The organism is Frateuria sp. GZRe12 (assembly GCF_051900535.1).
Classification (GTDB): domain Bacteria; phylum Pseudomonadota; class Gammaproteobacteria; order Xanthomonadales; family Rhodanobacteraceae; genus Frateuria_A.
The window spans coordinates 450820-561306 of record NZ_JBHZGI010000002.1 but is presented as its reverse complement, the minus strand read 5'-3'; the positions used below and the strand labels follow the sequence as shown (position 1 = coordinate 561306).

Here is a 110487-nt window from a genome sequence, read left to right as displayed (position 1 = left end):
TGCGCGGCAGGGCTTCCTCGTACATGAAGTAATGACAGGGTTCCATGCCGAGTTCGGCGTAGGTGCGCTGGGCGCGCTGGTTCTCCGTTTCCACGTACAACCGCAGCCCGACCGCGCCGGCGGCCCGCGCCTTGTCACGCACCGCCGCGTACAGCGCGCGGAACACGCCGCCGCGGCGCGCGGCAGGCACCACGTAGACGCTCTGGATCCACCAGAAGTCGCCGCAGCGCCAGTCGCTCCACTCGTAGGTGACCAGCAAACTTCCGACCGGCATGCCGTCGCGCTCGGCGACCAGGTAGAAGCCGCGGCGCGGCTCATCGAACACGCCTTCGACACCACGTGCGAGCACTGCCCGATCGAGCGTCTTGGCCTCGGTCTCCTGCGCCATGGCAGCATTCCAGTCGACCAGGTGCGGGACGTCGTCGCGGGCGGCGGGGCGGATGGTGAGGGGCTCGGGCATAGGTCCTCCAGGGCAGGCGGAGATTATCGTCCAACGACGAGGCGCAGGCCCCGCCGCTCACCCGGTCCTCTTCCCGAAGGGGTGAGGGTTCGAGACCGCGCCTCTCCGCAAGTGCCCGCAAACCGCTCCCTCTCCCCGCCGGGGAGAGGGCTGAGGTGAGGGGCCGCTCTTGCGCGGAACGGCCTATCGGGAGCGCTTGCGCGACGCCCCCAGCTTGCGCGTCAACGTATTGCGCCCCACGCCCAGCGCCGCCGCCGCGTGCTGCCGATGCCCGCCATGCGCCGCCAGCGCGGCCTCCAGCAACGTGCGATCGAGCGCCTCGCGCGCGCGCGCATGGATGTCTGCCTCGTCGCGCGCGAGCGCCTGGGTCGCCCAGTCGCGCAAGGCGCCAGTCCAGTCGCCGGCCGCCGCCGGTGCGGCGGCCGTGCCCAGTTCGGCCGCCTGGATCTCCGCGCCGGGCGCGATTACCGCCAGCCGCCGGCAGAGGTTTTCCAGCTCGCGCACGTTGCCCGGGAAATCGCGCTGTTCCAGCGCCTTGAGCGCCGCGCGCGCGAACCGTTTGGGCGGCAGTTTGAGCTCCTGCGCAGCGGCGGCGAGGAAATGCCGCGCCAGCACCGGAATGTCGGCGCGGCGCGCGCGCAGCGGCGGCAGTTCGATGCGCACCACGTCCAGGCGATGTTTGAGGTCCGCGCGGAAATGGCCCGACGTCACACGTGCATCCAGGTCCTGGTGCGTGGCGGCGACGATCCGCACGTTGCCGCGAATCAGCTCGCGTCCGCCCACGCGGTAGAACTCGCCGCCGGCCAGCACGCGCAACAGGCGTGTCTGCAGCGCCAGCGGCATGTCGCCGATCTCGTCCAGGAACAGCGTGCCGCCCTCGGCCTGCTCGAAGCGACCGGCCACGCGCCGTGCTGCGCCGGTGAATGCACCGGCCTCGTGGCCGAACAGCTCACTCTCCAGCAACTCGCTCGGGATCGCCGCGGTGTTGAGCGCGACGAACGGCTTGCCGCGCCGCGCGCTCTCCTCGTGCAGCGCGCGCGCCACCAGTTCCTTGCCTGTGCCGGTCTCGCCGGTAACCAGTACGTTGAGGTCGCTCGCCGCGACGCGGCCTATCAGCCGGAATACCTCGCGCATCGGCGCACTTTCGCCGAGCAGCGCGTGCGTGGGCGCGGCGACGGGCGAGGCCGGCGCCGCCGGCTGTTCGGCCAACGCGCGGCGCACCACTTCCACCGCGTGGTCGAGGTCGAACGGCTTGGCCAGGTAATCGACCGCGCCCGCACGGTAGGCGGCCGCCGTGGTGGCAACATCGGTGTAGGCGCTCATCACGATCACCGGGCCGACGCCCTCGGCGCGGAGCCCGGCGAGCAAGCCCAACCCGCTCTCGCCCGGCATGCGCACGTCGGTCAGCAGCAATGCGGGCCGCGCCTCGCGCAATGCCGCGCGCACCGCCGCCGCGTCGCCGAACTCGCGCACTTCCAGGCCCACCTCGCGCAGCGCTTCGGCGAGCACGTAGCGGATGCTGCGGTCGTCGTCGGCGATCCAGACTTCGGAAGTCATGGGCTATCCCGCGCAACGGCAGGAGCACACACGTGTGCACCTGCAAAGAAGGAAATGGCAGATCGCGCTCATCCGTGCTCCAGCGGCAGCCACAGGGTGAAGGTGGTGGCGCCCGGCGCGCCGGCGTGGCGCAGCTCGCCGCCATGCGCGTTCGCGATCTCGCGCGCCAGCGCGAGCCCGAGGCCGGTGCCTTCCGCACGGCCGGACACCAGCGGCTCGAACAACGTGTCGCGCAACGTGGCGGGTACGCCGGCGCCATCGTCGATCACGTCCAGCCGCAGAGCGGTGCGGAGCACGCGTTCGCCCACGCGCACCCCGTGCTCGGCGCGCGTGCGCAGGGTCAGGGTTCGCGCGCCTGCTTCGCGTGCGTTGCGCGCCAGGTTGAGCAGCAATTGCTGCAGCCGGTCGGCGTCGCCGCGCAGCTCCGGCAGACTGGGATCGTAGTCCTGGCGGATGGCCAGCGGCGACGGCTCGGCCTCCAGCAACGCCACCACGCGCTCCAGCACCGCGTGGAGGTTGAGCTCCTCGCGCGGCGGCGTGCCGGCGGGGCGCAGCAGGCGGTCGGTCAACGCGGCCAGCCGGTCGGCCTCAGCGATCACCATGCCGGCCAGCGCCTTCAGGTCGACCTCGGCGACGCGCCGCTGCAACAGCTGCGCCGCGCCGCGCAGGCCGGCCAGCGGATTCTTCACCTCATGCGCGAGGCCGCGCAGGCTGGCCGACACCGGGGAGTTCCCGGCGGCGGGCGGCGCGAGCACGTGCACCTCCAGCAACAGGCGCTCGGCATCGAGCGGCTGCAGCGAGACGTCCACGCGCCGCTCCGGCTCACCCAGCCGCAAGTCCCGCCATTGCACGACGCGCTGCTCGTCGCGCGCGCGCGCCGCCAGCGTCGCCACCGTCGGCTCACCCAGCAACGCCGCCAGCGACTGGCCGATGGCACGCCGCGGTCCCAGATCCAGCACATCGGCGAGCGCGGGGTTGAGCCAGGCCAGGCGCAACTGCGCATCGACCAGGCCCAGCCCGGTCGTCGCCTGCTCCGCCCATGCGCGCCAGTCGGCCTCGTTCATTGCACCATGATGGGCGTTGCGCCTTGTTGGTGCAATGGCGCCCGGTCGCCCCGCCGGCGTTCAGACCGTCGGCTGGGATGGCAACCCTGGCTCGACCGCGCGCACGCGTACCGGGCGTGCGACGGCGAAGACGGTTCGGCCACCAAGGCGGGCGTACGGTCGGTCCTGCGCGATCCGGGGAGGACACGGCCATGACCCAGCTCATCGTCTGTTGCGACGGCACCTGGAACACCCTCGAACACACCGACCAGGGCCTGCCAGCGCCCACCAACGTGGCCAAGCTCTACAACGCCGCGGTGAAGGACGAGCAACAGCTGGCCTACTACCACCCGGGCGTGGGCACCAACGGCGGCTGGCTCGACCGCATGGTCGGCGGCGGCACCGGCGCGGGGCTGGAGCGCAACATCATGAGCGCCTACCAGTGGCTGGCCGTGCGCTACCACGACGGCGACCGCATCTTCCTGTTCGGCTTCAGCCGTGGCGCCTACACCGTGCGCAGCCTGGGCGGGCTGCTCGCCCATGGCGGCCTGCTTGACCTGTCCGATGCGACGCTGGCCCCGGCCGAAGTGTGGTCGCGCGTGGAGCAGGTGTTCGAGGCCTACCGTTCCGGCAAGCCGTTCGCCAATCCGAACGGATGGGCTTTCCACGGCGTGCCGCCCGGGCAGCCCACGGCAGGCACCATCGGCGTGCACTTCATGGGCGTGTGGGACACCGTCGGCGCGCTGGGGATTCCGCTGGAGTTGTCGATACTGCGCTTCATCGGCGACCCGCGCCGCTACCAGTTCCACGACACCCGGATCAGCCTGATGATCGCCAACGCCCGTCATGCGGTGGCGATGGACGAGCGCCGCGCGGATTTCATGCCTACGCTGTGGACGAACATCCGCCGTCCCGACAAGGTGCACCAGGTGTGGTTTCCCGGCGTGCACGGCGACGTCGGCGGCGGCTATGCGCAGACCGGGCTGTCGGACATCGCGCTGGCATGGATGCTCGACGAGGCGGCCGGCTGCGGCCTGCGCCTGCGCGACAACACGCGCGCACAGCTGCGCCCCGATCCGCAGGCCGTGCTGCACGACTCGCGGCAGGGGATGTTCAAGCTCGGTCGCAACCAACCGCGGGAGGTGGCGCAGGTTGCCAACGCCAGCTCGCTGGCCGGCCTGTTGCACCCGAGCGCCCTCACGCGACAGGCCGATCCACCGCTCGCGCAGGGCGATTACTGGCCCACCCGCACGCTCGCCGCGGGCGCGCGCGTGAGCCTGGACGTGTTCGCCTCCGCTCACTGGAACGCCACCGGGCTGTATCTGGAGGCGGGCGTCACCTACCGCTTCGGCGCCTCCGGCGAGTGGCTCGACGCAAGTGCGAAGTTTTCCCCCGCCGGCGGCGAGGTGGACGGCCACCACGCCTCCGACATCGGGCGCCTGGCGGCCTCCGCCCTCGGCTCGGTGGAGCACGTCTTCAACATGGCCAGCCACGGCGACAGCGACTTCTGGTTCACCCGCCGCATGGAGTCGGCACCCTGGTGCGCGCTGATCGGCTTCGTCGCCAATGGCGAAGGCGACGACCGCGGCGAGACCTTCGTCATCGGCGAGGGCTGCCGCTTCACCCCGGCCGCCAGCGGCTACCTCTACGCCTACGCCAACGACGCCTGGCAGGCGTACGCCAACAACCACGGCAGCGTGGCGCTGACGATCGAGCGTTCTTGACCTCTTCGCTGGAGGCGGCAAAAAAAAAGACGGGCGCCGAAGCGCCCGTCCCGCCGAACCATGTCGCCGCGGTCAGATCGCGTAGTACATCTGGAATTCCAGCGGATGCGTGCTGGCGCGATAGGCAGTGACTTCCTTCATCTTCACCTCGATGTAGGCATCGATGAAGTCGTCGGTGAACACGCCGCCGGCCTTGAGGAACTCGCGGTCCCTGTCCAGCGCGGCGAGCGCCTCGTCCAGGCTTGCGCAGACCTGCGGGATGTTCTTCTCTTCCTCCGGCGGCAGGTCGTAGAGGTCCTTGTCGGCCGGCGCGCCCGGGTCGATCTTGTTGATGATGCCGTCCAGGCCGGCCATCATCAGCGCGGTGAACACCAGGTAGCCGGAGTTCATCGGATCGGGGAAGCGCACCTCGATGCGGCGGCCCTTCGGGCTGGACACGTACGGGATGCGGCAGCTCGCCGAGCGGTTACGCGCCGAGTAGGCCAGCATCACCGGCGCCTCGAAGCCCGGCACCAGGCGCTTGTAGCTGTTGGTGGTGGAGTTGGCGAAGGCGTTGATCGCCTTGGCGTGCTTGAAGATGCCGCCGATGTACCAGAGCGCCATCTGCGACAGGCCACCGTAAAGCTCGCCGGCGAACAGGTTCTGCCCGTCCTTGGCCAGCGACTGGTGCACGTGCATGCCCGAACCGTTGTCGCCGACGATCGGCTTGGGCATGAAGGTGACGGTCTTGCCGTTCTGGTGCGCGACGTTCTTGATGACGTACTTCATCGTCATCAGCTCGTCGGCCTTCTTCACCAGCGTGTTGAACTTGACGCCGATCTCGCACTGGCCGGCGTTGGCCACCTCATGGTGGTGCACCTCGACCACCTGGCCGAGCGACTCGAGCACCTTGCACATGTCCGCGCGCAGGTCGCCCAGCGAGTCGACCGGCGACACGGGGAAGTAGCCGCCCTTCACGCCCGGGCGATGGCCGGTGTTCTGGCCGTCGTACTTGTAGCGCGAGCTCCACGCCGCCTCTTCCGAGCCGATCTCGTAGAACACGCGGCCCATGTCGTTCTGCCAGCGCACCGAGTCGAAGATGAAGAATTCCGGCTCCGGGCCGAAAAAGGCGGTGTCGGCGATGCCGGTGGACTTCAGGAACGCCTCGCCGCGCTTGGCGATCGAGCGCGGGTCGCGGCCGTAGGCCTGCATGGTCGAAGGCTCGAGCACGTCGCAGTGCAGGATCAGCTGCGTGTGCGAGGAGAACGGATCCAGGTGCGCGGTGTCCGGATCGGGCAGCAGCACCATGTCCGACTCGTTGATGCCCTTCCAGCCCGGGATAGAGGAGCCGTCGAACATCTTGCCGTCCTCGAACGTGCCCTCGTCGATGGCGTGCGCGGGGAAGGTGACGTGGTGGTGCTTGCCGAGCATGTCGGCAAAACGCAGGTCGACGAATTCGACGTCGTGTTCGGCGATCAGGTCGAGCACTTTCTGGGCGGTCATGGGCAAAGAGCCTCGGAGCGGTGAAAAGGTATGGCGGCGTTACTGCAATGCGCGTGCCAGCCCCGCCTCGCCGACACCGTCCCGGGGAGGCGTAGGCGCATGCGTGTCGGGCCCCTCTTCCGGCTCCAAAGCGCCGTCTTCCGTGACATTATTGCACCATCGACGCGCATGTATTTGCACCATCTTCAAGCAAACCGGCCTCACGCCGCCGTGCCCGCTTCCCCGTAAGCTATGCCGCTTTACCGCCGCACCGGAGAGCCCTTAGTGAGCGACCTGATCCGCGTCATCCTGCTCGGCATCATCGAGGGCATTACCGAATTCCTGCCGATTTCCTCGACCGGACACCTGCTGATCGCCGAACAATTGGGCCTGGGCCAGCGCTCGGACCTGTTCAACATCGGCATCCAGGCGGGCGCGATCCTGGCGGTGACACTGATCTACTGGAAGCGCCTGTGGCAGTTGCTGACCCAGTGGCGCGACCCGGTCAACCGCGATTACCTGGCCAAGCTCACGGTGGCCTTCCTGATCACCGCGGTGCTCGGCTTCATCGCGGTGAAGCTCGGCTTCACCCTGCCCGACACGGTCACGCCGATCGCCTGGGCGCTGGTCATCGGCGGCTTCTGGATGCTCGGTGCCGAGGCGGTCGCGGCGCGCCAGCCGGAGCGGCGCGAGGTCACCTGGACGGTAGCGATCCTGGTCGGCATCGCGCAGATGCTCGCCGGGGTCTTCCCCGGCACCTCGCGCTCGGCCGCGACCATCTTCGCCGCGTTGCTGGCCGGCACCAGCAATCGCGCCGCGGCGACCGAATTCGCCTTCCTGGTCGGCATCCCGACCATGTACGCCGCTACCGGCTACGAGCTGCTCAAGGTGGTGAAGAACGGCGGTGCGGTGCACGAGGACTGGAACGCGCTGGTGGTCGGTTTCGTGGTATCGGCCATCGTCGCCTTCGCCGCGGTGAAGTGGCTGCTTGGCTACATCCGCACGCACCGCTTCACGCCGTTCGCGATCTACCGCATCGCGTTGGGCGTGGCGTTGCTGCTGTGGCTGCCGGCGGGCGGCTGAGGCGCGCCTTCGCCGGTCACGCCGGCTCCCCAGCTTGCTGGCTCAAGCGGCTGCACGGGACTGTTCAGGGCAACGGCCTGATCGGCGGGGCTGGCGGCATCGTCGTCGGCGGGCTCGCTGCCGACACCCGCGCCGTTCCGGATCGCCGAGAACTCCTGGGCTGAAAGCCGGTGCAATTTAAAGACGAACGGGAGACGCATACGCGTCGCTACCGGCTTTCCGTCGACCAGCTCCGGCGAGACCTGGCATTGGGCCAAGGCCGTGCGGACCGACTTCTCGAAGGCCGAGGTATAGGCCCTCTTCAACTGATGGCTGACCATTTCGATATCCGCCAAGCTGCCGTCCGGCTGCGCAGTGGCTTCCATGACCAGGTTTCCCTGGCTTCCTCCCACGGCTGCCTCGACCGGGTAGCGGGGTGCCGGGCATGCCATTCCCGGGCCGTTCGACTGGAACACCACGCGCAGCCGGTAATCGCCGGACGGTTGCGGGACCACCTGCAACACCGTCGTCGCCCAGGTACGCGCAGTAACCGCGCGGCCGTCGCGTACGGGCGGCTTGAAACGCCAATGCGAGATGGTTTCCCGGGCTGCCGCTACCAGCACCGAAGGTACCTCCGGAGGCAACAGGACGGAGGAAACCTTGCCCTCCGCATCGACATCCAGCGCGACCCGCGCATGGTATTCGCGCACCTGCGTCTCGGCTGCCGTGGATCCGGACGCCTGCACGGCGCCCCCACCGAGTGCCGCAACCAGCAAACACACAGCGACCCGTCTCGTCGCTCGTAGCTTCATCCCTGCGCCCTCCCCGGCGACTGGTCACAACAGCGTACACCCGAGCACGGTCGCGGAAGGATCGCTTCGTCGTCGGCATCGCGAGCGGGCACGAGCAATCCCCACGCCACACGCACGCCGCGTGTGCCTACCATGCCTGCACGCACGCGGACCACTCCGGCCGCTGCATACGAACGGCGTCGCCATGGCAGTAGAGCAACCACCGAGCCTGATCCGGTCGCGAATCATGCTGGCGGCCGGGTTCGTTTTACTGGCCTCGCTGCTGGCCGGTGCCTACGTGCTGGCGGCGACACGCGAGCGGGGCTTCGAACAGCAACAGCGCATCCAGGCGGTTCGCGCCTCGCTTCGGCAAACGCTGATGACGATCCAGGGGGCCGAGACCGGCCAGCGCGGCTACCTGCTGACCGGGGAACAGGCTTACCTGGCGCCTTACAGCCAGGCCGCGGGAGATTTGAACGGCCTGCTGCAAACGCTCGATCACCAGGTGACAGACCCTGACCTGCGGCGGCGCCTGCCGGAGCTGCGCGCGTTGATCGCGGGCAAGCAGGCCGAGCTGGCGCAAACGCTGGCCTACTACGACCGTGGCGACCGCGAAACGGCGGCCAGCCTGGTCCGCTCCAACCTGGGCAGGCATCTGATGGAGCAGATCCATGGGCTCATCTCGGCGATGCTGTCGGAGTGCAACCGCAGCATCGCCGCCGAGCGGGCCAAGGAGCGCCTGCTCTCGCGGTGGGTATTGACCGGCGCCTCGGCATCCGCGCTGGCCATCTTCGGGCTGGCAGTGCTGACCCTGCGCGAGATGTCGCGCCGCCACCGCCTCGTCGTGCGGACCCGCGACGAGCTGCTGGTCTCGAGCGAGGCGCTGCGACGCAGCAGCGAGCGCCAGGCGATGCTGGAGGAAGCGGTACGCCAGTCGCGCAAGATGGAGGCGCTGGGCGCGTTGACCGGCGGCATGGCGCACGATTTCAACAACATGCTTGCGGTGGTGATGGGCAACCTGGAACTGCTCAAGGCGCGCCTGGCCAAGGGCAATCACGACGTCGGCCGTTACGTGGACTATGCGCTGGACGGCACGCGTCGCGCCGGCGAGCTCACCCAGCGGTTGCTGGCCTTTGCCCGCAGGCAGCCGCTCCATGCCGTGCTGGTCGCGCCGGGCAAGGTGGTGGCCAGCATCACCGAGGTGATCCGCCGCACGCTCGGCGGCATCTACAGTGTCGAACTGCAGCAGGCGGCCGACCTGTGGCAGACAGAGGTGGACGTCAATCAGCTGGAGAGCGCGCTGCTCAACCTGGCGGTGAACGCGCGCGATGCGATGCCCGAAGGGGGCCGGCTCACGATCCAGACCGCCAACGTCTTTCTCGACGAGGACTACGCGAGCAGCCGCGCGGACATGACCAGCGGCGCGTACGTGATGATCGCGGTGACCGATACCGGGCATGGCATGTCCGCCGAAGTCAGCCGCAAGGCGTTCGATCCGTTCTTCACCACCAAGCCGGCCGGCAAGGGCACGGGCCTGGGGCTGAGCCAGGTGTACGGATTCATCAAGCAGTCCGGCGGACAGGTGGAGATCGACAGCGAGGAGGGCAAGGGCACCACGATCCGCATCTACCTGCCGCGCGCCGATGGCGAGCCCGTGACCGGCCCCGCCCGGCCCGATCCTCCGGACGTGAGCGTGCCGCGCGGCGACGGCACCCGGCTTGTGCTGCTGGTCGACGATGACATCGGCGTGCGCGTGTTCACGGCCGAGGCACTGACCGAACTGGGTTACCGCGTGCTGACCGCGGCCGGCGGCCATGACGGCCTGGCGGTGCTGGATGCGCATCCGCAGATCGACCTGTTGCTGACCGACGTGGAGATGGCGCAACTCAGTGGCTGGGAGTTGGCCGACATCGCCCGCCAGTTGCGGCCGGGCCTGAAAGTGTTGCTGATGACGGGCTTCACGCGTGAAGCGACCGAACGCTTCGACGAACGCATTCCCGGCGCCGGGCTGCTGCGCAAGCCCTTCACCCTGGAGGAGCTGGCCCACCACGTGCACGACGTACTGTCGGGCGATACGGACCGGCGACCGGCGGTCGGCCAGCGCGACTGAGCATGGCCGGTGTCAAGTGGGGCACCGGCCGGATGGTTCAGGCCAGCGCCCGGGCGGCCGGCCCGGACGACTCGGTCGGCACCCGGGCGGGTGCCTGGAACTGTGGCTCGTTGGTCCGCTCGAACAGTTCGCGCACCCATTCGATGAACGCCTGCACGCGCGCGGACAGGTGCTTCTTCTGCGGATAGACGATCCATACTGGCTTGCCGGTGGAACGGGTATCGGTCATCACCAGTTGCAGCTTTCCCCAGTCGAGCATGCAGGCGACCATCATGTGCGGTGCCTGGGTTATCCCCAAGCCCGCGGCGACCGCCTGGATCACCGACTCGGCGTCGTTGATCAGCAGGTGGCCCTCGACGTCCACCGCGACCGGGCCATTGGCGCCATCGAACATCCACTGCCGCGGGCGGCCGTTGGGGTAGACGTAGTTGATGCAGCGGTGCTGCTTGAGGTCGTCGATGGACTGCGGCGCGCCGTATCGGGCAAGGTACGCCGGCGAGGCGCAGACCACGTTGCGCAGGTAACCGATCTTGCGCGCGATCAGGCTGGAGTCTTCCAGCTCGCCCACGCGGATGGCGCAATCGATGCCCTCGCCATTCAAGTCCGCCGGCAGGTCGCTCATCGACAGCTCCAGCCGGATGTCGGGATAGCGCTGCTCGAACTCGGCCAGGCGGGGAATCAGCGCGGCGCGTCCCACCGCCAGCGACACCGCCACGCGCAGCTTGCCGACCGGCTTGCGGTTGGCGTAGCCCAGTGCCTCGGTGGCCTCGGCCAGGTCGGCCAGGATGTCCTTGCAGCGCGCATGGAATACCGCGCCGTCGTCGGTCAGGCGCAGCGACCGGGTCGAGCGGAACAGCAGGCGCGCGCCGAGGCGCTCCTCCAGCCGGGACACGGCGCGGCTGACACCCGAGGGTGTCATGCCCAGTTGCGCGGCGGCGGCGGCGAAGCTCTTGGCCTCGACCACGCGGACGAAGGCTGAAATTGCTGCGAAGTCTTCCATCGAGCCTACTCCAGGGTAATTCGTGACTCGGCGTCACTATTGCATTGCACCAAGCCCGGGTTTTCTATACCGGTAAGTGTACCTATTCTCCCGGGCCTTCGCCGGTTCTGTACCGACCGGTGCACTAATTTAGACCCGGGAGCGCAGCATGAAAAAGCGATGGATCCTCTTGAGCCTGGCCGTGGCAGTAGCGGCCGGCAGCTGGGCGGTGCTCGGCAGCCATGGCGAGAGCCACGCGCAGGAAGCCGGCACACCGCCGCCGCCCGCGGTCACCGTGGCGCAGACGCTGGTGCGTCCGGTCAGCGACACCGATGCTTTCACCGGTCGCCTGCAGGCCGTGGACACCGTCGAAGTACATCCGCGCGTGAGCGGCTACGTCACTGCCGTGCGTTTCACCGAAGGCGCGCGCGTACGCAAGGGTGAGCTGCTCTTCACCATCGATCCGCGGCCGTACCAGGCCGAGGTCGACCGGCTGGCCGCTACGCTCGACCAGGCCCGCGCCGAACAGAGGCTGGCCGCCTCCAACGCCGAGCGCGCGACGAAGCTGCTGGCGCAGCACGCGATCTCCACCCAGGAAGCCGACCGCCTGGCCACCGCCGCGGCCAGCGCCAAGGCGCAGGCATCCGCCACCGGCGCGGCGCTGGAAGCGGCCCGGTTGGACCGCGGTTTCACCGAGGTGCGCGCACCGATCGACGGCCGCGTCAGCAACGCCCGGATCACCGCCGGCAACCTGGTCACGCCTGCGGACGTGCTTACCAGCGTGGTCAGCGTCGACCCGGTCTTTGCCTACTTCACCATCGACGAGCACGCCTACCTGAAGCTGGACCAGCTGCGCCGCGAGCACGGCGTGGCGCCCCAGGTGGCGATGGGGCTGGTCGATGAAGAGGGCTACCCGCACGCCGGCCGGATCGACTTCGTCGACAACCAGCTCGATGCCGACAGCGGCACGATGCGCCTGCGCGCGGTGTTCGACAACGACGATGGCCGCTACACGCCGGGCCTGTACGTGCGCCTCGAACTGCGCACGCCCAGTCGCCAGCCACGCGCGCTGATCGACGAGCGCGCGGTCGGCACGGATCTTGGCAACAAGTTCGTCTACGTGCTGGAGCCCGATCACAAGGTGGCCTATCGCAAGGTCACGCTGGGGCCGATGGCCGACGGGCTGCGCGTGGTCACCGCGGGCCTCTCCGCCGAGGACGTGGTGGTGGTCAACGGCTTGCAGCACGTGCGTCCGGGCATGGCGGTCAACCCCACGCTGGTGGCGATGGAAAGCCGCAGCCTGGATGCCGGCAGTCAGCTGGCCGGCGCCGCCGGCGGCAACGGCAAGGTTGCCTCGCGCGACTGATCCGAAGCCACCGCCCCAGCATTCTGCAGGTGCGCGCACGGTGCGCTCCTGCACGCGACAGATCCCAGGAAACCTCATGAAACTCGCCCAATATTTCGTGGAGCGGCCGATCCTCGCCGGCGTACTGTCGGTGTTGATCGTGATCGCCGGCGCGATCTCGCTGTTCAAGCTGCCGATCGGCGAATACCCCGAAGTGGTACCGCCGACGGTCGTCGTGCGCGCGACCTATCCCGGCGCCAACCCGAAGGTCATCGCCGCCACCGTCGCCACGCCGCTGGAAGAACAGATCAACGGCGTCGAAGGCATGCTCTACACCTCCTCGCAGGCCACCAGCGACGGCGCGATGACGCTGACGGTGACCTTCGCGCTCGGCACGGATCTGGACAACGCCCAGGTGCAGGTGCAGAACCGCGTGGCGCAGGCGCTGCCGCGGTTGCCCGAGGAAGTGCAGCGGCTCGGCGTGACCACGCAGAAGAGCTCGCCGGACCTGACCATGGTCGTGCACCTGATCTCGCCCGACCAGCGCTACGACATGCTGTACCTGTCCAACTACGCGCGCCTGCACATCAAGGACCAGCTCGCGCGCCTCGACGGCGTCGGCGACGTGCAGCTGTTCGGTGCCGGCGAATACTCGATGCGCGTGTGGCTCGATCCGGAGAAGCTCGCGATGCGCGGCCTGACCACCGGCGACGTGGTCAGCGCGATCCGCGAGCAGAACGTGGACGTCGCCGCCGGCTCGCTCAATGCGCCGCCGGCGCCCAACGGCGCCGCGTTCCAGCTCAACATCAACACGCGCGGCCGCCTGGTCAGCGAGGACGACTTCGCCAACATCGTGCTGCGCACGACCGCCGAGGGCGCGGTCACCCACCTGCGTGACGTGGCGCGCGTCGAGCTGGGCTCGAACAACTACGCGCTGCGCAGCCTGCTCGACAACAAGCCGGCGGTGGCGCTGCCGATCTTTGCCCGTCCGGGTTCCAACGCGATCCAGATCTCCGATGAAGTGCGCGCCACCATGGCGCAACTGAAGGCCGACTTCCCGCAGGGCGTCGACTACAAGATCGTCTACGACCCGACGGTGTTCGTGCGCGGCTCGATCGAGGCGGTGGTGCACACGTTGTTCGAGGCGATCCTGCTGGTCGTGCTGGTGGTGATCCTGTTTCTGCAGACCTGGCGCGCGTCGATCATCCCGCTGGTGGCGGTGCCGGTATCGCTGGTGGGCACCTTCGCGGTGATGTACCTGGCCGGCTTCTCGCTCAACGCCCTGAGCCTGTTCGGCCTGGTGCTGGCGATCGGCATCGTGGTCGACGACGCGATCGTGGTGGTGGAGAACGTCGAGCGGCACATCGAACACGGACTGAAACCGAAGGAAGCCACGCGCCGCGCGATGACCGAGGTGACCGGGCCGATCGTGGCCACGGCGCTGGTGCTGTGCGCGGTGTTCATCCCGGCGGCCTTCATCAGCGGCCTGACCGGCGAGTTCTACCGCCAGTTCGCGCTGACCATCGCCATCTCCACGGTGATCTCGGCGTTCAACTCGCTGACCCTGAGCCCGGCGCTGTCCGCGCTGCTGCTGAAGGAACGCGGCGCGCCGAAGGACCGCTTCAGCGTCATGCTCGACCGCGGTTTCGGCTGGCTGTTCCGCCCGTTCAACCGGATGTTCGTGAGCGGCGCGAACCGCTACGTCGGCGGCGTGCGCCGCGTGCTCGGCAAGGGCGCGCCGGCGCTGGTGATCTACGGCGCGCTGGTGGCGCTGGGCGTGTTCGGCTTCATCCACGTGCCGACCGGCTTCGTGCCTTCGCAGGACAAGCAATACCTGGTGTCGTTCGCGCAGTTGCCCGATGCCGCCTCGCTGGATCGCAGCGAGGACGTGATCCGCCGCATGAGCGCGATCGCCCTGAAGCAGCCGGGCGTGGAAAGCGCGGTGGCGTTCCCCGGCCTGTCGATCAACGGCTTCACCAACTCGCCCAACAGCGGCATCGTGTTCGTCACCCTCAAGCCGTTCGAGGAACGCACCGATCCGGCGCTCTCGGCCGGCGCGATCGCCGGTGCGCTCAACCAGAAGTACGCGGCCATCCAGGATGCCTACATCGCGGTGTTCCCGCCGCCGCCGGTGATGGGCCTGGGCACGATCGGCGGCTTCCGCATCCAGATCGAGGACCGCTCCGATCAGGGCTTCGAGGAACTGTTCAAGCAGACCCAGAACCTTATCGCGCAGAGCCAGAAGACGCCGGCGCTGGCCGGGCTGTTCTCCAGCTACCAGGTGAGCGTGCCGCAGATCGACGCCGAGGTGGACCGCGAGAAGGCCAAGGCCGAGGGCGTCAACCTCGCCGACGTCTACCAGACCATGCAGGCCTACATGGGCTCGCTGTACGTCAACGACTTCAACCGCTTCGGGCGCACCTACCAGGTCAACGTCTCGGCCGAGCCGGGCTTCCGCCGCGAGCCGCAGGACATCCTGCGCCTGAAAACGCGCAATGCCGCGGGCGAGGCGGTGCCGCTGGGTTCGTTCGTGCAGGTGCACCAGGGCGTGGGCCCGGACCGCGTGCAGCACTACAACGGCTACCCGACCGCCGAGATCAACGGCGGTCCGGCAACGGGCTTCAGCTCGGGCCAGGCGCAGGCGGCGATGGAGAAGTTGGCCAAGGACAACCTGCCCAACGGCATGAGCTACGAATGGACCGAGCTCACCTATCAGCAGATCCTCGCCGGCAACACCGCGGTGCTGGTGTTCCCGCTGTGCGTGCTGCTGGTGTTCCTGGTGCTGGCCTCGCTGTACGAGAGCCTGACCCTTCCGCTGGCGGTGATCCTGATCGTGCCGATGGTGCTGTTGTCCGCCATCGCCGGCGTGTGGCTCTCCGGTGGCGACAACAACATCTTTACCCAGATCGGTCTGATCGTGCTGGTCGGACTGGCCTGCAAAAACGCCATCCTGATCGTGGAGTTCGCGCGCGAGGCGCAGATCCACGAAGGACTGGATCGCTGGCAGGCGGTGCTGGAAGCGGCACGGCTGCGATTGCGTCCGATCCTGATGACGAGCTTCGCTTTCATCATGGGCGTGGTGCCGCTGGTGACCTCGCACGGCGCTGGCGCGGAGATGCGTCATGCGATGGGCGTGGCGGTGTTCTCCGGCATGCTCGGCGTGACCTTCTTCGGCCTGCTGTTCACCCCCCTGTTCTACGTGATCGTGCGCGGCTGGAGCGAGCGGGCGGCGGCGCGGCGCGCCGCGCGCCATCCCGCCCTGCCGACGGCGATCGAGGAGCTTTGACATGTACCCGTTTGCGAAAAGTAAGCCCGTGCTTGCGTCCGCCCTCGCGCTCCTGCTGGCCGGCTGCATCAACGTCGGCCCCGACTATCGCCAGCCGGTCGAAAAGCCGGTGGCGCTGCAGGGCGTGGACACCACGCGTCAGTCGAACGCCGACTTCCAGGCGGCCTGGTGGAAGCAGTTCAACGACCCGACGCTCGACACCCTGATCACGCACGCCGCGCGGAACGCGCCGGACCTGAAGATCGCCCTCGCCCACCTGAAGGAAGCGCGCGCACTGCTGGGCACCGCGCGTTCCGGACAGTGGCCGGACATCGAAACCGGCGCCAGCTACACGCGCAGCCGCGGCCAGACGCCGGGCTTCAGCGACCAGCGCAGCACCACGACGAGCTACCAGGCCGGCTTCGACGCCAGCTGGGAACTGGACCTGTTCGGCGGCGTGCGCCGCCAGGTCGAAGCCGCGCGTGCCGACAGCGAGGGCGCGACCGCCTCGCTGCAGGACGCCCAGGTCACGCTGTTCGCCGAGGTGGCGCGCAACTACTTCGACCTGCGCGGTACCCAGTTGCGCATCGAGGTCGCGCAACGCGACATCGCCAACCAGCGTGAAGCACTCGAACTGATCGAAAGCCGCGCCGCGCTCGGCACCGGCTCGGAGCAGGACGTGGCCAGCGCCCGCGCGCGCCTGGCCGGCGTCGAGGCCACGCTGCCGGTGCTCACCACGCGGGCACAGGCCGACGGCTTCCGGCTTGCCGTGCTGCTGGGCGAACGGCCCGGCGCACTGGACGTCGACCTCTCGAGCGCGCACTTCACCCCGATCGACACCACCCTGCCGATCGGCAACGCCGACGACGTGCTGCGCCGCCGCCCGGACATCCGCATCGCCGAGCGGGACCTGGCTGCGGCCAATGCACGCATCGGCGTGGCCAAGGCGGACTGGTTCCCGCATATCCGGCTGGGTGGCTTCCTCGGTTTCCTGGCGGGTCGCAGCAACGACTTCGGCAGCCCGGACACGCGCGCCTGGTCGCTTGCGCCCAGCATCAGCTGGTCGGGCCTGAACGTGCAGCGCGTGCGCTCGGGCGTGAAGGCGAGCGAAGCACGCGCGGACGGTGCGCTGGCCAACTACCAGCGCACCGTGCTGAGCGCGCTGGAGGACGTGGACAACGCGCTGGTCGGCTACAACCAGCAGCGCGTGCGCGTGCAACACCTGTTCGAGCAGGCCGACCAGAGCGAGCGTGCCGCGAAGCTGGCGAAGATCCGCTACGACGCCGGCGCCATCGACTACCTGGAACTGCTCGACGCACAGCGCACGCAGCTCGCCGCCGAGGACCAGCTGGCCGAAGCGGAGGCCGGCATCAACCTGCAGGCCATCGCGCTGTACAAGGCGCTGGGCGGCGGCTGGCAAGCCTGCGCCGACGAGCACTGCACGGCGCTGGCCGCCACGCCCTGACCCACGCCGCTGGCGCTGGGTGTCCTGGGCCGGCGGTCATGGCCATCGTGCTGCGGCACACCGCGTGCAGGCTTCGTCATCCTGGGCCGCTACGCCATCCGCTTCGATGCCTTCCGCTACCGCACGCCCCGTTCCGCGAGGACCGTATCGAGGACGTGGAGCGCGCACCCGCGGCATCCATCGGACTGCTGCAGGGGCACTACGCCGCGAAGCTGGTAGCGCGTGGCGAGAGACGCGGGCGTCTAGTTTCCGCCGGGACGGGCGTGCTGGGAGTAGAGCGCATGCCAGCGACCGCCGACGTAGACGAAGATGTCCGCCGAGCGCACGCCGCGGTCCGGTCCGAGCGCCGGGTCGTAGAAGGAGAGGATCGCGGTGTCCCCTTGCAGCAGCACGCTCTGGGCCGAAGGGTGCTCTTTGATCCACGCCTCGACCTCGCGGCGCTTCCGATCGGAGCCGCGGTTCTGTACGGCGTGCGCGAGAATCGCCTGGCGCGGATGCGCCACGCCGTCCGCGCCGACCGACCGATAGCCGGGCAGCAGCAGCGTTTGGAGATAAGCCGTGTCGCCGTCCAGCTCGGCGTCAAGCCAGTGCTGGTCGACCGCCTTCACCGCCGCAGCCGTGCGCGCGGTCTCATCGACCCGCGCGGCGTGCGCCGTGGCGGCGAAGGCAAGGATGGCGATGGCAAGGGCGAGTGGATGTCGCATGCGTCTTTTCCTCGGGATCGGCGCGATTGCCTTGGAGGAAAACTGCGCCGAGCCCCGCGCCAGGCCACGGGATTTGTGACGAAGACGCCGGTGGCGGTGATGGGCGGCATCCCTGCCGCGATGCGCGGCATGCCGGGGATCCACCACGCGGGGCCGTGGCGCTTCTGGCACATCCGCCGGCGCGACGGCTGCGTACACTGCGCGCGATGAGCCCTCTTCCGGCAACGCCCGAGGACATCCTCGACACCCCATCGCGTGCGCGCCACGCGGGCCTGCTCGCGTTCGGCTTCTGGACCCTGCTGGCGTTGTCCTATGCACTCAGCGGCGGCCTGTCCTCGATCAGCGAGGGCAACGATCCGGACTGGACGCGCGCGCTGGTCTGGAACGTCGCCAACTTCTATCCGTGGATGGCGCTGGTGCCGCTGGTCGGCTGGCTGGGCCGGCGCAGTGCGGGCCTTGGCTGGAGACGCTTCCTCGCGCTGCACGTGCCGGCCAGCCTGGCGATCGCGCTGGCGCAGACGCTGCTGCACCTTGTCGTGTTCTGGTACGCATGCGGCCCGGGCCGCATGCCCGTCGCCACGCTGGCCGCCTTCGTGCGCATGCAGTTCGCCTATACCTATCACCTGGCGTTGCTCACCTACTGGGTGATGCTGGTGGTATTGCGTGGTCTCGAATCGCGCCGCCGCCTGCGCGACGAACGCCTGCGCAACGCACGGCTGGAGACCCAGCTGGCACAGTCGCAGCTGCAGGCGCTGCGCATGCAGCTGCAGCCGCACTTTCTGTTCAACACCTTGAACGCCATTTCCGCGCTTGCGCTCGCCGAGCCGCTGCGCGCGCGCCTGATGATCGCGCGCCTCAGCGACTTCCTGCGCATGACGCTGGATCAGCGCCACGCGCAGCAGGTGCCGCTGGCGCGGGAAATGGAATTCCTGCGCTGCTACCTGGACATCCAGCAGGTGCGCTTCCAGGATCGCCTGTCGACCCGGCTGGACCTGGCCCACGACACGCTGCGCGCGGCGGTGCCGAGCATGATCCTGCAGCCGCTGGTGGAGAACGCATTGCGCCACGGCCTGCTGGCCACGGCCCAGCCCGGCTGCCTGCGCATCGCCAGCCGCCGCGACGGCGACCTGCTGCACCTGTGCGTGGATGACGACGGCCTGGGCTTGCCGCCGGACGGCCCGCTGGAAGGCGTCGGCCTGGGCAACACGCGGGCGCGGCTCCAGGTGCTGTTCGGTGCGGCGGCGAGCCTCCAGCTGAGCGGTCGCCGCGAGGGCGGCACGCGGGTCGAACTGCGCTTTCCCTTCCACGAGCACGTCGCATGAACACGATCCGTACCCTGCTGGTCGACGACGAAGTGCTCGCGCGGCTGGCCCTGCGCCAGGCGCTCGGCGCGCATCCCGATGTCGAGATCGTGGGCGAATGCGGCAACGCGGCCGACGCCATGCAGGCGGCCGCGGCGCTGGCGCCGGACCTGCTGTTCCTGGACATCCGCATGCCCGGCCTGGATGGCTTCCAGCTCCTGCAGGAGCTCAATCCCGATGCGTTGCCGATGGTGGTGTTCACCACCGCCTACGCCGAGCATGCGTTGCGCGCGTTCGACGCGAACGCGCTGGATTACGTACTCAAGCCCATCGACCAGGCCCGCTTCGACCAGGCCATCGCGCGCGTTCGGCGGCACTGGCGCGGGCTGTCCGCACGGACGGCACCGCCCGCGCAGGCGGCCGGCCCGACCCAGCGGATCAGCGTGCGCGTGGGCGAGCACATGCGCGTGATCGCCGTCGACACGATCGACTGGATCGAGGCGGACGGCAACTACATGCACATCCACGTAGGCAAGCAGGCGTACCTGCATCGCGAGACCCTGGCGGGCCTGGCCGCCACGCTCGATCCGGCATGCTTCCTACGCATCCATCGCGGCACGCTGGTGAACGTCGATCGCATCCGCGAGATCCATCCGCTGTTCCAGGGCAACGCCGAGGTGGTGCTGCACGACGGCACCCGGCTCAGCCTCAGCCGGCGCTTCCGTGTGCATGCGCGGGGCGCGCTCGGGATCGCCTGATGCCGTAGTCCTCTCCCCAAGGACTGGGTCGGGAGCGGTATGGCCGAAGCGCCTTGTTTCGCCCGAGCCCTCGTCCACCCTTCGGTACTTCTCCCGGCGGTGAGGGCATAGGCATCGAACAGCGTGCCGCTCGACCCCGCGCGACGACCGCTGGTCACAAAACAGCGGCATGCCCGGCGCCGCCACGCCACGCTGGCAGTCCTCGTCGCATCGGACCGCCACATGACATTGCAACGCATCGCCCTGACCCTGGCGCTTGCCCTGGCCTGCACCACCGCGACGGCCGCCGATCTGCTCGGCCCCGGCGTCATCTCCACTGGCCTGCAGGAGACTTCCGCGACGTTCTCGGCCGACGGCGACACGGTCTATTTCATGCGTTCGGACTTCGGCGAGAAGGACGACACCATCCTGGTCTCGCACCGCCGCGGCGGCCAGTGGTCCCCGCCGCAGGTGGCGGGTTTCTCCGGGCAATGGCACGACTCCGAGCCGAGCCTCTCGCCGGACGGCGAGCGCCTCTACTTCGTTTCCAACCGCCCGCCAAGCCCCGGTGCGCCGCCGGTGACGGCGGAGATGGGCGGCCACCGCTTCGCCGGCACCCACCTGTGGTACGTCGAGCGCCAGGCCGACGGCCGATGGAGCGCACCGATGCACGTGGACGGCGCGCTCAACGACGGCGCGATGATCTACAACCCGTCGGTGGCCGCGAACGGCGACGTCTACTTCTCTGCGCACCGCGCCGACTCGGGCAAGGCGTACCAGGTGTACGTGGCACGGCATGCGGCCGATGGCCTTGCGCCGCCGGAGCGTGTCGACCTGGGCGACGTCGCGCGCAACCGCATGGACCCGGCCATCGATCCGCGGCAACGCTTCATCCTGTTCGCCGGCGACGAGGGCGATGCGCTGGGCCGTGCCGACATCTACATCGCCTTCCGCCAGGCCGATGGCCGCTGGGGCAAGCCGGAGCATCTGGACGGCGAGGTCAACAGCGACGCCCTGGAGAACGCACCGTCGCTCGGCCGCCGGTTCGGCGAGCTGTACGTATCGAGCAACCGGCAGCCCGCCGTCGACTTCCCGAAGTCGCGCAACGACGCCTCGTCGCTGGGAGAGCGCCTGTCCGGACCGCTCAACGGCTCGCGCAACCTTTGGCGCGTGGACATTTCCGGCGTGCTGCGCGCGCACGGCATCTCGCCCTGACCCGTGGAGATCCGCATGAGCCGACCCCGTTGCCTGCCCACCCTGCTGGCCTTGCTGTTCCTGCCCGCCTCGGGCGCTGCCGCCACGCCGCCGGCCACTGCGCCGGCCCTGGCCCTGGCGTTGCGCGCCACCGCACCGGTACGCGCCGCTGTCCCGGCGCCCGCGGCGCTGCAGCCCGTCACCCTCGACGGCATCCTGCACGCCGACAGCGATGACACGCTGGCCTTCACGCCCGATGGAACCACCGTGCTCTTCGACCGCAGCGAAGGCACGCGCAAGACCATCATGGTGTCCCATCGGGTGGCCGGCCGCTGGGCCGCACCGCAGGTCGCGAGCTTCTCCGGCCGCTGGTTCGACCAGGACCCGCTGGTGGCACCGGACGGCAGCTACCTGCTGTTCAACTCGGATCGGCCGGTGCGGCCGGGCGGGAAACCGCTGGTGCAGGACTACTTCGTCGGCGGCCGCGCACCCGGCTCCAACCTCTGGCGGGTCGAGCGCAAGGGCGACGGCTGGGGCGAGCCGGTCTGGCTCGGACCGGTGATCAACGGCGACGTCTTCATCGATTTCGCCAGCCTCGCCGCCGACGGCACGCTCTATTTCATGCGCTTCGATCCGAAGGCCAGGGTCATGCACACCTGGCGCTCGCGCTACCGCGACGGCGGCTACCTGCCACCGCGGCGCGCCGGCCTCGGCGATCCGCAGGTATCGACGCACGATCCGGCGGTGGCGCCGGACCAGTCCTTCATCGTGTTCGACTACGGCAAGGTCAAGGGCGGCCTCGGGCGCCTGTGCATCGCCTTCCGCGAGGGCGACCACTGGAGCCGCCCGATCGACCTGGGCGACGCGATCAACCGGGACCTGCCCTGGGGCGCGCACCTCGCGCCCGACGGGCACACCCTCTACGTCACGGGACGATCGGGCATCGCGCAACTTTCGCTGGCACCGTGGCTGGACCGGCACAAGGCTGCCAAGCCGGATTGATGCCGCGGCTCAGCGCTGCACCATCACCGCGAACCAGCCCCAGCCGCGCACGCGCTCGGTGATCAGCTTGGCGCTGGTGAGCATCGGCACCGCCAGCAGTGCGCCGGGGATGCCCCACAGCCAGCCCCACACCAGCAGCCAGATCAGGATGGCGATCGGCGACAGGCGCATGCGGTGGCCCTGGATCATCGGCGTGATCAGGTTGCCCTCGATCGCGGTAATGCCGGCGAAGGTGAGCGCCGGCAGCAGCGCCGTACCGAGGTCGTGCGCATGGATCATCCCGACCAGCGCCAGCACGATCGTGGTGGTGATCGCGCCCACGTAGGGAATGAAGTTGGCGGTCATCGCCACCACGCCCCACAAAAGCGGGTCGGGCATGTCGTAGAGCCACAGCATCAGAGTCGTCAGCGCTCCGAGGCTGGCGTTGATCGCCAACGCGGTAAGCAGGTAGCGCGATACCTCGATCTGGATGCTGCGGACGATTTCGACCGCGTGCCGCTTGTAGGCAAAGCCTGGCGAAATCTCCACCAACCGTCGTAGGAGCGAATCGCCGTACACCAGGAAGAAGAACACCAGCAGCACCACGGTGAGCACGGCGGCCAGCACCTTGGGCGCGGTGGAGACGATGTCCCAGGCCGAGATGGCCACGGTCGACGGTTGCGCCGGCGCCGCCCGCAACGGTCCGCCGACCAGGGTCTGGGTAGCGCGGTTGGCCGCTTCCAGCGGCTTGGTGACGCTGCGCAGCTTGGGCACGAAACTGCGGATCGCCGCGGGTGCGCCGTGGAACCACCCCAGCGCCGGCTGCGTCAGCGCGCCGATGCCGGCGCCCAGCCCGGCCAGCAACGCGACGACCAGCACGCTGGCGGTAAGCCAACGGGGCAGCCTGTGACGTGCGCCCGATGCCACGATCGGGTTGAGCGCCAGGCCGATGAACGCGGCCAGCACCAGCGGGATCAGCAGCACCCGCGCAACCGTGACGGTGTAGAGCAGCGCCAGCACCAGCAAGGCATTGAGCACCACCCGCACGGCCAGCAGGTGGCGGCGCAGGCTGCGTGCGAAGCGCAGCTGCGGCGAGCCGGCGATCGGCGGCGGCACGGTGTCCGGCGCCACGTCGACCGCGGCCGGCGCGATCGCGGGATCGGGCCGGTTCATGCTTCCTCGGCGACGTTTTGCGCGGCAGTGTGTGCGGCAAGGAAGCTGGCACCGATGGTGGTGGCCTCGCTGACGAGCGCACCGAACAGATGGCTCATGCCGGGAAGATGCAACGGCTTGGCGTCGGAGCGCCCGAGCAGGAAGCCACCCGCGGCGGCCACCCCGAGGATCACGAACGGATGCCGCTCGCCACGCGCCAGCAGGGCGGAGGCGGGTAGCGCGGCCGCAAGGCGCGCCTCGCGCATCCGCAGTTGCGCGGCACGTACCCGCGCGTGCTCGCCGAACATGCTCATGCCGCGTCCTCCCGTTCCACCCGGTGGCGGGCCCGGGCCCGCGTCTCACGCATCATCGCACCCCATTCGGTGCGCGTGGCGGGCAGGCTCATCCAGTGCATGCAGCGGCGGAAGAACAGGATCGCGGCCAGCACGAATATCAGCTGCAGCACCGCGAGCGCGACCAGCGCCCAGATCCAGGACGCGAACCACTTGGCCAGCAGCACGCCGACCAGCGCGAGCAGGGTTAGGCCCAGGCCGACGCCGGCCACGGTGGCGGCCAGGCCGGCCAGCAGCATCCACGAAAGCGCGCTGCGCGCCAGGCCGACTTCGGCCGACAGCAGTTCCAGCTGGGCGGCGAACAGCTCCTTGATGGCGCGGCCGAGCCCACCTAGTTCGGCGAGCACGCCCGAGGGCGGCGCCGCCTCGGCGGCACCGTCATCGGTGGTGTTGGTAGGTTCGACCTGTGGCATCCCTGGCACTCGTCGGCGTTTTCGTCAGCGCCGCAGGAGGCGGCCGAGCAGCCAGCCGGCGCCGACCGCGATGGCGACCGACTGCATCGGCTTCTCGCGCACGTACTCGCGCGCCTGCTCCATCCAAAGCTCGGCTTTGTCCATGGTTTCGTCACGCAGCTGGCGGCCACGCTCGCTGAGGTCCGCCGCCTTGTCGTTGGCCCGGTGGGCGGCGCTGGCGGCCTTGTCGGTCGCCCGGTGCACGCCCGCCTCGACCTTGTCGGCCGTGGTGTCGACCGCCTGCTTGGTGCGCGCCACCGCGTCGGAGGTGGCCTGCTTGACGCGCTCGGCGCCCTGGTCGATGCGGGCATGCGCCTTGGAGCTACCCGTATCGGCCAGCAGCGGATCGGTCGCGTCGGAGGCGGCCATGGAGGGATTCGGCACGGCCGGGTTCAGACCGGGATCGCGCGGGGTGGACGAGCTTTGGATCGGGTTCATGGCGTTCTCCCGGTGGATGGTGAGGACACCGCCGCTCAACTGGCGCGGCGGAAGAAGGCAATGATCGCGAGGATCAGGAAGATGACGAACAGGATTTTCGCGATGCCCGCGGCGGCGCCGGCGATGCCGCCGAAACCGAGGATGGCAGCAATGATCGCGATGACCAGAAAGACGATGGCGTAATGCAGCATGACGGCTTCCTCATGGGTGAGAGTTGACCCCCTTCATGGGCCGGCCTGCAAGGCCCGACGTGGCTCATTCATCCACAGGGGCTGCCATCTGCACGTGAAGAGGCGCGTGCCAGTGCGCCTCCGTTCACTTCGCGTGCGGGTTGATCGCGTAGGTGCCGGTCAGCGCGGCGCGGGCGAGCACGTGGCCGTCCATTGCCTGGCGCAGTTGCTCGACGCCGAAGCCCGGAGACAGGCCGAGGCCCGGAATGTCCAGCGCATGCAGTTCGAAGCGGTAGCGGTGCACGCGGGCGTCGTTCCAGGGCGGACACGGGCCATCGTAGCCAAGGTAGGTGCCGGCCATGTCCGGATCGGAGGCGAACCAGCCGCCGTAGTCGTTCCCGCCCTGGATGCTGCCGGGCGGCCCGGCCGGCGCGCGCTTGCCGCGCGGGGTGACGCCGTCGCTGCATGAACCGTTTCCCAGCTCGCCGCATTCGACGGGGATGTCGGCCATCAGCCAGTGCACGAAATCGGTGCGCGGCAGGTCCGCGCTGACGGTGCGACCTTCCTTGTTGACGTCGTCCCCGCGGCTGGGCGCGTCGCCATCGATGCAGGTGAGCACGAACGAGCGCGTGCCCGGCGGGGCGTCGCGCCAGGCCAGGTGAGGGTTGCGGTTGTCGGACAGGGCGATCGGGTCGCCCGGCTTGCCGAAGGCGCATTCGGGCGGAATCGTCTGGCCGTCCTGGAAATCGTTGCTGCGTAGTTGCATGGGGTTCTCCATCAAGTTTCGGAAGTTGGCTCCCTGTCCCCCCGGGGAGAGCGTTGGGGTGAGGGGTCGCTCTAGCGACCAAGCCACGCAAGGGCGCCAGTGTTTCTTGTCGGCCCTGGCAAACTTCCCCGCGAGCCCCAGCCCCTCACCCCGGCCCCCTCCCCGATGGGGGAGGAAGCAGGGCGCGTCATTTTCCGTACGTCACGCGATAGACCGCTCCCGCCAGGTCATCGCTCACCAGCAAACTGCCATCGGGCAACGGCTGCACATCCACCGGCCGGCCCCAGGCCTGCTCGTCCTGCTCGAACCCTGTGATGAAGGGCTCGTAGGACGCGACCCTGTCGCCATCCAGCCGCACGCTCATCACGCGATAGCCCGACTTCTTCGTGCGGTTCCACGAACCATGTTCGGCGACGAAGATCGCCCCCTGGTAACGCGCCGGGAACTGCCTGCCGGTGTAGAAGCGCAGCCCCAGCGAGGCCACGTGAGCGCCCAGCTTGAGCACCGGCGGCGCATAGTCCCTGCAGGGATGGCCCTTGCCGAATTCCGGGTCGGCAATGTCGCCCTGGTGGCAGTACGGATAGCCGAAGTGCTGACCGACGTGGTCGACGCGATTGAGCTCGTCGCTGGGCACGTCGTCGCCGAGCAGGTCGCGGCCGTTGTCGGTGAACCACAGCTTGCCCGTGGCCGGCCGCCAGTCGAAGCCGACCGTGTTGCGGATGCCGTAGGCGACGTCGGTGAGGCCGGTGCCGTCCGGGTTCATGCGGGTGAGCTTGGCGTAGGCCTTGTCCTTGTCGCACAGGTTGCAGGGCGCACCGATCGGCACGTACAGCTTGCCGTCGGGACCGAAGGCGATGAACTTCCAGCCGTGGTGCGTTTCGGTAGGGAACTTGCCGTAGACCAGTTCGGGCCTGGGCGGGTGGTCCAGGTGGTTTTCGATGTCGCGCAACACCAAGATGCGGCTTACCGCCGAGACGTACAGGTCGCCCTTGTGGAAGGCCACGCCGACCGGCAGCTGCACTCCGCTGGCGACGACGCGCACCGTTTCCGCGCGCCCGTCGTGGTCGGCATCGGTCAGCGCGTAGACCTTGCCGGCGTCCATCGAGCCGACGAACACCGTGCCCCTGGCGCCCAGCGCCAGCTCGCGCGCCTGCGGAACCTGGTCGGAATAGACGGCGATATGAAAACCCTTCGGCAGGACCAGCCGGTCCAGCATCGGGGCGGCCCAGGCGGGTGCGGCGGACAGGGCGAGCAGCAGCACGAGCATCAGGCGCATGACGACTCTCCTTGCGGGCGGAAAGGCCAGCGTAGCGCTCGCGCCGTGAAGCCGGAAAGGATGGGCCCGCCCCGGCGCCTGCTGCTACCGTACGCGCCTCACGAGGGGGATGCATGAGCGAACTGGACGACCTGGCCACCCTGGTCCGCGCGGCCACGCCGTTGCTGGTGATCGAGACGGTGGACGAGCAGCGCGTGATCGAGTGCTTCCGCCACGTCATCGCGCAGTCGCTGCGACCGTTGTGGCGCTGGACGTTGACCGACGGCCTGGGTCGCCTGGATTTCGTCCAGCCCGCCGGCGAGGCCATCGCGCCGGACGCGAGTGCCACGCTGGACGCGATCCGCGCCGCGGACGAACGCGGTGTCTACCTGCTGTTCGATTTCCACCCGTTCCTGCGCTACGCGATGAGCCTGCGCCAGATGCGCGAGATCGTGCAGCGCCACCGGAGCGCGACGCACACGCTGGTGCTGGTCGGCGCCAGGATCGAATTGCCGGAAGAACTCGAGGCGCTGGCCACGCGCGTGCCGCTGGCGCTGCCGGACGTGAAGGAACTGGCCGGCATCCTGCGCGGCGAGGCCGCCGCCTGGCAGCGCGAGCAAGGGCGCCGGCTGGACGTCGACGGCGATGCGGCGCGCACGATGGTGCGCAACCTGGTCGGCCTGTCCGGTCCCGACGCGCGGCGCATCGTGCGCAAGCTGATCTACAACGACGGCGCACTCGGCACCGCCGACCTGCCGGAGCTGATGCGCTCGAAGTTCGACCTGCTCAACCGCTCCGGCCTGCTGCACTACGAATACGCCACCGCGAGCTTCGCCGACGTCGCCGGCGTGGCGCGCCTCAATGCCTGGGTGCAGCGCCGGCGCGCTGTGTTCCTCGATCCGCAGCCGGCGCTCGATCCCCCCAAGGGCGTGCTGCTGCTGGGCGTGCAGGGGTGCGGCAAGAGCCTGGCGGCCAAGGCCACCGCCGGTGGTTTCGGCGTGCCGCTGGTGCGGCTGGATTTCGGCACGCTGTACGACAAGTACCAGGGCGAGACCGAGAAGAACCTGCGCGAGGCGCTGGCCAGCGTGGAACTGCTTGCGCCCTGCGTGCTGTGGATCGACGAGATCGAGAAAGGCCTGGCAAGCGGTGGCGGCGAAGACGGGGGCGTTTCGCGTCGCGTACTCGGTTACCTGTTGACCTGGATGGCCGAACCCAAGGCCAAGGTGTTTGTGGTCGCCACTGCCAACGCGGTCGACCAGCTGCCGGCCGAGCTGCTGCGCAAGGGTCGCTTCGACGAGATCTTCTTCGTGGACCTGCCCACGCCGGCGGCGCGCGCGGCGGTGTTCGCGCTGCACCTGAAACGCCGCAAGCTCGATCCGGCAACCTTCGACCTGCCGGCCCTTGCCGCCGCCAGCGACGGTTTCTCCGGCGCCGAGATCGAACAGGCGATCGTCAGCGCTCTCTACGACGCTGCCGGCAGCGGCACGCCGCCGGACCAGGCCGCGCTACGCCACGCGCTGGAGCAGACCCGCCCGCTGTCAGTGCTGATGTGCGAGCAGGTGCAGGCGCTGCGTGACTGGGCGCGCGAACGCTGCGTGCCCGCTGACTGAGCCTTTGCTCCCCTCGCCCTCCGGGGACAGGGTTGGGGCGAGGGGTCGCTCTGGCGGCGAGGCAGCGACCGGGCGCGGTTCCGGACCACCTCCCCGCGAACCCCGACCCTGCATCCCGGTCTTCTCCCCGGAAGGGAGCTCGCGCAACGCCGGTCCGCTGCAAATGTTGCAGCCGGGCGCAAATCTTGCGCCGTCGCCAGCGTGCAGACACCCACAACACGCGCCGCTGCCAAGGGCACGGTTCTTGCCGCCTTCGGAAACCCCTCGCGGCCGGTGCCCCGTGCCGGTCGTCTCCCTTAAGCAGACGACAGAAGGACGTTTCCCATGTTCGCTCACAACAAACGCCTGCAATACACGGTGCGGGTTTCCGAGTGCAATCCCGCGCTGGCCAATCTCATGCTCGAACAGTTCGGCGGACCGCAGGGCGAACTCGCCGCCGCGATGCGCTACTTCACCCAGGCGCTGGCCGAGGACGATCCCGGGCGCAAGGACATGCTGCTGGACATCGCCACCGAGGAGCTGAGCCACCTGGAGGTGATCGGCACCATCGTCGGCATGCTCAACAAGGGCGCCAAGGGCAAGCTGGCCGAAGGCGCCCAGGAGCAGGCGCAGGCATTCCGCGAGCTGCAGGGCGCGGGGAACGATTCGCACGTGACCCAGGTGCTCTACGGCGGCGGCCCGGCGCTGACCAATTCCGGCGGTCAGCTGTGGACCGCCGGCTACATCGACTCGATCGGCGAGCCCACGGCCGACCTGCGCTCGAACATCGCCGCCGAGGCGCGCGCCAAGATCATCTACGAGCGGCTGATCAACGTGACCGCCGATGCCGGCGTGCGCGACGCGCTGGGCTTCCTGATGACCCGCGAGATCGCCCACCAGCAGTCGTTCGAGAAGGCGTTGTACGCGATCGAGCCCAACTTCCCGCCGGGCAAGCTGCCGGGCAAGGAGGAGTTCGCCAACGTCTACGTCAACACATCCCAGGGCGAGGGTGACATGCGCGGCCCATGGAACAGCGACGACAACTTCCGGTTCGTCAGCGACCGCGAAAAGATGCTGGCGATGGATGGCGGCAGCGGCATGCCCGAAGTGGCGATGACCGACCAGCAGCGTTCGGTGCTGATGGAGATGGCCAAGCGCACGCGCTCGGATCCCTCGATCAACCCGGAAACCGGTGCCGAACTGGGCCGCAGCGGGGGCCAGCCGCGAGGCACCCGCCACTAGCTCCAGATAGCCGTGGGGTGGGCTTTCTGCCCACCCTGCGTGTTGTGTGGTCAGCTGAAGGCGGTATCGAGCAGCATCATCAGCACGAAGCCGACCATCAGCCCGCCGGTGGCGAAGTGCTCGTGTCCCTGTCGGTGCGATTCGGGGATGATCTCGTGGCTGACCACGAACAGCATCGCTCCGGCCGCGAAGCCCAGCCCGACCGGCAACAGCATCGGGTAGTCGATCACCACGCCGGCGCCGACCAGCGCGCCGACCGGTTCGATCAGGCCCGAGCCCATGCCTACCGACACCGCCCAGCGCCGCCCGTAACCGGCGGCCATCAGCGCGATCGCCACCACCAGTCCCTCGGGCAGGTCCTGGATGGCGATGCCGGTGGCCAGCGCCACGCCGTGCGCCACGCCCGGCCCGAAGCCCACGCCGATCGCCAGCCCTTCGGGCAGGTTGTGCAGGCAGATGGCGAACACGAACAGCCAGGCGCGCTTGAGCCGCTGCGACGGATGTCCTTCCGGACCCTTGATGAAATGCTCGTGCGGCAACACGCGTTCGAGCAGCACCAGCGCGGCCGCGCCGATGAGGATCGCCACGCCGACGAGCGCGCCCGCCGCCCATGGACCCTCGCCCTGGCGGCGGGCTTCCTGGATCCCCGGCAGGGCCAGCGAGAAGGCGCTGGCCGCGAGCATCACGCCCGCGCCGAAGCCGAACATGGTGTCCTGCGTGCGCTGGTCGATTCTCCTCGCGAACAGCGCCGGTACCGTGCCCAGCGCGGTGGCGGCCGCGCCTGCGGCGCCACCCAGGCAAGCCGCAAGGATCGGCGTCATGCCCATGCTTCGGTCCTGCGCGTGGGTAGGGGCGTCGCGGGCATGCGGTTTCGGGGCAGCGGGCGGGCGTCCAGCATGCGGCCCGGCCGGCCCCGGCGGCGTGAACGGACACGTTGATCCGCGGCGCGGTGCCGCCCATGCTGGCGCAACCGCCCCGTTCCCGCGAGATCGCCCATGGCCACGCTCCCGCCCTTCCACCTCGCCTTCCCGGTCACCTCGCTGGCCAAGGCCCGCGCCTTCTACGGCGAGCTGCTCGGTTGCCCGGAAGGGCGCTCCAGCGAGGACTGGGTCGACTTCGACTTCCACGGCCACCAGATCGTGGCGCACCTTGCTCCGGAAGAAGCTCGCGCGGTCGCCGCGCACGAGGTCGACGGCGATGCGGTCCCGGTGCGCCATTTCGGCCTGGTGCTGGCGATGGATGCCTGGCAGGCATTGGCCGACCGGCTGCGAGCGGCAGGTACGGGTTTCGTCATCGAGCCGCACATCCGCTTCCGTGGCCAGCCGGGCGAACAGGCGACCATGTTCCTGCTCGACCCGTGCGGCAACGCGCTGGAGTTCAAGGCCTTCGCCGATCCGGCGCGGCTGTTCGCGAAGTGACGCAGGGTGGGCTGCTGCCACCGCATGCTGGCGCAAAGCCGGCGGGCTGTAGCCCGTCCTACGCCAGCAACGCGTTGAACCGTGCGGCGATGTACTCGTCGGTGAAACTCACCATGTCGGCCCCGCGGATGAAGCCGCAATGGCCGCCGTGTTCGGCGATGTCGAGCTCGATGTTCGGCGGCAGCTGCAGCTGCTCGAAGGCGCCGACCGGAATCACCGGGTCGTCGCGCGCGGTAAGGATGGTCGCCGGGATGGCCAGGCCGGCGAGCGCGTCGCGCGCTACCGAATAGCCGTCCAGATAGGCCTGCAGCGAATCGAAGTCGGTGTGCCGCAGCACCAGCGCCTCGGCCAGCCCGCGCAGGCTTTGCTTGAGCTCGGCCAACTCGAAATACCGGCGCTGCGGAAAGGCCTGCTGCTTGGCTTTGAGCGACTGCCGCCACTTGCGCATGAAGTACGCCTGGTAGAACCACGGCGCGCTCTCTTCCAGCGAGAACAGGCCTTCGCCGGGATCGATGATCGGGCACACCGCCAGCGCGTAGTCCAGCGCGATCCCCGCCGCCGGCGCGCGCAACGCCGCGCGCAGGGCGAAGTTGCCGCCCAGCGAGAAGCCGGCCAGCGCGGTCACCGGGCGCGGCCAGCGACGCACGATGTCGCCCAGCGCGTTCGCCACCTCGTCGATGCGGCAGGAATGAAACAGCGCCTCGTTGAGGTGGTGGCTCGCGCCGTGATCGCGGAAGTTGAGCCGGAACACGTCCCAGCCGTCGCGCAGCAGGCGGCTGCCGGTCTGCAGCACGTAGGTCGAATCGACGCTGCCTTCCCAGCCATGGAACAGCACTGCCAGTCCGCGCGTGGGGCCACCGGTGCGTTGCGCGGTGAACGCGCCGGTCAGGCGCACGCCCTCGCCGCCATCGACCAGCACCGGCTCGGCGCCCTGGAGTACCTCGCGCGCGCTCTGCGGCAGCAGCAACCGGCGCACGCCGCTGGAGGAAAGCATGGTCTGCAGGTGGCCGCTTGTCAGCGGCCAGGGGGGACGGAAATCCTTTCCGCGGGGCAGCTCGCTCATGCGTGCGCGTCTTCCAGCGCGGCGCCGATGCGCTCGCGCGAGAGATCGGCCATGCGCCGGCGCGCCTCGGGCATCGCCGGCACGGGGGCGAGGAAATGCACCTCGGCGTCCAGCGGCGCCTCGCCGAGCATGCGCAGGAGGTTGCCCATGAAGTGCTCGCCCTCGCGAAAGCCGGCGTCGACCACCCGCTTGCCGTCGCGCGCGAAACGCAGCGCCACCGGTTGCACCGGTACCTGCGCGTCCAGCGCGGCCTGGAAGATGCGCGCGTGGAATACCTTGAGCACGCCGTTATGGCCGGTGCCGCCCTCGGGGAACACGGCCACCGAGCGGTGGCCGCGCAGGCGCTCGACCATCGCCTGCATCACTGCCGCCAGCGAATGGTTGCTGCCGCGCCGATGGAAGATCGTGCCGCCGGTGGCGGCCATCCAGCCGACCAGCGGCCAGCGCGCGATCTCCGCCTTGGCCACGAAGCAGGCGGCGCGCTGGCTGTGCAGCAGCTCGATGTCGATCCACGAGGTGTGGTTGGCGACGAACAGCACCGGGTCGGGCAGCGGCTTGCCGACACGCACCGAACGCAGGCCGAAGATGCGCATCAGCATGGTCGACCACCAGCGGATCATGCGGTGCGCGAACGGCTCGCGTCCGTCGACCATCACCCGGTGCCGGTTCCAGCTGAGGATGCCCGCGCACAGCACGATGCCGAGCACGATGTGCAGCAGCAGCAGCGGCACCCGCCACAGGTAGCGCAGAGGGCGCCAGGGATCGCGGTCTGGAGTCAGGGCGGTGTCCATGAGCCGGCTAGTTTATCGTTTTCGTCCCGCCCCAGCGCACGCCTGGAGCGCAGTTGGCCGCCGCCGCGCGGAAAGGTGGCCGAAACTGGCCCCGCGGGTGTCATGGTTCCAGCTGCCCCAGCGGCAACGAGGGCGAGCGCTTGACCGTGCGCAGCACGAAGCTGGAATTGGCGTCGGCCACGCCCGCATCGTTGAGCAGCCGGTCGAGCAGGAAGCGCGAGAAGTGCGGCAGGTCGGCCACGTACACGTGCAGCAGGTAGTCCATGTCGCCGGTCAGTGCGTGGCAGGCGACGACCTCCTCCCAACCTTCCACCTTCTCCACGAAGCGCTCGATCGCGCCCGCCTCGTGCCGCGCCAGCTGCACACGCACGAATGCCTGCAGGCCCAGCCCTACCGCCTGCGGATCGATCTGCGCGGCGTAGCCGGTGACGATGCCATCGGTCTCCAGCCGCTGCAGCCGGCGCAGGCAGGCCGAGGGCGACAGGCTCACCCGCTCGGCCAGCTCGGCGTTGGTGATGCGCCCTTCCCCCTGCAGCACGGCGAGCAGGCGCAGGTCGGTGCGATCGAGCTTGGACATGGCAGCTTGCTCCGTTTTTCGAGCGATCCGCGCAAGGATACTGCGCCACCTAACGGGTGGTTCACAACAAACGCAACCTTCGTGCAGGCCACGCGGCGTATTCTTGAAGATCGAAAGGCATACGCCAGAAAGCCGCCCGGAGTCGCCATGGAAACCGCCACGCCCCGCAAGGTCGAACACCAGCAGACCGACCGCGGCTACGTACCGGTCTACGCCACCGGCGTGGTCGAGCAGCCCTGGTCGAGCTATACGCGCACGGACCACGAAGTGTGGGACACGCTGTTCGCGCGCCAGTGCGAAATGCTGCCGGGGCGGGCCTGCCAGGAATTCCTCGACGGCGTGGCCAAGTTCGGCCTTGGCGCCGGCGGCATTCCCAAATTCGCCGACATCAACCAGGTACTGGCCAAGGCCACCGGCTGGGAGCTGGTCGCGGTGGAGGGACTGCTGCCGGACGAGGTGTTCTTCGACCACCTTGCCAACCGCCGCTTCCCCGTGAGCTGGTGGATCCGCAAGCCCGACCAACTGGACTACCTGTCCGAGCCGGACCTGTTCCACGACCTGTTCGGCCACGTGCCTTTGTTGCTCAACCCGGTGTTCGCCGACTACATGCAGGCCTACGGCCGCGGCGGCATGAAGGCGCACGCGATCGGCCCCGAGGCGCTGATGAACCTCACGCGGCTGTACTGGTACACGGTGGAGTTCGGGCTGATCAACACGCGCGAGGGGATGCGCATCTACGGCGCGGGCATCGTCAGCTCCAAGGGCGAGTCGGTGTACAGCCTGGATTCGGAGGCCCCGAACCGGATCGGCTTCGATCTCGAGCGCGTGATGAGCACGCGCTACCGCATCGATACGTACCAGCAGACTTACTTCGTGATCGACAGCTTCGAGCAGTTGTTCGAGGCGACCTCGCCGGACTTCACGCCAATCTATGCGCGTCTGCGCGAGAACGCCCCGCACGCCGCCGCCGACGTGCTGGACGATACCGACCGCGTGTTCCACTACGGCAGCCACGAAGGTTTCGCCACCAACGCGGATACCTGAGGCTTTCCTGCAGGAGCGCACCCTGTGCGCGGCCACGGTCGCACCCGGGGCGCGCTCCTACAGAAGGCTGCGCCTGGCCATCCAGTCGCGCACCACGCCGGTCCACAGCGCGTAGCCCTCGGCATTGAGGTGCAGCCCGTCGTCGTCGAACCAGCGCGGATCGGCCTCGCCGTCGGCGCCGAGCATCGGCGCGTGGATGTCCAGGAAATCCACCCCGCGTTCGTCGGCGCAGGCGCGGATCAGTGCATTGGCCTGGCGGATCCGCGGCAGCTGCCTGCGCCGCGAGAGATTGGGCTTGATCGACAGATAGGCGAACGGCACCTCGCCCGCCCAGCGGCGCGCCTGCGCGACGAACGCGCGGAAGGCGTCGCGCACCTGCGCGGGCGACTTGCCGTCGGCCAGGTCGTTGCCGCCGGCGTACATCACGATCGCCCTGGGCCGGTAGGGCGCGACCAGCTGTTGGGCGAAGTAGACGCTATCGGCGATTTCGGAACCACCGAAGCCGCGATTGATCGTGGGCACGTCCGGAAAATCCGCCGCCAGCGTATGCCACAGCCGGATCGATGAGCTGCCCACGAACAACACCGCGTCCGCTGGTGGTGGCGCGAGCCTGTCGATCGCCGCGAACACCGCGATCTCGCTCTGCCATTCGATGAACTCGGCGACCTCGCCGCCGGAAGGAGAAACCTGGTCGAGCATGCCGTCTCCGCCGGACGCTGGTTGCCCGAGACTAGGCCAGGCGCGATCAAGGTGGCGTGGGTAGGCGCGGGTCCGCGGACGCACTCGGGATCCCGGCGCACGTCCGGCGCGGAAACCTCACTGCGCGATGTCCAGCGTTCCATGCAGCCAATCGCGCACCAGGCCCGACCAGAGGCGGTAGCCCTGCCGGTTCATATGCAGGCCGTCCGAGCCGAACCATTTCGGTTGCGGCTGGCCATCCGGTCCCAGCATGGGCGTGAAGACGTCCAGGTAGCCGATACCCGTCTGCCCGCGCGCGTACGCACGCACCAGCGCGTTCGACCTGCGGATCTGCGGCAGCAGGTGTTTGCGCGCCACACTGGGCTTGATCGCGATGAACGCGATCGGCACATCCGCGTCCAGCGACCGCGCGCGCCGCACGAACGCGACAAACGCATCACGCACCTGCTCCGGCGTGCAGCCCTCGGCCAGGTCGTTGTCGCCGGCATAGAACACGATGGCACGCGGGTGGTAGGGCGCCACCAGGCGATCGGCGTAGTACGTGGCATCCGGAATGCGCGAGCCGCCGAAGCCGCGGTTGATGACCGCGCGGCCAGGGAAGTCGCTGGCCAGCGAGCTCCACATGCGGATCGACGAACTGCCCACGAACAGCACGGGATGCGGCGGCGGGCGATGCGCGCTGTCGGCCGCGGCGAACGACGCGATGTCGGCCTGCCACTGTTCGGGCCGGTCGGCACACGCCTGCGCCAGCGACGGCACCAGCGCGATGATCAGCAACAGCCAGAGAACTTTCATCCATCCAACCTACCACCAGGCCGTGTCGAGGACGGGTTGGTTGGCTCGCCCGTCGGCCGCTATGGCCGCTTGAGCTCGCTCACCTCGAGCACCTGCGCGATACGCCTGCCGTCCCAGCGGTAAATGAAATGCTGCGCCTGCACGCAGGGCGCCACCACGTCGGGATAGAACGCCGCCACGCATTCGCCGCCGGCGTGTCGCGCGCTGTCATAGACGACCCCGCTGGAGCCGGCCGCGCGCAGCGTGCGCGCCAGCGCCACGCTGGCCGCGTAGTCGTACGGATCGTGCGCGGCCGGCCAGCCGCCGCGCAGGTCGTGCAACTTGCAGTCGATGCTGGTGCGATAGCAGCGCATCTCGATCTCGCAGGCCGGCTCGGCGGTCGCGGCGAGGAAGCGCTCGCGGTGGTAGACGGTTTCCTCCACGGCGGTGGCCACGCCGTGCGCGGCGTAGAACACGCCCCAGCTGCCGTCGGAAAAGCGACTGCCTTCCGGGTTGAGATGGGTGAAGGCGGCCATCACCGGCGTGCTGCCCGGCCCGCTGATGCGCCGCTCCCGCGGCACCAGCTGCAAGGCGCCGGCTTCCTCGCGCAGGCGCGGATTGGTCATCGCCTCGATGGCGAACAGCGCGTCCAGGTCCGCCGGGTCGGCGATGCGGTCGAACACGCCCACCGGCGGGAAGCGGCTGGGCACGATGCGGTAGGCATGGCTCCAGCGGATGCGTTTCAGGGGCGGCAGGTCGGCGGGCATGCAGGCTCCGGGTTGTGCGTCCTCCCTTCACCGAGGCGGGAGAAACCAAGCATGGCAGCGCGAGGTCTCGCCGGGCGCGACCGGAGTCTCGCGCCCGCCTCAGCCGCGTTGCGCGTCCAGGTATTGGCGCACCACGTAAAGATCGCCCACGTTGCCCGAAAGCATGCGCTCGAGCGCCGAATGGCCGCCAAACAGCGGCGCCTGGTTCGGCTTGCGCAGCCAGGCGTCGGCCTGGGCCGGATCGGGGAACATGATCTGCAGCGATTTCCAGATGCCGAGCAGGTAGCTGATCCGCTCGATCACGTCGCGGCCGGGATTGCCGTCCTGGTCGCGCTTCCATTTGAAGAAGGTCGATTCGGCCGGTTCGCCGAGCAGGCGGCGCTGTTCGGCAATGCGCAGTTTCCAGTGCTCGGCGAGGCGGAAGAAGGAGCGCAGCGCGGGACCGCCAAGGTCACCGGCAGGGGCCTGTTCGGGACGGGTATGGGCCAGCATGCGAAACTCTCCTTTTGGAGTTCGCGTTCAATTTACTGCAAATATGCAGTAGCTGCAAACAAGCCCTCATCGGACCCTACTTGCAGTCGCATCCGTACCTGGGCTCCGGACCGCCTTCGGCAATGAAGCGGTCGACGCGCTGCTCCAGCACCGGCAGCGGCACCGAACCGAGCTGCAATACGGTGTCGTGAAAGTGCCGCAGGTCGAACCTGGCGCCCAGTGCGTGCTCGGCCCTGCCGCGCAGCGCGCGGATCTTCAGGTACCCGAGCTCGTAGGACAGTGCCTGCCCCGGCCAGCTGATATAGCGGTCCACTTCGTTGGCGATCTCGCGCGCCGACAGCGCGGTGTTCTGCGTGAGGTAGTCGATCGCCTGCTGGCGCGTCCAGCCGAGGTGGTGGATGCCGGTGTCGACCACCAGCCGGCAGGCGCGCCACATCTGGTAGGTGAGGTAGCCGAAGCGCTGGTACGGCGTCTTGTAGATGCCCATCTCGTTGCCCAGGTATTCGGAGTACAGGCCCCAGCCCTCACCGAAGGCGGAGATGTAGCCCTGGCGCCGGAATTCGGGCTGGCCCTTCTGCTCGGCAGCCAGTTCCAGCTGCAGCGCGTGCCCGGGATAGGATTCGTGCAGGGTCAGCGCCGGCATGTTGAAAAGCGGCCGCGACGGCAGGTCGTAGGTATTGACCAGGTACGCATCCGCGCCGCCGCGGCCGGAGGTGTAGTACGGCGCGATGTCGGCAGGCACCGGCACGATGGCGAAGCGCGCGCGCGGCAGATGGCCGAAGAAGCGGCTCATCTGGCCATCCACTTCCTTGGCCACCCAGGCGGTGCGCTGCAGCAGCTCCTCGGGCGTCCTGGCGTAGAACTGCGGGTCGGTGCGCAGAAGATCGAGGAACGCGGGGAAGTCGCCCTTGAAGCCGCTGTCCTTCATCGTCTGGAGCATCTGCGCGTGGATCTTCGCCACCTGCTCCAGGCCGATCGTATGGATCGCATCGGGGTCCAGGTCCAGCGTGGTGTATTCGCGGATCTGCTGGCGATAGAACGCCTTGCCGTCCGGCAGTGCCTCGGCCGCCAGCGTGGTGCGCGCGTGCGGCACGTAGCTCTGGCGGAAGAAGGTCAGCAACCTGCCGTAGGCCGGGATCACCTCGTCGCGGATGCGCCGCAGCGCCTCGCCCTGCAGCGCCTGCGCCTGGTCGGCCGGGATCGCGTCGGGCATGTGCTCGAACGGTTCGTAGAAGCTGCTGGCCGTGGGATCCTTCAGCTCCGCCACGGCGGCGATCGACACGTCGCGCCCGTCCAGCACCGCGCGCGGCACCGAGAAGCCGCGCTTGAGGCCCAGCCGCATGTTGGCGATCTGCTGGTCGAAGTAGGCCGGGATCTGCGCCAGCCGGTCGAGGTAGCGGCGGAAGTCGTCGGTGGTGCGCAGGTGGTCGGCGTCCAGTTCGTAGCCGAGGTCGCTCCAGAACGCCGAATCGCTGTTGAACGGCATCTGCCAGGTGCTGAAGCGCTGGTCGGCCAGCAGGTTGGCGATCTGCGCGTGGTAGACGGCGTAGTTGACCTGGTTGGCGGGCGAGAGCTGGCTTGCGTCGAGTGCATCGAGCCTGGCCAGTACCTGTTGCCAGGTTTCCAGCCGCTGCTGCTGGCTGGCCGCGTCGACGTTGTCCAGCCGACCGTTGTTCGGCTGTGGCTCGCCCGAGGCGCTGATGTCGCCCTGCCCGGTGCGCCACGCCCACTCGTGGGTGTAGATCGCCTTGAAGCGGTCGTCGGCGTCGTTGGCGTGCACGACCGGGGCGAGCAGCAGGCCCGCGGCCAGCAGGCCGCCCAGCAGGTGGTTCATCGCGAAGCTCCTTGCGAGGGAAGCGGTGATGATCGCAAAGAAGTGGCGCGGATGTGCCCGCCAGCGGATCCGGCTCCGCGGCGTGGAGCCCTTCGACTCCGAGCTGCGGCCTGCGCTCGGGATGAACGGTTCCACCGGGACCGTCGTGGTGGGCGCCGGCGCGCGGCGACCGCAGTCGATGTACCGCCCGCGGGCGTCAGACGCCTGCGTAGTAGCCGCGCATGGCGTCCAGGTAGGCGTCGAGGTTGCGGCCTTCGCCCATCGCGAAGCGTTCGCCGGTTTCGTCGAACCGGTCGATGCGGTCGGGGCGGAAGTTGCGGAACGCGCCGCGCAGGCGGCACCAGGTGCCAAGCGTCCACTTGCCACCCCAGAACGCCAGGCACAGCGGCTCGACGTCGCGCGTGCTGGCGTGGCCCGCTTCGTCGCGATAGACCAGCCGCAGCACCAGCTGCGCCTCGATTGCCGCATGCAGGCGGTCGATACGCGCGGCGAAGGCGGTGCTGTATTCGTCCCGCCACACCGGCGCGTAGATGCGCGTGCGCGCGGCGCGCTCGCGCAGCTCCGGCGGCAGCACCGCCTCGATCTTCATCAGCGCGGCCTGCGCGCCTTCGGCCAGGCGCTCGCCGGCGAAGGCGCGCACGAAACGGGTGCCGACCACCAGCGATTCGAGCTCCTCGGCGGTGAACATCAGCGGCGGGATGTCCGCGCCCTTGCGCAGCACGTAGCCCACGCCCGCTTCGCCCTCGATCGGCACGCCCGAGAGCTGCAGGTCGGCGACGTCGCGGTAGACCGTGCGCAGCGAGACGCCCAGCGTCTCGGCCAGCGAGCGCGCCTGCAGCGCGGTGCGGCGGCCGCGCAGGGCGTGGATGATGAGGAACAGGCGATCGGCGCGGCGCATGCGCGCATGATCGCCGAGGCGCGATGCATGGGCCAGTGCGCCGACGCCCGCGGTCGCTCAGGACTGGCTGGCGAGGAACCCGGCATCCTTCGCTTCCGCCCGTTGCATCGCCGGGCGCGCACGCACGCGGGCGATGTAGTCGCGCACCGGCGGCACGTCCGGCACCAGCTTGAACATCGTAATCCAGTGCAGCGCGGTGCCCCACAGCACGTCGGCGGCGGTGAAGCGCTCGCCGAGCAGCCAGGGCCCGGGTGTGAGCTGGGCGACGATGGCGTCCAGCACTTCCTGCCAGGTGCCGTAGGGCGAGGTCGCGTGCGGTGCCGGCTCGCGCTGCATGGAATGGTCGACCAGCGCCGGCTCGAAGCAGGAGCCATAGAACACCATCCAGCGCAGATACGGTCCGCGCAGCGGATCGCCGATCGCCGGCGCCAGGTTCTTTTCCGGATAGAGGTCGGCCAGGTACATCATCACCGCCGGCTGCTCGGTGACCATCGCGCCGTCGTGGCGGATCGCCGGCACCTTGCCCAGCGGGTTGAGCGCGAGGTAGGCCGGGTCGCGCTGCGTGCCGGCCTTCAGGTCCAGCAGGTGCAGGTCGTAGTCGACGCCAAGTTCCTCCAACAGCGCCAGCGTCCCGCGCGAGCGCGACTGCGGTGCGTGGAAAAAGGTCACCTTCGGTGCGTTCATCGCTCGTTCTCCGGCGGCCGATGACAGACCGCCTCCAGGTTGTGTCCATCCGGCCCGATCACGAAGGCACCGTAGTAGTTGTCGTGGTAGTGCGGACGCAGTCCGGGCGCGCCGTTGTCGCGCGCACCGGGCGCCAACGCTGCGCGATGGAAGGCGTCGACCTGCGCGCGGGTGGCCGCCACGAAAGCGATGTGCAGCGGCGTCGGGCTGTGGTCGGCGCGGGTCAGCCAGAGCTCCTGCTCGGCTTTTCGGCCCCGTCCGGCGGCCAGGCCCACGGCGTCGGAAAAGCTTTTCACCACCGCGATGCCCAATGGCTGCAGCGCCTGTTCGTAGAACCGGCGCGCATGTTGCAGATCGGTCACGGGCAGCCCGAGGTGATCGAACATGGCGTTGCGCTCCTACAGGTAGGTGGTCACGGCCGGGGGGTTCATCCAGTTGTCGTGGCGCCCGTCGAAATAGCGCACCGGCGCATCGGCCAGTTCCTCCGGAGTGGCGTCATCCAGGCAGGCCAGGTTGACGCTGACGAAGTCACCGCCCAGCTGTTCCAGATGCCCCGTGCCGAAGGGCTGGACGCCACAGTGCCGGCAGAATCGGTAGTGCATGCTGTGGGTACCGAACTGGTAGTCCGCCAACGCCGTTTCGCCCTCCAGCAAACGGAAAGCCTCCGGCCTGACCATCGCTCCCCAGCGGCGCGTCTTGCTGCAGATCGAGCAGTTGCAGCGGCCGGTGCCGGCGGAAAGATCGATGTCGGCGGCAAAGCGCACCGCGCCGCAATGGCAACTGCCGTGATAGGTCCTGGTCATGCGTGCTCCCCGGGTGTGGTCATGAGCGATGATGCGCCGCGCAGCAGCGAACGCGGCGTGGGCGCCAGGCGCAGGGTTTCGGGCAGGGCCTCCAGGCGGTGGACCCAGGCATCGACGATGGGGTCGGCGGCCGCGGCGGCGCGGTGCCGTGCCTGCGCCCGGGCATCGGCGAAGGCGGCGAACCAGACGAATACGCTTTCGCCTTCGCGCACCGGCAGCCGCGGGAAGGTGTTGCGCGCCGGCTCGGTGACGAACTGTCCCAGCACCGGCGCGCCAAGGCGCCCCAGCACGGGCCGTACCTGCATGTCGAAACTGCGCGCCAGCGGCGCGGCATCGGACGGTGGCACGGGGCAGACCGTGGCGCTCAGCAGGCCGGCGGGCGCGCGTTCGCCGAGCCCGGGACGTGTCATGCCCTCCAGCGCGAAAGGCTGGGTCGGTCGCAACAGCAGCACGTCGTCCGAATCGAGCATCGTCGCGTTGGCGGCCTCGCGGTGCCCGCGCCAGACCGGGCCGTCGTAGAACGCCGCCAGCGCCGCGGCGCGCGCGGGCATGTCCGGGAAACTGCGCAGCCAGACGAAGCGATCCGGATCGTCGAGGTCGCGAAACTGCCCTGGCAGGCCCATGCCGAGCGCTTCCTGCGGCTCGATGAATTCGCGCTCGAACAGTTCGACCAGCCGCTCGCGCTGGCCGGGTCGTAGCGTGTACTGGCGCAACTCGAATACGGCGTGGGCGCTCATGGGCGCCGTCCGAACAGCGTGGCGACCAGTGCCAGCAGGGTCATCCGCCGGGAGGGCTGGCGCGCGGTCGCGGGCGGCAGCGGCTGCGGCCCTTCGACCAGCCGGTTGCGCCCGGCCAGCGGGCGGTAGGCGTCGGCGATGCGATCGAGGATCGGATGCATGGTCGTCCTCCTCACGCCGCGGCCGCTTCGCCGACGCACCACGGCGGCAGCTGGGCGTGCTTGAACAGGCGATACCAGTGTTCGCGGTCGCCCGGGCCATAAAGGTCCAGCGTGCGGATCACCTCGCGTGCGAACTCCACGCTGCCCAGGTGGCTGGCGGTGATGGTGCCGCCGTCGCTGACTGCCAGGACCGAGGCGTCGTACTGCGCGCTGCCGGCGTAGCCCGGTACCTGTGCATCGATGTGGCCGGCCCAGTTGCCGGTGTGGCGGCAGCGGTCGAGCAGGCCGGCGCGGGCCAGCGCCAGCACGCCGCTGTCGATGCCGGCGACCACCGAGCCTGCGCCATGGAGTTGGCGCAACGCGGCCACCGCCGAGGCGCCTTCGCCGCGCTGCCACAGATGGCCGCCCGGCACGATGGTGAGCGCGGCGCGCGCGAAGTCGAGCTCGGCAAGGCTCAGCTCCGGCTGCACCGCCAGGCCGCCCATCGAGCGCACCGGCGCGCGGGTGAAGCCGACCGTCGCCACCTGCCAGTCGCCCGGTCGACGCACCTCGCACAGGGCCAGCGCCGCCTGCCAATCCGCAAAACCGTCGAACACCAGGAAATGGATCGTGTCGCGCATCGCGTTGCCTCCTCTGCAAGATGGGCAGGATGCGCCGGGGCTGCTGCCAGCGTGATGTCAGCAGTGGGGCAAAAGGCGGACCCCGTTATCCCGGGCTCATACCCGCAGGCCGAAGGCGAAGCACCCCGAATCCGGTTTGCCAGGCCCGGCGCGGAGGGGGCCGGGTGCGTCCCGCCATTCACGCGCACCCCGTAAAATGCCCGTTCCTTCCAGCCACGGACCCGACATGAAGCCTGTTTCGCTGATCCAGTTCCTGATCGAGGAACGCCGCGCCGGCCACATCAACGCCGAGCTCTCGCTGCTGATCGAAGTGGTCACGCGCGCCTGCAAGCGCATTGCGGTGGCCACCAGCAAGGGCGCGCTGGGCGGCGTGCTGGGCAACGCCGGCAGCGACAACGTGCAGGGCGAGGCGCAGAAGAAGCTCGACGTGATCTCCAACGAGATCCTGCTGGAAGCCAACGCCTGGGGTGGTCACCTGGCTGCCTGCGCGTCGGAGGAGATGGAGGATCCGCAGCCGATCCCGGACATGTACCCGAAGGGCAACCACCTGCTGCTGTTCGATCCGCTGGACGGCTCGTCCAACATCGACGTGAACATCTCGGTCGGCACGATCTTCTCGGTGCTGCGCTGCCCCGAGGACGTGACCGAGCCGAAGGTCGAGGACTTCCTGCAGCCGGGCACGCAGCAGCTCGCCGCCGGCTACGTGGTGTACGGCCCGGCCACGCTGTTGGTGCTGACCTTCGGCCATGGCACGCACGAGTTCACGCTCGACCGCGAGGTCGGCAGCTTCATCCTGAGCCGGCGCGACATCCGGATCCCCGAACAGACCGCCGAGTTCGCCATCAACATGTCCAACCAGCGCCACTGGGAGGCGCCGATGCAGCGCTACGTCGGCGAGCTGCTGGCCGGCAAGGAAGGCCCGCGCGGCAAGGACTTCAACATGCGCTGGGTCGCCTCGATGGTGGCTGACGTGCATCGGATCATCACTCGCGGCGGCGTGTTCTTCTATCCGCTGGACGCCAAGATCAAGGCCAAGGGAGGCAAGCTGCGCCTGATGTACGAGGCCAACCCGATGGCCTTCATCGTCGAGCAGGCCGGCGGCGCGGCCACTACCGGGCGCGAGCGCATCATGGACCTGCAGCCGACCGGCCTGCACCAGCGCGTGCCGGTGTTCCTGGGTTCGAAGGGCGAGGTGGAAGTGGCCACCCGCTACCACCGCGAGGCCGACGTCGCCTTCGCCTGAGGACAGCGGGCAGGCGCCCGTGCGCCTGCCCGGTCCCGCCCCGGTTTCGCCATCGTCCTGCCGCACGCTTCCCGCCGACTTCCCGAACTGACGACGATGGCCCGACGCCTGAGCCTCCTGCTGCTGTTGACCGTGGCCCTGGTCGGCTGCGCACCCGTGCGCAAGCCGCCGCCGGTCGCCCCGCCACCACCGCGCAAGCTGGTGGTGGGGCTGGCGCTGGGTGGCGGTGCGGCCAAGGGCTTCGCGCACATCGGCGTGATCAAGATGCTGGAAGCCAGCGGCATCCACGTCGACGTCGTTGCCGGCACCAGCGCCGGCAGCGTGGTCGGCGCGCTGTATGCCAGCGGCATGGACGCCTTCGCCATGCAGCAGGCGGCCATCTCGCTGGACGAGGCCTCGATCCGCGACGTGCGGCTGTTCAGCGGGGGCCTGGTGCAGGGGAAGAAACTGGAGGACTACGTCGATGGCCTGGTGCGCCAGCGCCCCCTCGAGCGGCTGAAGCTGCCCTTCGCGGCAGTCGCCACCGAACTGGAGACGGGCCAGCGCATGGTGTTCCGCCACGGCGACACCGGCCAGGCCGTGCGCGCCTCGTGCAGCGTGCCCGGCGTGTTCGAGCCGGTGGCGATCGGCGGACGGCATTATGTCGACGGCGGCGTGGTCAGCCCGGTCCCGGTCGACGCCGCGCGCGAGCTCGGTGCCGACTTCGTCATCGCGGTGGACATTTCCGCGCAAAGCGACGGCACGTTGCCCGACGACATGTTCGGCATCGTCGGCCGATCGGTGGTGATCATGGGCCAGCACCTGGGTGCGCAGGAACTGGCGCGCGCCGACGTGGTGATCCGCCCGCGGGTGAACGACATCGGCGCGGCCGACTTCGCGCAGAAGGAGCGCGCGATCATGGAAGGCGAGAAGGCGGCGCTGGCGGCGATGCCGCTGATCCGCGCCCGGCTGGCCGCGGCGCGGCTTGCCGTGCCGGCGATCGCCGCGCACTGACCGCACGTCCCGTCGGAGCGCACCGCTGCTGCGAACGCCGGCCCCGCGTCGCCGCGAGATTCGATGTGGTGGTCGCGCGCAGGTGCGTTCCTACGACCGCACGCTGTGACCGGCCGCACTGGAGCGACCGCCAATGCGCTGCTAGCGTGGACCCTTTCCTCGCGAGAGCGGCCCATGCCCCCTTCCCTGCGCCTCCTGCCCCTGATCACCCTGGCCCTCGCCCCGCTGGCGTCGGCTGCGCCCGGCAAGGTCGACCCACGCATCGACCAGCTGCTCGACCAGCTCGGCAAGGTCCGCGCGATCCACGCCGTGCAGCTCTCGCCCGACGGCCAGCGGCTGGCCTGGGTGGTGGACAGCCACGGCAAGCCGATGATCCAGCTTGCCCGCGCCGACGGCACCGGCGCGCACGCGGTGGCGATGGGCGACACGCCCTGCCGGCAGGAGGAGATCGCCTGGTCGCCCGACTCCCGCCGCCTCGCCTTCCTGTCCGACTGCGGCGGCAAGGCGGGCGATATGGACGTCTATACGGCCGATGTCGCCAGCCAGGCCGCTCCGCACCAGCTGGCCGACCTGCACGGCTACGCGCATGACCTGGCGTGGTCCGCCGACGGCCGCACGCTCGGCTTTCTCTATGTCGAAGGCGCCACCCGCCGCGCCAGCGCGGTAGCCGCCGCGAAGCCGCAGGTCGGCGAGGTCGGTGTCGAGGGGCTGGAGATCCAGCGTGTCGCCACGCTGCCCGCCAGCGGCGGCACGCCGGCGCTGGTCAGCCCCGCGGACAAGTACGTCTACGAGTTCAGCTGGTCGCCGGACGCCAGGCAGCTGGCCTACGTCGCGGCGCCCGCGCCCGGCGACAACAACTGGTGGATCGCCAGGCTGTACGCCCAGGATGCCCGGACCGGCGCCGCACCGCGCGTCCTGGTCGACCCGAACACCGCCGGCCCGTTGCACCGCCTGCAGCTGGCGCTGCCGCGCTGGTCGCCGGACGGCCGGCGGATCGTCTTCGTCGGCGGCCTGATGAGCGACCAGGGCGCCACCGGCGGCGACCTCTACGCGGTACCGGCCACGGGCGGCGCGACGGTCGACCTTACGCCGGGCATCCACGTCACGCCGTCGTGGTTCGCCTGGACGTCGCCCCGCACGCTGCTGGTCAGCCAGGTCAGCAACGGCCGCAGCCAGCTGGCCGACTATGCGGTCGATGCGCAACGCGCCACGCAGCAGCGCGTGCACTTTACGCTGCCGGCCAGCATCGGTGACGGCAGCGCCTCGATGGGCATGTCGCTGTCGGCCGACCACCGGCGCATCGCGTTCATGCAGAGCTCCTACACCGCCGCGGCGGAAGTCCATGCCGGTCCGCTCGGCGACGCGGCACCGCCCGCGGTCACTGCGATCAACGCCGCGCTCGCCCCGAGCTGGGGCAAGGCCGAATCGGTCGAGTGGGAACATGACGGCCGCCACGTGCAGGGCTGGCTGCTGTATCCGGCGCACTACGATCCGAAGAAGACCTATCCGATGATCGTCAGCGTGCACGGCGGCCCGTCCAGCGCCGTGATCCCGCGCTGGCCCGGCGTCGGCTACGGCAGCGTGCCGTTCTCCAACCTCGGCTACTTCGTCTTCCAGCCCAACCCGCGCGGCAGCTTCGGCCAGGGCGAGGCCTATGTGCAGGCCAACCGCAAGGACTTCGGCTACGGCGACCTGTCGGACATCCTCGCCGGCATCGACGCGATCGAGAAGAAGCTGCCGGTGGACGACAACCGGCTGGGCCTGACCGGCTGGAGCTACGGCGGCTTCATGAGCATGTTCGTGCCCACGCAGACCGACCGCTTCCACGCCGTGGTCGCCGGCGCGGGCATCGCCAACTGGCAGAGCTATTACGGGCAGAACCTGATCGACCAGTGGATGATTCCGTTCTTCGGCGCGTCCGTGTACGACGACCCGGCGGTGTACGCCAGGAGTTCGGCGATCAATTTCATCAGGCGGGTGAAGACGCCGACGCTGGTGGTGGTCGGCGATCGGGACGCGGAGTGCCCGGCGCCGCAGTCGTTCGAGTACTGGCATGCGCTGCGCGCGCAGGGCGTGCCGACCTCGCTGGTGGTGTACCCCGACGAGGGCCATCACTTCGTCGATCCGGCGCACCAGCGCGACGTGCTGCAGCGGGCACTGGAGTGGTTCGCCAGGTATCTTCCGGTCCGCTGAGCCGGTGACGCCGGGCCGGCGTTCCCCGGCCCGGCGCGCTATTTGGGCGGATCGCGCCGCTGCGTGTGCTTGACCGCCCCCAGGATCCCCAACCCGAACACCACGATCACGCCGGCACCGATCCATTGCAGCGGCACGTGCATCAACCAGGCGACATAGGCCAGGCCGCCGATCAGCACGATGATGCCGACCAGGTAGAGCGAGAACGAGGACATCGCGTGGCCTCCGTGGCGTAGGTCCATTGGAAGCAGAGCGGCTGGGCGATCACCGGCGCGTGAAGCCGTGGGCGCGGCGCCTCCGACTCCGGCCTGCGACCGGCGCCCAGGCTGATCGCCAACCCGGTCCAAACCCATTGACGCGCCGTTGCCGCCGTCCGCTCCACGCTGCGTGGGAGCAACGGAGCCCGAAGGCGTGAACGAAACCACCCGTCTGTCCCGCTACGCCCGCATCGGCGCGTTCCTGCTGCGCTATCGCAAGGCCGGCCTGTTCAGCGGACTGGAACTGGACATCCAGGAGGCGGCGCTGGCGGACGAGGAAGAGGCGTTCAGGCCGGGCCAGCCCAAGCAGTTCGTCGACGACCTCGAAGCGCTGGGACCCACCTTCATCAAGGTGGGCCAGGCGCTGTCCACGCGGCCGGACATGGTGCCTGCGCCCTACATCGCCGAACTGGAACGGATGCAGGACGACGTGGTGCCGGTGCCGGTGGCCGAGATCCGCGAGATCGTCGAGGCCGAACTGGGCGCGCGCATCGGCACGTTGTTCGCCCGCTTCGATGACCGGCCGCTGGCAGCCGGCTCGGTCGCCCAGGTGCACGCGGCCACGCTGCACGACGGCCGCGAGGTGGTGCTCAAGGTCCAGCGCCCGAACATCGCGCAGACCCTGCGCGAGGACCTGGCGATTCTGGAGAAGCTCGCCGGCGCGGCCGACCGCATGACCGACGTGGGCCGGCGCTACGGGTTCGTCGGACTGGTCAGCGAACTGCGCCACAGCCTGGCCAACGAGATCAACTTCGAGCTGGAGGCGGAGAACCTGCGCCGCTTCGCCGAGAACCTGCGCGACTACGACACGCTCTACGTGCCGCTGCCGCTGGCCGACTTCACCACCACGCGCGTCCTGACCATGCAGCGCGTGCACGGCATCAAGGTCACCCACATTCCCGCATTGCGTCGCATCGAGCATCCGCTGCACGAGCAGGCGCGCGAACTGCTGCGCGCCTATCTCGACCAGGTGTTCCTCCACGGCCTGGTACATGCCGACCCGCACCCGGGCAACGTGCTGTTGATGGAGGACCAGCGCCTGGCGCTGTTCGACCTGGGGATGGTGGTACGGCTGGTGCCGCGCACGCGCCAGTTGCTGCTCAAGCTGATGATCGGCGCCATATCCGGCAACGGCGACCAGGTCGGCGACATCAGCGAAACGATGGGCACCGCGCTGGAGGACTTCCGCCGCAATCTTTACCGGCGCCAGGTTGAGCAGCTGATCGCCAGCTACGTCGGCCTGCACAACTCGAGCCGGCAGTTTTCCGAGGGCCGGCTGGTGCTGGAGCTGGCCCGCGTGGGCGCTTCCTGCGGCCTGCGCCCGCCGGCGGAACTCTCCATCCTGGGCAAGACGCTGCTCAATCTGGAGGCGGTCACCAGCGCACTCGATCCGACCATCGACACCCGCAGCGTGGTCGAGCAGCACCTGCAGCAAGTGCTCAGGCGACAGGCCCTGGGCACGCTGTCCCCGGCCAACCTCGCGACGGAGTGGCTGGACATGCAGGAGCTGGCGCGCCATACCCCGCAGCACGTGGCGGCGATCTTGCGCACGCTGGCGCAGAACCGCCTGCGCGTGCGCGTGGACGGGCTGGAAGAGTCGCACATGATGGAAAGCCTGCAGAAGATCGCCAACCGGATCAGCACCGGGGTGATCGTGGCAGCTCTGGTGATCGGCGGCGCGCTGACCTCGCGCATGGACAGCGGCCCGAGGCTGTTCGGGCTACCGATCCTGGCGGTGCTGTTCATCGCGGTGGCAACGGTACTGGGCCTGAGCCTGGTGGTCAGCGCGCTGCGCCGCGACGGCAAGGTGGAGCGGGCCGCCAACCCGCCGCCGGACTAGAGCGACTCGTCAAAACAACGAGCCTTGCGGCGAGGCCATGCGCGGCGGCACGAAGCGCGAGGTATCCAGCTCCAGTCCGCGCGCGCGACCGAAGCCGTGCCGGCGGCACGCCACCTCGAAGCGCCGCTTGAGCAGCTGCGCGAATACGCCTTGCCCGCGCATGCGCGTGCGGAAGTCGCTGTCGTAGTCGCGTCCGCCATTCATCTGCTGGATCAGGCTCATCACGTGCTCGGCGCGCTGCTGCGCGTGCAGCGCCAGCCACTCGCGGAACAGCGTCTTCAGCTCGTAAAGCAGCCGCACCACGGTGTAGCCGGCACAGCTGGCCCCCGCGGCATGTGCCTGCTCCAGCACCGCTTCCATGTCGCGGTCGTTGAGCGCGGGAATGATCGGCGCGACCAGTACGCCGACCGGCACGCCGGCCCCGGCCAGCGCTTCGATCGCCCGGATGCGCCGGTGCGGCGCGCTGGCGCGCGGCTCGAGCTTGGCCGCCAGGTGGTTGTCCAGCGAATTGACCGAGATGAACACCTGCACCAGCCGGTCGCGCGCCATCGCGGCCAGCACGTCCAGGTCGCGCTCGATCAGTGCGTTCTTGGTGACGATGGTGCAGGGATGGCGGCACTCGGCCAGCAGTTCCAGCGCGGCGCGGGTCAACCGCCAGCGCTTTTCCACCGGCTGGTAGGGGTCGGTGTTGCTGCCGATGTTGATCGGGCTGGGCACGTAGCCGCGCTTTCCCAGCTCCGCGCGCAGCACCTCGGCAAGATTGCCCTTGGCGCGCAGCCGCGTTTCGAAGTCGAGGCCGGGCGAGAGGTTGAGGTAGCTGTGCGAAGGCCGCGCGTAGCAGTAGATGCAACCGTGCTCGCAGCCGCGGTAGGGGTTGATGGCCTGGTCGAAGGCAATGTCCGGCGAGTCGTTGCGGCTGATCACGCTGCGCGCGCGTTCCTCGGTGACTTCGGTGCGTGGGCGGGGCGCGTCGGCATCCAGCAGCAGGCTTTGCCAGCCGTCGTCCTCGGCATGACGGCGCACGCTCTCGAACCGCCCTTCCGGATTGGAAGCGGCGCCCCGGCCCTTGATGGCGTGCGGCGGTGGTTCGGACATCGGTCCAATTTAGCGCGCCGGCGTCTCAGGCAACGCGACCCCACGCAGCTTTGCGCGGGCGAAGCTACACTCGGACGTCCAAACCTTGCGTCCACCGAGGAGATGTCCCCATGTCCACGCTCCATCCGGTCCAGGCTGCCTTCGCCGCCAAGGCGCGCATCGACAGGGCCGAGTACGAGCGGCTGTATGCCGAGTCGATGCGCGACCCGGAGGGCTTCTGGGCGAAGGTGGGGCAGCGCCTGGACTGGGCAAAGGCGCCCACGCAGGTCAAGGACGTGTCCTTCGATCCGGCCGACCTGCACATCCGCTGGTACGGCGACGGCACGCTCAACGTGGCGGCCAACTGCCTGGACCGGCATCTCGCCGAGCGCGGCGACAAGACCGCGATCATCTTCGAAGGCGACGACCCGAACGAATCGCGCCGCATCAGCTACCGCGAGCTGCACGCGGAAGTGTGCAAGTTCGCCAACACCCTGAAGCACCTGGGCGTGGCCAAGGGCGATCGCGTGGCGATCTACCTGCCGATGATTCCGGAGGCGGCCATCGCGATGCTGGCCTGCGCCCGCATCGGCGCGATCCACTCGGTCGTGTTCGGCGGCTTCTCGCCCGATTCGCTGGCTGGGCGCATCGCCGACTCGCAATGCAAGCTGGTGGTGACCGCCGACGAGGGCGTGCGCGGCGGCAGGAAGATCCCGCTGAAGACGAACGTCGACGAGGCGCTGGAGCGCCCCGGCACCAGCAGCGTGGAAACGGTCGTGGTGGTGCGCCGCACCGGCGCCGCGGTGGCGATGCAATCGCCGCGCGACCGGTACTGGCACGTGCTGATGGACGGCCAGGGCGCCGACTGCCCGGCCGAACCGGTGGAAGCCGAGCACCCGCTGTTCATCCTCTACACCTCCGGTTCCACCGGCAAACCCAAGGGCGTGCTGCATACCTCCGGCGGCTACCTGGTTTTCGTCAGCTACACGCACGAATGCGTATTCGATCTGCGCGAGGACGACGTCTACTGGTGCACGGCCGACGTGGGCTGGGTCACCGGCCACAGCTACGTGGTGTACGGCCCGCTCGCCAACGGCGCGACCACGGTGATGTTCGACGGCGTCCCTAGCTACCCCGATTGCAGCCGCTTCTGGCAGGTGATCGACAAGCATCGGGTGACGCTGTTCTACACCGCGCCCACGGCGATCCGCGCGCTGATGCGCGAGGGCGAGGCGCCGGTGAAGAAAACCTCGCGCGCAAGCCTGCGCCTGCTCGGCACGGTGGGCGAGCCGATCAATCCGGAGGCCTGGGAATGGTACTGGCGCGTGGTCGGTGACGAGCGCTGCCCGGTGGTGGACACCTGGTGGCAGACCGAGACCGGCGGCATCCTGATCACGCCGCTGCCGGGCGCGGTCGACGCCAAGCCCGGCTCGGCCACGCTGCCCTTCTTCGGCATCGAGCCGGCGATCGTCGATGCCGGCGGGCAGGTGCTGGCGGGCGCGGCCGAGGGCAATCTGTTGATCACCGATTCCTGGCCGGGCCAGATGCGCACGGTCTACGGCGACCACCAGCGCTTCATCGACACCTACTTCAGCGCCTATCCGGGCAACTATTTCACCGGCGATGGCGCGCGTCGTGACGCGGACGGCTATTACTGGATCACCGGCCGCGTGGATGACGTGATCAATGTCTCGGGCCACCGCATCGGCACCGCCGAGGTCGAAAGCGCGCTGGTAGCGCATCCGAAGGTGGCGGAGGCGGCGGTCGTCGGCTGCCCGCACGAGATCAAGGGCCAGGGCATCTACGCCTACGTTACCCTGGTCGCTGGCGAGGACGGCAGCGAGGAGCTGCGCAAGGAACTGGTGGCCTGGGTGCGCAAGGAGATCGGTCCGATCGCCACGCCTGATTACCTGCAATGGGCGCCGTCGCTGCCCAAGACGCGCTCGGGCAAGATCATGCGGCGCATCCTGCGCAAGATCGGCGAGAACCAGCCCGAGGCGCTGGGCGATATTTCCACCCTGGCCGATCCGAGCGTGGTGCAGAAGCTCGTGGACGAGCGGCTGGTCAGGTAGCTGCTTGCAAGAGCGCCCCTGGGGCGCGGCCGCCGGCAGCGTGGTCGGGCCCAAGGCTCTCGAAAAAATCCGGTAGCTTCGTCGCGCCGCCGGCTGATGCTACCGTCCGTGGATGCCGATTCCGCCTACCGACGTTCCTGCCGTTGCGGCCCAGCTGGATGACCAGACGCTGCACGTGTGGCGTCTGTCCTACGATGCCGGCCGCCGCCGCGCGCCGCTGGTGGCGCTGCTCGGAAGCTATCTCGGCGTGTCCCCCGATGCCGTCCAGCTGGTCGACGGGCCTTATGGGCGACCGCACCTCGCGCCCGCGCAGGCGGGCGCGCTGGAGTTCAACTGGTCGCATAGCGGCGACTGCGCCCTGGTGGCCCTCGCTCGCCGTGTCGCGCCCGGGATCGACGTGGAGCGCCTGCGCCCGCGACCCCGTGCGCTGGAGCTCGCGAAGCGCTATTTCCATCCCGTCGAGGCCGCGTGGCTGGCCGCGCAGCCGGTCGACCAGCGCGATGAAGCGTTTCTCGCACTGTGGACCGCCAAGGAAGCCGTGTTGAAGGCGCTCGGACGTGGCCTGGCGTTCGGCCTGCACCGGCTGGAAATCGGCCTGGACACGGGCGATCCGGAACTGCTGCAGCTGGCGAACGAGGACGCCGGCGCCTGGCAATTGCATTCGGTGGACGCAGGTCCCGGGCACAGGGCAGCCATCGCGTGGCGGGGTCCGTCCCGCGGCATCCGGCAGTGGGTACTTGCCGACGCCGGTTGATCGGCGCAGTGTTTCCGGTCCCTAGTTCCGCTCAACGGCGTCCATGACCCTGCTCAGCGTCAACCTCAACAAGATCGCCGTGCTGCGCAACTCCCGCGGCGGCACCGAACCGGACATCCTGCGCGCCGCGCATACCTGCATCGAAGCGGGCTGCGGCGGCATCACCGTGCACCCGCGGCCCGACCTGCGCCATGTGCGCCCCGACGACGTGCGCGCGCTGGCCGCGATGCTGCGTGGCAAGGTCGAGTACAACATCGAAGGCAACCCTTTCGCGCCCGCCCGTGGCCTGTATCCGGGACTGGTCGCGCTGGCCCGCGAGGTACGTCCCGCGCAGGTCACGCTGGTGCCCGACAGCGACGGCCAGATCACCTCCGACCATGGTTTCGATCTCGCCGTCGACTGCGAACGGCTGCGCCCGCTGGTGGCGGAGCTGCGCGAGATCGGTTGCCGGGTGAGCCTGTTCGTGGACGTCGGAACCAAGGGCTTCGAACAGGCGGTGGCGATCGGTGCAGAGCGCATCGAGATCTACACCGGTCCGTATGCCGAAGCGTTCGCCGAAGGCGACGCCCGCGATGCCCTGGCCGCCTGCGCGGACACCGCACGGCGAGCGCAGCAGGCGGGGTTGGCGGTCAACGCCGGACACGATCTCAACCAGGCCAACCTGGGCGGCTTCAAGGCAGCCATTCCGGGCCTGGCCGAAGTATCGATCGGGCATGCCCTGATCGGCGAGGCGTTGTACAACGGGCTGGCGTCGACGGTGCGACGGTACCTGCAAATCCTGCGCTGAACGCTCGAGGCTTTCCGCCGGATGGATTTCAGCCCACCGCACGCTGGCGAATCAGCGAAGGTGGGCTGAAGCCCACCCTACCGCCTTGCGGGACCTTCGCGCCGAGCATGCGCTCTTCCAAAAGCAAAACCCCCGCTTGCGCGGGGGTTTGCCGGTAGCGTTGATCCGCCTGAGATCATTGCGCCTCGGTGAAGCCGATCTTGGTCAACCCGTAGCTCTTGGCGTCGGCCAGCACACGGGCGACCGACTCGTAAGCCACGCCGTCGTCCGCATTGATCTGGATTTCCGGCTGGTTGGTCTGCTGCGCGATGACCGCCATCTGTGCCTTCAGGCCCAGCTCGTCGACCGGCGTGTCGTTCCAGTACAGCGCGCCGGCGCGATCGATCTTGAGCCGGATGGGCTCGAGCGGATTTTCCGGCTGGACGATGTTGGGGTTCGGTTGCGGCAGGTCGATCTTCACCTTATGGGTGAGCATCGGCGCCGTGATCATGAAGATGATCAAGAGCACCAGCATCACGTCGACCAGCGGCGTGACGTTGATGTCGGCCATCGGGCCGCTGGTGTTTCCGGAACTGAAAGCCATCGTCCTACTCCTTGCCGGTCGTCATGAAGCCGACATGGACCATGCCTGCTGCCTTCGCGTCGGTAAGGATCTTGCGGACGTACTTGTACTCCGTGTCCTTGTCCGCGCGAAGCTGGATTTCCGGCTGCGGCGTCTTGGACGCCGCCACCGCGAACTGTGCCTTCAACTCCGCCTCGGTCACCTCGGCGTCGTTGAGGTACATCGATCCATCCTGCTTCAGGGCCACATCCATGGGTTCAACGTAGCCGGTATCGGGCGCCTTGGGATTGGCGTTCGGCAACGGCACGATGATCCGGTGCGACATCAGCGGCGCGGTGATCATGAAGATGATCAGCAGCACCAGCATCACGTCGACCAGCGGCGTGACGTTGATTTCCGACATCGGGCCGCCGGAATTGCCTCCGGTACTCATTGCCATGGGTCAAGCCTCACTTCTGGGTCGGCGCCACGCCTTCGACACGCGAACCGGTGGCGAAGAAGTCGTGCAGGTCGTGCGCGAACTCGTCGAACTGCGCGTAGGTCATGCGGTTCGAGCGGTTGAAGAAGTTGTACGCGAGCACGGCCGGGATCGCGGTGAACAGACCGAACGCGGTCATGATCAGCGCCTCACCCACCGGACCGGCCACCGCTTCCATCGAGGCGTTGCCCGACGCGGAGATCTTGATCAGCGCGTGGTAGATGCCCCACACGGTACCGAGCAGACCGATGAACGGTGCGGACGAGCCGACGGTGGCGAGCAGCGTCATGCCACCTTCCAGTCGCAGGCTCTCGCGGGCCACCGCCTGGCGCAGGGCGCGGTCGATGAACTCCGAGCGGCTCAGCGATTCGGCCAGGCGGCCACCACCGACGGCGGCCGCAGTGGCCTGCTGGTGGTGGGCGACCGCCGAGGCGGCGTCCAGCGCGATCTTCGAGAAGGGTTCGCCCTTGGGCTGGGCTTCCAGCTCACGGATCGCTTCCTGCGTCGAGGCGGTGTTCCAGAAATTGGAAATCACCTTCTCGGCGCGCGAGCGGACCATGGCGTTGCGGATCGCGTTGGCGATGATGAAGTACCAGGATGCGAAGGACATCACCACGAGCGTGATGAACACGATCCAGCCGAGCGGGTCGAAGTTGTGGATCAGGTCCCCGAAACCCATGTGCTTCATGGCTTCGGCGTTCGAGGTGCCGCCTTGGGTCGGTGCAGTTTGTAGGAACATCATGACGCTACCTTTAGAGATGTCAGGCGTGAACTGGTGGACTGTAACCTTCGGTTACAGCTGGTTGAGATTCCAGGCGACGGGAACGCGAACGTAGCCTTCGGTCTTCTGACCATTCTTGATGGCCGGATTGAAGCGCCATTTCCTGGCCGCTTCAATCGCCGCGCGATCCAGCTCGCGATAGCCACTGGAGGTCTCGACCTTGATGTCCTTGGGGCTACCGTCCGTGCCCACCAGGATCAACAGCGTAGTCGTGCCCTCGTGACGCTGGCGAATCGCCTGCGGCGGATAGCGGGGCTGAATGCGGTTGTTGTAGCTGATGTCCTGGCTGGCCGTGATATCCGAAGGCGGCGCCGGGGGAGCCGGCGGCGCCGGCGGCGGGGCCGGGATCGGATTGGTCGTCGCTTCCTCCACGGCCGGCGGCGGAGCCGGCGGCGGCGGGGTCGGCGGCGGCGTCACCTGCTGGATGATTTTCGGCGGCGGCTGCTTCGGCGGTTCCGGCGGCGGCGGCGGCGGGGGCGGCGGCGGCGGCGGCGGCTCGATGAAGTTCACCTGGACGATGCGCTCCTTCTTCGCCTGATCCTGCTTCGGAGGCGCCGGCGGCGCGATCAGCAGCAGGAATGCAAACGAATGCAGCGCGATGGCAACAGCCAACGCCCAGGTGCGCCTCCAACTGAACGGCGCGCGGCCGGTTTCTTCGTTACTCGAGGCCATCTGTCACTTTCTGGAGCTAGTCAATCGGGAAAGGCGGGGTCGCAGCATCGAACGGCAAATCTCGACCCAACAGGGTGACATCTGCCACTGGACATGCGCGGGAAAAGGGTTCTCAACGGTACAACAGGCCATGGCGTTTGTATAGCACCCGTGAGGCCGCCAAATGGACGTCCATCCGGCCTCGCGGATGCGTTCGCCAGAGCCCTTACTTGCCGGCTCCTGCCTGCTTCAGCCAGGCCTTTGCCTTGGCGGCGGTCTCCGGATCCTGCGCCGCCTGCTTCATGGCGGTGATGGCGCCCGGCTTGTTCTTGAGGCCGCGCTCGGCCTCGGCCAGCATCATGTAGGCCGTGCCCTTGTGCTGCACGCCCTTGTCGATGGCCTGCTTGATGAGCGTCCTGGCGTCGCTGTATTTCTGCTGGCCCAGCAACAGCTGGCCGGCGCGCAGCGCAGCCTCGCCGTCGCTAGCCATTGGGATCGCCTTTTTGTACGCGGCGATCGCCTTGGACTCGTCACCGGCGATATAGGCGGCATCGCCAAGCAGCTTCTGGTTGTCGTAGCTGGAGGACACCACGCCCTTGGCCATGCCGTCTTCAAGCGCCGCCTCGGCCTTCTTCGCGCCCGGCTTGGGGTCGTCGCTGTTCTGGCCGGTGATCAGATAGAGCTTGGCCAGGTTCACGTACTGCTTTTCGTCCTTCAGGTTGCCGCTGGCGCGCACCTTCTCCATCAGGTCGATGGCTTCCGGGTACTTCTGCGCCTGCATCAGCACGGCCACCGCGTTGTTCATGGCGGTCGAATCGTTCGGGTTCGCTGCCAGTTGCTGCTGGGCGAGCTGCGCGGCCTGGTCGGACTGGCCCGACTCGGAATAGGCCGCCATCAGGATCTGGTTCCACGAGCTCTCCGGCTTGTCAGTCATCGACATCGCCTTCTTCATCGCGGTGATCGCTTCGGGGTACTTCTCCAGGCGGTAGTAGGCGTTGCCTTCAAGCGCATAGGACTCGGCCGTCTCGCGCTTACCCTCGGTGCGCCACTTCTCGACGGTGTCGATCGACTGCTGGTACTGCTCGTCGGCAAGGTAGAACTGGGCCAGTTCGTACTCAAGCTGGAAGAACGTGTCGTTCGGCAGCACGCCGATGTCCAGCGCCTGCTTGAGCGAGCTGATGGCGCCCTTCAGGTCGCCGTCGTTGTACTTGAGATTGGCGATTCCCTGCAGCGCGAGCGACTTGGCGTACTTGCTGTCGGCGTCCTGGGCAATCGGCTGCAGCAACTGCATCGCCTTCGCCTTGTCGCCGGCGTTGACCGCCTCGAGACCCTCGTTGAGCGCCTTCTGCTCCTTCTCGCTCTTGAGGTCGAGCTTGGGTTCCTCGCGAGTGGCATTCGGGTAGAGCGCCTGCTTGGTGTCCTTGGAAGCCTGGTCGCCATGACGGTCACGAGCGATCGCCGGGCTGCTGACCAGCGCCAACGCGAGCGCGGTGCCGCTCAACAGCTTGAGGAAGGGAACATGCTTCATGGCAGTCCTCATGTAAGGTTTTTCGCACAAGCAGTGCGGGGGATCGTTGAGCGTACCGCGAGCAGGCAGGCGATAACAAGTCGCACTGCCACATGGAAGCGCTAGGCAAATCAATAGCTTGCAGCTACGTTGCCATGCCGGATGAAAATTTTCCGGCAAATTCATGTCATGACGGGGAAGAGGTCGCTAACGCCGATTGAAGCGCGCCTGCGCTGTGGCTTTGGTGAACGTATTATTACGCTAGCTGACGCGATCAAAGAAAACGCCGCCGCGCGGAACGCGGCAGCGTCGGGTTCAGATGTCCAGATTGGCGACCTTGAGCGCGTTCGCCTCGATGAAGTCGCGACGCGGTTCGACCGCCTCCCCCATCAGCATCGAGAACATCTGGTCGGCGGCGATCGCATCCTCAACGCCTACCTGCAGCATGCGCCGGGTTTCCGGGTTGACGGTGGTCTCCCACAGCTGCTCCGGATTCATTTCGCCCAGACCCTTGAAGCGCTGGATGCTGCGGCCCTTCTTGGCCTCGTCCAGCAACCAGGCACGGGCCTCGGCGAAGGAAACGACGCCGCGCGACGCATTGCCCCGCCGCACCACCGCCTCGGGCTGGATCAGGCCGGACAGCTGCTGGCTGACGGTCAGGATGGGGCGGAACTCCGCGCTGGCGAAGAACGGTTGCGGCAGCAGCCAGGTATGCGACAGGCCGTGCTGCTCGCGCACCACTTCGATCGCGGCCGGCTGCTGTTCGTGTGCCGGGCGCAGGGCCAGCCGGTAGCGCGGCTTGCCCAGGCCACTGGCCGCCAGGCGGCCGGACAGCACCTCCAGCCAGCTCTTCATCGCCAACTCGTCCGTCCACAACGCCGGGCCGATCGGCGGATGCTCAAGCATGGCCGAAAGCACGTTCGCGTCGAAGCGATGACCTAGTCGCTCGATCTGGTCCAGTGCCGTCTGGTAGTCGCGCAGCAGCTTTTCCAGCCGCTCGCCGTTGATCGCCGGCGCATGCGGGTCGGCCACCAGTTCGGCACCGTCCACGGCGCTGGAGATCAGGTAGGCATTGAGCGCCGCATCGTCCTTCAGATACAGCTCCTGCTTGCCCTGCTTGAGCTTGTAGAGCGGAGGCAGGCCGATGTAGACGTGTCCGCGCTCGATCAGTTCGGGCATCTGGCGGTAGAAGAAGGTCAAGAGCAGCGTGCGGATGTGCGAGCCGTCCACGTCCGCATCGGTCATGATGATGATGTGGTGGTAGCGCAACTTGTCCGGGTTGTACTCCTCCTTGCCGATGCCGGTGCCCAGCGCGGTGATCAGCGTGCCGACCTCGGCCGAGGACAGCATCTTGTCGAAGCGCGCCTTCTCGACGTTGAGGATCTTGCCCTTCAGCGGCAGCACCGCCTGGGTCTTGCGGTTGCGGCCCTGCTTGGCCGAGCCGCCGGCCGAATCACCCTCGACCAGGAACAGCTCGCACAGCGCGGGGTCCTTCTCCTGGCAGTCGGCCAGCTTGCCCGGCAGGCCGGCGATGTCCAGCGCACCCTTGCGGCGCGTCATCTCGCGCGCCTTGCGGGCGGCCTCGCGAGCGCGAGCCGCGTCGACCACCTTCGAGGCAATCGATTTGGCCTCGTTGGGATGCTCCAGCAGGAACTCGCCGAGCTTCTCGTTGACGGCCTGCTCGACCGCCGTCTTGACCTCGGAGGAGACCAGTTTGTCCTTGGTCTGCGAGGAGAACTTCGGATCGGGCACTTTTACCGAGAGCACCGCGATCAGGCCCTCGCGCATGTCGTCGCCCGACAGCGTGACCTTGGCGTTCTTGGCCAGCCCCTCTTTCTCGATGTAGTTCTGCAGCGAGCGGGTCAGTGCCGCGCGGAAGCCGGTCAGGTGGGTGCCGCCGTCGCGCTGCGGGATGTTGTTGGTGAAGCAGAACATCGTCTCCTGGTAGGAGTCGGTCCACTGCATCGCCAGTTCGATCGTAATGCCGTCCTGCTCGGCAGACAGGCTAATCACGTTCGGATGCAGCGCGGTCTTCAGCTGAGCCAGATGCTGCACGAACGAGCGGATACCGCCTTCGTAGGCGTAGGTATCGTGGCGCCCTTCGCCTCGCTCGTCCTTCAGGTCGATGGTGACGCCCGAGTTCAGGAACGCCAGCTCGCGCAGGCGCTTGGCCAGCACGTCGTAATGGAACTCGATGTTGGAAAAGGTCTCGGTGCTGGGCAAGAAGCGCACGATGGTGCCGCGACGGGTGGAGTCACCCACCTCCTTCAGCGGATACAACGGCTCGCCCAACGAGTATTCCTGCTGATATTCCTTGCCATCGCGGTGGATGGTCAGCCACAGGTGCGAGGACAACGCGTTGACCACCGAGACGCCCACGCCATGCAGGCCGCCCGACACCTTGTACGAGTTGGCGTCGAACTTGCCACCGGCATGCAGCACGGTCATCACCACTTCGGCGGTGGAGCGGCCCTCCTCCGGGTGGATATCCACCGGGATGCCGCGGCCGTTGTCGCTCACGCTGACCGAGCCGTCGTCGAGGATGGTGACGATGACGTGGTCGCAATATCCGGCGAGGGCTTCGTCGATCGCGTTGTCGACCACCTCGAACACCATGTGGTGCAAGCCGGTGCCGTCATCCGTGTCGCCGATGTACATGCCCGGGCGCTTGCGCACCGCTTCCAGGCCTTTGAGAACCTTGATGTTGCTCGAATCGTAGGATGCGTTCATGCCCTGCCCGTTGCTGCGCTGCCCCACCACCGACGAGCGTCGGCGAGGGAAAAGCCATCAGGGAATTATAGCAGAGGGCGGATTTGCCCCTGTTCCACGTGGAACATGCGGCACGCGCGGGACTGGAGGGAGGCCGGGCATTCGGTCCCCGTGACCAGCACCTGGGCGCCCACGGCTGCCAGGCGCTCGACGACCGCGGCCTGGTGCGCCAGGTCGAGTTCCGAGGCAAGGTCGTCCAGACAGACGACCGGCCAATCGCCGCGGTAGTCGGCATGAAGCTCGGCCTGAGCGAGCAGGCAGGTGAGTGCCGTCAACTTTTCCTGACCCCGTGAGAGGTGCTCACGTAGAGGTGCATGCTCGAACGAGAGCGACCAATCAGCGCGGTGCACACCCGCCGTCGTATGGCCTCGCGCCAGATCCCGGCCCCGCTGTTCGGCCAGCACATCGGCCAGCCCCACATCCTCGGTCCAGCCTCTGCGGTACCGCAGAGCGACGTGGCCGAGTTCAGGCAACAGGGAGCCTGCGACGATTCTCAGCATCGGCAACAAGCGCTCAAGGTATTTTTGGCGATAGCCATCGATGATGGCCGCCATGTCCCCCAACTCGCGCTCCCACGGCGCATAGAGCGCGTCCGGGCCAGGGGTTCCCACGCGCAACAGCGCGTTGCGCTGCTTCAAGGCGCGCTGATATCGACGCCATGCTCCGAGGAAGTCCTGTTCCACGTGGAACACGCCCCAGTCGAGGAAGCGCCTGCGCTCGTCGGCCGCACCAGCAATCAGCGCGTGGGACCCTGGCTCGAAACACACCACCGCGCAGGCCTGCACAAGCAAACCCAGCGGTACGTCTCCGCCATCCAGGCGGGCCTCCCATCGGGCACTTTCCCGCCCCAGCCCCAAGCGCCGCGGGAGGCCATCGCTTCCAAGGATCTCCGCGAAAACGGCAAGCGATGGGGCACCGCGCTGCGTCAGCGCTTCGCGGGCCCCGCTCCGGAACGAGCGACCATGCGACAGGAGATAGGCCGCCTCCAGAACGCTCGTTTTCCCGGCCCCATTGGGCCCGACGAAGAGGTGGATGCCCTCGCCCAACTCCACCGACACGTCGGTCAGGCAGCGCAACCCCTGGATGCGCAGGCGCTCGAACTTCATACGGAACCCCGCAACGAACAACGCCGGAGCGTCTTGCGACGGCTCCGGCGTTGCAGGGCGACCTTACGTCGTCCGACCCTCATGCGGTCACAGCCGCAGGGGCATGATCACGTGGCGCGAAAGATCGTTGTCGTCCTCCTGCACCAGACAGCTGGACTGCGCATCACGCAAATTCAGGCGGGCACGCTCGCCCTTCAGCGCGGCCAACGCATCGAGCAGGTAGCCCACGTTGAAGCCCACGGCAAGATCAGAAACCACCGTGTCGGCTTCGACTTCCTCGACTGCTTCTTCCTGCTCCGGATTGTGCGCCACGATTCGCAGCTTGCCGGGGGAAAGCTCGAGTTTCACGCCACGGTATTTCTCGTTCGACAAGATGGCCGCACGTTGCAGCGCACCGCGCAGCACCTCGCGATCCAGCGTCGCGCGCTTGTCGGCGCCCAGCGGAATCACCGCCTCGTAATCCGGGAACCGGCCATCAATAAGCTTGGACGTGAACACCACATCGCCGCGGCGCACGCGTAGATGGTTGCGGCCGAACTCCAGCTCCACCTGCCCGTCGCCGGTTTCGAACAGGCCGACCAGCTCGTTCACGCCCTTGCGCGGGATGATGATCTGACGCCGGGCAGCGACCTTGCTCTCGAGCTTGGTCTCCTTGAGCGCCAGGCGATGGCCATCGGTGGCAACGCATCGAAGCGTGTGCTCCTGCAGGTCCAGCAACATGCCGTTCAAGTAATAGCGAACGTCCTGGTTGGCCATGGCGAAGGCCGTGCGCTCCATCAGGTCGCGCAGTACTTCCTCGGGCAGGCTAACGCGTTCGACCAGCTCGATTTCGTCGATGGTCGGAAACTCGCTGGCCGGCAGCGTGGCCAGGGTGAAACGGCTGCGCCCGGCGGTCATGGCCACGCGGTCGCCGTTGAGCTTGAGGTCGATGCGTACGCCGTCGGGCAATGCGCGCACGATGTCGAAGAGCTTGCGGGCTGGGATGGTGATTTCGCCATCGCCCAACTGCTCCGCGGCCGTGGTGGCAACCATCTCCACTTCGAGGTCCGTGCCGGTCAGCGATACGCGGCCATCAACAACTTTAACCAGCAGGTTGGCAAGTACCGGCAAGGTTTGCCGCCGTTCGACCACGCCCACCACCTGCTGCAGCGGCTTGAGCAACGCTTCTCGTTGGATGCTGAATTGCATGAGTGGGCTTCCCCTAACTGCTGTTCTGTTTTTTAAAAGAAGTACGGTAGTAGTAGTTGGCGCGGTGGATATCTTTTATTTTTTGTCTTTCCCTTTGAAATCAAGGGATTGCATGCATTCTCGCCTGTGCCCAACCGTGCTGCCCGGTTGTGGGTCGATTGTGGATAAATTCAGTCGCCGAGTCATCCACCTATTATCCACAGCTTGGGCCATGGCTTTTCAAGCGCTTAGCCGGTCAGCACGCGAATGAGCTGCTCCCAGTCCTGCCGCATGCGTGCGTCGGTCTCGCACAGCTTCCTGATGGTGCGGCAGGCGTGCAGGACAGTAGTGTGGTCGCGCCCGCCGAACGCCTCGCCGATCTCCGGCAAACTGTGCTCGGTGAGCTCCTTGGACAGCGCCATCGCGATCTGCCGCGGCCGCGCCAACGAACGCACGCGTCGCTTGGACAACAGGTCCTGCAGGCGCACGTTGAAATACTCGGCGGTGATCTTCTGGATATTGGGCACCGTCACCGCCTGGGCGTGGGTGGCCAGCAGGTCGCGCAGTGTTTCCTCGGCAAAGTCGGTGGTGATGGGCTTGCCGTAGAAGTTGGCGCGCGCGGCGAGCGTGTTGAGCGCGCCTTCCAGGTCACGCACGTTGGAGCGGATGCGCTTGGCCAGCAGCATCGCCACGTTCTCGCTCACCGCCACGCCCTTATCCTGCGCCTTGGACAGCAGGATCGCCGCGCGCGTCTCGAAGTCCGGTGGCTCGATCGCCACCGAGAGGCCCCAGCCCAGGCGCGACTTCAGGCGCGGCTCGAGCTTGTCCACCTCCTTCGGGTAACGGTCGCAGGTCAGGATGATCTGCTGCTTGGATTCGAACAAGGCGTTGAAGGTGTGGAAAAACTCCTCCTGCGTGGTGTCCTTGCCGGCGAAGAACTGGATGTCGTCGATCAGCAGCGCATCGACCGAACGGAAGCGCTGCTTGAACTGGTCCATGTTCTTGGTGCGCAGCGCCTCGATCATGGCGCCGACGAACTGCTCCGAGCGCAGGTACATCACCTTGCAGCCACCGTTGCGCTCGCGCATCAGGTTGCCGGCGGCGTGCATCAGGTGGGTCTTGCCCAGGCCGGTTCCGCCGTAGAGCAGCAGCGGGTTGTAGGCGCGGCCGGGGTTCATCGCCACCTGCATGGCGGCGGCCTTGCCTAGTTGGTTCGACTTGCCCTCGACGAAGGTCTCGAAGGTGTAGTGAGGATCCAGGTTGTGCGGGAACACCGGCGCGGGCGCTGCCGTTTCCACGGCCGCGGCCTTGGGTGTGGCGGCAGGCCGCGCGGGGCGCGGCGAGCTGGAGCCCACCTCGATGCGCACCGGGCAATCGCGCCCGGCCAGCTGCCCCAGCACCGTCTCGATCCGCGCCAGGAAGCGCTCGCGCACCGTCTCGAGCGTGTACGGGTTGGGCGCGAACAGCTGCACGCCGGCGTCATCCTCGCGAGCCTGCAGCGGCATGAGCCAGGTATGCAGCTCCTCGGCGCTCAGCTCGCTTTCCAGACGCTCAAGGCAGCGCCGCCACAAATCACTCATTGGGATAATTCTTGACCGACGAAGGGGCGCCCGGAAGCGCAGGGTGGACCGGCAAGTCTAGCAGCCAACCCCCAGCATATCCCCAGCGATGTCCACAGGCCGCATCAGGGCGGTTTGACAGCGCCTCCACACAGGCTCCATAATTTCCAACCTTTTTGTCGACTTATCTTCTGGAGCTAAAGCCATGAAGCGGACCTTCCAGCCGAGCAAGCTCAAGCGCGCCCGCACCCACGGCTTCCGTGCCCGCATGGCGACCGCCGACGGCCGCAAGGTGCTCAACGCCCGTCGCGCCAAGGGTCGCAAGCGCCTCATCCCGTAAGCGGCGTCACCGTCATGCCTGCCGCCGGCCTGCCGCGCGACGCGCGGGTTCGCCGTGCCGGCGACTTCGCCGCTCTGCGTCAAGCCAGCGGCCGCCTCGGCGGCCGCTGTTTTTCTGTGCGCTGGCGCCCGAACGGACTCGACCACGCCCGACTGGGCCTGGCCATATCCAAGCGCGTGTCCAAGCGCGCGGTCGAGCGCAACCGGATCAAGCGGCTGGTGCGCGAATCGTTCCGCCGCGCCCGCCTCGAATTGCCGCCGATCGACTTGGTCGTGATGGCGCGCGAAGCGGCTGCCACCGTCCCCGGCGCGGAACTGCTGATCGAACTCGACGCCCTGTGGCGCCGGCTGCCGCCGTTGAAGCCCATCGAAGGCACCGGCACAATCGCGTGTTGACCTCTTTTTTCTCCTGTCCCTCCGCGGCTCAAGCTCGCGGTGCCACCGGAATTGCCCCGCGATGAACCAGACGCGCACGTTTCTCCTGTTTGCCCTGATGGCCGTGGCCTATCTCTTGTGGATGGCCTGGGAGAAGGACTACGCGCCGGCCCCGGCGCCGACCGCCCCGGTCGCCGCAACCAGCGCGGACGCGCCGGCGGCGGATCACTCCGTGCCCGGCGTCGCCGCTACCGCCATCCCGGCGATCGCCAGCGGCGTGCCGACCAGTGTGGCCGCCGGCCAGCTGATCACCATCAGCAACGACGTCCTTCGCCTGACCATCGATACCCGCGGCGGCAGCGTGGTACGCGCCGACCTGCTCGCCTACCCGGCCGAGCCGGTCACCCGCAAGCATCCCGAGCAGCCCCCGGTGCGCCTGCTGGTCGATACGCCGGACAAATACTTCGTCGCCCAGAGCGGCCTGGTCAGCGCCACCGGTCCGGCGCCGGACCACCGTGCGCTTTTCCAGTCGGCGCAGGCGCACACCGAGCTGGCCAACGGCATGCCCCAGGTGAAGGTCGACCTGACCTGGCAGCAGGACGGCATCAAGGTCACCAAGACCTACACGCTCAAGCGCGGCCAGTATGTGGTCGGGCTCGACCAGCGCATCGACAACACCGGCAGCACGCCCTGGCAGGGCAGTGCCTACGAGCAGCTGCAGCGCGCGCCGCGCCAGGAGCACACCAGCTGGCTGCAGAACATGACCGACCCGTCGGCCGCCAGCTTCTTCGGCGCAGGTTGGTACAGTCCCGAGGATCACTTCCAGTCGCTGAAGTTCGACAAGTTCCAGGAGGACGCGCTGCAGCAATCCTTCGCCGGCGGCTGGGCCGCGATGCTCCAGCACTACTTCTTCGCTGCGTGGATTCCGCCCGCGCAACAGAAGGCCACCTACAGCACCGACGTGGTCAACGCCGGGGGCGACCATCCGACCTACCTGATCCGTGCCGTCAGCCCCGCGCTTACCGTGGCGCCGGGCCAGAGTCAGACCACCGGCGCGCGCCTGTACATCGGTCCGAAGCTGGTAAGCACGCTCGATTCGGTAGCCCCGGGCCTGGCGCTGGCCACGAACTACGGCGTGTTCACCGTGATCGCCCAGCCGATGCACGCGCTGCTGTCGTGGCTGGAGAAGGTCAGCGGCAACTGGGGCGTGGCAATCATCCTGCTGGTACTGATCATCAAGGGCCTGACCTGGAAGCTCACTGCCGCGCAGTACCGCTCCAGCGCCAAGATGCGCAAGCTGCAGCCGCGCGTGGCCTCGCTCAAGGAGCGCTTCGGCGACGACAAGCAGAAAATGCAGATGGCGATGATGGAGCTGTACAAGAAGGAGAAGGTCAATCCGATGACCGGCTGCCTTCCGGTGCTGATCACCATCCCGATCTTCTACGGCCTGTACGAAGTGCTGCGCGAGAGCGTGGAGCTGCGCCAGGCGCCGTTCGTCGGCTGGATCCACGACCTGTCCGCGCCCGATCCGTTCTTCGTGCTGCCGGCGGTCTATACGTTGGTGATGCTGGGCCAGCAGTACCTGATGCCGGCCACCGGCATGGACCCGACCCAGGCGAAGATGATGAAGTTCATGCCGCTGATCTTCGCGGTGCTGTTCGCCTTCTTCCCGGCCGGCCTGTGCCTGTACTACGTGGTCAACGGCATGGTCAGCCTAGGCCAGCAGTGGTACATCACGCACAAGGTGGAGAACGCCGAGGCCAAGGCGAAGGCCTGAGTACGAGTGAGCGTAGGGTGGGCTTCGGCCCATCTTCCACTCACACCTTCCCCGTGGCTTGCGGTGGGCAGATGCCCACCTTACGGTTCCCGCCTTGACCGATACCGACACCATCGCCGCGATCGCCAGCGCCCCCGGCGCGGCCGGCATCGGCGTGGTGCGCGTTTCGGGGCCGCGCGTGCCGGCCATCGCGCAGGCGCTGCTCGGTCGTGCTCCCGACCCGCGCCACGCGCACCTGGCCTCGTTCCAAGGGAGTGACGGCACACTGATCGACCGCGGCTTGCTGCTGCACTTCCCGGCACCGCATTCCTACACCGGCGAGCACGTGCTCGAACTACAGGGTCACGGCAGCGTCGTGCTGCTGGACCTGTTGCTGAGACGCGTGTGCGCGCTTGGCGCGCGGCTGGCGCGCCCGGGCGAGTTCACCGAGCGGGCGTTCCTCAACGGCAAGCTGGATCTCGCCCAGGCCGAAGCGGTGGCGGACCTCATTGCCGCGCGATCCGAAGCCGGCGCGCGTGCCGCCTTGCATTCGCTGGAAGGCGCATTCTCGCGACGCGTCCATGCGACGCTCGATGCGCTGATCGCGCTGCGCGTGCATGTGGAGGCCGCGATCGATTTTCCGGAAGAGGAAATCGATTTCCTTGCCGACCCGGCTATCGCATCCCAGCTCGACGCGTTGCGCGCGCAGCTGGCTGAACTGCTGGTCGAAACCCGCCGAGGCGTGCGCCTTGTCGACGGCCTCAACGTCGCGATCGTCGGCCGACCCAACGCGGGCAAGTCCAGCTTGCTCAACGCGCTGGCGCAGAGCGAGCGCGCCATTGTCACGCCAATCGCCGGCACCACCCGGGACGTGCTGCGCGAGACCGTGCGGCTGGACGGCGCTGTGCTGGAACTGGCCGACACCGCCGGCCTGCGCCACACCGAGGACGAGGTCGAGCGCGAAGGCGTGCGCCGCGCCCGCGCGGAACTGGTCCGTGCCGGCCTCGTGCTGCTGGTCACCGACGCGGCGCATGCCAGCGCCGACCTTGGCTTGCTCGACGAATTGCCAGCGAATGTCGCGCGCCTGGTCGTCGTCAACAAGATCGACCTCGACGCGCTGCCGCCCTGCGCGGAGACGCGCGACGGCTTGCTGCATCTATGGATCTCGGCACGTACCGGCCAAGGCCTCGACCTGCTGCGCGCGGAACTGAAGACCCGCGCCGGCTTGGGCGGCGGCGAAGGCGCTTTCAGCGCCCGCCGTCGCCACGTGGCGGCGCTCGAAAGCGTCCAGGCCCACCTCGACCACGCGGCGGCGACCCTGGCCACCATTCGCGCCGGCGAACTCGCCGCCGAGGACCTGCGCCATGCCCAGCACGCGCTTGGCCAGATCACGGGCAGCTACACCAGCGACGACCTGCTCGGCGCGATCTTCGGCAGCTTCTGCATCGGCAAGTAGCGCGGCCACAGCGGTGAAGACACAGCGGTGAAGATCGCCGGCAGCCGGCCCGCCAGCGCTGCGTTGTTGCGCGCTCCGCTATCGACCGAGGAAGGCGTCCAGTTGCTGTCCGCGCGGCATGCCCTGCTGCGCGCCCAGCCGCGTTACCGCCAAGGCGGCGGCGGCACAGGCCTTGCGCACCGCCTGCGGCAGGCCTTCGTGCAGGAAGACCGCCAGTGCGGCGTTGAAGGTGTCGCCGGCCCCGGTGCTGTCGACCACCTCGACCTCGAAACCGGATTGATGGGTCGGCTCGCCCTGCTCGCGGTACCAGGCGCCTTCGCTGCCGCGGGTAAGCACTACCGGGCACGGCGCACGGCTCATCAACGCGCGGAAATCCTCCGCCGGGTCGGCACCGAGCAACACGGCCAGCTCGTGCTGGTTGGGCGTGGCGTAACGTGCCATGGCAAGCCATTCGCTCGGCAGCGGCCGGGCGGGCGCCGGGTTGAGGATCACGGGCACGCCCAGCCGGTGCCCCAGGCGCAGGGTCGCTTCGATGGCATCCAGCGGAATCTCCATCTGTACCAGCACGACGTCCGCGCGTGCGACGACTTCGCGCGCGGCCTCCACGTGCGCCGGCGTAACGTCGGCATTGGCCGCCGGCACCACCACGATCTGGTTCTCGCCGCCGGCGACCGTGATCGAAGCGGTGCCGCTGGCCTCATCGGCCAGCCGGTGCACGTGCGCCAGGTCCACGCCTTCCTGGCGCAGGCCGGCGTGCAGCTGATCGCCGAAGGCATCGCGGCCCAGCGCGCCGACCAGCGCCACCGCGGCCCCGAGCCGCGCCGCAGCCACCGCCTGGTTGGCGCCCTTGCCCCCGGACACGGTCACGAAACCCGTGCCAAGCAACGTCTCGCCCGGTTGCGGGAAACGCGGTGCCTGGGTCACCAGGTCCATGTTGATGCTGCCGACGACGACGATGCGGCGGGTCATGCACTTTCCTTCCGGGACAATGCCCGAAGCATAGCGGTGGGGCGCGCTTGGTAGCGCCGGTATCGCCCTGAATGCCAGGCTGGCCGGCCCGTCGGGCCTGGTTACGCCGACACCGGCTCGTTGACGGCCGTTCCTGCCCCCGTATGCGAGCATGCCTCCATGACCTCGCCATCGCGCTCGCAGCCACCCGCCCTCACGGACTCACGCACCTCGCTGCATCGGGTCGTGCGATTGGTCGCCCTGTTCAACCTCGCCTATTTCGGCGTCGAGTTCGCGGTCGCGCTGGCGATCGGTTCGGTCTCACTGTTCGCCGACAGCATCGACTTCCTCGAGGATGCGTCGGTCAATCTGCTGATCTTCCTGGCGCTGGGCTGGTCGCCCGTAGCCCGGGCGCGCGTGGGCATGGCGCTGGCGGCGATCCTGCTGGTGCCGGCGTTGGCGTTGTTGTGGGCACTGTGGCGCAAGCTGCAGCTGCCGGTGCCACCCGCGCCGCTGCCGCTGTCGGTCACGGGCCTGGGCGCATTGGTCGTGAACCTGGCCTGCGCGTTGCTGCTGGCGCGCTTCCGCCACCACGCCGGCAGCCTGACCCGGGCGGCGTTCCTGTCGGCACGCAACGACGCATTCGCCAACGTGGCGATCGTGCTGGCTGGTGGTGTGACGGCGTGGACCGGCTCGGTGTGGCCGGATGTCGTCGTTGGGCTTGGAATTGCCGCGATGAACGCGGACGCCGCGCGCGAAGTGTGGGAAGCGGCCCGCGGTGAGCACCGCCAGGCGCAGGCATAGCTGACGCCGCGTGGGCGTCAGCTCACCGAGGATGTTGTGGGAGAGGTGGTCGGGTGAAGCGCGACTACGCCAGCGGATCAGTGGGCGTGGCCGATGCCCGAGTCGCCCTGCTCCAGCGGGGGCGGCGCGCCAGCCACGGCGAGCAGCGACTGCGCGTAACCGTCTTCCATGCTGATCGTGGATACCTCGTCCCAAGCGAAGAAAGAGGCCTCGCGCAACCATTCGGCGTCGGGGCTGATTTCCTGCAGGGTGAAGCCGTCCTCTTCCACGCCGACCAGCCGGCCGATGTAGCAGACCTCGGCTTCGTCCTCGCTGTCCACGTGCACGCCGATCACCGGCGCCACGCGACCGGCGGCCTGGACCACCTCGCGGATCGTGTCCAGCGGGAAGCCGCGCGGGGCGCGCGGCAGCAGCTGCTTGAGCTTGAGCGCCTTCTCCATGAAGTCGTGGTGCTTGTCCGGCGCCTCCAGTTCGGAGATGTCGCGGTGGCGCATCACGTACATGCCGTCATAGGTGATGCCGTCACCGACCACCCACAGCAGCAGGAACTCGCGGCCGACGCCGCCCACGTAGCCGCAGAAGCTGCCGTGCTCCAGTTCGGCACGCCACAGCCGAACCAGGTGCTGGTTCTGCTGCGCCTCGCGCAGTTGCGCGCGCTGGCCGGTGGTTTTGAGTTCAATGACCTTGCCCATGACAGGAATTTTACCAGACGGGTCTCTGCAGCTTGTTTAGAGGATGTAACGGCTCAGGTCCTGGTCCTTCACGAGCGATCCCAGGTTCTTGTCCACCTGTTCGGCGTCGATCAGGTACTTTTCGCCGGACTTGTCCGCGGCCTCGAACGAAATCCTCTCCAGCAGGCGTTCCATCACGGTGTGCAGGCGGCGGGCGCCGATGTTCTCGGTGCGCTCGTTCACCTGGCAGGCGACCTCGGCCAGGCGATCGATGCCCGAATCGCTGAACTCGATCGCCACGCCTTCGGTGGCGAGCAGCGCCACGTACTGCTTCGTGAGTGCGTTGTGCGGCTCGCGAAGGATGCGTTTGAAGTCGTCGATCGACAGCGCCGACAGCTCCACGCGGATCGGCAGGCGCCCCTGCAGTTCCGGAATCAGGTCCGACGGCTTGGACAGCGAGAACGCGCCCGAGGCGATGAACAGCATGTGGTCGGTCTTGATCGGGCCGTACTTGGTCGACACGGTCGAGCCCTCCACCAGCGGCAACAGATCGCGCTGCACACCCTCACGCGAAACGCCGGCGCCGCCCCACTCCGAACGCTGCGCCACCTTGTCGATCTCGTCGATGAAGACGATGCCGTTCTGCTCGGCGGCCTCGACCGCCTGCGCGCGGATCTCCTCCTCGTTGACCAGCTTGCCGGCCTCTTCCTCCACCAGCAGCGGGCGGGCCGCCCTGATCGGCAGCTTGCGCGACTGCGTGCGTGCGCCGCCGAGGTTCTGGAACATCTGGCGCAGCTGCTGGCCCATCTCCTCCATGCCCGGCGGCGACATGATTTCCACGCCCACGTTCATGGCGAAGTCCAGCTCGATCTCGCGGTCGTCCAGCGAACCTTCGCGCAGCTGTTTGCGCAGCTTCTGCCGGGTGTCGCTGTCGGCATGCGAAACGGTGAGGTCGTGCGACCAGTCGGTGGCGGTCTGGCGGCGCGGCAGCAGCGCATCGAGGATGCGGTCCTCGGCGCGGTCCTCGGCCTGCGAGCGCACGCGCTTGGTCGCCTGCTCGCGGGTGAGCTTGTAGGCCACGTCGGCGAGGTCGCGGATGATCGACTCGACGTCCTTGCCCACGTAGCCGACCTCGGTGAACTTGGTCGCCTCGACCTTGACGAACGGCGCGTTGGCCAGCGTGGCCAGGCGGCGCGCGATCTCGGTCTTGCCCACGCCGGTGGGCCCGATCATCAGGATGTTCTTGGGCGTGACCTCGTTGCGCATCTCCGGGTCCAGCTGCATGCGCCGCCAGCGGTTGCGCAGCGCGATGGCGACGGCGCGCTTGGCGTCGTTCTGGCCAATGATGAAACGGTCGAGTTCGTTGACGATTTCGCGGGGAGTGAGTTCGGACATGGGGTGCGCCGGATGGGGAGCGAGGGACGGAGACAGCAGGACGTTGGGCGTGAGGTGAACGGGCAGGCTCACGTCCCCGGTTCCGCGCTGCCGGTCGCCGCCTCCAGTTCCTCGATGGTCGTGCTGTGGTTGGTATAGATGCAGATGTCGCCGGCGATCTTCAGCGCCTTCTCCACGATCTGGCGCGCATCCATGTCGGTGTTCTCCAGCAGCGACAGCGCCGCCGCCTGGGCGTAGGGGCCGCCGGAGCCGATCGCGATCAGTCCGTTTTCAGGTTCCAGCACGTCGCCGTTGCCGGAAATCAGCAGCGAGGCATCCTTGTCGGCCACCGCGAGCATCGCCTCGAGCTTGCCGAAGCGCCGGTCGGTGCGCCATTCCTTGGCCATCTCCACCGCCGCGCGGGTGAGATTGTTGCCGTGCTTGTCCAGCTTCTGTTCGAACAGCTCGAACAGCGTGAAGGCGTCGGCGGTGGCGCCGGCGAAACCGGCCAGCACGTCGCCCTTGCCGAGGCGGCGGATCTTGCGGGCGTTCGACTTCATCACCGTGTTGCCCAGGGTGACCTGGCCGTCGCCGCCCAGCACGACGCGCCCGCCGCGGCGGACCGAGAGAATGGTGGTGGCGTGGAACGATTCCATGCAAGGCTCCGCGAATGCTCGAGCGTGCATACATGGGGTCGCCGGGGTGGCCTTCAACATGGCCGCGGAGCCGCCGAACGGGCCCGGACGTCGCACGTGGAAGTGTGTCGCGGGTTCCGGCGCCTCAACCCTTGCGCCGCGCCCGTGGATGGGCCGCGTCGTAGACCTTGGCCAGGTGCTGGAAATCCAGGTGCGTATAGATCTGGGTCGTGGCGATGTCAGCGTGACCGAGCAGTTCCTGCACGGCGCGCAGGTCGCCGGAGGATTCGAGCATGTGGCTGGCGAAGGTGTGCCTGAGCAGGTGCGGATGCACGTGCTTGGCGAAACCCTGCGCCATTGCCAGCGTCTTGAGCCGCGCCTGCACCGTGCGCGGGCTGATCGGCGCGCCCGCGCGGCCGCGGAACACCGGCGCGCCCGGTGTCATGCCCTCGGCGTGACCCAGCGCGCGCAGCGCGGCGACGGCGTGGCTGCCGACCGGCACGATGCGGGTCTTGGCGCCCTTGCCGAGCACGCGCACCTCGCCCTCGTCCAGGCTGAGGTCGCCCCAACGCAGGCCGCAGAGCTCCGACAGGCGCAACCCGGAGGAGTAGAACAGCTCCAGCATGGCGCGGTCGCGCAGCGCCAGCGCGCCTTCGCCGGGGTTCTCCACCAGCGCGCCGGCCTCGTCCACGTCCAGCACCTGTGGCAGCTTGCGGTGGACTTTCGGACCACGCACGCCGGCGGCAGGGTCGTGCGTGAGCAGGCCCTCGCGGGTCAGCTGGCGGAACAGGCTGCGACAGGAGGAGAGCAATCGCTGCAGGCTCTTCGGCGACAGGCCAGCGCGATGCTGGGTGGCCACGAACGCACGCATGCGGTGTGCGCCCAGGTCGGCGAAATCGCCGATGCCTTGCGCGTCCATCCAGCCCAGCAGCTTGTCCAGGTCGCGCCGGTAAGCCGCGACCGTGTGCGCGGAGGCCTGGCGCTCGCCGGCCAGCCGGCCGAGCCAGGCCTCGACCTGCCCGCGCGACGTGGCGCTCAGGCCAGCTCCTGCGAACGGGTCAGCGCGGCAGCGACGGTGGCGGCGAGCATCTTCAGGAACAGCGTGCCCATGCCTGGCTGGAAGTGGTTCGGGTCGGCGCTGCCCAAGGCAAGCAGGCCCAACTCGCCCAGCGGCATCACCGCCGCCGAGTGCACCTCGGGCGCGTGGTCGCCGAACAGGCGGTACAGGCGCTCGGCGGACAGGCGCCCGACCAGCGGCTCGTGGTTGCCCTGGAAACCGGCGAACTCGGTCAACGCGGCGCGGCCGCCTGGTTCGAGCACCAGCCATTCGGCCTGCGGCAGGCCGTAGGTCTGCCCGAACAGCACCAGCCGCACCTGCTCAATACGGAAATCGCTGGCCAGCCGGCTGATCACGCTGCGCGCCGCCAGCGAGGGCGTGGCCGCACGCAGCATGGTCACGTTGAGTTCGTGCACGCGTTGCATCAGCCGCTCGTTTTCCGCGGCGATCGTGATCAGCTCGGCCAGGCGGCGCTCGAGCTCGGCGTTCTTCTCGCGCAACTGCTGAAGCTGGTACATCGCCAGCGACGCGACCGGACCCTCGCTTCGCGGCAGCGTCAGCTGCGCGGCGAGGTCCGGGTAATCGGCCAGGAAGTGCGGATGGCGCTTGAGGTAAGCGGCGACCGCGGTGGCGCCGGGGATCTCGTCGAGCAGGGTGTCGGGCATGGAACGACCTAAGGAAACGTCAGGCGGCGGATCGGCCTGCCCCGAGTGTGCGACGCGCGCGCCTGCGCATCAATCGCCAATGCAGGTTTGAGCGAACCTCCGCGCGTGGGGCGGGCTTCCGCCCCACCGTTGCCGCACCTCGTGGTGGCCTGGCGCCCAGCCTACGCCGCGTCCGGCGACCACTCGCCCTCGAAGGCGAATGCCGCGGGCCCGGTCATCCACAGCGTGTGGCCGGGACCGGCCCAGTCGATCTGCAGGCGTCCGCCGGGCAGGTCGACCTGGACGCTTTCGTCCACCTGGCCACGCCGTCGCAGCACCGCCACGGCGGCGCACGCGCCGGTGCCGCAGGCCTGCGTCCAGCCGCTGCCGCGCTCGTGCACGCGCAGGCGCAGGTGGCCGCGGCTCAGGATCTGCACGAAGCCGGCGTTGGCGCCCGCGGGAAAGCGCGGGTGGCTGGTGAGCTGTGGACCCAGCCCTGCGAGGGAGGGATCGGCCAGGTCCTCGACGGCGACCACCACGTGCGGATTACCCATCGATACGGCGCCAACCTGCACGGAATCTTCGCCGAGCGAAAGCGAATAGACCTCGGCCGAACCTTCCGCCGCAAACGGGATGCGCTCCGGCTCGAACTCCGGCTCGCCCATGTCCACCGTCACGCGGTGGGCATCCAGTACGCGCACGCCGACCGGCCCGGAGGGACTCTCGATGCGCACGGGCGTGTCCAGCGTCAGCGCACCGGCGCGATGCAGCCACGCCGCCACGCAGCGCACGCCGTTGCCGCACTGGCCCGAGGGGCTGCCATCGGCGTTCCAGATGCCGTAGTAGAACGCGCAGGACGGGTCGCGCGCGGCTTCCACGCTGAGCAGCTGGTCGCAGCCGATCCCAGTGTGGCGGTCGGCCAGCGCGCGGATCTGCGCCGGCGCGAGCGCGAGCGGGACATCACGCGCATCGACCACGACGAAGTCGTTGCCGATGCCGTGCATCTTGGAAAAACGCATCACGGTCCGTCGGGCAGCGGCGCGCTCGTGGCCGGCGCCGGCACCGAGGCGTCCGGCGCCACCGTGTTGGATTGCCCCGGCGGCAGCACCAGCGGGCCCTTGTTGCCGCAACCGGCGAGCAGGCCCGCGACGACCAACAGGGCGGTGCAGAGGATGAATCGGCGCATCGGGCTTCCTCGACGGGGCGGCGGCTATGATGCGCGCATCATAACGTCGCGGATTGCCTTCGATGGATTGGGCCACGCTGTTGCAGCTGCCAAGTACCCTGCTGTGGATCCTCGCCGCGCTGGCGCTGCTGTTCGCGCTGGTGCAACTGGTGGCGCTGGGCCGCCGGCTGCGCGCACGCCGGCCGTTCGCGGCGATCCTGCGCACGGTGTTCCTGCTGGTGGGGCTGGGCCTGGCGCTGCTGCTGGCCGGCGCCGGATGGAGCCTGCGCGGCTACCGACTGCTCGGCGAGGAAGCGCCCGTGGTGACGGTCGACGCGCGCATCCTTTCGCCGCAACGCTGGGCGCTCACGCTGACCTGGCCCGACGGACAGCATCGCGACGTGGCCCTGGCCGGCGATGCCTGGCGGATCGAGGCGCTGGTGCTCAAGTGGAAGCTGCCGGCCGTGCTTGCCGGAATGCCGCCGCTGTATCGCCTGGATCGACTCTCGGGCCGCTACGACGACCCGGCGGAGGAGATGAGCCAGATGCGCACGGTGGTCGACTTCCGCGACGCAGGCGAAGGCGACCTGGTCACCCTGGCCCGCGCCCATCCCGACTGGCTGCCGATGGTCGATACCGTCTACGGCAGCGGCATCTACCTGCCGCTGGTCGACGGCGGTCATTACACGGTGAGCCTGATGCGCACCGGCGCGCTGGTGGCGCGGCCCGACGACGAAACGGCCGACCGGATCGCGCATCCGCTCTGAGGTGATGCTTCGACCCGGCCTGCGCGTGGCGCGAACGGCATCGTTCCAGACGAAGCAGCCCACGCGCAGGCGCAAAGCGCCGAAGCCGGAAGGTCCCGTAACGTCGGGCAGCGCTCAGGAAACCGCGACGCTCTTCTCGTAGCGCCAGGCGTCGGCGCCATCCTCGTAGTAAGCCGCGTAACGACCGATCCGCCGATAGCCGGCGCGCTCGTACATCGCCATGGCGGAGGTATTGTCCACGCGCACTTCCAGCCGCACCGCGCGGCAGCCGCCCGCACGGGCGGCCTCTTCGGCGGCGGCCAGCAGGCGTGCGCCGATGCCGCGCCCGCGCGCTTGTGGCGCGGTGGCGATCGAATACAGCCGCGCTCGCGTGCTGCCCTCGCGGAAGAACACCAGCGCGCTGCCGAGCAGGCCTTCGCCCGGCACGTCGGCGACGAGCACGGCCGCGCGCGGGCTGGCGAGATGGCGGCGGTACTGCGCGCGGCTCATGCGGTCGCCGCTGAAGGCGCGAAGTTCCAGCGCCACCAGGGCGTCGAGGTCTGCCGGCGTGGCGCGACGCACGGGAACCGGCAGGGCGTGGGCGGGCGCTAGCGTCATGACGCAAGTCTACGCAGAATCACCCGGCGGACTTCAGCCCAGCCGGCGTCGCGATTTACCGACGGCGACGGCACGCTGAACCGATGCGCGCACCACCGTTGCGCACCGCCGCGCCTATGCCCACACTTCGCCACTTGCGCCCTGCCGCCCCGTTCCGTGGCGCGACGGCATCCCCTTTTGCGTGTAACGAGGTGCCATGACCCGCCTGGTGATCGTCGTCGAGAAAGCCTCCGACTGGAGCGCCTACTACCCTTCCGTGGACGTCATGAGCGCAATGGACTACCTGCGCGAACCAGTCGGCGGCGACGACGAACGCACCCACGTGATCAACCTGTGCCGCAGCTACAAGTACCTGGGCACCGGCTACTACGTCTCGCTGCTGGCCGAGGCGCGCGGGCACAAGGTGCTGCCCTCGGTGCGCACCATCAACGACCTGCGCCGCCGCTCGCTGTACGGCCTGGACATCGAGGACCTCAACAGCAAGCTCACCCACTTCCTGCCTGCCGGCGGTCGCGATACCACCGACTTCGGCATCCTGGTGTATTTCGGCGAGACCGCCTACCCGGCGCTGCAGGACCTGGCCCGGCAGTTGTTCGAGATGTTCCCCTGCCCGCTGTTGCGCATCGAGTTCGAGCGCGAGCGCGTGTGGCAGGTCGCCTCGATCAAGCCGGTCGGCCTGCACACGCTGGACGACGCGCAGGAGGACGCCTTCGCGGCGGAGCTGGACCGCTTCTCGCGCAAGCTCTGGCGCAAGCCGCGCACGCGCAAGCTGTACCGCTACGACATCGCGATGCTGGTCGATCCCGACGAGGCGATGCCGCCGTCGAACAAAAAGGCGCTCAAGACCTTCATCGCCGCGGGCAAGGAACTGGGCATCGAGGTCGACCCGATCGGCAAGATCGACTATCCGCGCCTGGCCGAATACGACGGCCTGTTCATCCGCGAGACCACGGCGAGCGACAACCACACCTACCGCTTCGCCCACCGCGCGGAGAAGGAAGGCATGGTGGTGATCGACGATCCAACCTCGATCCTGCGCTGCACCAACAAGATATTCCTCAACGACCTGATGGTCTCGCGCAAGCTCGCCGTGCCGCGCACGGAGATCCTCTACCGCGACAACGCCAAGGCGTGGAAGGACACCGCCGCCAAGCTCGGCTTCCCGCTGGTTCTGAAGATTCCCGACGGCTCGTTCTCGCGCGGCGTGGTCAAGGTGGAGAACGCCGAGGCGCTGGAGAAGGCGGCGGGCGAGCTGTTCTCGCACAGCGCGCTGCTGCTGGCGCAGGAATTCGTCTATACCGAGTTCGACTGGCGCATCGGCGTGCTCAACCGCGAGCCGCTCTACGCCTGCAAGTACTACATGTCGCGCGGCCACTGGCAGATCTACAACCACGGCGCCAAGGGCACCGCCAAGTCCGGCGGCTTCGAGACCGTGGCGGTGCGCGATGCACCGGCCGAAGTCGTCAAGCTGGCGCTCAAGGCGACCCAGGCGGTCGGCGATGGGCTGTACGGCGTCGACCTCAAGCAGGTCGGCAGCAAGCCGGTGGTGATCGAGGTCAACGACAATCCGTCGATCGACGCCGGCGTGGAGGACGCCTACCTGGGCGTGGACCTGTACCGGCGCATCATGCAGGAGTTCCTGCGGCGCATGGAGCACAAGCGCCTGGGCATCGGCCGGTAGCTCCTACAGGGCGCTGATTGCCGGCGTGCGCTCGCCCAGCAGCAGCGCCGGCACCTGCGATGCGGGCAACGGCGGCACGAACAGGAAACCCTGGCCGATCTCGCAGCCGGCCTCGCGCAGCCACGCGGCCTGCGCCTCGGTTTCGATGCCTTCGGCCACGGTGGTCAGCCGCAGTTTGCGCGCCAGCGCGATGATCGCCTCGGTGATGTCGCGGTCGGCCGGGTTGCGCTCGGCGCCCTGCACGAAACTCTGGTCGATCTTGATCGTCTGCGTCGGCAACTGGCGCAGGTGGCTCAGGCTCGAGAAGCCGGTGCCGAAATCGTCGATCGCCATGCGGAAACCCAGCGCTTCGAGCTGGCGCAACTGGCGCAGCGTGTGCTCGGCGTTCTTCATCGCCGCCGACTCGGTGATCTCGAACTCGATCAGGCTCGGGTGCAGGCCGAACTCGCGCAGCGTACCGAGCAGCCCGGCGACGAAATGGCCGTCCTGGATCTCCTGCAATGACACGTTGATCGCCACCGGGACCAGCGGCAACCCGCGGGCACGCCACTGCGCCAGCTGGCGCGCGACCTGGCGCAATACCACGCGACCGAGCTGGCCGATCAGCCCGCTGCCTTCGGCCAGGGACACGAAGTGATTGGGCAGCAACAGGCCGCGCTCGGGATGCGGCCAGCGCACCAGCGCCTCCAGGCCGACCACGCGCCGGCTGTCCAGCGCTACCTTCGGCTGGTAGTGGACGACGAGCTCCTCGCGCTGCAGCGCCTCGCGCAGCTCGGCCGAAAGCAGCAGCCGGTCGCGCGCCTGTTCGCTCATGCACGGCTGGTAGAAGCAGTAACCGGCCTTGCCATGCTCCTTCGCGCTGTACATCGCCAGGTCCGCGTGGCGCAGCAGGCTGGCGGCGTCCTCGCCATCGCGCGGGAACATCGCCACGCCGATGCTGGGCGTGGCGCTCACGGCGTGGCCGGCGACCGTCACCGGCCGGCTGACCAGGCTCAGGATCTTCTGGCAGATCGCGCTCAGGTTCTGCTCGCTGCGGTAGCGCTCGAGCACCACCACGAACTCGTCGCCGCCAAAGCGCGCCACGGTGTCGCGGCTGCGCACGCTCGCGCGCAGGGCGTCGGCGACCGAGCGCAGGAACTCGTCACCCACCTCGTGGCCGAGCGTGTCGTTGATCGACTTGAAGCCGTCCAGGTCGACGAACATCACCGCCACCTCGAAACGCTCCTCGCGCGCCAGCGGCAGCAGCCGGTCGAGCAGGTCGAGCACGTTGGCGCGGTTGGGCAGCGCGGTTAGTTCGTCGTGGTAGGCCAGCCAGCTCAGCGCGTCGCGGGCCTGGCCCAGTTCGCGCGAGATGGCCTCGGTGTGTCGCTGCAACTGCCGGTGCGCCAGGCTCACGCCCAGCGTAAGCAACAGCAGCAGGCCCGACACCAGGCTGACCGCCAGCCCCAGGCCCAGGCCATGGAGGCCGGTGCGCGCCTGCAGGCTCACCGCGCCGGGCGCGAACTGCATCGCGATCATGCCCAGGTAATGCACCCCGGTGGCGGTGCCGCCCAGCATCAGCGCGGACAGCATGCGCAACCACCAGCGGCGACGCCGGTCGCTGCGCCAGATGACGCTGTGCAGAGCGATCGCGGCGATCGAGCCGATGACCGCGAACAACAACGAGGCGATGGTCCATGGCGCGCGCCAGGCGATCACCGGCTGCATGTCGAGCGCCCCCACGCCCAGGTAATGCATGGCCGTCATGCCCACGCCCATGGCGCAACCGGCGAGAACCGCGCCGCGCCGGGTCGGATGCCGGGCCAGCAACCACAGCGTGGCGCCGGTGGCCAACACCACCGGCACGGCCGACAACGTGGTCTGCTGGCTGTCGTAGCCGAGCGGGATCGGCACCTGCAGCGCCAGCATGCCGATGAAGTGCATGGCCCACACGCCCGAGCCCATCGCCAGTGCGCCGAACGTGGTCCACAGCACGGCGCCCGGCTCGCGCGAGCGCGCGATGCGACCGACGACGCTGAATGCGACATAGGCATCGAGCGCCGCCAGCGCGAGCGACAGCAACACCAGCCACGGGTTGTAACTGACCGCCATCATGCCCGGGTTGCCGGCCCCCTGCCGGACGCCAGCGCGTCGCGAAATCGATCGCGCGTTGTAGCACAACGGACACGTCGGGGGCGGCATTCGCCTGCCCCTCGGCCGAAGCTTCAGACGCCTGGCAGGGCCAGGGCCAGTCGCCGCAGGCGCAGGCCGGCCAGCACGCACAGCGGTGCGAGCAGCAGCCAGAACAGTGGCGCCCAGCCGAGCGCATCGGTATGCGCGGGCATGGGTGTCAGCGCGAGCAGGAAGGTACCGAACAACACCCACAGGCCGGCACCGGCGGCCAGCTGGAACGTGAACGCCTGGGATCGGGAAACGGGCATGGTCGGGGCTCCGGAAGGGACACGGAAACCATGCTGGGCGGCTTCCATCTCAGCGGCTGCGACGGACCCCGCGCGCGCCTAGAATGCGCGCACCAACCGCCTTGGGACCGCCCATGCCGCACGGCACCGACCTTCCCGCACGCTATGCGGTGTTTGGCCACCCGATCAGCCATTCCCTGTCGCCGACGATCCACCGGCTGTTCGGCGAGCAATGCGACATCACGCTCGAGTACACCGCGATCGACGTGGCGCCCGAAGCGTTTGCCGATACCGTGCGCCGCTTCCTGGCTCACGCCCATGGCGCCAACGTCACCCTGCCGCACAAGGCCGCGGCCTTCGCTCTGGCCGACGAGCACAGTGCGGCGGCGAGCCGTGCCGGCAGCGCAAACGTGCTGACCCGACTTGCGGACGGCCGCCTGGCAGCGCACAACACCGACGGTGCCGGCCTGGTGCGCGACCTCACCGGCCGCCAGCAGTGCGCGCTGGAGGGCCGCCGCGTGCTGCTGCTCGGCGCCGGCGGTGCGGCGCGCGGCGTAGCGTGGGAGTTGCTCGACGCCGGCGTGGAGGAGCTGACCATCGTCAACCGCACGCCGGATACCGCCTCGGCGCTCGCCGTTGCGCTGGGCGTGACGCGGGCACGCGCGCGCTACTGGCAGGACCTTGATGAACTGGGCAGCTTCGACCTGATCGTGCATGCCACCTCGGCCGGCGTGCTCGGCCAGCCGCTGGCGCTCCCGACGAGCCTGGCCACTGCGCAGACGGTCGGCTACGACCTGTCCTACGGCAGCGGCGCGCAGAGTTTCCTGGCCTGGGCCAGGGCCGCCGGCGCCAGGGCCGCGTGCGACGGACTGGGCATGCTGGTGGAGCAGGCCGCCGACGCCTTCGCGCTGTGGCACGGCCGCCGCCCGGAGACCGATCCGGTATACGCGCACCTGCGCGCAACGCTGGCCTGAGGTCCACGCACCGCAAGCACGACCATTGGTAGGAGCGCCCTTGGACGCTGCTATCGGGAAGGCAAACCCGCCGCGTCACGGGGCCGCTCCGCACCTCCTGCAGCCGGCAACGCGTTGGGCCGGCAACGTCCCGAAAGAGCGATGACCGGATGCGCGCGAGTCACGGCATTGCAACCTGCCCTCGCTACCGTGCGCCAGCCGCCCCTGCGCGGAGCCACTGGCGATCCTTCGCATGTCCGTTTCCTTCGCGCCCGTCCGCCGCTCCTGGCTGGCCGTCGGCGCCCTGCTCCTGCTGCCGGGCGCGTTGGGCCTGCTCCGGCACCCACCGGTCCGTCCCCTGTCCGACGACGACGCGAGCGGTCGCGGCATCCTGCTGGCGCTGGCGCAGACCGCCGAGCGTGAACACCATCTGCTGGCCCCGGCCGGCAGCAACGCCTACGAGTTCTACTTGAGCGTGCTTGGCCTGGAGCCGGAGGATGCGGCGACCCGCGAGGCCCTGCAGCGGCTGTTTCCCGCGGCCACGAAGGTCGTCGAGCAGACGATCGACCGTGGCGAGCTGGACGAGGCCGAGCGCGAATTGCGCCTGCTGCGCGACTTCGATGCCGACAACTACCTGCTGGCGCTGCTGGCAGGCAAACTCACCGCGCAGCGCCACCTGGAAGTGCGCCGGCACGAGGCGCGCGCGGCGATCCTGCAGGCACGACTGGCGCGACAGGCCGCTCAGCCGGCCAGGTAGTTGTCCTTCAAGCGCATGTAGTGTTCGGCCGAGTAGTGCAACTGCTCGACCTGGCTGTCGCTGAGCACGCGCACGCACTTGGCCGGGTTGCCGAGCCACAGTTCGCGCTCGCCCACGACCTTGCCCGGCGGGACCACCGCGCCGGCGCCGACGAAGCCGTGCTTCCTGACCACCGCGCCGTCGAGCACGGTCGCGTGCATGCCGATCAGGCAGTAGTCCTCCAGGGTGCAGGCATGCACCACCGCGGCGTGGCCGACCGTCACGCCCTCGCCGATCAGGCAGGGGAAGCCCGGGCCGTAGGGGCCTTCATGGCTGACATGCACGATGGTGCCGTCCTGGATGTTGGTGCGCGCCCCGACGCGGATGTAATGCACGTCGCCGCGCAGCACCACGCCCGGCCACACCGATACGTCATCGCCCAACACCACGTCGCCGATCACGCTGGCGGCGGGATCGACGTACACGCGCTGGCCCAGGGTGGGCGCGATGCCCTTGTAGATACGCAGATTGTTCATCCGCCCGATTGTAAGTGAGCACACACCGGCGGTGCCGCGCGGCTTGAATTCGCCCAGTCCGGTCGCCACGCTGGAACGATCCCAAGGAGCCTTTCATGGACCAGACCAACCCGTTGCTCGCCGACCAGCCGCTTCCCGCCTTTTCGCAGATCAAGCCCGAGCACGTGGAACCGGCGGTCGACGCCATCCTGGCCGATTACCGCGCCGGCATCGACGCGCTGACCGGACCGGAGGCGCCGAAGGATTTCGCCACGGTGATGCTGACCCAGGAGCGGCTGGAGCAGCGTCTGGCGCACGCCTGGGCGCCGGTCGGGCACCTGCATGCGGTCGCCGACAGCGAGGCGTTGCGCGCGGTGTACGGGCCGGCCGAGGAAAAGCTCACCGACCACGCCATCGAGCTGGGCCAGAACCGCGCGCTGTATGCGGCGGTGCAGGCGTTGGCCGATGCGCCCACGTTCGCCTCGCTGCCGCGGCCCGAGCGCGCGCTGGTCGAGCACGCGCTGCGCGATTTCAGGCTTTCCGGCGTCGCGCTGGAGGAACCGGCGCGCTCGCGCTACCGCGAGATCGGCGTGACGCTCTCGCGCCTGTCCACCGAATTCGCCAACGCGGTGCTCGACGCCACCGAGGCCTGGCAGGAACACGTCACCGACGAGCGTGATCTCGAAGGCCTGCCCGAGTCCTCGCGCGCGGTGCTGCGCCGCTATGCCGCCGAACAGGAACTGGACGGCTTCCTGGTCACCCTCAAGCAGCCCAGCGTGCAGGCCGTGCTCACCTACGCCGACAACCGCTCGCTGCGCGAGCGCGTGTACTGGGCCTACCAGACCCGTGCATCCGACCAGGGCCCGGACGCGGGCAAGTTCGACAACGGCGAGCGGATCGATGAGATCATGAAGCTGCGCCACGAGGCTGCGCAGCTGCTCGGCTTCGCCAACGCCGCGGAGGAGTCGCTGGCCACCAAGATGGCCGGCTCGCCCGCCGAGGTGCTGGACTTCCTGCATGACCTGGCCGCGCGCGCGCGGCCGGTGGCGCAAGCGGAGCTGGACGAGTTGCGCGTCTGGGCCCAGGCGGAACTGGACCTGGACAATCTGGAACCCTGGGACATCGCCTACGTTTCGGAAAAGCTGCGCCAGCAGCGCTACGCGCTGGACGAGGAGCAACTCAAACCCTACTTCCCGCTGCCGGCGGTGATCGACGGACTGTTCGCCCTTACCGGCAAGCTCTACGGCATCACGCTCAGCTCGCGCGACGACGTCGACGTATGGCATCCGGACGTGCGCTACTACGACGTGCGCGACGCCGACGGCCGGGTGTTTGCCGGCGCCTACGTCGACCTTTACGCGCGCAACGGCAAGCGCGGCGGCGCCTGGATGGACGTCTGCCGCGCGCGCTTCGACGATGCCGCCGCGCACCAGTTGCCGATCGCCTTCCTGACCTGCAACTTCGCGCCGCCCACCGAAGGCAAGCCGGCGCTGCTCAAGCACGACGACGTGCTGACGCTGTTCCACGAGTTCGGCCACGGCTTGCACCACTTGCTCACCGAGATCGCCCTGCCCTCGATCGGCGGTATCGACGGCGTGGAGTGGGATGCGGTCGAGTTGCCCAGCCAGTTCATGGAGAACTTCGGCTGGAACCGCGAGGCGCTGGACATGTTCGCGCGCCACTGGCAGACCGGCGAGGCGCTGCCGGGGGAGCTCTACGAGCGCATGCTCGCCGCGCGGCACTACCACGCCGGCCTGTTCCTGGTGCGCCAGCTGGAGTTCGCGCTGTTCGATTTCCTCTTGCACCTGGAATACGACCCGGCGCGCGGCGCGCGCACGATGGAGGTGCTGGAGGAAGTGCGCCATCAGGTCGCGGTGCTGCATCCGCCGGCCTGGCAGCGCTTCCCGCATGCCTTCACGCACATCTTCTCGGGCGGCTACGCGGCCGGCTACTACAGCTACCTGTGGGCCGAGCTGCTCTCGGCCGATGCTTTCGGCGCGTTCGAGGCACTCACCGAACACGGCGGCAGCGTGATCGACCGCGCCACCGGCGAGCGCTTCCGCCGCGAAGTCCTCGCCGTCGGCGCCAGCCGCCCCGCGCTGGAAAGCTTCGTCGCTTTCCGCGGCCGCAAGCCCGAGCCGGAGGCGCTGCTGCGCAGCCACGGCTTGACCTGATCGAAGGCGCCCGCGCGCTTCATCCCCTGTGAATGCCCCGCCCGCGACCCTAGGGGCGGGCTCCGCAGAAGGAAACCGGAATGGGCTTTCTGGGTTGGATGGCTGCCGCCGGCGTGCTGTTGCTGGGCATGTCGCTGGCTGCCGGCTGGATCCGCCCGCTGCCGCTCTCGCAATTCGCGCTGTACCTGGCCGTCGGCGTAGCGATCGGTCCCTGGGGACTGCACCTGCTGGACATCGACTTCCTGGTCGACGGGCGCTGGTTGCTGCGGTTGACCGAAGTGGCGCTGATCATCTCGCTGTTCTCCGGTGGCTTGAAGCTGCGCGTGCCCTGGCGCGCGCGGCCATGGCAGGTGGCACGCCGGCTGGCGTTCCCCGGGATGGCGCTGTCCATCGGCGGCACCGCGCTGGCGGCGCATGCGTTGCTGGGGCTCGACTGGCCGCTGGCGCTGTTGCTGGCAGCGATGCTGGCGCCGACCGATCCGGTGCTGGCGAGCACGCTGGCGGTCGACAGCGCAGCCGACCATGACGGCCTGCGCTTCGCCCTGTCGGGCGAGGCCGGCATGAACGACGGCAGCGCGATGCCGTTTTTGCTGCTCGGGCTGGCCTGGCTGCATGGCGCGTTGTCATGGGATGCGCTCGGCCATTGGGCGCTGGTCGAACTGCTGTGGGGCGTGGGCGCAGGCATCGCGGTCGGCTTTGGCGCCGGCTGGCTGGTCGGCAAAGTCAGCACGCACCTGGTGACCATGGCGCGCGACCCGGGCCCCGGGGCGTTGCTCACCGCCGGGTTGATCGCCGTGACCTATGCCGCCGCCGAAGCCATCGGCGCGCTCGGCTTCCTGGCGGTGTTCGCCGCCGGCGTGGGCATGCGCAAGCTCGAAATCGGCGTGATGCAGGAGCATCCCCACCCGAGCGTGCCACAGGCGCGCGACATGACCCGCACGCCGCCGGCGGAGTTCGTCGTGCGCCCCGCGCTGGCCGGCGGACCGGACCGCGACGAGCCGGTTGAGGCGGTCGGCCACGTGGTCGCCGAGGCGCTCACCTTCGGCGGCGTGATGGAGCACTTGCTGGGACCGTTGCTGGTGTTGCTGCTCGGTATCGCGCTGGCCCGGCATTGGGAGCCGCAGGCGGTGCTGCTCGCCGGCGTGTTGTTCCTGCTCATCCGGCCGCTCGCCACCTGGGTCACCACCATCGGCATGGGACTCAACTGGCGTCGCCGGCTGTTGCTCGGCTGGCTGGGCATCCGCGGCATCGGCGGGCTGAACTACCTGGCCTATGCACTGACGCATGGCCTGGACGGCCAGGCCGCGCGACTGGTCGCAGGCGTGGTGTTGACCACCATCACCCTGAGCGTGGTCGTGCACGGCTTCAGCGCGCAGCCGTTGCTGGCCTGGCGCCGCCGGCGCATCGCGCGCCATCAGCGCAAGGCGGCCGCGCGCCGATAGCCCTGCCCGGCGCTTCGCCTACAATGCGCCGATGAAGATCGCCTCCTGGAACGTGAACTCGCTGAAGGTGCGCCTGCCGCAGCTGACCCAGTGGATGGCCGAGGCGCAGCCGGACGTCGTGGCGCTGCAGGAAACCAAGCTGGAGGACGCGAAGTTCCCGGTCGACGAGCTGGCCGCGGCCGGCTACCGCGCGGTGTTCTCCGGGCAGAAGACCTACAACGGCGTGGCGATCCTCGCCCGTGGGCAAGCGCCCACCGATGTCGTGACCGACATCCCGGACCTGGACGATCCGCAGCGACGCATCCTGGCCGCCACCATCGGCGAGCTGCGCGTGATCGACCTGTACGTGGTCAACGGCAAGGCGGTGGGCGATCCGAAGTACGCCTACAAGCTCGACTGGCTGGCGAAGGTGCGCGAATTCATCGCGCGCGAACACGAGCGCCATCCGAACCTGGTCGTGCTGGGCGACTTCAACATCGCGCCGGACGACCGCGACGTGCACGACCCGGTCGCCTGGCGCGACTCGGTGCTGTGCTCGGTGCCCGAGCGCGAGGCGCTCGGCGCGATCACGGGCCTGGGCTTGCATGACAGCTTCCGCCTGTTCGAACAGGACGCCGGCCACCACAGTTGGTGGGACTACCGACAGGCCGCCTTCCGCCGCAACCTGGGCTTGCGCATCGACCTGATCCTGCTCGGCGATGCGTTGAAAGGCACCGCGCGCGCGGCCGGCATCGACCGCGTGCCGCGCAAGTGGGAACGCCCTTCCGATCACACCCCGGTGACGCTCGATCTGGATATCTGAGGAACGATGAACAGCACTCCGCCTGAAGAATGGCCCAGCTCCCTCACCGACGAGGAACTGGACGAACTTGACCGCTACCTGCGCGGCCATGCGGACGAAGGCCGCCTGCTGCTCGACGGCGTGCACGGCATGCTCTCGGCGATCGCCGTCGGCCCGCTCGAGGTGCTGCCCGACGAATGGCTGCCCGAGGTTCTGCACGATGCCTTTGCCGACGAGGCCGAGGGCAACCGCGTGCTCGAACTGCTGGCCAAGTTGAACGATTCGATCCGCGTCGAACTGGACGTGGATGCCTACGAGCCGATCCTGGGCGAAGTCGACACCGACACCGGCCCGGTGCTCTCCGCCGCCGGCTGGTGCGAAGGCTTCAGCCGCGGCATCGACCTGCGCGCCACGTTGTGGGAGAAGCGCCTGGCCGAGGATCCGCAGCTGATGGAAATGCTCGGGCCCGTGATGGCGCTGGCGGTGGACGAGGGCATCCTTTCGGCCGAGGCGGAGTTCGAAAAGCTAAGCGACGAGGAATACGACGAATGCCTGGCGCAGGTGGCGCCGGTGCTCGGTGCGGTCGACCACTACTGGCACGAGCATCCGGCCACCGAAGAGGAGCTGGCCGCGCTCACCCGCGCTCCCGCGCCGCCCGGCGAGGATGCGCCGCCGCCGCCGCGCCAGCGCAGCGGACACTGGGTGCATTGAACCGGCCAGGCCCGCAGCGCGCTTCTTCGTAGGATTCCGGCAAGGGACCGAGGCATGGCCAGGGATACGGCGCTTTACGAACCGATCAACACGCTCAAGCCCATCGCGCCCGGACTGTGGATCGTCGACGGCCCGATCGTGCGCATGGCCGCGCCGCTGGGCACCAGCGCGCCGTTTCCGACCCGCATGACCCTGGCGCGCCTGCCCGATGGCGCGCTGTGGTGCCACTCGCCGGTTGCGCCGGACGCGGCGCTGTTCGAGGCCGTCGACGCGCTCGGCCCGGTGCGCCACCTGGTCTCGCCGAACAAGCTGCATTACGCGCACATCGCCGCCTGGAAACTGCGCTACCCGCAGGCGATCGCATGGGCCTCGCCAGGCGTGCGCGAGCGCGCCGCGGGCCAGCGCATCGAGGTGCATTTCGACGCGGAGCTGGAGGACGCCGCGCCGCCGGCCTGGGCCGGCACGCTCGACCAGCTGCGTTTCAAGGGCAGCCGCGCCATCGAGGAGGTCGTGTTCCTGCATCGGCCGAGCGCCACGCTGATCCTTGCCGACCTGATCGAGAACTTCGAAGCCGACCGCCTCGCCACGCCGATGCGCTGGATCGCCCGGCTCGGCGGCGTGCTGGCGCCCGACGGAAAGATGCCGCTGGACATGCGCCTGACCTATCTGGGCCACAAGGCCGAAGCGCGCGCCTGCATCGAGCGCATGCTGGGCTGGCGGCCGCAGCGGATCGTGCTGGCGCACGGGCGCTGCTTCATGGAGCACGGCGAGGCCGAGCTGCGCCGTGCTTTCGCCTGGCTGAGCCCTTTGTAGGGGCCACCTGCAAGACGCTCCCGGCGAACAATCCGTTCACGCCGCCACGCTTGGCCGCGATCGCCGCCGGCCCCATGCTCGTGGACATCCTTCCACGCCGGAGGCGTTCCCATGAGCCAACGCACCATCAGCCGCCGCGTGCGCGGCATCGACACCAACGACGGCGCCGGGGTGAAGCTCAAGCGCATCATCGGCCAGCCCAACCTGGACATGCTCGATCCGTTCCTGCTGCTGGACGAGTTCCGCTCGGACCGGGCCGGCGACTACCTTGCCGGCTTCCCCGAGCACCCCCACCGCGGCTTCGAGACGGTCACCTACATGCTGGCCGGGCACATGCGCCACGGCGACAACCACGGCAACCAGGGCGACCTCGGTCCCGGCAGCGTGCAGTGGATGACCGCCGGCCGCGGCATCCTGCATTCGGAAATGCCGCAGCAGGAGAACGGCCTGATGTGGGGCTTCCAGCTGTGGGTGAACCTGCCCGCCGCCGACAAGATGACCGCGCCGCGCTACCAGGACATCGCGCCCGAGCGCATCGCCCGCGTCGAACCGGCGCCGGGCGTGCAGGCGCGGGTGATCGCCGGGCGGCTGGGCGAGGCGGTCGGCCCGGTGCAGGGCATTGCCACCGACCCGCTGTACCTGGACATCACGCTGGCCGCCGGCGCGCGCTTCGAACTGGACCTGCCCGAGGCGCACCACGCCTTCGCCTACGTGTTCGAGGGCGAGTCGGCCGAGGTCGGCGGCGAGCCGCTCTCGCGCGGCGAGCTGGCGGTGCTTTCGGAGGGCGACCGCCTGACCCTGGGCGCCGGCACCAGCGCCGCCCGGCTGCTGGTGGTCGCCGGGCGCCCGCTCAATGAAACCGTCGCGCGCTACGGGCCGTTCGTGATGAACACGCCAGCACAGATCCAGGAAGCCATTGCCGACTTTCGCGCCGGTCGGTTCTGAGGTCGCTGCCCACCGGCTTGTCGTGCAGGAGAGCCGGTGGGCTGAAGCCCACCCTTTCGGGCGCTACGGCGGCAGGGCTTGTTGCGCCAGGCCATCGAGCGCCCGTGCCACCGTCGCCTCGATCGTGCCGTTGGCGTCGACCCACAGTGCCCCCTCGTCGCTCCCCGGTTGCTCCAGCGTGGCGAGCTGGCTGCCGAGCAACGCCAGCGGCATGAAGTGTTCGCGCCCGCGCATGCGCCGCGCCAGCTCGTCGTGATCGACGTCCAGGTAGATGAACCGCACCGCTGGCCCGGCCTGCCGCAAGCGATCGCGGTAGGTCCGCTTGAGTGCGGAGCAGGCCACCACCGCGCTGCGACCGGCCACCAACTGCCGCTTCATCCAGGCGGCGATCGTGTCCAGCCAGGGGATTCGGTCGGAGTCCTCCAGCGGCACGCCTGCGCTCATCTTGACGACGTTGGCCGGCGGATGCAGGTCGTCGCCGTCCAGAAACGCGTAACCCAGCGCGTCAGCCAGCCGCCGGGCGATGGTGCTTTTGCCCGAGCCGGACACGCCCATCACCACCAGCATCACCGGATCGCTCATCGGTACCGGGCGGTGGCAAGCGGGAGAAATGTGCGTGCAGTCACGTTGCGGCACTCAAGCGGAGGAGCGGGCAGCCGATGTGCTGGGCGAGGAGTTAAAAAGCCATTAATCCTGCTTGGCACGAGCCACCCTAGCATCGGGCCCCTGCCAAGTCGTCCGCAACCCACCGGCCATCCGCCATGTTCGCGCTCCTGGTTTCCATCGCCCTTGTCTGCCTGCTGCTGGCCGTGCTGCGCCGGGTGCCGACGGGCCACGTGCAGGTCGTCCACCGCCGCGGTCACCCACCGCGCCTGCTCGAACCGGGCCTGCACCTGCTGTGGCCGGGCCTGGACCGGGCCGGGCACCGCATCGACCTGACCGGCCAGATCCTGCAGTTCCAGGATGCGCTCGCCGATGCCCGTGGCGTCCGCGGCCGCGTCTACTGGCAGGTCTTGGAGCCGGAGCGGGTCGATCCGGTGATCGAGCAGGCGGCACAACTGATCCGAAAAAGCGCGCTGGAGGCCCTGCATGGCGAGCCCGAACCCGGTCCCGCCGACCAGCGTGCGCTGGGCAGCAGCCTCAAGCGCGCCTTGAACGGCATGTTGCGCGAAAGGGGCCTGATGGTCACCCGGGTGGAGCTGGAACTGGCCTGAGGCAGCCAACGCGCTGGCTTCGATGCGCGCGCGCGCGGATACTTCGCGGTCCTGCCCGCGCCCGGACCCGCCCATGAGCCCACGCCCCGCCCTGCAACACCGGCTCGAACAGGGCCTGGCGGCGATGGGCCTGGCGCTGCCGCCCGGCGCGGTCGAGCGGCTGCTCGACTACCAGGCGCTGCTCGAACGCTGGAACAGCGCCTACAACCTCACCGCCGTGCGCGACCCTGCCGAGATGGTCACCCGCCACCTGCTCGACTCGCTGGCGATCCTGCCCTACGTGCAGGGCGAGAGTCTCGCCGACCTGGGCACCGGCCCCGGCCTGCCCGGCATCCCGCTGGCGATCGCCGCCCCCGGGCGCGAGGTGCTGCTGGTCGACTCCAACGGCAAGAAGGTGCGCTTCCTGCGCGAGGCCATCCGCTCGCTCAGGCTCGAGGGGGTGCGCGCCGTGCAGTCGCGGGTGGAGGAGGTCGAGGGGCGCTTCGACTGCGTTACCGCGCGTGCCTTCGCCAGCCTGGCGGACATGCTCGCCTGGGGCGGCCACCTGCTTGCCCCGTCCGGCCGCTGGCTGGCGATGAAGGGCAGGGCGCCGGCCGACGAGATCGCCGCGCTGCCGCCCGGCTTCGCCGTCCAGGCCACGCACGCGCTGGCGGTGCCCGGCCTGGACGCCGAGCGCAGCCTGGTCGTGATCCACCGTACCGGGGCCGATGGATCAGGCTCCGGCGCGCCCTGCTAATCTACCCGTCCTTTGTTGCAAGTTAAGACGACCATGGCCCGCATCATCGCTGTCGCCAACCAGAAGGGCGGCGTCGGCAAGACCACCACGGCGGTCAACCTCGCTGCGGCCCTGGCGGCCGCCAAGCGCAAGGTGCTGCTGGTCGACCTCGACCCGCAGGGCAACGCCACCATGGCCTCGGGCGTGGACAAGCGCGAGGCCAAGCCCAATGGCTGCGAGGTGCTGCTGGACGAATCGCCGATCGAGCGCGCCATCGTCAGCACCGAAGGCCACTACGACCTGCTCCCCGGCAATGGCGACCTGACCGCCGCCGAGCTCAAGCTGATGGACGCGATCGCCCGCGAAAGCCGGCTCAAGGAACAGCTGGCCAAGGTCAGCGACAAGTACCAGACCATCCTGATCGACTGCCCGCCCTCGCTGCACCTGCTCACGCTCAACGCGCTGACCGCGGCCGATGGGGTGCTGGTGCCGGTGCAGTGCGAATACTTCGCGCTGGAAGGGCTCTCAAGCCTGCTCGACACGGTCAAGGCGGTGCGCCAGCGGCTGAACCCGAAGCTGGAGATCGAGGGCCTGCTGCGCACCATGTACGACGTGCGCAACAACCTTGGCAACGAGGTCTCGGCGCAGCTGACCCAGCACTTCGGCGACAAGGTGCTGCGCTCGATCATCCCGCGCAACGTGCGCCTGGCCGAGGCGCCCAGCCACGGCCAGCCGATCCACCTGTACGACCGCAGCTCGCGCGGCGCGATCGCCTACATCGGCCTGGCTGGCGAGATCATCCGCCGCGAACGCGGCGCACAGGCGGCCGTGGCCGCGCTCAACGACATGCACGACACCGGCGAGACGCTCGACGCGGCCGCCGACATCCACCAGGAGTAACCATGGCCGCCGCGAAGAAACGGGGACTCGGCCGCGGGCTGGACGCGCTGCTCGGCGGCGACGGCGCCGGCGCCGCGTCGCCGCTGGAACAGGAAGGCGAGCTGCGCAGCCTGCCGATCCAGCAGATCCAGCCGGGCAAGTACCAGCCGCGCCGGCACTGGAATGAAGAGGCGCTGGACGAACTGGCCGCCTCGATCAAGGCGCAGGGCCTGATCCAGCCGGTGGTGGTGCGCGCCATCGGCAGCAACAGCTACGAGCTGATCGCCGGCGAACGCCGCTGGCGCGCGGCCCAGCGCGCGCAGATGAGCGACATCCCGGCGCTGGTCAAGACGGTCGACGAGGCCGCCGTGCCGGCGATGGCGCTGATCGAGAACATCCAGCGCCAGGACCTCACCCCGCTGGAAGAGGCCGACGCACTCAAGCGGCTGATCGACGACTTCGACCTCACCCACCAGCAGGCCGCCGACGCGGTCGGCCGCTCGCGCGCGGCGGTGTCCAACCTGCTGCGCCTGATCGACCTGCCCGCCCCGATCAAGAAACTGCTGGACGAGAGCAAGCTGGAGATGGGCCACGCCCGCTGCCTGCTCACGCTGGACGAGGGCATTGCAGTGCCGCTGGCACGCCAGGCCTCGACGCTGGGCTGGAGCGTGCGCGAACTGGAAGAAGCCGCGCGTCGCGCGCAGGCCGCGCCCAAGGGCAAGGCCAAGGCCAGCCCGCGCGATCCCAACATCGATGCGCTGGAGCGCGAGCTGGGCGAACGCTTCGCCGCCCGCGTGGAGCTGGCCCAGGGTCGCGGCGGGCGCGGCAAGCTGGTGATCCACTACCACAGCAACGACGAGCTGGACGGCATTCTCGGCAAGCTGCGCTAGCGCGGCTCATCCAGGAGCGCACCCTCTGCGCGACCGGGATGCATGGCGGTCGCGGACAGGGTGCGCTCCTACAGAAGGCTGCCAGGCGCTTGTTCCGCAGCCTGCGCCGTCGGCGCGCATCGGCGATAATCGCCGCCCAATCGTTCCCCGGACTGGCCCCATGCCCGAGCTTTCCGTCGTCGTGCCCGTGTTCAACGAGCGCGACAACATCCCGCCGCTGCTCGCCGAAATCGCCACCGCGCTGCGCGGCAAGGCGGATTTCGAGATCGTCTACGTGGACGACGATTCCACCGACGACAGCCGCGCCGTGCTGGCCGCGCAGAAGGCCAGCTACCCGGAGCTGCGCGTGCTGCACCATGTCAGCCGCAGCGGCCAGAGCACGGCGGTGTCCAACGGCGTGCGCGCCGCGCGCGGCAGCTGGATCGCCACGCTCGATGGCGACGGTCAGAACGATCCGGCCGACATTCCGCGACTGCTCGATGCGCGCAGGGACGCGCCGCCCGAGGTGAAGCTGTTCGCCGGCTGGCGCACCACGCGCCGCGACAGCTTCAACAAGCGCATCTCCTCGAAGATCGCCAACGCGGTGCGCTCACGCATGCTCAAGGACGCCACGCCCGACACCGGCTGCGGCCTGAAGCTGTTCGAGCGCGAGACCTTCCTGCGCCTGCCCTACTTCGACCACATGCACCGCTACCTGCCGGCGCTGGTACGTCGCGCCGGCTTCGAGAGCCGCAGCGTGCCGGTCGGGCATCGACCGCGTACCGCCGGCACCTCCAAGTACGGCATGCTCGACCGCCTGTGGGTCGGCCTGGCCGACCTGCGCGGCGTGGCCTGGCTGATGCGCCGCGCCAAGATCACCCGCGTCGAGGAGCTCTAGGCCCGGGGTCACAGGATGGGCTTCGGCCCACGCCCCAACCGCCACCGGAGCCGGTGGTCGAAAGCCCACCGCCCTACGGGTCTTTCACCCGCGGGGCGTAAGCTTGGGGCAGGTTTCCTTCCAAGGGGGACACCATGAGCCTGGCCGTCAAACGCGTCTACGATCCGCCCTCGCCGAAGGACGGCTACCGCGTGCTGGTCGACCGCCTGTGGCCGCGCGGGTTGAAGAAGGCCGACGCGGCGCTCGACCTGTGGGCGAAGGAGGTCGGCCCTTCGCGCGAGCTGCGCGAATGGTTCGGCCACGAGCCGACGCGCTGGGAGGGCTTTCGCCACCGCTACGCGGGCGAACTCGATACCGTCCCGGAAAGCTGGCACGCGCTGGCCGAGAAAGCCCGCCGCCATCCGGTGACCCTGCTGTTCGGCGCGCGCGACGAGGAGCACAACAACGCCGTGGCGTTGAAGACGTACCTGGAAACCTACCTCGCCGCGCACGGCCCGCATTGAACGTCAGGCAGGCGCGCGCTCCGTCGCGTGCGCCGAAAAGCGCAGCCGGTACCTGCCGCTGTCGCCCACAAACCCGCAAAAGCTGCCAGATCGGCGCCCGCAGGCGCGTTGCCTCAACCCTCGGGTCGCCAGCGCTCCAGCGCCTCGCGGGTGCGCGTCCGCCCCAGCTCGATCAGCTCGGTGGCGCGGTAGAACTCATAGGTGGCCGCGGCATCGCGCGGAATCTCGATCAGCAAGTCGGGTTCGTACGCGGCGAGGCGCAGCCGCGAAAGGTTCGACTGCATCAGGTCCATCGCCTGGTTCAGCAGGGCCAGTGCGCCGGGCTCGTGCACGCGCGCGGGTTTGTCCTCGCGGTGCGAGAGCAGCCGGCCGAGCCAGCCGGATTCCTCGTCCGGACCTGCATCCGGATCGGCCCTGGCATTGCGCTCGGGGGCCAGCATGCTGGCGCGGCCATCGAGGCTGATCGCGAAGAGGACCTCCGCGCGCTCGCGGATCAGCGGCGTCACCGGCACCGGGTTGAGCAACGCACCGTCGACCAGACGGCGACCGTCGATGGTGTGTGGACGGAAGATGGTGGGAATCGCGATCGACGCGCGAATCGCGTCGAACAGCTGGCCGCGGGTCAGCCAGACCTCGCGTTCGCGGTCGATGTCGGTAGCCACGGCGGTATAGGCCAGCGGCAGGTCCTCGATGCGCGCGTCGCCGATCAGCTCGCGCAAGGTCTCGATGATCTTCTCGCCCTTGATCAGCCCGCCGCGAAAGGTCCAGTCGACCAGCCGCAGCACGTCGAAGCGGGCCAGCTTGCAGACCCAGTCGCGGTAGACCGGAAGCTTGCCCATCGCATAGATGCCGCCGATCAGCGCGCCCATCGAGGTGCCGGCGATCGCGCCGATCGCGTACCCCTGGCGCTCGATCTCCTCGATCACGCCGATGTGCGCCAGCCCCTTGGCGCCGCCGGCGCCAAGCGCCAGTGCGACGGTCGGTTTGCGCGGGGCATCCGCGGAAGCGGGCTGGCTCATGCGGTAGCCTGTGAAGGGCGAGTCCTCACGATACGTTAGCGTGGGGCTGTGGTGAAGTCTGCGTCCGGACGTCAGCGGTCGCGACCGTTATGATGGTCCTTCGGCGTCCGCGCCATTGACCAGGCAGCCCAAAGGAACCATGCCAGCCAATACCCGCCTGCACGCCCGGCCCTGCCCATCGGCCCCGCGCCGCCCCGCACGCCGCCGGGGAGCCCGCGCATGAGCTGGCAGGCCTGGGCCACGGTGGCGATCATCGTGGGTGCGATGGCGCTGTTCGCCAGCGAAAAGGTGCGCATCGACCTGGTCGCGTTGCTGGCGCTGGCGGCGCTGGTGGTGCTGCATATCGTCACCCCCGAGGAAGCGCTGTCCGGCTTCAGCAACGAGGCGACCGTGACCGTGGCGGCGATGTTCGCGCTGAGCCTGGGCATCGAGCGCTCCGGCGCACTGGAGCCGCTGACGCGCCTGTTGATGCGCATCCGCAAGCCCTGGCTGCTGACCCTGGCGATGATGCTGGCGATCGCTCCGTTGGGAGCGTTCGTGAAGAACATCGCGCTGGTCGCCACCTTCCTGCCGCTGGCGCTGCGCGTGTGCCAGCGCACCGGTACCTCGCCGGCGCGCGTGCTGATGCCGATGGCCTACGCCGCGCAGATGGGCGGCGTGTGCACGCTGATCGGTACCTCTTCCAACCTGCTCACCGACAGCCTGGCGCAGAAGCACGGCCTGCCGCCGTTCGGCGTGTTCGAGTTCACCAAGCTGGGCGCGCTGCTGGCGGTGGCCGGCATGGCCTACCTGATGCTGATCGGGCGCAAGCTGCTGCCCAAGCACATCGACGCGGCGCTGCCCGAGGGTGGCGAGGTCGGCAAATACGTCACCGAACTGGTGGTGGGCGAGGACTCGCCGCTGCTGGGCAAGCGCATCGCCGATGCGCAACTGGGCGACAAGTACGGCGTCTATCCGCTGGAACTTCTGCGCGGCGAGCGGCGCATGTGGTCCCCGCGCGAGCAACAGCTCGCCGTCGGCGACGTGCTGCTGGTGCGCGGCGACTGGGAGAAGATCGAGGATTTCCAGCGCCGCACGCGCCTGCGCAACGCCCCCGAGCAGCACTACGCGCGCGAGGACGACCGCACCCGCGTGCTGGCCGAGTTGATGGTCGCGCCGGGCAGCCCGGCCGAAGGACGGCGGCTGTCCGAGTTGGGCCTGGACTGGCGCTACCGCGCCACCGTGCTGGCGGTGCACCGCCGCGGCCAGGTACTGCGCGACAAGCTGAGCAATACCGACCTGGCGGTCGGCGACGTGCTGCTGGCGCTGGTCGACGAGGGCGGCATGCCCAAGCTGCGCACCGACGATGCGTTCATCGTGCTCAGCGAACGTGACGACGCGCGCGGCAGCATGCGCAAGGCGTGGATCGCCGCGGCGATCATGGCCGCCGTGGTGATCACCTCGGGCATGCACTGGCTGCCGATCCCGATCGCCGCGCTGTGCGGCGCGACCGCGATGGCGCTGACCGGCTGCTTCGGCCGCAAGGACATCTACGAAGGGATGGACTGGAAGATCATCATCCTGCTCGGCGCGATCCTGCCGCTGGGACTGGCGATCGAGAAGACCGGCCTGTCGACCGTGGTAGTGCAGGGCGCGATGGGGCTGGTCGGCAGCCATGGCCCGTTGGCCGCGCTGCTGATGGTTTACCTGTTGACCGCACTGCTCACCGAACTGATGGGACACAACCCCTCGGTGGTGCTGATGGTCAGCATCGCGGTCACCGTGGCGCACGCCGCGCATGCCGATCCGCGTCCGTTCGTGGTGGCGGTGGCGTTTGCCGCGGCGACCTCGTTCGCCACGCCGGTGGGCTATCCGACCAACACGATGGTGTATTACGCCGGCGGCTACCGCTTCACCGACTTCATGAAGGTCGGCATCCCGTTGATCGCGCTGTTCTGCACGCTGTCGATGTGGCTGATCCCGCAGTTCTGGCCGTTCCATCCCTGACGGCCGACAACTGGTAGTCGTTCGGGACCGGGAGCCAGGCGACGTACGCTTTGGCCCCTCTCCCGCGGGAGGGGGGGCAGCCGCGCTAGCGCGCTCCTTGTTGGTAGGCGCCCAGCGCCATGTGCAGCAGGCTCTTCATCTCTTCGCGCAGCGGCAGCGGTGCCACCACTTCGGCGTCCGGTCCGTACTTGAGCACGTCCATCAGCAGTTCGCGCGACTTCGAGTACGGCACCTTCAGTTCGTAGCGCCCGTCCGGCAGCCAGTCGCCCTTCTGCTGCGAATGCCAGTGTTCATCGGCTACCCAGCGCGCGGCGTGCGCGGAAAAGCGGATCGTGGCCCATGCCTTCGGCTTGCCGGCGAAAATGCCGTAGCTGGAGGCGAGCAGTTCGTTGAGGTCGGTTTCCGGCACGTCGATCGCCGGCTCGTCCAGCGCGTGCGCCTCGCGGATGCGATCCACCGCAAAGCTGCGCAGCGCCTCGCGATCGTGATCCCACACGTCCAGATACCAGTTGTCGCGGTAGTGCGTCAGCCGCTGCGGGGAGACGGTGCGCTTGCTGTCCGAATCGGTGGTGCGCGCGCGATAGGAAAAGCGCACGCGACTGCGTTCGAGCACCGCGCCGGCGGTCACGCGGAACACCTGCTGGTCGAGCTTGCGCTCGCCCCAGGGGATCACGCGGATGCGCTCGATCGGCAGTGCCCTGGCCTTCTCCTGCCCGGTGAGCAGGCGCTCGATGCGCGCCTTGAACGGTGCCAGCGCGCCGGCCAGCACACCGGGGCCGGAGCGGCCGATCAGTTCGTTGAGCGCCAGCAGCGCGGCCAGTTCGTCGGAGGTCAGCCACAGCCCCGGCAGCTCGAAGCGCTCGCCCTCGCCCACCTCGTAGCGGAACGCGGCCTGATCGGTGCCGGCGCTTTCGATCGGCGCGCCCAGACCGTCGCGCAGGAAGGCGATGTCGCGATAGAGCGTGGCTCGCGAACATTCCAGCTCGTCCATCAGCCGCGCCAGCGGGACCGGGTAATGTGCCGATTTGAGAACCCGGTGCAGGGTCAGAATGCGTTCGTAGCGATCCATGGCATACCGCTGGGGTGGGAGCTTTGTGTAGCATGGGTACGGCCCGCGGCGGCCGCAAGTCCGTCGCACGGCCCGGCACGAGAGCCGGGTCGCGGTTTTTCCCCAGCCGCCGAGCCTTCGATGTGATGCACTCATCCAGCGACATGCAGGCCTGTGTCTCCGCCACCGCGCGCGAGCACCCGCTGCCCCCTGCCTATCCGGCCTCGCTGCTGCGCACCCTGGCGCTGTCCGGCTACGGACTGTGGATGCTGCTGGGGCTGGCGCTGGCGCTGGGCATCTACCGTGGCGGGCGCAGCGAGGCGCTGCTGCCGCTGGCGCTGGGGGCGGCGTTCGTCAGTGCGGGCCTGGTGGTCGCCTGCCTGCACCTGCGCGGGCTGTCCGAGTGGCACGGATGGTTCCCCGCCCGGCGCAGCCGACCCACGCGCGAGGCATTGCTGGCGCTGGCGGCGTACCTGCCGATGCTGGCGGTGGCCGGCCTGGTGCGCGGCGAGAACACGTTCTGGGCGACCCGCACGGCTGGCGCGGCGCTGGCGCTATGCAGCGCCGCAAGCCTCGTCTACACGGTACACAGCTATCGCCGCCGCCTGTCGGACGGCGTGGCGCGCTGTTCCGCGCAACTGCCGGTGAGCCGGGTGGTGGCGTCCTGGTACACGGGCGGGCTGTGGCTGTGGTTGTGCCTGGCCGCGCAGGATGGCGCAGTGCACCCGGCCGGCACGCGGCCATGGATCATGGTGTTGCTGGTGCTCGCGCTGCTGCTGGGATTGATCGAGGGGCTGCGCTGGCAGGCGCTCAGCCCGGCAGGGGGGCGCTTGCCGCCGCAACGCATGCGCGGACGTTCCGCGCGCTTCATCGCGGCCTTGCTCACTTACGCGGTGCCCAGCCTGGCCTTGCTGGTGGTGGATCTGTCCGACGCGGGCGTGGCGCTGGTGGCGCTGGCTGCCGCCAGTTGCCTGCTGGGCCGCACCATCGAGCAACGCGCCTATGAGGCTGCGCTGGCGCGACTGTGCCGGGCCGACGCTGCGCGCGTCCGGGACCGGTAACGATGCACGCCGGATCCGCGCGTATTCACTGCTAGTTCAATCCGCCGCATTAAGGTGGCGGGCTCCCTGTTCGCCCCATTCATGGATCACCCGATGACCAAGACCCTGATCGCAGCCGCGTGCCTGTTCGCCTTCGCCGGCGTGGTGCAGGCGCAGGATGCCGACACCGACACGAGCACCGACAACGGCGGCTGGACCGGCTCGGGCGAGTTCGGCTTCGCCTCGGCGCGCGGCAACTCGCGCACCGAGAACGTCAACGCCAAGCTCGGCCTGAACCAGGAAAACGAGTACTGGAAGAACAATTTCTTCCTGAACGGCATGCGTTCGAAGGGCGAAGTGACAGTGCTCGACGCCAGCGGCAACACGGTCGATCGCTTCACCACCACCGCCAACCGCTACGACGGTGGCGCCTCGGTCGGTTACAAGCTCGATCCGCGCAGCTACATCGTCGGCGCGGGCCGCTACGAGCACGACGACTTCGGCGCCAACCTGTGGCAGGGCATCGTCTCGCTGGGCTATGGGTACATCGCGCTCAAGAACGAGCGCACGGAGCTGTCCTTCGAAATCGGTCCCGGTTACAAGCGCTACCGCCCGGCCGACACCACCGTGCTGGTCAACGGCGTGGCGACCGACATGCGCCAGCCCACCGAAAGCGAACTGGTCGGCCGTGGCCTGATCAACTTCAAATACCGCCTGACCGACAACACCGCCTTCGAGGACACGCTGCTGGTCGAAGCGGGCTCGAAGAACAAGTACTACCAGAACGACGCGGGCCTGTCGGTCAGCATGACCAAGAAGCTGGCGCTCAAGCTGGGCTTCCAGGTGCGCTACAACTCCGACACGCAGCCGGGCACGCAGAGCACCGACACGCTGACCACGACCAACCTGGTCTACAACTTCTAGCTTCAATAAAAGCTGTCGCGGCGCGAAGCGCCTCGTTTGCTTCCTCTCCCTTCGAGGAGAGGATTGAGGTGAGGGGCCAATCTTGCGGGGGACAACTAAGTGCTTGGTTCCCGAGCCGACACTCCCGCGAGCCCCGCCCCTCATCCCGGCCTTCTCCCCGCAGGGAGAAGGATCAAAGCATTAGCCCAGCATGTCGCCCGCACCCTGCGCCAGCAACGCATCGGCCACCGCGCGACCGAGCACCTCCGGCCGGTCGACTGGACCGCTCGCCTCCGCCCGCACTAACTGTCCGCTGGCGGCATCACCGACCAGCCCGCGCAGATGCAGGCCGCGCTCGCCCAGCACGCACCAGGCCGCCACCGGCACCGTGCAGCTGCCGCCGAGCGCATGGTTCATCGCGCGCTCGGCGCTGACGGTCACGCGCGTGTCGGCATCGTCCAGTGCCGCCAGCAGCGCCAGCACGGCCGGCTGGTCAGCGCGCGCCTCGATCGCGATCGCTGCCTGGCCCGGTGCCGGCAGCCAGTCCGGCGCGGCCAGCCGCTGGCGGATGCGCGCTGCCAGGCCCAGCCGCTCGAGCCCGGCACAGGCCAGCACGATGGCGTCGTAGTCGCCGGCGTCGAGCTTGGCCAGGCGGGTGTTGACGTTGCCGCGCAGGTCGAGCAGCTCCAGATCCGGCCGCGTCGCGCGCAGCTGCGCCTGCCGGCGCAGCGAGGAGGTGCCCACGCGGGCGCCGTGGGGCAGCGCATCCAGCGTGGCGTGGTCGTTGCTGACGAACGCATCGGCCGCGTCGGCGCGCGGCAGCATCGCCGGCAGCACGAAGCCCGGTTCCAGCTCGGCCGGCACGTCCTTGAGCGAGTGCACCGCCAGGTCCGCGCGGCCTTCCAGCATCGCCACTTCCAGCTCTTTCAGGAACAGCCCCTTGCCGCCGATGGTGGCAAGCGGGCGGTCGGCAATTTCGTCGCCGCGGGTGGTCATCGGCACCAGTTCGACGGCCAGGCCCGGGTGCTCGGCGCGCAACCGCGCGGCGACGTGCTCGGCCTGCCACAGCGCGAGGGCGCTCTTGCGGGTGGCGATGCGCAGGATGGAAGGCTGCATGGGAACTCCGGCGATGACGCTGAACGCCTATTGTCGCCGCAATCGCCACATCGCGCGTGCGGCGTGGCGACCCAGGCCGCAAAGCCTGCACGCGAGCCACCTGCTTCGCGCAGGGCCGTGGGCCCACCGTGCCGACGAATCGTCGAAGAGGCAATCGACGCAGCGGGCCCGCCCCGACCATCTTCATTGGCGGGACCTCTAGCCCGTGCGCAGCAGCTTGCGCACCGCCGGCAGGTTGCGCCGGCTCACCTCGGGGCTGAACTCGGTGCCGGCCAGCCGTGCCAGCACGCGGCCGTCGGCGAGGGTCTTCAGCCCCAGCAGCCGCGGAGCCGGCACCAGGCAGTTGCGGTGCAGGCGTACCAGTTGGGTGGGGTGCTCCTCCTCCAGCTGGCGCAGCGACTCCTCGATCAGCAGCTCGCCGCCGGCATGGCGCACGACCACGTATTTTTCCTCGGCGAGCAGACACACCACCTCGGTCAGCGCGATGCGCACCTGTTCGCCGCGCAGCCGGCCGCGCAGGTAGCCGACCGGTTCGGCCGGCACCGCGGCAAGGCGCTGGCGGGCGCGCTGCAGGGCTTCGCGCAGGCGCTCCAGCCGCACCGGCTTGAGCAGGTAGTCGACCGCGCCCAGCTCGAACGCGGTCAGCGCGTGGTTTTCGTACGCCGTGCAGAACACCACCTGCGGACGCGCGTGCCCGGCCAGCCGCGCGGCCAGCGCGGCGCCGTCCAGGCCCGGCATATTGATGTCCAGCAGCAGCAGGTCCGGTTGCGTTTCGCCGATGGCCGCCAGCGCGGCTTCGCCGTCGGCCACGCTGCCGGCGACCACCACGCCATCGCACTCGCCCAGCAGCGCGGCCAGGCGCGCGCGCGCCAATGGCTCGTCGTCGACGATCAGCACGCGCATCAGGCGAACTCCCCCGGTGGCGGATCGAGCGGCAGGCGCAGGCGCACCACGAATCGGTCCGCGTCCGGCCCGGCGTCGACCGCCGCGCGCGCGCCATAGCGGTAGGCCACGCGTTGGCGCACGTTGGTCAAGCCGTGGCCGTGGCCGGGCGTGGTCGGCGCATTCGACAGCGGGTTGCTGATGTCGATCAGCAACACGCGACCGTCCACCGCGCCGCGCAGCACGATCTCGCCGCCCTCGCGCCGCGGCTGGATGCCGTGGCGCACGGCGTTCTCCACCAGCGGCTGCAGCAGCAATCGCGGCAGCGGATAGTCCATTGGCAACCCGTCGAGTTCGCGGCGCACGCGCAGGCGCTCGCCCAGGCGCAGCTGCTCGATGGCGAGGTAGCGCTCGACCAGCGCGAGCTCTTCGCCCAGCGTGCCGTCGCGGCTGCCCGACTGGCCAAGCGCGGCGCGGAACAGTTCGCAAAGATCCTCGATGGTGCGCTCGGCCGCGGCCGGGTCGACCCGCACCAGCGCGGCCACGGTGTTCATGCTGTTGAACAGGAAGTGCGGGCGGATGCGCGCCTGCAGCGCATCGACCTGCGCGTGCGCGACCGCGGCCAGCCGCGCCTGCCACTGCGCCAGCACGTAGAAGTAGCGCAGCATCGCCGCGCCCAGCAAAGCGGCGATCAGCAGGTTGTCGCGCACGAAGGCCGCCGGCGCGCCGTGCACCAGGCTCAGTTGCAGGGCCAGGTCCATCCATCGGGCCAGCGCGCTGGCCAGCGCCACCACCAGCTCGATCAGCAGCCACACCCCGGCATAGGGCATCCAGCCGCCCAGACGCTGCAGCCACGGCCGCGCGTAGCACAGCGCCAGCGCGATCAGCATCGACAGCCAGGTCACGAACAGCATGCCGACGCTGTAACCGCGCCAGCCGCGGGTGTTGTCCGGCGCCAGCCACATCAGCGTGACAGTGAGCGCACCGACCGCGAACAGCGCGGCGACCGCCGGCAGGCGGCAGAAGTCGGGCAGCGGCGTGGTGGGGCGGGCGGGCTGGGCGCTCATGCGGATCAGTATGCCGGCATTTGCCTGTCCTCCCGCCATGGCGTGGGCGGCCAAATCCCGGTGTGCCGGGGTTCGAAGCGAGCGCGGCTCCTCCCCTCAACCCTTTGGCGGAGGGAGTCGGAAGCTACCCGAGGCGATCGGTGAGCCAGTGGCGCAGGTCGGTGATCTCCTCGGCGCAGACCGAGTGCGGCATGGGGTAAGTGTGCCAGTCGATCGTATAGCCCAACCCTGCCAGCAACGTGCGCGAATCGATGCCACGCTGCAGCGCCACGATCGGGTCGGCGTTGCCGTGGCCCCAGAAGATCGGTACCCGCGCGTTGGCAGCGCTGCGCTCGGGCGCCAGCGTGGCGCTGATCGGCAGGTATGTGGAGAGCGCCACGATGCCGGCCAGCGGCTGCGCATGGCGCAACCCGGCAGCCAGTGCGATGGCGCCGCCCTGCGAGAAGCCGGCCAGCACGATCCGCTCGCTCGGCACGCCGCGCTCGTGCTCGCGCGCGATCAGCGCCTCCACCGCCCCGATCGCGCGACGGATGCCGGCCTCGTCCTGCGGCGCGCGTGCGTCGAAACCGAAGATGTCGTACCAGGCGCGCATCGGCATGCCGCCGTTGACGCTGACCGGCTGCACCGGCGCATGCGGGAACACGAAGCGCAGCGCCGGCCAGGTCCGATCGACGAGCTCGGGCACGATCGGCGCGAAGTCGTTGCCGTCGGCGCCCAGCCCGTGCAGCCAGATCACGCTGTGGCGGGGCTCCGGGCCGGTTTCGTGTTCGACGCTGGGGAGCAGGTTCATGGGCGTTCCAGTGGTGTGCGCAAGTCGATCAGTTTCGCCCATGGCTCGTGCGACCGCCAACGCGCGCGGCCTTCGCCGGGACTTGTGGCGCTTGCGGGACAGGCAGGCTTGGCTATGCTCGGATGCTTTGCCACTAGCGGAGCGCTTCCATGCGTCGACTTCTCCTGGCGGGCCTGGCCGCCTTTACCGCGCTGCCGGCGCTGGCGGCCGCGCCGGCCGCGCCGCTGGATCTGGAAACGATCATGGCCAATCCCGACTGGATCGGGCAGGCGGTGGAGGCACCGTACTGGAGCGCCGACGGGCAGGCGATCTATTACCGGCTCAAGCGTGACGGCAGCGAGGTGCGCGACCTGTATCGCGTGGATCCGGCGACCGGCCGCAGCGAGAAGCTCGACCCCGCCGGCGTGGCCAGCGCCGACGGTCCGTCGGTGTACGACCGCATGCACCGCTATGCCGCCTTCGTGCGCCACGGCGACGTATTCCTGCGCACGCTGGCCGACGGGCGCACCGCGCAGGTGACGCAGACCGTCGAGGATGAATCGGCGCCGCAGTTTTCCGCCGACAGCCGCGCGCTGCAGTACCGCTCCGGCGACGACTGGTACAGCTACGACCTGGCCCGCGGCGTCAGCACGCCGGTGGCCGTGCTGAAATTCGCCGACGACCCGGACGAGAAAGAGACCGGCGCGCTGGAGGACGAACAGCTCGAACTCTTCTCCACGTTGCGCCAGCTCAAGGCCGACAAGGACGCCGAAAAAGCCAACGCCAAGGCGCTGGCCGCGGCCGACCCGGGCCGCGCGCCGCAGCCGTTCTGGCTGGGCGACAAGATCGTGGCGGTCGACACCGAGCTCTCGCCGGACGCGCACTGGCTGCTGGTGGTCACGCGGCCCAAGGCCTACGAGGCGGGCCGCCAGCCCAAACTCACCCATTACGTCACCGACTCCGGCTACGCCGAGGGCGAGGACACGCACGTTTACGTCGGCCACAACGAACCGGCGGCGCAGTCGCTCATGTTGCTGGACCTGCGCGAGCACCGGCACTACGCCTTGCCGATCGAGAACCTCCCGGGCATCAAGGACGACCCGCTCGCGGCGATCCGCGCGCAGACCGTCGCGGCCCTGAAGAAGGCTGGCAAGGATGAGCAGGCCAAGGCGCTCAAGGCTCCCGACGTGCGCCCGGTGCGCATCGTCTCCAGCGCCGAGGACGGCGGTGGCGGCGGCATCGTGTGGAGCGCGGACGGCCGGAACCTGGCCATCCAGTTGCGCGCGATCGACAACAAGGATCGCTGGATCGCCAGCGTCGATTTCACGAACCACGCGCTGGTCAACCAGCACCGCCTGCACGACGACGCCTGGATCAACTGGAACTTCAACGATTTCGGCTGGCTGAAGGACGGCCGCACGCTCTGGTACCTCTCCGAGGAGAGCGGCTGGTCGCAGCTCTACGCCAAGCCGCTCGACGGCAAGACGAAAGCGTTGACGTCCGGCAAGTTCGAGGTCAGCCATCCGCAACTGTCGCAGGACGGGCAGTGGTTCTACCTGCGCACCAATCAGGTGGCGCCCTACGGCTATGACGTCTACCGCGTGCCGAGCGATGGTGGCGACCTCACTCGCGTCACGCGTTACCAGGGCATGGACGGTTTCGAGCTGTCGCCCGATGGCAGCCGCCTGGCAGTACTGCATTCCTCGGCCTACGTGCTCGACCAGCTGGCCGTACAGCCGGCCGCCGGCGGCACACCGCGCGAGCTGACCCACACGATGAAGAGTGCGTTCACCGCGCACGACTGGATCGCGCCGAAGATCGTCCAGGTGCCTTCCAGCCACGGCGCCGGCACCATCTACGCCAAGTACTACGGCCCCGCCACCGACAACGCCGAAACCAGGCCCGCGGTGATCTTCGTGCACGGCGCCGGCTACACACAGAACGTCATCGAGTCCTGGCCCTACTACTTCCGCGAGCAGATGTTCCACAACATGCTCGTGCAGAAGGGGTACGTGGTGCTGGACATGGACTACCGCGCCTCCGAGGGCTACGGCCGCGACTGGCGCGATGCGATCTACCGCCAGATGGGCCACCCGGAGCTCGAAGACCTGCTCGACGGCAAGGCGTGGCTGGTGAAGCATCACCACGTGGATCCCAAGCGCGTGGGTATCTATGGCGGCAGCTACGGCGGCTTCATGACCGAGATGGCGCTCTTGCGCGCGCCGGGCGAATTCGCCGCCGGCGCCGCGCTGCGCCCGGTCAGCGACTGGCGGCTGTACAACCACGAATACACCGCCAACATCCTCAACGCGCCCGAGCTCGATCCGCACGCCTACGCAATCAGTTCGCCGATCAACTTCGCCGATCAGCTGGCCGATCCGCTGCTGATTGAGCACGGCCTGATCGACGACAACGTGCTGGCGGCCGATTCGATCCGCCTGTACCAGCGCTTCATCGAGCTGCACAAGAAGAACTTCTGGATGTCGCTCTACCCGATGGAGCGGCACGGCTTCGTCCACGCGGATTCGTGGTACGACGAATACCGGCGCATCGACGAGCTGTTCGACACCTACCTCAAGCCGGCCAGGTAACGCGGATCAAAAAGCCCCTCTCCCGCGCGGGAGAGGGGCACAAGGACGCAACGTAGGGCTGGCTTCAGCCCACCGGCACTCCTCGCGAGAGAGGTAGACCCAAGCCCACCCCTGAGTCACGCCCAGGCGGCCATTAGCAGCAGCACGAAACCCGCCACCGCGATCAGCGCGTGCACCACCACCAGCCACTTGGGCAGCGGCAGCCGCTTCCAGTGGTAACCCAGGTTCATCACGCCGCCGCCGGCGGCCGCCAGCACGAACAGCAGCAGGGCGAGCTGCGCCAGCTGCGGCAGTCCCGTGGTGAAGTAGTCATAGACCAGCAACGTGACGGCCGCGCCGGCGATGAAACCGTGCCCCATGGCCAGCCAGGTCGGCGGGTGCGGCTTGCCGGCGAAGCGGATGCCGGCCATCAGCAGGCCGCCCAAGGCGGTGAGCGCCAGCAGCACCGCAGCGGTACGCATGCTCAACATCGGTTCCATGATCACGCTTCTGTGCGGGGGATCCGGCCGGATCGTCGATCCGCGTGCGTGATGCCGGTGTCAGCTGTTCAGGCCGGCAGCGTCGCCCCGTCGACCAGCTCGACCATGCGCATGAAGCAGGCGTCCGAGGCCGCGTCGGCCGGCACGAAGCAGAACACCGTGGCGCCGTCGGCCTGGCCGTCGCGGATCGGCAGGCGCGTCGAGTGCACGCAGAAATGGCCCAGGCGCGCGTCGTACAGCGGCAGCTCCAGCGCCGACAGCGGCGCGGTCTCCTGCTGTTCCCACAGTCCGGCGAACTCCGCGCTGGTCTGCACGAGCGCCTCGACCAGCGCGTCGAAGCGCGGGTCATCAGGGTGCGCGGCGTGGCTCATGCGGAAGATCGCCACCAGGTTGGCCGCGCTGCGCATGAAATGCGGCTGGTAGAGCACCCGCCGCGGCGGATGCATGAAGGCGTTCCAGACATGGTTGCGCGCGAACGGCCCGCGTACCGCCTCGAAGTCGAACAGGAAATCGGCGTAGCGGTTGTAGGCGAGCAGGTCGAACAGCGGATCGAGCACGAAGGCCGGACCCTGGTAGCGTTCGATCATGCCAAGGATGGGCGCCGGCACCAGGATCCGCGCGGGTGCCGGTTCGGGCCGCGCGAGCCCGGCCAGCGCGAACAGATAGGCCTCGTCGCTGGGCGACAACGCCAGCGCGCGGGCGATGCGCGCCAGCGCGGCGGCCGAGACGTTGATCTGCCGTCCCTGCTCCAGCCACGTGTACCAGGTGAGACCGACGTCGGCGAGCGCGGCCACTTCCTCCCGACGGAGGCCGGGCGTCAGCCGACGCTGCCCGCGCGGCAGGCCGACCGCTTCGGGCGCCAGCGCCGCGCGCCGCGCGCGCAGGAAGGCCTTCAACTCGATGCGTTGCATGCGCGTGCTCATCGTGAGCCCCGGGAGAGGACGGGTGGTAGTGGGGGTACCAGCAGTATCGGCTGCCTGCCCATGGTAACCGCCGCCGGCTAACGTTGCGTGCCGGCGCACGCGCCTCGTGCGCCGGCCCGTCGCGGACATCCCCATCCGCCGGCCGCACCGGACGCTGTCACGTTGCTGCCTGTTGGCACGTCCTACGTGCGAAGGGTCAGCCCTTCGGTTCAAGCGCTCGACCGGGGCCGTCCCGACAATGCCCCGCCCAAGGAGATCGGCATGTCGCTCATCACTCCGCCACCCGCCGCGCCCGACACCGACGCGCTCGTCGATTTCGTGGTGCATGCCCAACTCATGCTCGATCCGGCGACGCCCGAACCTGTGCGCTGCCAGGCTGAGCCGCGACTGCTCGCCCTGCTGCCGACGCTGCACGCGCTGGGCGTGTTCGATCTGTTCTCGATCCGCGATCCGGCGCTGGCCACGCTGGTGCGCGATGAGCTGGCGGCGCGCCAGGCACGGGCCGCCTGACCCTTGCTCGAACAAATGTCGCTGCCACGATATTTGCCTTGACAAATATTCTTACGGCAATAGAATGCGCGGCATGGAAAACGAGTCGCTCCCTTACACCGCCCACGAAAGCCTGGGTGTTCTGCTTGGCCTGGTGCGCTCGGAAATCGTGCGCGCGATGGAGGCCGAGCTGGCGGCGTTGGGCGTGGAGCTGCGTTTCACCCAGTTCCTGATCCTCAAGCGGCTCGCCCGGCTGGGGCCGATGACCGCCTCGGAACTGGCCCGTGCGGTCGAGCTCGACGGCGGCGCCATGACTCGCCAGCTGGATCAGCTCGAAGGCAAGGGCTACCTGCGCCGCTGCCCGCACGAACAGGACCGGCGCGCGCTGCGCATCGAGCTGACCGAACAGGGCAATGCGCTGTGGCAACAGCTGACCGACTGCAACGAGCGCGTGCTGGAAGCGGCACAGCGCTCGCTCGGCGAAGCCGAACGCCGGCACCTGCACGACTACCTGACGCGCGTGTTGCACGCGTTGCGCGTCAAAGACTGACTCTCACCCGGAATTCCCATACATGCGTCTGCAACTTCTTGCGGCGACCACCGCACTG

111 protein-coding genes (2 of these 111 cut by a window edge) are annotated in these 110487 nt (G+C 68.8%); 49 read left to right on the top strand and 62 right to left on the bottom strand.

Translation table 11 applies throughout. The annotated features are described in order from the left end of the window. From ACFWZ4_RS08340 to ACFWZ4_RS08330, 3 genes are all read right to left on the bottom strand, one after another. Positions 1–460, bottom strand: partial view of a GNAT family N-acetyltransferase gene (locus ACFWZ4_RS08340; RefSeq protein WP_439704251.1) — the 5' portion only. The gene continues 5 nt to the left of window position 1, outside the view; the window shows 460 of its 465 coding nt (coding positions 1–460); the start codon lies at positions 458–460; the stop codon falls past the left edge of the window. Positions 461–643: 183 nt separating this feature from the next. Further along, complete coding sequence (gene ntrC, locus ACFWZ4_RS08335) at positions 644–2017, bottom strand: nitrogen regulation protein NR(I) (RefSeq protein ID WP_439704250.1); 1374 nt, start codon at positions 2015–2017, stop codon at positions 644–646. A 68-nt stretch (positions 2018–2085) separates the two neighbouring features. Next, positions 2086–3081 (bottom strand): two-component system sensor histidine kinase NtrB, encoded by a 996-nt coding sequence (locus ACFWZ4_RS08330; protein WP_439704249.1) that lies wholly within the window; start codon positions 3079–3081, stop codon positions 2086–2088. Positions 3082–3272: 191 nt separating this feature from the next. On the opposite strand from ACFWZ4_RS08330, the gene ACFWZ4_RS08325 reads away from it, so the two are divergent. Beyond that, positions 3273–4784, top strand: a complete 1512-nt coding sequence (locus tag ACFWZ4_RS08325; protein ID WP_439704248.1) for a DUF2235 domain-containing protein — start codon at positions 3273–3275, stop codon at positions 4782–4784. Between the two features lie 72 nt (positions 4785–4856). Here ACFWZ4_RS08325 and glnA read toward each other — a convergent pair whose 3' ends face one another. Further along, positions 4857–6266 (bottom strand): type I glutamate--ammonia ligase, encoded by a 1410-nt coding sequence (glnA, locus tag ACFWZ4_RS08320; RefSeq protein WP_439704247.1) that lies wholly within the window; start codon positions 6264–6266, stop codon positions 4857–4859. A gap of 264 nt (positions 6267–6530) precedes the next feature. Here glnA and ACFWZ4_RS08315 point away from each other — a divergent pair, with 264 nt between their 5' ends. After that, a complete protein-coding gene (locus ACFWZ4_RS08315; protein WP_439704246.1) occupies positions 6531–7328 on the top strand; it encodes an undecaprenyl-diphosphate phosphatase in 798 nt (265 codons plus the stop codon). On the opposite strand, the gene ACFWZ4_RS08310 is transcribed toward ACFWZ4_RS08315, so the two are convergent. After that, on the bottom strand, positions 7274–8017 hold the full coding sequence (locus ACFWZ4_RS08310) for an energy transducer TonB (RefSeq protein WP_439704245.1): 744 nt from the start codon (positions 8015–8017) through the stop codon (positions 7274–7276). The genes ACFWZ4_RS08315 and ACFWZ4_RS08310 overlap by 55 nt on opposite strands. A 286-nt stretch (positions 8018–8303) precedes the next feature. Here ACFWZ4_RS08310 and ACFWZ4_RS08305 point away from each other — a divergent pair, with 286 nt between their 5' ends. Next, entirely contained in the window at positions 8304–10208 is a 1905-nt protein-coding gene (locus ACFWZ4_RS08305; protein ID WP_439704244.1) for a CHASE3 domain-containing protein, read from the top strand. A 37-nt stretch (positions 10209–10245) separates the two neighbouring features. Here ACFWZ4_RS08305 and ACFWZ4_RS08300 read toward each other — a convergent pair whose 3' ends face one another. Further along, a complete protein-coding gene (locus tag ACFWZ4_RS08300; RefSeq protein WP_439704243.1) occupies positions 10246–11208 on the bottom strand; it encodes a LysR family transcriptional regulator in 963 nt (320 codons plus the stop codon). A 148-nt stretch (positions 11209–11356) separates the two neighbouring features. On the opposite strand from ACFWZ4_RS08300, the gene ACFWZ4_RS08295 reads away from it, so the two are divergent. The 3 genes from ACFWZ4_RS08295 to ACFWZ4_RS08285 all read left to right on the top strand — a co-directional run bounded on the left by ACFWZ4_RS08295 (position 11357) and on the right by ACFWZ4_RS08285 (position 17262). Beyond that, positions 11357–12553, top strand: coding sequence for an efflux RND transporter periplasmic adaptor subunit (locus ACFWZ4_RS08295; RefSeq protein WP_439704242.1), 1197 nt, complete (start codon positions 11357–11359; stop codon positions 12551–12553). A 76-nt stretch (positions 12554–12629) separates the two neighbouring features. Further along, positions 12630–15818 carry an efflux RND transporter permease subunit gene (locus ACFWZ4_RS08290; RefSeq protein ID WP_439704241.1) on the top strand — a complete coding sequence of 1063 codons (3189 nt, stop codon included), beginning with the start codon at positions 12630–12632 and terminating at the stop codon, positions 15816–15818. Between the two features lies 1 nt (position 15819). Further along, on the top strand, positions 15820–17262 hold the full coding sequence (locus ACFWZ4_RS08285) for an efflux transporter outer membrane subunit (RefSeq protein WP_439704240.1): 1443 nt from the start codon (positions 15820–15822) through the stop codon (positions 17260–17262). A gap of 242 nt (positions 17263–17504) precedes the next feature. Here the strand turns inward: ACFWZ4_RS08285 and ACFWZ4_RS08280 are convergent, their stop codons facing one another. Next, complete coding sequence (locus ACFWZ4_RS08280; RefSeq protein ID WP_439704239.1) at positions 17505–17966, bottom strand: nuclear transport factor 2 family protein; 462 nt, start codon at positions 17964–17966, stop codon at positions 17505–17507. A gap of 206 nt (positions 17967–18172) precedes the next feature. Between ACFWZ4_RS08280 and ACFWZ4_RS08275 the strand changes: the two genes are divergently transcribed. The 4 genes from ACFWZ4_RS08275 to ACFWZ4_RS08260 all read left to right on the top strand — a co-directional run bounded on the left by ACFWZ4_RS08275 (position 18173) and on the right by ACFWZ4_RS08260 (position 22200). Continuing rightward, positions 18173–19288: a sensor histidine kinase gene (locus ACFWZ4_RS08275; RefSeq protein WP_439704238.1), complete on the top strand. Its 1116-nt coding sequence runs from the start codon at positions 18173–18175 to the stop codon at positions 19286–19288. Further along, on the top strand, positions 19285–20025 hold the full coding sequence (locus ACFWZ4_RS08270) for a LytR/AlgR family response regulator transcription factor (RefSeq protein WP_439704237.1): 741 nt from the start codon (positions 19285–19287) through the stop codon (positions 20023–20025). Before ACFWZ4_RS08275 ends, ACFWZ4_RS08270 begins: the two co-directional genes overlap by 4 nt. Before the next feature lie 222 nt (positions 20026–20247). Continuing rightward, positions 20248–21219: a TolB family protein gene (locus tag ACFWZ4_RS08265; RefSeq protein ID WP_439704236.1), complete on the top strand. Its 972-nt coding sequence runs from the start codon at positions 20248–20250 to the stop codon at positions 21217–21219. A 15-nt stretch (positions 21220–21234) separates the two neighbouring features. Further along, positions 21235–22200, top strand: a complete 966-nt coding sequence (locus ACFWZ4_RS08260) for a hypothetical protein (protein ID WP_439704235.1) — start codon at positions 21235–21237, stop codon at positions 22198–22200. A 9-nt stretch (positions 22201–22209) separates the two neighbouring features. Here the strand turns inward: ACFWZ4_RS08260 and ACFWZ4_RS08255 are convergent, their stop codons facing one another. The 7 genes from ACFWZ4_RS08255 to ACFWZ4_RS08225 form a co-directional block, all read right to left on the bottom strand. Continuing rightward, positions 22210–23352, bottom strand: coding sequence for an AI-2E family transporter (locus ACFWZ4_RS08255; RefSeq protein WP_439704234.1), 1143 nt, complete (start codon positions 23350–23352; stop codon positions 22210–22212). After that, a complete protein-coding gene (locus ACFWZ4_RS08250; protein ID WP_439704233.1) occupies positions 23349–23645 on the bottom strand; it encodes a hypothetical protein in 297 nt (98 codons plus the stop codon). The genes ACFWZ4_RS08255 and ACFWZ4_RS08250 overlap by 4 nt, the downstream gene beginning before the upstream one ends. Then, on the bottom strand, positions 23642–24097 hold the full coding sequence (locus tag ACFWZ4_RS08245; protein WP_439704232.1) for an ABC transporter ATP-binding protein: 456 nt from the start codon (positions 24095–24097) through the stop codon (positions 23642–23644). Before ACFWZ4_RS08245 ends, ACFWZ4_RS08250 begins: the two co-directional genes overlap by 4 nt. Positions 24098–24121: 24 nt before the next feature. Further along, a complete protein-coding gene (locus ACFWZ4_RS08240) occupies positions 24122–24574 on the bottom strand; it encodes a glycine zipper domain-containing protein (RefSeq protein WP_439704231.1) in 453 nt (150 codons plus the stop codon). 35 nt (positions 24575–24609) lie between these two features. Next, entirely contained in the window at positions 24610–24765 is a 156-nt protein-coding gene (locus ACFWZ4_RS08235; protein WP_091335435.1) for a DUF1328 domain-containing protein, read from the bottom strand. A 124-nt stretch (positions 24766–24889) separates the two neighbouring features. Then, the gene (locus ACFWZ4_RS08230; RefSeq protein ID WP_439704230.1) at positions 24890–25510 is read right to left on the bottom strand and encodes a YbhB/YbcL family Raf kinase inhibitor-like protein; all 621 of its coding nucleotides are present in this window, start codon (positions 25508–25510) and stop codon (positions 24890–24892) included. A 187-nt stretch (positions 25511–25697) separates the two neighbouring features. Continuing rightward, entirely contained in the window at positions 25698–26786 is a 1089-nt protein-coding gene (locus ACFWZ4_RS08225; protein WP_439704229.1) for a PQQ-dependent sugar dehydrogenase, read from the bottom strand. Positions 26787–26899: 113 nt separating this feature from the next. On the opposite strand from ACFWZ4_RS08225, the gene ACFWZ4_RS08220 reads away from it, so the two are divergent. Together ACFWZ4_RS08220 and ACFWZ4_RS08215 are read left to right on the top strand one after the other, a co-directional pair. Next, on the top strand, positions 26900–28375 hold the full coding sequence (locus ACFWZ4_RS08220) for an AAA family ATPase (protein WP_439704228.1): 1476 nt from the start codon (positions 26900–26902) through the stop codon (positions 28373–28375). A gap of 324 nt (positions 28376–28699) precedes the next feature. Then, the gene (locus tag ACFWZ4_RS08215) at positions 28700–29596 is read left to right on the top strand and encodes a manganese catalase family protein (RefSeq protein WP_439704227.1); all 897 of its coding nucleotides are present in this window, start codon (positions 28700–28702) and stop codon (positions 29594–29596) included. Positions 29597–29646: 50 nt separating this feature from the next. Here the strand turns inward: ACFWZ4_RS08215 and ACFWZ4_RS08210 are convergent, their stop codons facing one another. After that, complete coding sequence (locus ACFWZ4_RS08210) at positions 29647–30417, bottom strand: ZIP family metal transporter (protein ID WP_439704226.1); 771 nt, start codon at positions 30415–30417, stop codon at positions 29647–29649. A 174-nt stretch (positions 30418–30591) separates the two neighbouring features. On the opposite strand from ACFWZ4_RS08210, the gene ACFWZ4_RS08205 reads away from it, so the two are divergent. Further along, positions 30592–31014: a VOC family protein gene (locus ACFWZ4_RS08205; protein ID WP_439704225.1), complete on the top strand. Its 423-nt coding sequence runs from the start codon at positions 30592–30594 to the stop codon at positions 31012–31014. Positions 31015–31072: 58 nt separating this feature from the next. On the opposite strand, the gene ACFWZ4_RS08200 is transcribed toward ACFWZ4_RS08205, so the two are convergent. The 3 genes from ACFWZ4_RS08200 to ACFWZ4_RS08190 all read right to left on the bottom strand — a co-directional run bounded on the left by ACFWZ4_RS08200 (position 31073) and on the right by ACFWZ4_RS08190 (position 33445). Continuing rightward, complete coding sequence (locus tag ACFWZ4_RS08200; RefSeq protein WP_439704224.1) at positions 31073–32077, bottom strand: YheT family hydrolase; 1005 nt, start codon at positions 32075–32077, stop codon at positions 31073–31075. Next, positions 32074–32868, bottom strand: coding sequence for a lysophospholipid acyltransferase family protein (locus ACFWZ4_RS08195; RefSeq protein WP_439704223.1), 795 nt, complete (start codon positions 32866–32868; stop codon positions 32074–32076). The genes ACFWZ4_RS08200 and ACFWZ4_RS08195 overlap by 4 nt, the downstream gene beginning before the upstream one ends. A gap of 100 nt (positions 32869–32968) precedes the next feature. Next, on the bottom strand, positions 32969–33445 hold the full coding sequence (locus ACFWZ4_RS08190) for an Lrp/AsnC family transcriptional regulator (RefSeq protein ID WP_439704222.1): 477 nt from the start codon (positions 33443–33445) through the stop codon (positions 32969–32971). Positions 33446–33592: 147 nt separating this feature from the next. On the opposite strand from ACFWZ4_RS08190, the gene phhA reads away from it, so the two are divergent. Then, on the top strand, positions 33593–34489 hold the full coding sequence (phhA, locus tag ACFWZ4_RS08185; RefSeq protein ID WP_439704221.1) for a phenylalanine 4-monooxygenase: 897 nt from the start codon (positions 33593–33595) through the stop codon (positions 34487–34489). 57 nt (positions 34490–34546) lie between these two features. Here the strand turns inward: phhA and ACFWZ4_RS08180 are convergent, their stop codons facing one another. From ACFWZ4_RS08180 to ACFWZ4_RS08125, 12 genes are all read right to left on the bottom strand, one after another. Beyond that, positions 34547–35188 carry a GDSL-type esterase/lipase family protein gene (locus tag ACFWZ4_RS08180; protein ID WP_439704220.1) on the bottom strand — a complete coding sequence of 214 codons (642 nt, stop codon included), beginning with the start codon at positions 35186–35188 and terminating at the stop codon, positions 34547–34549. 117 nt (positions 35189–35305) lie between these two features. Next, positions 35306–35983, bottom strand: coding sequence for an SGNH/GDSL hydrolase family protein (locus ACFWZ4_RS08175; protein WP_439704219.1), 678 nt, complete (start codon positions 35981–35983; stop codon positions 35306–35308). A 59-nt stretch (positions 35984–36042) separates the two neighbouring features. After that, on the bottom strand, positions 36043–36729 hold the full coding sequence (locus ACFWZ4_RS08170; RefSeq protein WP_439704218.1) for an RES family NAD+ phosphorylase: 687 nt from the start codon (positions 36727–36729) through the stop codon (positions 36043–36045). Positions 36730–36828: 99 nt separating this feature from the next. Continuing rightward, positions 36829–37221: an MbcA/ParS/Xre antitoxin family protein gene (locus ACFWZ4_RS08165; protein ID WP_439704217.1), complete on the bottom strand. Its 393-nt coding sequence runs from the start codon at positions 37219–37221 to the stop codon at positions 36829–36831. Between the two features lie 76 nt (positions 37222–37297). Then, positions 37298–39055, bottom strand: coding sequence for a DUF885 domain-containing protein (locus ACFWZ4_RS08160; RefSeq protein WP_439704216.1), 1758 nt, complete (start codon positions 39053–39055; stop codon positions 37298–37300). A gap of 196 nt (positions 39056–39251) precedes the next feature. Next, the gene (locus ACFWZ4_RS08155; RefSeq protein ID WP_439704215.1) at positions 39252–39953 is read right to left on the bottom strand and encodes a helix-turn-helix transcriptional regulator; all 702 of its coding nucleotides are present in this window, start codon (positions 39951–39953) and stop codon (positions 39252–39254) included. A 57-nt stretch (positions 39954–40010) separates the two neighbouring features. Continuing rightward, positions 40011–40637 carry a glutathione S-transferase family protein gene (locus ACFWZ4_RS08150; RefSeq protein WP_439704214.1) on the bottom strand — a complete coding sequence of 209 codons (627 nt, stop codon included), beginning with the start codon at positions 40635–40637 and terminating at the stop codon, positions 40011–40013. After that, positions 40634–41023: a VOC family protein gene (locus tag ACFWZ4_RS08145; RefSeq protein WP_439704213.1), complete on the bottom strand. Its 390-nt coding sequence runs from the start codon at positions 41021–41023 to the stop codon at positions 40634–40636. The genes ACFWZ4_RS08150 and ACFWZ4_RS08145 overlap by 4 nt, the downstream gene beginning before the upstream one ends. A 12-nt stretch (positions 41024–41035) precedes the next feature. Beyond that, positions 41036–41440 carry a GFA family protein gene (locus tag ACFWZ4_RS08140; protein ID WP_439704212.1) on the bottom strand — a complete coding sequence of 135 codons (405 nt, stop codon included), beginning with the start codon at positions 41438–41440 and terminating at the stop codon, positions 41036–41038. Then, entirely contained in the window at positions 41437–42177 is a 741-nt protein-coding gene (locus tag ACFWZ4_RS08135; RefSeq protein WP_439704211.1) for an NIPSNAP family protein, read from the bottom strand. Before ACFWZ4_RS08135 ends, ACFWZ4_RS08140 begins: the two co-directional genes overlap by 4 nt. Then, positions 42174–42338 carry a hypothetical protein gene (locus ACFWZ4_RS08130; protein WP_439704210.1) on the bottom strand — a complete coding sequence of 55 codons (165 nt, stop codon included), beginning with the start codon at positions 42336–42338 and terminating at the stop codon, positions 42174–42176. Before ACFWZ4_RS08130 ends, ACFWZ4_RS08135 begins: the two co-directional genes overlap by 4 nt. A gap of 11 nt (positions 42339–42349) precedes the next feature. Further along, on the bottom strand, positions 42350–42958 hold the full coding sequence (locus ACFWZ4_RS08125; RefSeq protein ID WP_439665037.1) for a DJ-1/PfpI family protein: 609 nt from the start codon (positions 42956–42958) through the stop codon (positions 42350–42352). 226 nt (positions 42959–43184) lie between these two features. Between ACFWZ4_RS08125 and ACFWZ4_RS08120 the strand changes: the two genes are divergently transcribed. The 3 genes from ACFWZ4_RS08120 to ACFWZ4_RS08110 all read left to right on the top strand — a co-directional run bounded on the left by ACFWZ4_RS08120 (position 43185) and on the right by ACFWZ4_RS08110 (position 47387). Beyond that, positions 43185–44201: a class 1 fructose-bisphosphatase gene (locus ACFWZ4_RS08120; protein ID WP_439704209.1), complete on the top strand. Its 1017-nt coding sequence runs from the start codon at positions 43185–43187 to the stop codon at positions 44199–44201. Between the two features lie 51 nt (positions 44202–44252). After that, positions 44253–45194 carry a patatin-like phospholipase family protein gene (locus ACFWZ4_RS08115; protein ID WP_439704281.1) on the top strand — a complete coding sequence of 314 codons (942 nt, stop codon included), beginning with the start codon at positions 44253–44255 and terminating at the stop codon, positions 45192–45194. Positions 45195–45368: 174 nt separating this feature from the next. Beyond that, the gene (locus ACFWZ4_RS08110; protein ID WP_439704208.1) at positions 45369–47387 is read left to right on the top strand and encodes a S9 family peptidase; all 2019 of its coding nucleotides are present in this window, start codon (positions 45369–45371) and stop codon (positions 47385–47387) included. A 38-nt stretch (positions 47388–47425) separates the two neighbouring features. Here the strand turns inward: ACFWZ4_RS08110 and ACFWZ4_RS08105 are convergent, their stop codons facing one another. After that, positions 47426–47602, bottom strand: coding sequence for a hypothetical protein (locus tag ACFWZ4_RS08105; RefSeq protein WP_231322566.1), 177 nt, complete (start codon positions 47600–47602; stop codon positions 47426–47428). Positions 47603–47798: 196 nt separating this feature from the next. Here ACFWZ4_RS08105 and ACFWZ4_RS08100 point away from each other — a divergent pair, with 196 nt between their 5' ends. Next, positions 47799–49484: an ABC1 kinase family protein gene (locus tag ACFWZ4_RS08100; RefSeq protein ID WP_439704207.1), complete on the top strand. Its 1686-nt coding sequence runs from the start codon at positions 47799–47801 to the stop codon at positions 49482–49484. 9 nt (positions 49485–49493) lie between these two features. Here ACFWZ4_RS08100 and ACFWZ4_RS08095 read toward each other — a convergent pair whose 3' ends face one another. Next, entirely contained in the window at positions 49494–50579 is a 1086-nt protein-coding gene (locus ACFWZ4_RS08095) for a PA0069 family radical SAM protein (protein WP_439704206.1), read from the bottom strand. Positions 50580–50689: 110 nt separating this feature from the next. On the opposite strand from ACFWZ4_RS08095, the gene acs reads away from it, so the two are divergent. The 3 genes from acs to ACFWZ4_RS08080 all read left to right on the top strand — a co-directional run bounded on the left by acs (position 50690) and on the right by ACFWZ4_RS08080 (position 54171). After that, positions 50690–52630, top strand: a complete 1941-nt coding sequence (acs, locus tag ACFWZ4_RS08090) for an acetate--CoA ligase (RefSeq protein ID WP_439704205.1) — start codon at positions 50690–50692, stop codon at positions 52628–52630. Between the two features lie 112 nt (positions 52631–52742). Continuing rightward, a complete protein-coding gene (locus ACFWZ4_RS08085; RefSeq protein WP_439704204.1) occupies positions 52743–53384 on the top strand; it encodes a 4'-phosphopantetheinyl transferase family protein in 642 nt (213 codons plus the stop codon). A 43-nt stretch (positions 53385–53427) separates the two neighbouring features. Beyond that, on the top strand, positions 53428–54171 hold the full coding sequence (locus tag ACFWZ4_RS08080; RefSeq protein WP_439704203.1) for a pyridoxine 5'-phosphate synthase: 744 nt from the start codon (positions 53428–53430) through the stop codon (positions 54169–54171). Positions 54172–54346: 175 nt separating this feature from the next. Here ACFWZ4_RS08080 and ACFWZ4_RS08075 read toward each other — a convergent pair whose 3' ends face one another. The 9 genes from ACFWZ4_RS08075 to dnaA form a co-directional block, all read right to left on the bottom strand. Then, positions 54347–54754, bottom strand: coding sequence for an ExbD/TolR family protein (locus ACFWZ4_RS08075; protein WP_439701097.1), 408 nt, complete (start codon positions 54752–54754; stop codon positions 54347–54349). Between the two features lie 4 nt (positions 54755–54758). After that, positions 54759–55172 carry an ExbD/TolR family protein gene (locus ACFWZ4_RS08070; protein ID WP_231322580.1) on the bottom strand — a complete coding sequence of 138 codons (414 nt, stop codon included), beginning with the start codon at positions 55170–55172 and terminating at the stop codon, positions 54759–54761. 10 nt (positions 55173–55182) lie between these two features. Further along, a complete protein-coding gene (locus ACFWZ4_RS08065) occupies positions 55183–55950 on the bottom strand; it encodes a MotA/TolQ/ExbB proton channel family protein (RefSeq protein WP_231326085.1) in 768 nt (255 codons plus the stop codon). A gap of 54 nt (positions 55951–56004) precedes the next feature. Further along, positions 56005–56664: an energy transducer TonB gene (locus ACFWZ4_RS08060; protein ID WP_231322583.1), complete on the bottom strand. Its 660-nt coding sequence runs from the start codon at positions 56662–56664 to the stop codon at positions 56005–56007. 205 nt (positions 56665–56869) lie between these two features. Next, complete coding sequence (locus ACFWZ4_RS08055) at positions 56870–58171, bottom strand: tetratricopeptide repeat protein (RefSeq protein ID WP_439704202.1); 1302 nt, start codon at positions 58169–58171, stop codon at positions 56870–56872. Between the two features lie 294 nt (positions 58172–58465). Next, positions 58466–60880, bottom strand: a complete 2415-nt coding sequence (gene gyrB, locus ACFWZ4_RS08050) for a DNA topoisomerase (ATP-hydrolyzing) subunit B (protein ID WP_439704201.1) — start codon at positions 60878–60880, stop codon at positions 58466–58468. 65 nt (positions 60881–60945) lie between these two features. Continuing rightward, positions 60946–62025: a DNA replication/repair protein RecF gene (gene recF, locus ACFWZ4_RS08045; protein ID WP_439704200.1), complete on the bottom strand. Its 1080-nt coding sequence runs from the start codon at positions 62023–62025 to the stop codon at positions 60946–60948. An 87-nt stretch (positions 62026–62112) separates the two neighbouring features. Beyond that, positions 62113–63213, bottom strand: a complete 1101-nt coding sequence (dnaN, locus tag ACFWZ4_RS08040; RefSeq protein ID WP_439704199.1) for a DNA polymerase III subunit beta — start codon at positions 63211–63213, stop codon at positions 62113–62115. Positions 63214–63440: 227 nt separating this feature from the next. Continuing rightward, complete coding sequence (dnaA, locus tag ACFWZ4_RS08035) at positions 63441–64772, bottom strand: chromosomal replication initiator protein DnaA (RefSeq protein WP_439704198.1); 1332 nt, start codon at positions 64770–64772, stop codon at positions 63441–63443. A 184-nt stretch (positions 64773–64956) separates the two neighbouring features. Here dnaA and rpmH point away from each other — a divergent pair, with 184 nt between their 5' ends. From rpmH to mnmE, 4 genes are all read left to right on the top strand, one after another. Then, positions 64957–65091 carry a 50S ribosomal protein L34 gene (rpmH, locus tag ACFWZ4_RS08030; RefSeq protein ID WP_007510029.1) on the top strand — a complete coding sequence of 45 codons (135 nt, stop codon included), beginning with the start codon at positions 64957–64959 and terminating at the stop codon, positions 65089–65091. Positions 65092–65105: 14 nt separating this feature from the next. Next, on the top strand, positions 65106–65486 hold the full coding sequence (gene rnpA, locus ACFWZ4_RS08025) for a ribonuclease P protein component (protein WP_439704197.1): 381 nt from the start codon (positions 65106–65108) through the stop codon (positions 65484–65486). Between the two features lie 61 nt (positions 65487–65547). Continuing rightward, positions 65548–67242: a membrane protein insertase YidC gene (gene yidC, locus ACFWZ4_RS08020; RefSeq protein ID WP_439704196.1), complete on the top strand. Its 1695-nt coding sequence runs from the start codon at positions 65548–65550 to the stop codon at positions 67240–67242. A gap of 94 nt (positions 67243–67336) precedes the next feature. Next, on the top strand, positions 67337–68677 hold the full coding sequence (gene mnmE / locus ACFWZ4_RS08015; protein WP_439704195.1) for a tRNA uridine-5-carboxymethylaminomethyl(34) synthesis GTPase MnmE: 1341 nt from the start codon (positions 67337–67339) through the stop codon (positions 68675–68677). Positions 68678–68755: 78 nt separating this feature from the next. Here mnmE and rbsK read toward each other — a convergent pair whose 3' ends face one another. After that, positions 68756–69646 (bottom strand): ribokinase, encoded by an 891-nt coding sequence (gene rbsK, locus ACFWZ4_RS08010; RefSeq protein ID WP_439704194.1) that lies wholly within the window; start codon positions 69644–69646, stop codon positions 68756–68758. Positions 69647–69871: 225 nt separating this feature from the next. On the opposite strand from rbsK, the gene ACFWZ4_RS08005 reads away from it, so the two are divergent. Next, positions 69872–70429 carry a cation transporter gene (locus ACFWZ4_RS08005; RefSeq protein WP_439704193.1) on the top strand — a complete coding sequence of 186 codons (558 nt, stop codon included), beginning with the start codon at positions 69872–69874 and terminating at the stop codon, positions 70427–70429. 77 nt (positions 70430–70506) lie between these two features. Here the strand turns inward: ACFWZ4_RS08005 and ACFWZ4_RS08000 are convergent, their stop codons facing one another. The 7 genes from ACFWZ4_RS08000 to lptM form a co-directional block, all read right to left on the bottom strand. Next, positions 70507–71121, bottom strand: a complete 615-nt coding sequence (locus ACFWZ4_RS08000; protein WP_439704192.1) for a hypothetical protein — start codon at positions 71119–71121, stop codon at positions 70507–70509. A gap of 36 nt (positions 71122–71157) precedes the next feature. Further along, complete coding sequence (gene hslU / locus ACFWZ4_RS07995) at positions 71158–72495, bottom strand: ATP-dependent protease ATPase subunit HslU (protein WP_439704191.1); 1338 nt, start codon at positions 72493–72495, stop codon at positions 71158–71160. Positions 72496–72563: 68 nt separating this feature from the next. After that, positions 72564–73130 (bottom strand): ATP-dependent protease subunit HslV, encoded by a 567-nt coding sequence (gene hslV, locus ACFWZ4_RS07990; RefSeq protein WP_439704190.1) that lies wholly within the window; start codon positions 73128–73130, stop codon positions 72564–72566. A gap of 124 nt (positions 73131–73254) precedes the next feature. After that, the gene (gene xerC / locus ACFWZ4_RS07985; RefSeq protein ID WP_439704280.1) at positions 73255–74148 is read right to left on the bottom strand and encodes a tyrosine recombinase XerC; all 894 of its coding nucleotides are present in this window, start codon (positions 74146–74148) and stop codon (positions 73255–73257) included. After that, on the bottom strand, positions 74145–74831 hold the full coding sequence (locus ACFWZ4_RS07980; RefSeq protein ID WP_439704189.1) for a DUF484 family protein: 687 nt from the start codon (positions 74829–74831) through the stop codon (positions 74145–74147). Before ACFWZ4_RS07980 ends, xerC begins: the two co-directional genes overlap by 4 nt. 161 nt (positions 74832–74992) lie before the next feature. Further along, entirely contained in the window at positions 74993–75829 is an 837-nt protein-coding gene (dapF, locus tag ACFWZ4_RS07975; protein ID WP_439704188.1) for a diaminopimelate epimerase, read from the bottom strand. Beyond that, positions 75829–75996, bottom strand: a complete 168-nt coding sequence (gene lptM / locus ACFWZ4_RS07970) for an LPS translocon maturation chaperone LptM (RefSeq protein ID WP_439704187.1) — start codon at positions 75994–75996, stop codon at positions 75829–75831. Before lptM ends, dapF begins: the two co-directional genes overlap by 1 nt. 62 nt (positions 75997–76058) lie before the next feature. Here lptM and ACFWZ4_RS07965 point away from each other — a divergent pair, with 62 nt between their 5' ends. Next, positions 76059–76742 (top strand): hypothetical protein, encoded by a 684-nt coding sequence (locus ACFWZ4_RS07965; RefSeq protein WP_439704186.1) that lies wholly within the window; start codon positions 76059–76061, stop codon positions 76740–76742. A gap of 114 nt (positions 76743–76856) precedes the next feature. Here ACFWZ4_RS07965 and ACFWZ4_RS07960 read toward each other — a convergent pair whose 3' ends face one another. Continuing rightward, positions 76857–77339 (bottom strand): GNAT family N-acetyltransferase, encoded by a 483-nt coding sequence (locus ACFWZ4_RS07960; RefSeq protein WP_439704185.1) that lies wholly within the window; start codon positions 77337–77339, stop codon positions 76857–76859. Positions 77340–77535: 196 nt separating this feature from the next. Here ACFWZ4_RS07960 and ACFWZ4_RS07955 point away from each other — a divergent pair, with 196 nt between their 5' ends. Further along, positions 77536–79020, top strand: coding sequence for a RimK family protein (locus ACFWZ4_RS07955; protein WP_439704184.1), 1485 nt, complete (start codon positions 77536–77538; stop codon positions 79018–79020). Between the two features lie 3 nt (positions 79021–79023). On the opposite strand, the gene ACFWZ4_RS07950 is transcribed toward ACFWZ4_RS07955, so the two are convergent. Beyond that, positions 79024–81114, bottom strand: a complete 2091-nt coding sequence (locus tag ACFWZ4_RS07950; RefSeq protein WP_439704183.1) for a putative bifunctional diguanylate cyclase/phosphodiesterase — start codon at positions 81112–81114, stop codon at positions 79024–79026. Positions 81115–81224: 110 nt separating this feature from the next. Next, positions 81225–81440 (bottom strand): hypothetical protein, encoded by a 216-nt coding sequence (locus tag ACFWZ4_RS07945; protein ID WP_439704182.1) that lies wholly within the window; start codon positions 81438–81440, stop codon positions 81225–81227. A gap of 113 nt (positions 81441–81553) precedes the next feature. Here ACFWZ4_RS07945 and aroE point away from each other — a divergent pair, with 113 nt between their 5' ends. Next, positions 81554–82393 carry a shikimate dehydrogenase gene (gene aroE, locus ACFWZ4_RS07940; protein WP_439704181.1) on the top strand — a complete coding sequence of 280 codons (840 nt, stop codon included), beginning with the start codon at positions 81554–81556 and terminating at the stop codon, positions 82391–82393. 232 nt (positions 82394–82625) lie between these two features. Continuing rightward, positions 82626–83129: an energy transducer TonB gene (locus ACFWZ4_RS07935; RefSeq protein WP_439704180.1), complete on the top strand. Its 504-nt coding sequence runs from the start codon at positions 82626–82628 to the stop codon at positions 83127–83129. On the opposite strand, the gene ACFWZ4_RS07930 is transcribed toward ACFWZ4_RS07935, so the two are convergent. Then, positions 83114–83644, bottom strand: a complete 531-nt coding sequence (locus tag ACFWZ4_RS07930; protein ID WP_439704179.1) for a gamma carbonic anhydrase family protein — start codon at positions 83642–83644, stop codon at positions 83114–83116. The genes ACFWZ4_RS07935 and ACFWZ4_RS07930 overlap by 16 nt on opposite strands. A 95-nt stretch (positions 83645–83739) precedes the next feature. On the opposite strand from ACFWZ4_RS07930, the gene ACFWZ4_RS07925 reads away from it, so the two are divergent. From ACFWZ4_RS07925 to ACFWZ4_RS07900, 6 genes are all read left to right on the top strand, one after another. Continuing rightward, positions 83740–85797 (top strand): M3 family metallopeptidase, encoded by a 2058-nt coding sequence (locus tag ACFWZ4_RS07925; protein WP_439704178.1) that lies wholly within the window; start codon positions 83740–83742, stop codon positions 85795–85797. Positions 85798–85877: 80 nt separating this feature from the next. Further along, positions 85878–87239, top strand: a complete 1362-nt coding sequence (locus tag ACFWZ4_RS07920) for a cation:proton antiporter (RefSeq protein WP_439704177.1) — start codon at positions 85878–85880, stop codon at positions 87237–87239. 31 nt (positions 87240–87270) lie between these two features. After that, on the top strand, positions 87271–88041 hold the full coding sequence (gene xth, locus ACFWZ4_RS07915) for an exodeoxyribonuclease III (RefSeq protein WP_439704176.1): 771 nt from the start codon (positions 87271–87273) through the stop codon (positions 88039–88041). Between the two features lie 6 nt (positions 88042–88047). Beyond that, on the top strand, positions 88048–88731 hold the full coding sequence (locus tag ACFWZ4_RS07910; protein WP_439704175.1) for a YecA family protein: 684 nt from the start codon (positions 88048–88050) through the stop codon (positions 88729–88731). A 54-nt stretch (positions 88732–88785) separates the two neighbouring features. After that, positions 88786–89544, top strand: coding sequence for a DUF4336 domain-containing protein (locus tag ACFWZ4_RS07905; RefSeq protein WP_439704174.1), 759 nt, complete (start codon positions 88786–88788; stop codon positions 89542–89544). A 111-nt stretch (positions 89545–89655) separates the two neighbouring features. Continuing rightward, the gene (locus ACFWZ4_RS07900; protein WP_439704173.1) at positions 89656–90489 is read left to right on the top strand and encodes a pirin family protein; all 834 of its coding nucleotides are present in this window, start codon (positions 89656–89658) and stop codon (positions 90487–90489) included. A gap of 63 nt (positions 90490–90552) precedes the next feature. Here the strand turns inward: ACFWZ4_RS07900 and ACFWZ4_RS07895 are convergent, their stop codons facing one another. Next, the gene (locus ACFWZ4_RS07895; protein WP_439704172.1) at positions 90553–91071 is read right to left on the bottom strand and encodes a gluconokinase; all 519 of its coding nucleotides are present in this window, start codon (positions 91069–91071) and stop codon (positions 90553–90555) included. Positions 91072–91250: 179 nt separating this feature from the next. On the opposite strand from ACFWZ4_RS07895, the gene ACFWZ4_RS07890 reads away from it, so the two are divergent. The 6 genes from ACFWZ4_RS07890 to ACFWZ4_RS07865 all read left to right on the top strand — a co-directional run bounded on the left by ACFWZ4_RS07890 (position 91251) and on the right by ACFWZ4_RS07865 (position 95567). Further along, complete coding sequence (locus ACFWZ4_RS07890) at positions 91251–91703, top strand: SPFH domain-containing protein (RefSeq protein ID WP_439704171.1); 453 nt, start codon at positions 91251–91253, stop codon at positions 91701–91703. Between the two features lie 73 nt (positions 91704–91776). After that, on the top strand, positions 91777–92439 hold the full coding sequence (gene rsmG, locus ACFWZ4_RS07885; protein ID WP_439704170.1) for a 16S rRNA (guanine(527)-N(7))-methyltransferase RsmG: 663 nt from the start codon (positions 91777–91779) through the stop codon (positions 92437–92439). Positions 92440–92472: 33 nt separating this feature from the next. Continuing rightward, positions 92473–93318, top strand: a complete 846-nt coding sequence (locus ACFWZ4_RS07880; RefSeq protein ID WP_439704169.1) for a ParA family protein — start codon at positions 92473–92475, stop codon at positions 93316–93318. Between the two features lie 2 nt (positions 93319–93320). Next, complete coding sequence (locus tag ACFWZ4_RS07875; RefSeq protein WP_439704168.1) at positions 93321–94187, top strand: ParB/RepB/Spo0J family partition protein; 867 nt, start codon at positions 93321–93323, stop codon at positions 94185–94187. Positions 94188–94347: 160 nt separating this feature from the next. Further along, complete coding sequence (locus ACFWZ4_RS07870) at positions 94348–95064, top strand: glycosyltransferase family 2 protein (protein WP_439704167.1); 717 nt, start codon at positions 94348–94350, stop codon at positions 95062–95064. A gap of 134 nt (positions 95065–95198) precedes the next feature. Further along, positions 95199–95567 (top strand): DUF488 domain-containing protein, encoded by a 369-nt coding sequence (locus tag ACFWZ4_RS07865; protein ID WP_439704166.1) that lies wholly within the window; start codon positions 95199–95201, stop codon positions 95565–95567. Positions 95568–95680: 113 nt separating this feature from the next. On the opposite strand, the gene ACFWZ4_RS07860 is transcribed toward ACFWZ4_RS07865, so the two are convergent. After that, entirely contained in the window at positions 95681–96586 is a 906-nt protein-coding gene (locus ACFWZ4_RS07860; protein ID WP_439704165.1) for a patatin-like phospholipase family protein, read from the bottom strand. Between the two features lie 219 nt (positions 96587–96805). Between ACFWZ4_RS07860 and ACFWZ4_RS07855 the strand changes: the two genes are divergently transcribed. Next, positions 96806–98572 carry an SLC13 family permease gene (locus ACFWZ4_RS07855; protein ID WP_439704164.1) on the top strand — a complete coding sequence of 589 codons (1767 nt, stop codon included), beginning with the start codon at positions 96806–96808 and terminating at the stop codon, positions 98570–98572. Between the two features lie 85 nt (positions 98573–98657). Here ACFWZ4_RS07855 and ACFWZ4_RS07850 read toward each other — a convergent pair whose 3' ends face one another. After that, positions 98658–99641, bottom strand: coding sequence for a helix-turn-helix transcriptional regulator (locus tag ACFWZ4_RS07850; protein ID WP_439704163.1), 984 nt, complete (start codon positions 99639–99641; stop codon positions 98658–98660). Between the two features lie 125 nt (positions 99642–99766). Between ACFWZ4_RS07850 and ACFWZ4_RS07845 the strand changes: the two genes are divergently transcribed. Beyond that, the gene (locus tag ACFWZ4_RS07845; RefSeq protein ID WP_439704162.1) at positions 99767–100681 is read left to right on the top strand and encodes a hypothetical protein; all 915 of its coding nucleotides are present in this window, start codon (positions 99767–99769) and stop codon (positions 100679–100681) included. Positions 100682–100774: 93 nt separating this feature from the next. Beyond that, positions 100775–101584: a DUF481 domain-containing protein gene (locus tag ACFWZ4_RS07840; protein ID WP_439704161.1), complete on the top strand. Its 810-nt coding sequence runs from the start codon at positions 100775–100777 to the stop codon at positions 101582–101584. Between the two features lie 180 nt (positions 101585–101764). On the opposite strand, the gene hemC is transcribed toward ACFWZ4_RS07840, so the two are convergent. The 4 genes from hemC to ACFWZ4_RS07820 all read right to left on the bottom strand — a co-directional run bounded on the left by hemC (position 101765) and on the right by ACFWZ4_RS07820 (position 105418). Further along, positions 101765–102679, bottom strand: a complete 915-nt coding sequence (gene hemC / locus ACFWZ4_RS07835; RefSeq protein ID WP_439704160.1) for a hydroxymethylbilane synthase — start codon at positions 102677–102679, stop codon at positions 101765–101767. Between the two features lie 198 nt (positions 102680–102877). Next, positions 102878–103582: a LytR/AlgR family response regulator transcription factor gene (locus ACFWZ4_RS07830; RefSeq protein WP_439704159.1), complete on the bottom strand. Its 705-nt coding sequence runs from the start codon at positions 103580–103582 to the stop codon at positions 102878–102880. After that, on the bottom strand, positions 103582–104628 hold the full coding sequence (locus ACFWZ4_RS07825; RefSeq protein WP_439704158.1) for a sensor histidine kinase: 1047 nt from the start codon (positions 104626–104628) through the stop codon (positions 103582–103584). Before ACFWZ4_RS07825 ends, ACFWZ4_RS07830 begins: the two co-directional genes overlap by 1 nt. Positions 104629–104752: 124 nt before the next feature. Further along, positions 104753–105418: an alpha/beta hydrolase gene (locus ACFWZ4_RS07820; RefSeq protein WP_439704157.1), complete on the bottom strand. Its 666-nt coding sequence runs from the start codon at positions 105416–105418 to the stop codon at positions 104753–104755. 149 nt (positions 105419–105567) lie between these two features. Here ACFWZ4_RS07820 and ACFWZ4_RS07815 point away from each other — a divergent pair, with 149 nt between their 5' ends. Continuing rightward, a complete protein-coding gene (locus ACFWZ4_RS07815) occupies positions 105568–107988 on the top strand; it encodes a prolyl oligopeptidase family serine peptidase (protein ID WP_439704156.1) in 2421 nt (806 codons plus the stop codon). A 116-nt stretch (positions 107989–108104) separates the two neighbouring features. Here the strand turns inward: ACFWZ4_RS07815 and ACFWZ4_RS07810 are convergent, their stop codons facing one another. Further along, positions 108105–108467, bottom strand: coding sequence for a hypothetical protein (locus ACFWZ4_RS07810; RefSeq protein WP_439704155.1), 363 nt, complete (start codon positions 108465–108467; stop codon positions 108105–108107). 68 nt (positions 108468–108535) lie between these two features. After that, positions 108536–109390, bottom strand: a complete 855-nt coding sequence (locus ACFWZ4_RS07805; RefSeq protein WP_439704154.1) for a helix-turn-helix transcriptional regulator — start codon at positions 109388–109390, stop codon at positions 108536–108538. A gap of 261 nt (positions 109391–109651) precedes the next feature. Here ACFWZ4_RS07805 and ACFWZ4_RS07800 point away from each other — a divergent pair, with 261 nt between their 5' ends. The 3 genes from ACFWZ4_RS07800 to ACFWZ4_RS07790 form a co-directional block, all read left to right on the top strand. Then, positions 109652–109900 carry a hypothetical protein gene (locus ACFWZ4_RS07800; RefSeq protein WP_439704153.1) on the top strand — a complete coding sequence of 83 codons (249 nt, stop codon included), beginning with the start codon at positions 109652–109654 and terminating at the stop codon, positions 109898–109900. 73 nt (positions 109901–109973) lie between these two features. Further along, positions 109974–110429: a MarR family winged helix-turn-helix transcriptional regulator gene (locus tag ACFWZ4_RS07795; RefSeq protein WP_439704152.1), complete on the top strand. Its 456-nt coding sequence runs from the start codon at positions 109974–109976 to the stop codon at positions 110427–110429. A 22-nt stretch (positions 110430–110451) separates the two neighbouring features. Next, positions 110452–110487: the 5' portion of an efflux transporter outer membrane subunit gene (locus tag ACFWZ4_RS07790; RefSeq protein WP_439704151.1), read on the top strand. It continues 1428 nt past the right edge of the window; the window shows 36 of its 1464 coding nt (coding positions 1–36); the start codon lies at positions 110452–110454; the stop codon falls past the right edge of the window.

Coding starts and splice junctions, on each gene's coding strand:
- ntrC (WP_439704250.1), bottom strand. CDS start 2,017: ATGACTTCCGAAGTCTGGATCGCCGACGACGACCGCAGCATCCGCTAC.
- ACFWZ4_RS08330 (WP_439704249.1), bottom strand. CDS start 3,081: ATGAACGAGGCCGACTGGCGCGCATGGGCGGAGCAGGCGACGACCGGG.
- ACFWZ4_RS08325 (WP_439704248.1), top strand. CDS start 3,273: ATGACCCAGCTCATCGTCTGTTGCGACGGCACCTGGAACACCCTCGAA.
- glnA (WP_439704247.1), bottom strand. CDS start 6,266: ATGACCGCCCAGAAAGTGCTCGACCTGATCGCCGAACACGACGTCGAA.
- ACFWZ4_RS08305 (WP_439704244.1), top strand. CDS start 8,304: ATGGCAGTAGAGCAACCACCGAGCCTGATCCGGTCGCGAATCATGCTG.
- ACFWZ4_RS08300 (WP_439704243.1), bottom strand. CDS start 11,208: ATGGAAGACTTCGCAGCAATTTCAGCCTTCGTCCGCGTGGTCGAGGCC.
- ACFWZ4_RS08295 (WP_439704242.1), top strand. CDS start 11,357: ATGAAAAAGCGATGGATCCTCTTGAGCCTGGCCGTGGCAGTAGCGGCC.
- ACFWZ4_RS08290 (WP_439704241.1), top strand. CDS start 12,630: ATGAAACTCGCCCAATATTTCGTGGAGCGGCCGATCCTCGCCGGCGTA.
- ACFWZ4_RS08285 (WP_439704240.1), top strand. CDS start 15,820: ATGTACCCGTTTGCGAAAAGTAAGCCCGTGCTTGCGTCCGCCCTCGCG.
- ACFWZ4_RS08280 (WP_439704239.1), bottom strand. CDS start 17,966: ATGCGACATCCACTCGCCCTTGCCATCGCCATCCTTGCCTTCGCCGCC.
- ACFWZ4_RS08275 (WP_439704238.1), top strand. CDS start 18,173: ATGAGCCCTCTTCCGGCAACGCCCGAGGACATCCTCGACACCCCATCG.
- ACFWZ4_RS08270 (WP_439704237.1), top strand. CDS start 19,285: ATGAACACGATCCGTACCCTGCTGGTCGACGACGAAGTGCTCGCGCGG.
- ACFWZ4_RS08265 (WP_439704236.1), top strand. CDS start 20,248: ATGACATTGCAACGCATCGCCCTGACCCTGGCGCTTGCCCTGGCCTGC.
- ACFWZ4_RS08260 (WP_439704235.1), top strand. CDS start 21,235: ATGAGCCGACCCCGTTGCCTGCCCACCCTGCTGGCCTTGCTGTTCCTG.
- ACFWZ4_RS08255 (WP_439704234.1), bottom strand. CDS start 23,352: ATGAACCGGCCCGATCCCGCGATCGCGCCGGCCGCGGTCGACGTGGCG.
- ACFWZ4_RS08250 (WP_439704233.1), bottom strand. CDS start 23,645: ATGAGCATGTTCGGCGAGCACGCGCGGGTACGTGCCGCGCAACTGCGG.
- ACFWZ4_RS08245 (WP_439704232.1), bottom strand. CDS start 24,097: ATGCCACAGGTCGAACCTACCAACACCACCGATGACGGTGCCGCCGAG.
- ACFWZ4_RS08240 (WP_439704231.1), bottom strand. CDS start 24,574: ATGAACCCGATCCAAAGCTCGTCCACCCCGCGCGATCCCGGTCTGAAC.
- ACFWZ4_RS08235 (WP_091335435.1), bottom strand. CDS start 24,765: ATGCTGCATTACGCCATCGTCTTTCTGGTCATCGCGATCATTGCTGCC.
- ACFWZ4_RS08230 (WP_439704230.1), bottom strand. CDS start 25,510: ATGCAACTACGCAGCAACGATTTCCAGGACGGCCAGACGATTCCGCCC.
- ACFWZ4_RS08225 (WP_439704229.1), bottom strand. CDS start 26,786: ATGCGCCTGATGCTCGTGCTGCTGCTCGCCCTGTCCGCCGCACCCGCC.
- ACFWZ4_RS08220 (WP_439704228.1), top strand. CDS start 26,900: ATGAGCGAACTGGACGACCTGGCCACCCTGGTCCGCGCGGCCACGCCG.
- ACFWZ4_RS08215 (WP_439704227.1), top strand. CDS start 28,700: ATGTTCGCTCACAACAAACGCCTGCAATACACGGTGCGGGTTTCCGAG.
- ACFWZ4_RS08210 (WP_439704226.1), bottom strand. CDS start 30,417: ATGACGCCGATCCTTGCGGCTTGCCTGGGTGGCGCCGCAGGCGCGGCC.
- ACFWZ4_RS08205 (WP_439704225.1), top strand. CDS start 30,592: ATGGCCACGCTCCCGCCCTTCCACCTCGCCTTCCCGGTCACCTCGCTG.
- ACFWZ4_RS08200 (WP_439704224.1), bottom strand. CDS start 32,077: ATGAGCGAGCTGCCCCGCGGAAAGGATTTCCGTCCCCCCTGGCCGCTG.
- ACFWZ4_RS08195 (WP_439704223.1), bottom strand. CDS start 32,868: ATGGACACCGCCCTGACTCCAGACCGCGATCCCTGGCGCCCTCTGCGC.
- ACFWZ4_RS08190 (WP_439704222.1), bottom strand. CDS start 33,445: ATGTCCAAGCTCGATCGCACCGACCTGCGCCTGCTCGCCGTGCTGCAG.
- phhA (WP_439704221.1), top strand. CDS start 33,593: ATGGAAACCGCCACGCCCCGCAAGGTCGAACACCAGCAGACCGACCGC.
- ACFWZ4_RS08180 (WP_439704220.1), bottom strand. CDS start 35,188: ATGCTCGACCAGGTTTCTCCTTCCGGCGGCGAGGTCGCCGAGTTCATC.
- ACFWZ4_RS08175 (WP_439704219.1), bottom strand. CDS start 35,983: ATGAAAGTTCTCTGGCTGTTGCTGATCATCGCGCTGGTGCCGTCGCTG.
- ACFWZ4_RS08170 (WP_439704218.1), bottom strand. CDS start 36,729: ATGCCCGCCGACCTGCCGCCCCTGAAACGCATCCGCTGGAGCCATGCC.
- ACFWZ4_RS08165 (WP_439704217.1), bottom strand. CDS start 37,221: ATGCTGGCCCATACCCGTCCCGAACAGGCCCCTGCCGGTGACCTTGGC.
- ACFWZ4_RS08160 (WP_439704216.1), bottom strand. CDS start 39,055: ATGAACCACCTGCTGGGCGGCCTGCTGGCCGCGGGCCTGCTGCTCGCC.
- ACFWZ4_RS08155 (WP_439704215.1), bottom strand. CDS start 39,953: ATGCGCCGCGCCGATCGCCTGTTCCTCATCATCCACGCCCTGCGCGGC.
- ACFWZ4_RS08150 (WP_439704214.1), bottom strand. CDS start 40,637: ATGAACGCACCGAAGGTGACCTTTTTCCACGCACCGCAGTCGCGCTCG.
- ACFWZ4_RS08145 (WP_439704213.1), bottom strand. CDS start 41,023: ATGTTCGATCACCTCGGGCTGCCCGTGACCGATCTGCAACATGCGCGC.
- ACFWZ4_RS08140 (WP_439704212.1), bottom strand. CDS start 41,440: ATGACCAGGACCTATCACGGCAGTTGCCATTGCGGCGCGGTGCGCTTT.
- ACFWZ4_RS08135 (WP_439704211.1), bottom strand. CDS start 42,177: ATGAGCGCCCACGCCGTATTCGAGTTGCGCCAGTACACGCTACGACCC.
- ACFWZ4_RS08130 (WP_439704210.1), bottom strand. CDS start 42,338: ATGCATCCGATCCTCGATCGCATCGCCGACGCCTACCGCCCGCTGGCC.
- ACFWZ4_RS08125 (WP_439665037.1), bottom strand. CDS start 42,958: ATGCGCGACACGATCCATTTCCTGGTGTTCGACGGTTTTGCGGATTGG.
- ACFWZ4_RS08120 (WP_439704209.1), top strand. CDS start 43,185: ATGAAGCCTGTTTCGCTGATCCAGTTCCTGATCGAGGAACGCCGCGCC.
- ACFWZ4_RS08110 (WP_439704208.1), top strand. CDS start 45,369: ATGCCCCCTTCCCTGCGCCTCCTGCCCCTGATCACCCTGGCCCTCGCC.
- ACFWZ4_RS08105 (WP_231322566.1), bottom strand. CDS start 47,602: ATGTCCTCGTTCTCGCTCTACCTGGTCGGCATCATCGTGCTGATCGGC.
- ACFWZ4_RS08095 (WP_439704206.1), bottom strand. CDS start 50,579: ATGTCCGAACCACCGCCGCACGCCATCAAGGGCCGGGGCGCCGCTTCC.
- acs (WP_439704205.1), top strand. CDS start 50,690: ATGTCCACGCTCCATCCGGTCCAGGCTGCCTTCGCCGCCAAGGCGCGC.
- ACFWZ4_RS08085 (WP_439704204.1), top strand. CDS start 52,743: ATGCCGATTCCGCCTACCGACGTTCCTGCCGTTGCGGCCCAGCTGGAT.
- ACFWZ4_RS08080 (WP_439704203.1), top strand. CDS start 53,428: ATGACCCTGCTCAGCGTCAACCTCAACAAGATCGCCGTGCTGCGCAAC.
- ACFWZ4_RS08075 (WP_439701097.1), bottom strand. CDS start 54,754: ATGGCTTTCAGTTCCGGAAACACCAGCGGCCCGATGGCCGACATCAAC.
- ACFWZ4_RS08070 (WP_231322580.1), bottom strand. CDS start 55,172: ATGGCAATGAGTACCGGAGGCAATTCCGGCGGCCCGATGTCGGAAATC.
- ACFWZ4_RS08065 (WP_231326085.1), bottom strand. CDS start 55,950: ATGTTCCTACAAACTGCACCGACCCAAGGCGGCACCTCGAACGCCGAA.
- ACFWZ4_RS08060 (WP_231322583.1), bottom strand. CDS start 56,664: ATGGCCTCGAGTAACGAAGAAACCGGCCGCGCGCCGTTCAGTTGGAGG.
- ACFWZ4_RS08055 (WP_439704202.1), bottom strand. CDS start 58,171: ATGAAGCATGTTCCCTTCCTCAAGCTGTTGAGCGGCACCGCGCTCGCG.
- gyrB (WP_439704201.1), bottom strand. CDS start 60,880: ATGAACGCATCCTACGATTCGAGCAACATCAAGGTTCTCAAAGGCCTG.
- recF (WP_439704200.1), bottom strand. CDS start 62,025: ATGAAGTTCGAGCGCCTGCGCATCCAGGGGTTGCGCTGCCTGACCGAC.
- dnaN (WP_439704199.1), bottom strand. CDS start 63,213: ATGCAATTCAGCATCCAACGAGAAGCGTTGCTCAAGCCGCTGCAGCAG.
- dnaA (WP_439704198.1), bottom strand. CDS start 64,772: ATGAGTGATTTGTGGCGGCGCTGCCTTGAGCGTCTGGAAAGCGAGCTG.
- rpmH (WP_007510029.1), top strand. CDS start 64,957: ATGAAGCGGACCTTCCAGCCGAGCAAGCTCAAGCGCGCCCGCACCCAC.
- rnpA (WP_439704197.1), top strand. CDS start 65,106: ATGCCTGCCGCCGGCCTGCCGCGCGACGCGCGGGTTCGCCGTGCCGGC.
- yidC (WP_439704196.1), top strand. CDS start 65,548: ATGAACCAGACGCGCACGTTTCTCCTGTTTGCCCTGATGGCCGTGGCC.
- rbsK (WP_439704194.1), bottom strand. CDS start 69,646: ATGACCCGCCGCATCGTCGTCGTCGGCAGCATCAACATGGACCTGGTG.
- ACFWZ4_RS08000 (WP_439704192.1), bottom strand. CDS start 71,121: ATGGGCAAGGTCATTGAACTCAAAACCACCGGCCAGCGCGCGCAACTG.
- hslU (WP_439704191.1), bottom strand. CDS start 72,495: ATGTCCGAACTCACTCCCCGCGAAATCGTCAACGAACTCGACCGTTTC.
- hslV (WP_439704190.1), bottom strand. CDS start 73,130: ATGGAATCGTTCCACGCCACCACCATTCTCTCGGTCCGCCGCGGCGGG.
- ACFWZ4_RS07980 (WP_439704189.1), bottom strand. CDS start 74,831: ATGCCCGACACCCTGCTCGACGAGATCCCCGGCGCCACCGCGGTCGCC.
- dapF (WP_439704188.1), bottom strand. CDS start 75,829: ATGCGTTTTTCCAAGATGCACGGCATCGGCAACGACTTCGTCGTGGTC.
- lptM (WP_439704187.1), bottom strand. CDS start 75,996: ATGCGCCGATTCATCCTCTGCACCGCCCTGTTGGTCGTCGCGGGCCTG.
- ACFWZ4_RS07965 (WP_439704186.1), top strand. CDS start 76,059: ATGGATTGGGCCACGCTGTTGCAGCTGCCAAGTACCCTGCTGTGGATC.
- ACFWZ4_RS07960 (WP_439704185.1), bottom strand. CDS start 77,339: ATGACGCTAGCGCCCGCCCACGCCCTGCCGGTTCCCGTGCGTCGCGCC.
- ACFWZ4_RS07955 (WP_439704184.1), top strand. CDS start 77,536: ATGACCCGCCTGGTGATCGTCGTCGAGAAAGCCTCCGACTGGAGCGCC.
- ACFWZ4_RS07950 (WP_439704183.1), bottom strand. CDS start 81,114: ATGATGGCGGTCAGTTACAACCCGTGGCTGGTGTTGCTGTCGCTCGCG.
- ACFWZ4_RS07945 (WP_439704182.1), bottom strand. CDS start 81,440: ATGCCCGTTTCCCGATCCCAGGCGTTCACGTTCCAGCTGGCCGCCGGT.
- aroE (WP_439704181.1), top strand. CDS start 81,554: ATGCCGCACGGCACCGACCTTCCCGCACGCTATGCGGTGTTTGGCCAC.
- ACFWZ4_RS07935 (WP_439704180.1), top strand. CDS start 82,626: ATGTCCGTTTCCTTCGCGCCCGTCCGCCGCTCCTGGCTGGCCGTCGGC.
- ACFWZ4_RS07930 (WP_439704179.1), bottom strand. CDS start 83,644: ATGAACAATCTGCGTATCTACAAGGGCATCGCGCCCACCCTGGGCCAG.
- ACFWZ4_RS07925 (WP_439704178.1), top strand. CDS start 83,740: ATGGACCAGACCAACCCGTTGCTCGCCGACCAGCCGCTTCCCGCCTTT.
- ACFWZ4_RS07920 (WP_439704177.1), top strand. CDS start 85,878: ATGGGCTTTCTGGGTTGGATGGCTGCCGCCGGCGTGCTGTTGCTGGGC.
- xth (WP_439704176.1), top strand. CDS start 87,271: ATGAAGATCGCCTCCTGGAACGTGAACTCGCTGAAGGTGCGCCTGCCG.
- ACFWZ4_RS07910 (WP_439704175.1), top strand. CDS start 88,048: ATGAACAGCACTCCGCCTGAAGAATGGCCCAGCTCCCTCACCGACGAG.
- ACFWZ4_RS07905 (WP_439704174.1), top strand. CDS start 88,786: ATGGCCAGGGATACGGCGCTTTACGAACCGATCAACACGCTCAAGCCC.
- ACFWZ4_RS07900 (WP_439704173.1), top strand. CDS start 89,656: ATGAGCCAACGCACCATCAGCCGCCGCGTGCGCGGCATCGACACCAAC.
- ACFWZ4_RS07895 (WP_439704172.1), bottom strand. CDS start 91,071: ATGAGCGATCCGGTGATGCTGGTGGTGATGGGCGTGTCCGGCTCGGGC.
- ACFWZ4_RS07890 (WP_439704171.1), top strand. CDS start 91,251: ATGTTCGCGCTCCTGGTTTCCATCGCCCTTGTCTGCCTGCTGCTGGCC.
- rsmG (WP_439704170.1), top strand. CDS start 91,777: ATGAGCCCACGCCCCGCCCTGCAACACCGGCTCGAACAGGGCCTGGCG.
- ACFWZ4_RS07880 (WP_439704169.1), top strand. CDS start 92,473: ATGGCCCGCATCATCGCTGTCGCCAACCAGAAGGGCGGCGTCGGCAAG.
- ACFWZ4_RS07875 (WP_439704168.1), top strand. CDS start 93,321: ATGGCCGCCGCGAAGAAACGGGGACTCGGCCGCGGGCTGGACGCGCTG.
- ACFWZ4_RS07870 (WP_439704167.1), top strand. CDS start 94,348: ATGCCCGAGCTTTCCGTCGTCGTGCCCGTGTTCAACGAGCGCGACAAC.
- ACFWZ4_RS07865 (WP_439704166.1), top strand. CDS start 95,199: ATGAGCCTGGCCGTCAAACGCGTCTACGATCCGCCCTCGCCGAAGGAC.
- ACFWZ4_RS07860 (WP_439704165.1), bottom strand. CDS start 96,586: ATGAGCCAGCCCGCTTCCGCGGATGCCCCGCGCAAACCGACCGTCGCA.
- ACFWZ4_RS07855 (WP_439704164.1), top strand. CDS start 96,806: ATGAGCTGGCAGGCCTGGGCCACGGTGGCGATCATCGTGGGTGCGATG.
- ACFWZ4_RS07850 (WP_439704163.1), bottom strand. CDS start 99,641: ATGGATCGCTACGAACGCATTCTGACCCTGCACCGGGTTCTCAAATCG.
- ACFWZ4_RS07845 (WP_439704162.1), top strand. CDS start 99,767: ATGCACTCATCCAGCGACATGCAGGCCTGTGTCTCCGCCACCGCGCGC.
- ACFWZ4_RS07840 (WP_439704161.1), top strand. CDS start 100,775: ATGACCAAGACCCTGATCGCAGCCGCGTGCCTGTTCGCCTTCGCCGGC.
- hemC (WP_439704160.1), bottom strand. CDS start 102,679: ATGCAGCCTTCCATCCTGCGCATCGCCACCCGCAAGAGCGCCCTCGCG.
- ACFWZ4_RS07830 (WP_439704159.1), bottom strand. CDS start 103,582: ATGCGCGTGCTGATCGTCGACGACGAGCCATTGGCGCGCGCGCGCCTG.
- ACFWZ4_RS07825 (WP_439704158.1), bottom strand. CDS start 104,628: ATGAGCGCCCAGCCCGCCCGCCCCACCACGCCGCTGCCCGACTTCTGC.
- ACFWZ4_RS07820 (WP_439704157.1), bottom strand. CDS start 105,418: ATGAACCTGCTCCCCAGCGTCGAACACGAAACCGGCCCGGAGCCCCGC.
- ACFWZ4_RS07815 (WP_439704156.1), top strand. CDS start 105,568: ATGCGTCGACTTCTCCTGGCGGGCCTGGCCGCCTTTACCGCGCTGCCG.
- ACFWZ4_RS07810 (WP_439704155.1), bottom strand. CDS start 108,467: ATGGAACCGATGTTGAGCATGCGTACCGCTGCGGTGCTGCTGGCGCTC.
- ACFWZ4_RS07805 (WP_439704154.1), bottom strand. CDS start 109,390: ATGAGCACGCGCATGCAACGCATCGAGTTGAAGGCCTTCCTGCGCGCG.
- ACFWZ4_RS07800 (WP_439704153.1), top strand. CDS start 109,652: ATGTCGCTCATCACTCCGCCACCCGCCGCGCCCGACACCGACGCGCTC.
- ACFWZ4_RS07795 (WP_439704152.1), top strand. CDS start 109,974: ATGGAAAACGAGTCGCTCCCTTACACCGCCCACGAAAGCCTGGGTGTT.